The sequence below is a fragment of the Pseudoxanthomonas putridarboris genome (genome assembly GCF_038321125.1).
Classification (GTDB): Bacteria; Pseudomonadota; Gammaproteobacteria; order Xanthomonadales; family Xanthomonadaceae; genus Pseudoxanthomonas_A; species Pseudoxanthomonas_A putridarboris.
Map to the genome: position 1 here is coordinate 169,079 of NZ_JBBWWT010000003.1, position 114,395 is coordinate 283,473.

The window sequence follows — 114,395 nt, forward strand, 5'->3', positions numbered from 1 at the left end:
TGCGTGCGTATCGGTTCCGCGGCGGGCAACCGGTCGGTCAGCGCCTGAAACCGCAGCAGCAGGCCCTGCACGCTCTGCAGCAGTGTGTCGTGCAGCTCGCGCGCGATCCGCTCGCGCTCCCGATGCCGCTCCAGCAAGCGCCCGCGCAGTTGCGAGGTGATCCGACGCATGCGCAGCACGTATAGCAACCAGAGCAGCAGGACGCCCGAGCCGATGCATGCGGCGATGAACCCACGGGTCTGGTGGAAGGCCGGTGCGATGTAGAACGCCAGCGTCGCCCCGGTTTCGTTCCAGACGCCGTCGTTGTTGGAAGCGACCACTTGGAAGCGGAAACGCCCGGGTCCGAGGTTGTTATAGAACGCCTGCCGGCGGTCGCCGGCATCCTGCCATTCGCCGTCCACGCCGCTCAGGCGGTAACGGAAGCGGACGCGTTCGGGCATCGTCAGGCTCAGGGCCGTGTAGTCGATGCGCAGGTCGTCGGTACCGATCGGCAGGCGGATCTCCTTCGTGGGCGAATACGTTTCGCCATTGGCCACCAGCCCGCGCACCAGTACCGTAGGCGGCAGGCGGTTGCGGCGGATCCCGGCCGGATCGATCCAGAGCAGGTTGCCCGCGGTGAACCACAGCTTGCCATCGTCGGCGCGGGCGGTGGTGGGGCGTGGCGCGACCTGGACCGGCGCACCGTCGATACCGTCATGGAAGTCGAAGCGTTCCACCTGCATCCGGTGTCCCGCTTCCCGCGACGCACGCGCCAGTTCGCCGGCGGGCACGCGGACGATGCCGGTGCTCCCGCTGATCCACAGCTCGCCGTCGTCGGCGACCACCATGCCCGCGATGCCGTGGAACGATCCGCCATCGGCGGCGGACAGCGGCTGTATCCGCTCGCCGGCCAGGCGCGCCAGGCCGGATCCGCCGCCGAACCAGACCTCGCCACCGTGCGCCTGCACCGATTGCACCGAGCCGATGTCCAGTCCCTCGCGTTCGCCGAAGACCCTGACCCGGCCACCGTCGATCACGGCGAGCCGGTTGTCTTCGTAGCCCAGCCACAGGCGCTGGCGGTGGTCGGCGAACAGGCTGAGCGGTGCCTCCGTAGGCAGGTCCGCATGGCCGCCGCGCTCGCTCCACTGGCCATCGGCGTAGCGATGGAGGCCGCCCTGCATCGGCGGATACAGCGACACCCACAACCCGCCGCGATGATCCCTGGCGAACGCGCTCACCCAGGCGTTGCCGTAGCCGGGTGGCAGGGCCATCCGGGCGAGTCGCCCGTCCTGCATCCGCCACACGCCGTCGCCGCGTTGCCCGCCCAGCCAGAGCACGCCCTGGGCATCGCGGTGGATGGCGGTCAATCCGGTACCCGCCCCGGGCAGCGAGTAGGCCTGCCGGCCGATCCGGGCCGGCGCTTGGAAATGGCCGATCAGCCAGACCCCTTCGCCGTTGGCCGGCGCCAGGCCGCCGCTGCCGCCTCCGGGAGCGGGCGTGGCGAAAAAGGCATTGTCGCGGAAGCGGTCCAGTCCACCCGTGGTCCCGAGCCAGATGTTGCCCTCGCGGTCCTCCAGCAATGCATGGACGCCGGCGCCGCTCAGCCGGTTGAGCGGGATCGACTCGACCCGCCCGTCCAGGGATTTCGGTTCGTCGGTGCGCAGTCGCGTGGCGGAGCGGACGCGATGGATGGCCCAGCCGGATTCGATCCACAGTCCGTCGTCCCGGTCCACCCGCATCACCGAGGCGTCCGTCCATGGCCAGGCGTGCTCCGCGCGGCCATCGCGGATGTGCCGCAGGCCGTGGCGTTCGTCCGCCTGCCACAGCGTGCCGTCGGCGGATTGCGCGAAGACGCCGAGGAAGGAAACCGGCAGGTCCAGGCGCTGGAATGCATCGCCATCTTTGGCCAGCCGGTGGATGCCTTCGGCCGATGCGGTCCAGACGTGGCCGTCGCGATCGGCGAACACGTTGTAGACCCGTTCCTGTTGCGGCGAGATGCGTTGCCAGCGCGAACCCTCCAGGCGGAACAACCCGCCGAGGGTCGCGGCCCATACCCGGCCATGTGGATCCAGGGCGAAGCTGCGCACGCGCACGGAGGGACCGTCGATGCTGCTGTAGTGGGAGAGATTTCCATCGCGCAACAGGCTGATGTCGCCACGGTTGCCGCTGGCAATCCACAGGCCGCCGTCCGGCATCGCCAGCAGCGCGGAGATCGAATCGAACGGCAGTCGCTGGCCGGCGTCGGGCTGGAAGCGCTCGAACTCGACCCCGTCGAAGCGGTACAGCCCCGACGAACTGCCCAGCCACAGGTAACCGTCGCGGTCCTGCGCCAGCGCACGCACGTCGCCGGGTGCGCCTTCGCGGGCGGTCCAGCGGGTGTGGTGCATCTGCTCCAGCGAAAGCCGGGGGTCCAGCGCATGCACGGAGAACGCGGCCAGCAGCAGGAAACCCATCGCGCACAGCCTGGAATGGAGCGATTTCCCGGAGCGGGCGTATCGACGGAGGCTATCGGCCATGGAGGCGGTTCGACGAACGGGAAGAGAGGGCTGCGATGGTGGTTTCCCCGGATGCGACGCCTCCGCACCGCCCCGTCGATGCGGCCGCGGACTCCCGGGATCCGGGCGTTGGAGATGGCTCGCGGACGCCACTATACAATGCGCCTCCGATGACGGAATGCGTGGAAAGGCGATGACATTCTCCAGCGAATCCGGCGATGGCGTTCCCCAAGCCGCGACCGGGCCCGGAGCCGACGAATACTGGATGCGCCACGCGTTGGCCCTGGCCGATCGCGCCGAACGCGAGGACGACGAGATTCCGGTCGGCGCGGTGCTGGTCGGTGCCGACGGGCAGGTGCTGGGCGAAGGCTGGAACCGCAACCTGGCCGAGCACGACCCCAGCGCCCATGCCGAGATCGTGGCGATGCGCCAGGCCGGCAGGGCAGTGGGCAATCACCGGCTGGTCGGCACCACGCTGTACGTGACACTGGAGCCGTGCGCGATGTGCGCGATGGCGCTGGTGCATGCGCGGGTGGCGCGCCTGGTGTTCGGCGCGGCCGATCCCAAGACCGGCGCCTGCGGCAGCGTCTTCGGCCTGATCGGCGACCCGCGCCACAATCATCGCGTGGACGTGCGGGGCGGCGTGCTGGGCGAAGAGGCCAGCCGGCGCCTGACCAATTACTTCCGCGCCAAGCGGGGCAGGCCGCTGCTGCCGTAGGGGCGCGCCTCGATGGCCATTCCGCCTGCATGATGATGAACGCGCCGCAGCGCGTCCGGATGGCGAACAGACAAACTTCACGATATGTGTCTGCGAATTTCTGCGGATCGCAGCGGTGCGCCAAGGCGCACCCTACGGGATCGGTTGCCTGCGCTTGCCGCGGCGGTGGTCCATTTCCTCGTTGATCGCGGTGACCGCCAGCGTGGATTCGCGCGCCAGCAGCAGGCTGGCGGCGAACATGGCCAGCACGCCGAACGCGGCCAGCCAGGTCGGCAATGCGCCGAGCCTGTGGCCGGAGAACGTGTCCACCGCCACCGCCAGGCTGGTGCCCACGAAGAAGCTGATGGCGGCATACAGCAACTGGCCGGCGCGCAGGATGATCAGGCTGCGCAGGCGTTGCAGCGCGATGCGTTTTTCGTAGAGTACGCGTTCGCCTTCATCGTCGATGTCCACCAGTTCCTTCAGCAGGCTGCGGGCGCGGTCGATGATGCGGGACAGGCGATTGTTGGCCGAGAGCAGCAGCGATGCGGTCGCCGTCAGGAAGAAGGCCGGGGCCAGCATCGCGCTCAGCACGGCATGGTCGGTGGAGAGGTTCATGGGCCGGTCTTGGTCGTGGTCTGCGTTATGATGACACGACGCAGGCAAGCCGCAATTCCCGGAGCGGATCGCCGGGCCTTCCACATTCCACGGGCGGGTGCATGACAGCCAACCACACGAACAACGACCGTCTCATCTGGATCGACCTGGAGATGACAGGCCTGGACACCAGCCAGGATTCGATCCTCGAAATCGCCACCGTGGTGACGGACTCCAAGTTGAACGTGTTGGCCGAAGGCCCCGAGTTCGCCATCGCGCATCCGGTGGCCGTGCTGGAAGCGATGGACGACTGGAACCGCAACCAGCACCGCAAGTCCGGGCTGTGGCAACGGGTGGTGGAAAGCGAAGTGACGCTGGGCCAGGCCGAGGCGCAGACGGTGGCGTTCCTGGCGGAATGGCTGCCGGCCGGCGCCTCGCCGATGTGCGGTAACTCGATCTGCCAGGACCGGCGTTTCCTGCACCGGCTGATGCCGCGGCTGGAGAAGTACTTCCACTACCGCAACCTGGACGTCAGCACGCTCAAGGAACTGGCCCGCCGCTGGGCGCCGCAGGTGCTGGAAGGCGTACGCAAGCAATCCAGCCACACCGCATTGAGCGACGTGCGCGATTCCATCGACGAACTGCGGCATTACCGCCGCCACATGGCGGCCCTGGCGGGCGGCTGAGGTCTTCCTCCCTGTGGGAGCGGCTTCAGCCGCGACCGTGGGCACAGAACAAACGTTGGCCACGGATTGACACGGATCAGCGCGGATAAACGCTTTCCTCTTTATCCGTGTAAATCCGTGGTTGCAGGCCCCTTGCTTCAACGGTCGCGGCTGAAGCCGCTCCTACAAGAGATACAGGGCGGGTCAGGGCTGCGGCTTGGGCATGTCGCCGTCGTCCGCGACGGACTTGGTGATGATGTCGGTCAGCGGTGTGCCGTCGGCGTTGTGGTGGTACACGTGCAGGTCGCGCCGTGGATAGGGGATGTTCAGCCCGTTGTCGAGGATCTGCGTGCGCACGGCTTCGGTCAGGTCGTTCTTGACCTGGCCGGAGTCCTTGGTCTTGGTCCATGCGAGCAGCAGCAGGTCCACGCTGCTTTCGCCCAGCTTGGCCACCGACACGGACGGTTCCGGATCCTTCAGCACCAGTGGATGGTTGCGGGCCAGTTCCAGCAGGATGTCCTTCGCCCGTTTCAGGTCGTCGTCGTAGCCCACGCCTACCTGGATGTCGACGCGGCGGCGCGGCTTGGCGGTGAAGTTGATGATCGGCGCGGTGGTGATCATGCTGTTGGGCAGGATGATCAGCCGGTTGTCGAAGGTGCGCAGGCGGGTCTGGAAGATGCGCACTTCCTCCACCACGCCTTCCAGGTTGGCCGCCATCACGTGGTCGCCATCGCGGAAGGGGCGCAGCACGATCAGCATCACGCCGGACGCGATGTTGGACAGCGAATCCTTCAGCGCCAGGCCCACCGCCAGGCCGGCGGCGCCGACGACCGCCAGCACCGAGGTCGTCGGCACGCCGATCTTCTGCAGCGCGGCGATGGTCACCACCACCATCATCACCGCATAGGCCACGTTGCGCAGGAAGCCGACCAGCGTGGGTTCCGCGCCGCCGCGGGTCAGCGCGCGGTCGAGGATGCGGCTGATCCACTTGGCCACCCAGTAGCCCACCAGCAGGATGACGATGGCGATGGCCCAGTTGACCAGGTACGCCGACCAGTCGATGCTGCTCCAGTCGAGCATCGGCGTGCTGGCCGCCTGCGGCACGGCCGGGAAAAGGACGGGAACGGTGGGCGCGGCCATCGTCATCGTGCGGTCAGGCCGCCTTGAGCTTGGCCAGCCGCAACCAGGTGTCGACGACGGTATCCGGGTTCAACGACACCGATTCGATGCCTTCCTGCATCAGCCACTCGGCCAGGTCGGGATGGTCCGACGGGCCCTGGCCGCAGATGCCGATGTACTTGCCCTTGGCCTTGGCGGCCTGGATGGCCATCGACAGCAGTTTCTTGACCGCCGGGTTCCTTTCGTCGAACAGGTTGGCGACGATGCTGGAATCGCGGTCCAGGCCCAGGGTGAGCTGGGTCAGGTCGTTGGAGCCGATCGAGAAGCCGTCGAAGATGTCGAGGAACTCGTCGGCCAGCAGCGCGTTCGATGGCACTTCGCACATCATGATGATCTTCAATCCGTTCTCGCCCTGGCGCAGGCCATGCTTGGCCAGCACCTCGATCACCTTGCGGCCTTCCTCCAGCGTGCGCACGAACGGGATCATCACCCACAGGTTGTCCAGGCCCATCTCGTCGCGGACGCGGCGCACGGCCTGGCATTCCAGCGCGAAGGCCGGTTCGAACGAGGGATCGACGTAGCGGCTGGCGCCGCGGAAGCCGATCATCGGGTTCTCTTCGTGCGGCTCGTAGCGGGTGCCGCCGATCAGGTTGGCGTACTCGTTGGACTTGAAGTCCGACAGGCGCACGATCACCGGGTTGGGCGCCACCGAGGCGGTGATGGTGGCGATGCCCTCGGCCAGGCGATCCACGTAGAAGCTGACCGGGTCGGCGTAGCCGGCGATCTTGGCGTCGATCTTCTTGCGGGTTTCGAGATCCTGGCGGTCGTATTCCAGCAGCGCCAGCGGATGCACGCCGATGTGGCTGGCGATGATCATTTCCAGCCGCGCCAGGCCGATGCCGGCGTTGGGCAACTGGCCGAAGTCGAACGCGCGCTCCGGGTTGGCCACGTTCATCATGATCTTCAGCGGCGCCTCGGGCATCGAGGCCAGGTCGGTCGTCGTGCGCTCGAAGGGCAGGGTGCCGGCATAGATGAAACCGGTATCGCCCTCGGCGCAGCTGATGGTCACTTCCTGGCCGTCCTCGATGCGGTCCAGCGCGTTGCCGGTGCCGACCACGGCCGGGACGCCCAGTTCGCGCGCGATGATCGCGGCATGGCAGGTGCGGCCGCCGCGGTTGGTGACGATGGCCGAGGCGCGCTTCATCACCGGTTCCCAGTCCGGGTCGGTCATGTCGGCCACCAGCACGTCGCCGGGCTGCACGCGGTTCATGTCGTCCAGCGAACGCACCACGCGGGCCACGCCGCTGCCGATCTTCTGGCCGATGGCGCGACCCTCGGCGATCACTTCGCCGCGCTTGTCCAGCGCGTAGCGTTCGATCTGGGTGGCCTTGCCGCGCGACTTCACCGTCTCCGGGCGCGCCTGCACGATGAACAGCTTGCCGGTCACGCCGTCCTTGGCCCATTCGATGTCCATCGGGCGGCCGTAGTGTTCCTCGATGGTCAGCGCCTGCTTCGACAGTTCCTGCACGTCGGCGTCGCTGATCGAGAATGTGGAACGCAGTCCGGCCGGGGTGTCCTCGGTCCTCACGCGTTCGCTGGGCTGGTCCGAATACACCATCCGCAGCAGCTTGCTGCCCAGCGCGCGGCGCAGGATGGCCGGCTTGCCCTGTTTCAGCGTGGGCTTGTAGACGTAGAACTCGTCCGGGTTCACCGCGCCCTGCACGACCATCTCGCCCAGGCCGAAGCTGGAGGTGACGAACACCACGTCGCGGAAGCCGGACTCGGTGTCCAGCGTGAACAGCACGCCCGAGGCGCCCACGTCCGAGCGCACCATCAGCTGCACGCCGGCGGACAGGAACACGTCCTCGTGCTTGAAGCCGTGGTGCACGCGGTAGGCGATGGCGCGGTCGTTGTAGAGGCTGGCGAAGACTTCCTTCACCTTGCGCACCACGTCGTCGGCGCCGGTGACGTTGAGGAAGGTTTCCTGCTGGCCGGCGAACGAGGCGTCCGGCAGGTCCTCGGCGGTGGCGGAAGAGCGCACGGCCACCGCAATCTCGTCCCCCCCGTTCTCGGCGCAGAGCTTCGCGTACGCAGTGCGGATGTCGGCGTCCAGGTCCGGCTGCAGCGGGGCGTCGATGACCCAGCCGCGGATTTCCTTGCCGGCGGCGGTCAGGGCGGGCACGTCCTCCACGTCCAGCGTGGCCAGCTTGTCGAAGATGCGCTTGGACAGGTCGTTGTGGGCGATGAAGGCCTTGAACGCTTCCGCCGTGGTGGCGTAGCCCCCGGGGACCGAGACGCCCAGGTTGGCCAGGTGGCCGATCATCTCGCCCAGGGAGGAATTCTTGCCGCCCACGCGGGCCAGATCGGCCAGGCGCAGTTCATGCAGCCACAGGATGTTCTCGTTCAAGCGCAAAGCTCCGAAGCAGACTGCGCGCCGCGCCGATGACCATCGGCGTGGGCCGTGTCCATGGGGAAAGAAGCGATATGATGCAGTGCATACCAATTGCAGACAAGCTTGATCTGACGGAGGTTTTCATGGTGAAGCAGGGAACGGGTGGCCATGTCTGAACTGCGCCCGGTGTTCTACGTGTCCGATGGTACCGGTATCACGGCCGAGACCATCGGCCACAGCCTGCTGACGCAGTTCGCCGGCGTGCGGTTCCAGACCGACCGCATCTCCTTCGTCGACGACGAGGACAAGGCGCGCGACGCGGCCGACCGCATCCGCCGCGCGGGCGAGAAGCTGGGCAGCCGGCCCATCGTCGTCAACTCCTGCGTGGACCCGCAACTGAGCGGGTGGCTGGCCGAAAGCGGGGCGCTGATGCTGGACGTGTTCGCGCCCTTCATCGAACCGCTGGAGCGCGAACTGGGCCAGCAGCGCCAGTCGCGGGTGGGCCAGGCGCATGGCCTGGTGGATTTCGAGACCTACCATCGCCGCATCAACGCGATGAACTTCGCGCTGACCCACGACGACGGCATGGCGGTGAACTACGACGAGGCCGACGTGATCCTGGTGGCGGTGTCGCGCGCGGGCAAGACGCCCACCTGCGTGTACCTGGCGCTGCATTACGGCATCCGCGCGGCCAATTACCCGTTGACCGACGGCGACCTGGAAACCGACCGCCTGCCGCCGCGCCTGCGGCCGTACCGGCGCAAGCTGTTCGCCCTGACCATCGACCCGGAGCGCCTGCACCAGATCCGGCAGGAGCGCAGGCCCAATTCCACCTACGCGAAGATGGAAACCTGCAAGCGCGAAGTGACGGCGGCCGAAGCGATGTTCCAGGTGGAGCGCCTGCCCACGCTCAGCACCACCAACAAGTCGATCGAGGAGATCTCCAGCAAGGTGCTGTCCACGCTGGGCCTGCAGCGCGAGATGTTCTGACGGGGAGGGGGTCTTGCGGCGCGCCGGGGAAACGTTCTGGGGAACCCTTAACTTAGGCCGCATGCGGATATCCGTCAATGCTGCCGCAAAACGGTTTCCGCGTGTAGCATCGGGTCATGTCCCAGGCACTCGCCCGCACCGCCCGCATCCCCCGGCTCAGCCGTTTCGGCTGGCTGATGGCCCTGTACGCGGAAAACCATGCACGGCTGACGCGGCTGTTCGCGCCGGAGGGCCTGGTGGCGGGCAGCTACCTGTCCTCCGTCGGCGACGGGCTGGACGTGCGGCTGGACGTCATCGAGACCCATCGCTACACGGTGGAACTGCGGCTGACCTACGACCTGTGCGACCCGCTGACCGGCGAACCCGACCCCTCCGCGTTCGTGCGCCTGTACCGCGATGCCCGGCAGGCGGAAGCGACCCACTGCTACGTGGGCCGGCGCTGGCAGGACGTGATCGGCCTTTACCCGCCGCCGGCCGAGGTGGTCAGCCACCGCATGCGCATGAACACCTTCCTGGGCAAATGGCTGGAGTACCTGGCCGAGCAGGGGCATGGCGTGGCCACCCTGCGCATGGTGGAAACGAGCCGGCTGGACGTGGCCTGAGCGTCGCCGGGCGACCGCCCGGCGGTGGGGTCCCGGGCCGCTCAGCCCACCCGCATGAAGCGGATCGCATTCAACCGGCGCAGGCCGCTGTTCGCATCGCGCGTCATGTTCATCACGTCCACCGCGCCCAGTGTTTCCAGCTCCAGCAGCCTCTGCGCCACGGCATCGAACGCGGCGTCGTCCAGTCCCAGGGATCCGGCGGTCCAGCGGGTATCGCGGTTGATGGGCAGTTGCGAGAGCAGTTCGTCGACAAGCGAATCGTGCGTCATGACTGCAGGCTCCAGGGGAAGGGGCACCACTTTCGACCACACCCGTCTCAGGCCGTGCGTCCGCACCGCGAAAAGACGCACGGCTTTTCGGCGGTTCTACGGCATCCCGGGTGAGTTTCTTGTAAAGCCGTGCGGAAGGTGAGGTCGCCCGCTTGTCTTGCCGCCTGGCGAGGCGCTGGAGGGAGGTATTCCGGCTTCGTCGGACATGCAGAAACGAACAGGCCCGGTTGCCCGGGCCTGTTCGTCGAAGAGTGGCGTCCCCACGGGGATTCGAACCCCGGTCGCTACCGTGAAAGGGTAATGTCCTAGGCCTCTAGACGATGGGGACACGTTGAAACGGTTACCAGGTTTTTCCGGTTCCGGACGGCCTGTGCCCGGAAGTTGGTGGAGCCAGGCGGGATCGAACCGCCGACCTCCTGCATGCCATGCAGGCGCTCTCCCAGCTGAGCTATGGCCCCAACGTGCTGGCAGGAGCGAAATGATAGCCAGCCCTCCATTCATTCGCAAGCATTGCTTTCGATTTTTTTCACAACTGGCGTGCAAGGGTCCATACCGGGTGAAATAGCAGGCTTGAACAGGCAGGGCCGCACGCGCGCATGATCGGATTCACGGTGAAGGAATGGGCGGCGTGGGCACCGGGACTGGTGGACCGCGACGCATGGCGCGCCTGGGCGCGGGCGCCGTGGCGGCCTGTCGGCGAGGACATGCCCGCGTTGCCCGAGGTGCCTCCCATGCAGCGTCGCCGCATCGAGCGGCTGGGGCGCATGGCGATCCAGACCGCGTGGTGGTGCCAGCAGGCGCAGGCGGATTCGGTTCCGCTGGTGTTCGCATCGCGCCACGGCGACGTGGCGCGTTCCATGGAACTGCTGGATGCGCTGGCCAACGGACAACCGCTTTCGCCGACCACGTTCGGCCTGTCGGTGCACAACGCCATCGCCGCGCTGTATTCCATCATCCGTGGCCAGCACGGGAATTACCTGGCGATCGCGGGCGGCAAGGCCACGGCCGAGACCGCCTGCGTGGAGGCGGCGGGACTGCTGGCCGATGGCGCCGGGGAAGTGCTGCTGGTGGTGTACGACGCGCCGCTGCCGGAGGTCTACCGCAACTTCGCGGACGAACCGGATGCCGGCTTTGCCTGGTGCTGGCGGCTCGGCCGCCAGGACGACGACGGCATCAAGTTGAAGCTGTCCTGGGAGGCCGCCACGGAGAGTGTTCCGGCCACCGGCGGACTCCCGCATGGTCTCGATGTCCTGCGTTTCCTGCTCGCCGGCGAACCCGCCCTGGCGCTGGTCGAGGACGGCGTGCGCTGGCAGTGGCAGCGCCATGCGTGAACGCCTGGACCGTGCATGGCGGGTGATCGGCACCGGCATCAGCTTCGCGACCTTCGGGGTGGGCGGGCTGTTCCTGCGGATGTTCGTGATCCCGCCGATGCAATGGTTCATCCGCGACGACCAGCGAAGGCAACGCTGCGTGCGCCGCGTGGTCCAGTGCAGCTTCGCCGCCTTCGTCGAACTGATGCGGCGGCTGGGCGTGATCACCTGCGAGATCCGGGGGCGCGAGCGGCTGCAGCGCGACGGGCTGCTGATACTGGCCAACCACCCGACGCTGATCGACGTGGTGCTGCTGGTGTCGCTGCTGCCCAACGCCGATTGCGTGGTGAAGTCGGCGGTGGCGCGCAATCCCTTCATGCGCGGCCCCGTGCGGGCGGCCGGCTACGTGGCCAACGATGATGGGGCGGGGCTGGTGGAGGACTGCATCCGGGCGGTGCGGGCGGGCGGCAGCCTGGTGATATTCCCCGAGGGCACGCGGACCCGGACGGGGGAGCCGATCAAGCTGCAGCGCGGGGCCGCCAACATCGCCGTGCGGGGGCGGCTGGACATCACGCCGGTTCGCATCACATGCGCGCCGCCGACGCTGAGGAAAGGGGAGAAGTGGTATCGTGTGCCGCCGACGCGCGCTCATCTGGTGATCGATGTTCAGGAAGACCTGCCGATCGCCCCGTTCCTGAACGGAACGGAGGGGTTGGAGCCGTCGGCAGGGGGAGAGGCGCTGGCAGCCCGGCGGCTCACGGAACATCTGGCCAATTATTTCGAGGGAGAGCCACCACGTGCAGGCACTTGAGCACGAGATCAAGGAATTGATCATTTCATCGCTGTCGCTGGAGGACATCGCCCCGGGCGACATCGACACGTCCGCGCCGCTTTTCGTCGAGGGACTGGGACTGGACTCGATCGACGCACTGGAACTGGGCCTGGCGCTGCAGAAGCGCTACGGCGTCAGCCTGTCCGCGGATTCCCAGGAAACCCGCCGGCATTTCGCCAGCGTGCGTGCATTGGCGGATTTCGTGGTCTCGCAGGGCAAGGCGTGAGGAAGGGCGGGTAGGACCGGCAAGATGACCAAGAACGAACTTTTCGACCGGATCGTCGCGATCCTGCATGACAGCTTCGAGATCGAACCTTCCCGGATCACCCCGGAAGCGCGCCTGTACGACGACCTGGACATCGACAGCATCGACGCGGTGGACCTGATCGTGCAGCTCAAGCCGTTGCTGGGGCGCAACCTGCAGCCCGATGCCTTCAAGGCGGTGCGCACGGTGCAGGACATCGTGGATGTGCTGTACGGGCTGATCCGCGAAAAAGCCGCCTGAGCCGCACCGGAGCCTTGCCCTTGAACCGGGTGCGCGTGGCATTGTTCCTGGCGCTGTCGCTGGCGTATCCGCTGGCGGTGTACTGGGCGCTGGGACGTTTCGAGCCGCGTTGGCTGGCCCTGTTGCTGTTCGCCCTGGCGCTGCTGCGCGCGGTCGCCACGCGGCAGGCGGTGTGGCTGGCCGCCGCGGGCGGGGCCGGCCTGCTGGCGGCGCTGGCGACGGTCTTCAACGATGCGCTGCCCTTGAAACTGTACCCGGCGCTGGTGAACGCGGTGATGCTGGCGGTATTCGCCACCAGCCTGGTGTTCCCGCCGTCGGCCGTCGAACGCATCGCCCGGCTGAGCGATCCCGACCTGCCGCCGCGGGGCGTCGCCTATACGCGCCGCGTGACCCAGGTGTGGGTCGGTTTCTTCGTCGTGAACGGCGCCTTGGCGCTGGCCACCGCGCTGTGGGCGTCCGACCGCGTCTGGGCGCTGTACAACGGGTTGCTGGCCTACGTGCTGATCGGCCTGCTGTTCGGCGGCGAGTGGCTGGTGCGCCAGCGCGTGATGGCGGCGCACCGGCATGGCTGACTGGCTGGCGCTGGAAGAAGTCGCGGTGCGGCCGCATGCCGGCCGGCCCTTCGTGCTGGCCGACGGAGCGGCGCGCGACCATGCGGCTTTCCATGCGCGGACGCGCGGCTGGCATGCGGCGTTCGCCGCGCGTGCCGGCCAGGCGTGGGCGTTGTACTTCGACGATGCCGGCGAGTTCGCGGCCGCGCTGTATGGCGCCTGGCACGCGGGCAAGACCGTGGTGCTGGCCGGCGACGCCCTGCCGGGGACGCAGGCGCGATTGCAGGGGGAGGTCGCGGGCTTCGCCGGCGACTGGCCCGCTTCCGCGGAACCATTGTCGGCAGCCGGGGGCGAAGACGGCCTCGCCGCATGGCAGGCGCTGGATCCCGAAGCCACGCGCCTGGTGGTCCATACCTCGGGAAGCACCGGCGAACCGGCCGCGATCGGCAAGCGCCTTCGCCAACTGGCGAGCGAAGTGCGTGCGCTGGAATCCGCGCTGGGCGCGGGCCTGCGGGGCGCGGCCGTGCATGGGACCGTCTCGCACCAGCACATCTACGGATTGCTGTTCCGCGTGCTCTGGCCGCTGGCGGCCGGGCGCGCCATCGTCCCGCGCGCGTTCTTCCCCGAAGACCTGCTGGCCGCCATGGTCGACCACGATGTCGTGCTGGTGGCCAGCCCGGCGCACCTGAAACGCATGCCCTCGCAACTGGACTGGGCATCGCTGCATGGCCGGTTGCGCGCGGTGTTTTCCTCCGGTGGCGCCTTGCCTGCCGAAGCCGCGCTCGCTGCGGCGCGGTTGCTGGGCACGGCGCCGACGGAGATCCTGGGCAGCAGCGAGACCGGCGGCATCGCGTGGCGCCGCTGGGACAGCGAACAGCCCGCCTGGCGGCCGTTGCCCGGCGTCGATTGGCGGGTGCAGGAAGGTGCGCTGGAAGTGCGTTCGCCGCACCTGCCGCAACCGGAGTGGTGGCGCAGCCAGGATCGCGCCGAGGCGGACTGGCAGGGCGGTTTCCGCCTGCTGGGCCGTGCCGACCGGATCGTCAAGGTGGAGGAGCGACGCGTCTCGCTGGATGCGCTGGAACGCCAGTTGCAGTCGCATCCCGGCGTGCGCGAAGCCCGCGTGCTGCTGCTGGGCGGCGCGCGCACCACGCTGGCCGCGGTGGTCGTGCCCGAGGGCGACGCCCCGGACATGCACGATGCGCCGGGGCGCCGCGCACTGTCGCAAAAGCTGTCCGCGCACCTGGCCCGGCATCAGGATGCGGTGACCCGCCCGCGCCGCTGGCGCTTCGTGCCGGCCCTGCCGACCAATGCCCAGGGCAAGGTCACCGAAGCGGCGCTGACCGCCCTGTTCCGGCCCGAACGGCCCACGCCGCACTGGACCCGGCGTGGCCCCGCGCATGCTCATGCCGAACTGCGGCTGGACCCGGAACTGGCCGTGTTCGACGGCCATTTCCCGCAGGCGGCTATCCTGCCGGGCGTGGCGCAACTGGATTGGGCCATCCAGTTGGCGCGCGAGGCGTTCCCGCTGCCGCCGCGCTTCCTGCGCATGGAGGCGCTGAAATTCCAGCGTGTGGCAAGGCCCGGGGACCTGATCCAGCTGGACCTGGAATGGCAGGCGGAACGGCGGACCCTGTCGTTCCGCTATGTCTCCGTGCATGGGCCGCATGCGAGCGGACGCGTGGTGTTCGGCCATGACGACTGAAGCGGCTTCGCCGGACCCGTCCGCGACCTTCGTGCCCCTGGTGGTGATCCCGGTCTACGACCACGAGCGCGCCATCGGCGTCATGGTCGATGGCGTACTCGCCGGCGGCAACGAATGCCTGCTGGTGGACGATGGTTCGGGTGAAGCGTGCGCGCGGGTGCTGGACGAGCTGGCCGCGCGCCATGCGCCGCGCGTGCGGCTGTTGCGGTTGCCGGCCAACCAGGGCAAGGGCGCGGCGGTACTGGCGGGTTTCCGCGAAGCCGGGCGCTGGGGCGCTACCCATGTATTGCAGATCGACGCCGACGGCCAGCACGACCCGCGCGACATCCCGCGTTTCCTCGCGCTCGCGCGGCAGTTTCCCGACCAGGTGATCTGCGGCGTGCCGGAGTACGACGCCAGCGTGCCGAGGGGACGCCTGTACGGCCGCTACCTCACCCATGTGTGGGTGTGGATCAACACGCTGTCCTTCGCCATCCGCGACTCGATGTGCGGTTTCCGCGTCTATCCGCTGGCGCCGGTGCTGAAGCTGATGGACGAGGAGACCATCGGCCGGCGGATGGATTTCGACGTGGAGGTGCTGGTGCGGCTGTTCTGGCGCGGCATCGGCGTGCGGAACGTCGCCACGCGCGTGACCTATCCGCTGGACGGCGTGTCGCATTTCGATGTCTGGCGCGACAACGTGCGCATCAGCCGCATGCACACGCGGCTGTTCTTCGGCATGCTTTGGCGCCTGCCCCGGCTGCTTGCCGCGCGCCTGCGCGGGAAGGCCGCGCCATGAGCGGGGCCAGGGCGCGCCACTGGGCCGATATCGGCGAGTCCACCTCGGTGGGCGGCATCCTGCTGCTGTGCGCGGTGCATCGCTGGCTGGGGCGCTGGCCGTTCCGCATCTGCGCGTACCCGGTGGTGCTGTGCCACTGGCTGGCCAACGCCACCGCGCGCCAGGCCTCGCTGGAATACCTGCGGCGCCTGCAGGCGCACACCGGCGCGCTGGGCGCCGTGCCGGGCTGGCGGCACAGCCTGCGGCATTTCGCCATGTTCGCCGAGACGATGCTGGACAAGGTCCTGGCGCTGGGCCAACGCTACCCGGCCGCGCGCGTGCGGATGGAACGCCAGGATGTGCTGGCCCTGGTGCAGAGCGGGCAGGGCGGCCTGATCGTCACCGCGCACCTGGGCTGCCTGGAACTGTGCCAGGTGATGGCCGACCAGGTGCCGGGGTTCCGGCTGACCGCGCTGGTGCACACCGCGCATGCCGAGCGCTTCAACCGGCTGATCCGCCGGCTGGATGCCGGCAGCCGGGTGGAACTGCTGCAGGTCACCGACCTGGGCCCGGCCGACGCGGTGAAGCTGGCCGAGCGCGTGGCACGGGGGGAATTCGTCGCCATCGCCGGCGACCGCGTGCCGTTGCGTGGCGGCCGCAGCGTCGTGGCGCCGTTCCTGGGCCAAGACGCGCCGTTCCCGATCGGCGCCTATGTGCTGGGGGCGGCGCTGCGCTGTCAGGTGTTCACCATGGCCTGCACCCATCAAGGGCAGGGCTACGTTGTACGCTTCCAGCGTTTTGCCGAACGCATCGAGCTTCCGCGCGGTTCGCGCGATGCCGCGCTGACCGGCTACGCTGCACGCTACGCGCAATGGATGGAAGCGCAGGTCGCCCAGTCGCCGTACGACTGGTTCAATTTCTACCCTTTCTGGGATCAGGTCACGCATGACATCCGCCCCACATGACCCTGCCGCGCCGGTATTCGGCGATGCTCCCCTGCGCATCGAGGACGTGGTGGCGCTGTCGCGTCGCCAGGTTCCCGCGCGGCTGTCGCAGGACGCCGCCTTCCGCGCACGCATCGCCCGTGGCGCCGACTTCCTCGACCGTCTGCTGAAGGAGGAAGGCGTCATCTACGGGGTGACCACCGGCTACGGCGATTCCTGCACGGTGAACATCCCGCCGGCGCTGGTCGCCGAACTGCCGCAGCATCTCTACACCTACCACGGCTGCGGGCTGGGGCGGTTCCTGGACGAGGCCGAAACCCGCGCGGTGCTGGCCGCTCGGCTGGCGTCGCTGGTGCGCGGCATGTCCGGCGTCAGCCTGCCGTTGCTGGAGGGCCTGACCGCGTTGCTGCACCACGACGTGCTGCCGCTGATTCCCGCCGAAGGCTCGGTCGGGGCCAGCGGCGACCTGACGCCGCTGTCGTACGTGGCCGCCGCGCTGTGCGGCGAGCGCGAGGTGATGCACGGTGGCCGTCGCCGTCCGGCCGCCGAGGCGCTGGCCGAGATCGGGCTGGCGCCGCTGACGCTGCGGCCCAAGGAGGGCCTGGCGATCATGAACGGCACGGCGGTGATGACAGCGCTGGCCTGCCTGGCGTTCCAGCGCGCCGAATACCTGTCCCGCCTGGCCACGCGGCTGACCGCGTTCAACGTGCTGGCCAGCGCGGGCAATGCGCACCATTTCGATGCCGTGCTGTTCGCCGCCAAGCCGCATCCCGGCCAGTCGCGCGTGGCCCAGCGCCTGCGCGAGGACCTGCACAGCGACCGTCCGCCGCGCAACGAGCAGCGGTTGCAGGACCGCTATTCGCTGCGCTGCGCGCCGCACGTGATCGGCGTGCTGGAGGACGCGCTGCCGTTCTTCCGCCAGTTGATCGAGACCGAGCTCAACAGCGCCAACGACAACCCGCTGATCGACCCGGACCGCGAGCAGATCCTGCATGGCGGCCATTTCTACGGCGGCCACATCGCTTTCGCGATGGATGCGATGAAGAACGCCGTGGCCAATGTCGCCGACCTGCTGGACCGCCAGCTGGCGCTGCTGGTGGACGCCCGCTACAACCACGGCCTGCCGGCCAACCTGTCCGGCGCCACCGGCCCGCGCGCGGCCATCAACCATGGCCTGAAGGCGCTGCAGATCAGCGTGTCCGCATGGACCGCCGAGGCGTTGAAGCTGACCATGCCGGCCTCGGTGTTCTCGCGTTCCACCGAATGCCACAACCAGGACAAGGTCAGCATGGGCACCATCGCCGCGCGCGATTGCCTGCGCGTGATCGAGCTGACCGAACAGGTGGTGGCCGGCATGCTGATCGCCGCGCGCCAAGGGCTGGCGTTGCGCCAGCGGGCGGGCATGCCGTCGGAGCTGCGCGACGGCCCGGCGGCGATGTACGACGACCTGTGCCAGCGGATCGCGCTGATCGAGGAAGACCGGGCGCTGGACGGCGAACTGCGCCGGTTGCTGGCCGACATCCGCGAAGAGCGCTGGTCCGCTTATGCCGGCTGAGCCGATGCGCGACCTGTCGGCCGAAGTGGCGCTGAGCCCGGCGTTCCACGACTGCGATCCGATGCAGGTGGTCTGGCATGGGCATTATTTCAAGTACCTGGAGATCGCCCGCTGCGCGCTGTTGCAGCGGTTCGGCTACGACTACCCGCAGATGCAGGCGTCCGGCTACCTGTGGCCGGTCGTCGATGCGCGCATCAAGTACATCCGGCCGCTGCGGTACGCACAGCCGCTGAAGGTGGTCGCCCGCGTCGCCGAATGGGAGAACCGGCTCAGGATCGAGTACGAAGTGACGGATGCCGATACCGGCCAGGTCCTGACCCGCGCCCATACCATCCAGGTGGCGGTCGACGCCGCTTCAGGCGAGATGCTTTACCTCTGTCCGCCGGTGCTCTGGGAGAAACTGGGAGTGGAACGGCCATGATGTCTTTCGTTTCGTGCGCACCGCGCCTTGCGCGCGCCGCGCTGTTCGCCGGACTGCTGCTGACGGTCGGCCTGGCCGCCGCCCCGGCGGACGACGGGCTGGCGCGGGTGCAGCAGCGCGTGGCGCAGGTGCCGGTGCTGCGCGGCCAGTTCCAGCAGGAAAAGCAGGTGAGCGGCTTCAGGAACCCGTTGCGCTCGCAGGGTAGCTTCCTGCTGGCGCGCGAACAGGGCGTGGTCTGGACGACGCTGAAGCCGTTCCCCTCCGAACTGGTGCTGACCCGCGACCGCATCGTCAGCCGCCAGCGCGACGGCGGCACGCGGATCGAAGTCGATGGCCGGCAGCAGCCGGCGCTCCGCTCGGTCAACGCGATGATGTTCGCGCTGATGAGCGGCGATGTGAAGGCGCTGACCGGAACCTTCGACGTGGAGGTGGAATCGCCCGCCGACAGGACGTGGCGGATGTCGCTGACCCCGAAGTCGCGCGCGCTGGCGCAGGCCTTCACGTCGGTGCAGTTGCGCGGCGACCGCTACGTGCGCGAAGTCGAGATCACGGAGGCCAGCGGCGACCGCACGCACCTGGTGTTCAGCGAGCTGAGCGAAACGCCCGTGCGGCTGACCGCGGAAGAGGCGGCCCGGTTTGACTGATCCGCACGTGACAGGCGCGGGGGACCGGATGCTGCGCGGCTGGCGCTGGCTGGGGGCCGCGTGGCTGCTGGTCGTGCTGGCCGTGGCCTGGCACCAGTGGCAGTTCTGGCAGCAGCCGCGCGTGGACAGCGACGTGCTGGCGTTGCTGCCGCAGGAAGCGGGCGACCCGTTGCTGTCCGATGCCACCCGCCGCATCGCCGAGGCCAGCGCACGGCAGATCGTCGTGATGCTGGGCGCGCCGTCGGCGGAAGCCGCGCAGCGGGCGCAGGCGGCGTTCCGCGAGTACCTGGAGGCCAAGCAGGCCGGGGGAGAAGCGCTGCTGGTCGAAGGCGATTCGCCCGCGGACTGGTTCGCGCAGGCCCGTGATTTTTACGCGCCGTTCCGCGACCGCCTGCTGACGCCGGCACAGCGCGAGCAGCTCGCGCAGGCACCGACCGACGAGTTGGCCGAATCGGCGCTGGCGTCGCTGTACGGGCCGATGGGCGGGCCGCGCCTGACCGACTGGCGCAGCGACCCGCTCGGCTTGTGGCCGCAGTGGTGGCAGGCGCGGGCGAGCGGTGCCGGCCTGGCGCTGGGCGACGATGGCCTGTTGCAGGCGGAAGGACGGCATTGGGCGGTGTTGCAGTTCAGCACGCACGACTCGGCCTTCAAGCTGGATGGCGTGCGCCGTGTGCAGGACCTGCTGGACGGTGCGATGGAGGCGGCCGCGAAGGTGTCGCCCGATCTGCGTGCATTGAACGCGGGCGTGCCGCTGCATGCCGAAGCCGCGGCGGTGCAGGCCAACCGCGAAGTCAACACGATCGGCTGGGGATCGCTGGCGGCCGTGCTGCTGCTGGTCTGGCTGGCGTTCCGTTCGCTGCGCCCCTTGCTGCTGGTCGCGTTGTCGCTGCTGGTCGGCTGCGCGGTGGCCCTGACCGTCACCACGCTGGTGTTCGGCAAGGTGCACCTGCTTACCCTGATCTTCGGCGCCAGCCTGGTGGGCGTGGCCGAGGATTACGGCATCCACTGGTTCGCCTCGCGGCAGGCCGCCCCGCAGGACCGGCGCTGGTCGCTGTTGCGGCACTTGCTGCCCGGCCTGTGGCTGGCCCTGCTGACCAGCGCGCTGGCCTACCTCGCGCTGGGACTGGCGCCGTTCCCGGGGTTGCGGCAGATGGCGCTGTTCTCGGTGGTGGGGCTGACGGGCGCGTTCCTGACGGTGATCCTGGGATTCCCGTGGCTGGATGGCGGGCGCGTGCGCGAGACGCGTTTCTCGCATTGGCTGGGCGGTACGCTGGCACGCTGGCCCAGGCTGCGGCGTGGGCGCGCCACGTGGGTGTCCGCCGTGGTCCTGCTGGGCTTCAGCGTGCCCGGCCTGCTGCTGGTCCGCAGCAACGACGACCTGCGCAGCCTGCAGTCTTCGCCGCCCGCGCTGATCGAACAGCAACGCGAGGTCGGCCGCCTGCTCGGCATGCCCAGTCCCGCGCAGTTCTTCCTGGTGCAGGGACGCGATGCCGAACAGGTGCTGCAGCGCGAGGAAGCGCTGGTCGCGCGCCTGGGTGGGCTGGCGGCGCAGGATCGCATCGGCGGCTACCGCGCCATCAGCGACTGGTTGCCTTCCCGGCAGCGCCAGCAACAGGACGCGGCGCTCACCGCGCGCAGCGAGGAGGACGTGCTGCGACAGGTGGCGCAGGCGACCGGCGAACCCCTCGCGCGCACGGCGTTCGCCGCCGGCCCACTCGACATGGCGTCCTTCCTGGCATCGCCGGCGTCGCTGCCCTCGCGCCATCTGTGGCTCGGGACGATAGGGCAGGGACAGGCATCGGTGGTGATGGTGGATGACTTGTCGCGCGCGGATGCGATGGCGCTGCTGCCCGTGCAGGCGGAAGGGCTGGAGGGCGTGCGGTGGGTGGACCGCACCGCGGACATCTCCAGGCTGCTGGGACATTACCGCCGGATGATGACGGCGCTGCTGGGGGCTGGCGTGCTGCTGGTGTTCGGCGTGCTGTACGCGCGCTACCGTCGCGATGCCTGGCGCGTCATCGCGCCGACGCTGGTGGCCGGCGTGCTGACCGTGGCACTGCTGGGCTGGATGGGGCAACCGCTGCAACTGTTCAATGTCCTGGCGCTGATGCTGTTGCTGGGCATGGGCATCGACTACGGCATCTTCCTGGTCGAGCACCGCGGCGACCCGAGCGCCTGGCTGGCGGTCTGCGTGGGCGCGACCAGCACCTGGCTCGCGTTCGGGCTGCTGGGTCTTTCGGCCACGCCGGCGCTGCGCGGCTTCGGCCTGACCCTGCTGTTCGGCATCGGCCTGGTCTGGCTGATCTCTCCCCTGTTCCGGCCACCGCCGGATGCTCACCCTTCGGATGGAAACACCTCGGCATGAAGACGGAACGCACGGAAATCCTGATCATCGGCGCCGGCCCCGCAGGCTCGGTCGCCGCGGCGATGCTGCGCCAGCAGGGGCGCAAGGTGCTGATCGTGGAGCGCGAACAGTTCCCGCGCTTCTCCATCGGCGAAAGCCTGCTGCCGCAGAGCATGGAATACATCGAGGCCGCCGGCCTGCTGCGCGACGTGGTGGAGGCGGGCTTCCAGTACAAGAACGGCGCCGCCTTCGTGCGCGGCGAACGCGCCACCGAGTTCGATTTCCGCGACAAGTTCTCGGCAGGGTGGGGCACCACCTACCAGGTGCAGCGCGCCGACTTCGACCATGTGCTGGCGAAAGGTGCGGAGCGCATGGGCGCCGAAGTGCGCTACCGGCACGAGGTGCTGTCGGCCGAGCCCGGCGAAACGCCGCGCGTCGCCGTGCGTGCGCCGGACGGCGGGGAATACATGATCGAAGCGGATTTCATGCTCGACGCCAGCGGTTTCGGCCGCCTGCTGCCGCGCCTGCTGAAGCTGGAATCGCCGTCCAATTTCCCGGTGCGCGGCGCGATCTTCACCCACGTGCGCGACCACATCCCGGCCGACGCCGGGTTCGACCGCAACAAGATCCTGATCACCACCCATCCCGAACATGTCGATGTCTGGTACTGGACCATCCCGTTCTCCAACGGCTGCTGCTCGCTGGGCGTTGTGGCGGAGCAGGAGTTCCTGGATCGCTACCCGGGCACCGAACTGGAGCGCCTGCAGGCCATCGTCGGCGAGGATCCCAACCTGACGCGCCTGCTGAAGAACGCGGAGTGGGCCGTGCTGCCGGTGCGCCAGATCACCGGCTACTCGGCCAACGTGCGCGCGCTGTGGGGGCCGGGGTATGCGCTGCTGGGCAATGCGGGCGAATTCCTCGACCCGGTGTTTTCCTCGGGCGTCACCATCGCCTTCAAGTCCGCGCAGCTGGCCAGCGAGTGCCTGCGCCGCCATTACGCCGGCGAGAGCATGGACTGGGAGGCCGATTTCGCCGTGCCGCTGCGCGGCGGTGTGCAGACGTTCCGCCGCTTCGTCGAATCCTGGTATGCCGGCGGCTTCCAGCGGATCATTTTCCACCCCGATCCGCAGCCGGACATCCGCCGGATGATCTGCTCGATCCTGGCCGGCTACGCCTGGGACAAGAAGAACCCCTACGTGGCCGACACGCAGCGCCGTTTGCAGGTATTGGAGCAATTGTGCGCCGGCTGATCGCCATGCTGTCGTTGTGCCTGCTGCTGGCGGCGTGTCCGCAGAAGCGGCTGGTCGCGCCGCCGGCCGAACTGCCCGCGCTGCGCCTGTCGCCCGCCTCGCTGGGCCAGGAACTGGCGGTGCAGCAGCGCCTCGTGTTCCGCTACGGGCAGCACGAGCGCGAACTGGACGCCTTGCTGGAAGTCGATGCCGACGAAGTGCGGTTGCTGGTGCAGGCGATGGGGCAGTCGGGCGTCCGCTTGCAATGGGATGGCAGGGAGCTCATCCAGCAACGCGCACCCTGGCTGCCGGCCAGCGTGCGCGGCGAGCGCGTGCTGGACGATCTGCAGTTCAGCCTGTGGCCATTGGAATCGATCCGCGCGGTGTTGCCCGGCGACTGGCAGGTCGAGGAACGGGATGGCGTGCGCGAACTCCGGCACGGCGGGCGGGCCTGGCTGTCGCGGACACGCGTGGACGCGACCACGCTGCAGCTGCGCAATCATGCCGAAGGCTATGATCTGCGCATCGAATCGGTGGCCGGCGGAGACGGCAGCCCGTGAGCCGCGCGCCGATATTCCTGAACGAACTGGGCATCGTCTGCGCGCTGGGGCGCGGCCACGCCGCCGTGCGCGATGCCCTGTTCACCCACGATGCGCCGCGCGGCGTGATGGCCGATGCCGGTTTCATGCCGGGACGGACGCTGGCGCTGGGCGCGGTGAACGGCCCGCTGCCGTCGCTGGACGATCGCCCCGTCGAACTCCGTGGCCGCAACAACGCGCTGCTGCGCGATGCCTATGCGCAGATCCGCGGTGGCGTGCGGCAGGCCATCGACCGCTACGGTGCGGCGCGCGTGGCCGTGGTGGTGGGCACCAGCACGTCCGGCATCGGCGAGGCCGAGCAGGCGATGGCGCACCGGCACGCGCATGGCCAGTGGCCGGCCGGCTTCCATTACGTGCAGCAGGAAATCGGCGCGCCGGCGCGTTTCCTCGCCGCCGAGTCCGGCGCGCGCGGACCGGCATGGACCCTGTCCACCGCCTGTTCCTCCAGCGCCAAGGCACTGGCTTCGGCGGCGCGGCTGCTGCGGTCCGGCGCGGCGGATGCGGTGATCGCGGGCGGCGCCGACTCGCTGTGCCGCTTCACCGTGTCCGGGTTCATGGCGCTGGAATCGGTTTCGTCGGCGCGCTGCAATCCCTTTTCGCGCCACCGCAACGGCATCAACATCGGCGAGGGTGCGGCGCTGTTCCTGATGACGCGCGAACCCGGTCCGGTACGGCTGGCGGGCTGGGGCGAGACCTCCGATGCGCATCACGTGTCCGCGCCGGAGCCGCAGGGGCGGGGCGCGGTCGCCGCCATCGGCCAGGCCCTGCAACGCGCCGGGATACGGGCGGGCGACGTGGACTACATCAACCTGCACGGCACCGCCACGCCGCAGAACGATGCCATGGAAAGCCGCGCGGTGGCGGCGGCGATCGGCCACGAGGTGCCGGTCAGTTCCACCAAGCCATTGACCGGACATGCGCTGGGCGCGGCCGGCGCGATCGAGGCCGGCCTGTGCTGGCTGGCCATGGTGGACAACCCGCAGGCGCGATTGCCGCCCCAGTGGTGGGATGGCGAAGCCGATCCGGAACTGCCGCGCCTGGATTTCGTGGCGCCCGCCACGCGCGGCGCCCGGCCGCTGCGGCACGTGCTGAGCCACTCTTTCGCATTTGGCGGCAGCAATGCCGTGTTGTTGTTCGGAGCGGAGTGAATGGAAACGCTTTACGACATCGAGCGCGTGGTACCGCACCGGGGCACGATGCGGCTGATCGACCGGCTGCTGGCCTGGGGCGAGGATACCGTGGCGGTGGAACTGCGGGTGCCGCAGGAAGGCCCGTTCAGCCACGACGACGGGGTGCCCGCCTGGGTGGGCGTGGAGTACATGGCCCAGGCCATCGCGGCCTGGGCCGGCTGCCATGCGCGCCGCGCCGGGCGCGAACCCTCGGTGGGTTTCCTGCTGGGCACGCGCCGTTACGCGTGCAGCACGCCATACTTCCGTGCCGGGGCATTGCTGCGGGTGGAGGCGACCTGCGAGCTGTTGGGCGAGAATGGGCTGGGAATGTTCAGCTGCCGCATCCTGTGGGACGGCGAAGAACTGGCAACCGCCAACGTATCGGTGTTCGAGCCGCCGGATGCGATGGCTTATCTGGAGAACGTGCAGTAATGAGGGGAGATTCCACTGTCCTGGTGACCGGGGGGAGTCGGGGTATCGGCCGCGCCATCGCACTGCGCCTGGCGCAGGATGGCCTGGACGTCGTCGTGCACTGCCGCAGCCGCGTGGACGAAGCGCAGGCCGTGGCCGCGCAGATACAGGCGCTGGGCCGCGAGGCGCGCGTCCTGGCTTTCGACGTCGCCGACCGTGCCGCCGCCGCGCAGGCGCTGGAGGCGGACATCGCCGAGCACGGCGCCTACTACGGGGTGGTCTGCAACGCGGGCATCGCCCGCGACGCCGCATTCCCCGCGATGAGCGGCGAGGACTGGGACGCGGTGCTGGGCACCAACCTGGACGGCTTCTACAACGTGCTCAACCCGCTGGTCATGCCGCTGGTGCGGCGGCGCAAGCCTGGCCGCATCGTCACGCTTTCGTCGGTGTCCGGCCTGGTCGGCAACCGCGGGCAAGTGAACTACAGCGCGGCCAAGGCCGGCATCATCGGCGCCACCAAGGCGCTGGCGCTGGAACTGGCCAGCCGCGGCATCACCGTCAACTGCGTGGCGCCCGGCCTGATCGCCACCGACATGGTCGATGGCGAAATCATGGACGAAGCCCTGAAGATGATCCCGATGAAACGGATAGGACAACCCGAGGAAGTGGCCGCGGTGGTGGCGTTCCTGCTGTCGCCGCAGGCGTCGTACGTCACCCGCCAGGTGATCTCGGTCAACGGGGGGCTGGTCGGATGAGCCGCGACGACCGACGCGTGGTGGTGACGGGCGCCAGCACCATCAGTCCCCTGGGCAACGATTGGCCCAGCGTGCACTTGCGCCTGCGCGAATGCCGCAACGCCGTGCAGCAGATGCCCGAGTGGGGCAAGTACGAAGGCCTCAACACGCGCCTGGCCGCGCCCGCCTCGCCGTTCGAGCTGCCCGCGCACTACAACCGCAAGACCACCCGCAGCATGGGCCGCGTGGCGCTGATGTCGGTGCGCGCCTCCGAACTGGCGCTGGAACAGGCTGGCCTGCTGGGCGACCCGTTGCTGAAAAGCGGGCGGGTAGGGGTGTCGTACGGTTCGTCCGCCGGCAGCCACGAGGCGGTCGGCGATTTCGGCCGCATGCTCAACCACCACACCACCGAAGGCATCAACGCCACCACCTACCTGAAGATGATGAGCCACACCGCGCCGGTGAACATCGGCGTGTTCTTCGGCTTGACCGGGCGGGTCATCACCACCTCCAGCGCGTGCACGTCGGGCAGCCAGGGCGTGGGTTCGGCCTACGAAACGATCCGCAACGGCAAGCAGGTGGCGATGATCGCCGGCGGCGCGGAGCAGCTGGACGCCACCGCGGCGGCGGTGTTCGACACCCTGTTCGCCACCAGCGTGCGCAACGACGAACCGGCCAGCACGCCGCGCCCCTTCGATGCCGACCGCGATGGGCTGGTGCTGGGCGAGGGCGCCTGCACGCTGGTGCTGGAGGACATGGAACACGCCTTGGCGCGCGGCGCCGGCATCCTGGCCGAGGTCGTCGGTTACGGCACCAACAGCGACGGCCAGCACGTGACCCAGCCCAGCGCCGATACCATGGCGCAGGCGATGCGGCTGGCCCTGGAGGATGCCGGCCTGGCGCCGGACGCCATCGGCTACGTCAACGCGCACGGCACCGCCACCGACCATGGCGACATCGCCGAAACCGCCGCCACCGCCGCGGTGTTCGGCGCGCGCATGCCGATCAGTTCGTTGAAGAGCTACGTCGGGCACACGCTGGGCGCCTGCGGCGCGTACGAGGCCTGGATCTCCATCGAGATGATGCGCGAGGGCTGGTTCGCCCCCACGTTGAACCTGGACCAGCGCGACCCGCGCTGCGCCGACCTGGACTACATCACCGGCGAGGGCAGGGACCTCCGGACCGACTACGTGATGAGCAACAACTTCGCCTTTGGCGGCATCAATACCTCACTGATCTTCAAGCGCTGGTCCGCCTGACGATCGCCTCCGCAACCACCCAACAAGGAGCCTTCCCATGAAACGAATTCTCGCCGCCACCCTGCTGTCGCTGGCCGTGGCCGCGCCCCATGCCGTCGCCGCCGACACGCGGCTGGAATTGCCGCTGCAGGAACTGATCGATTCCCCGCAGGCCAAGGCCGCCGGCATCGACGGCAGCGTGCGCTTCTACCTAGCCGGGCAATCGCATCCCGCCGTGGCCTCGCGCATGGGCGAAGACGTCTCCAACAAGAAGACCAACGGCGTGGGCAAGTCCGACGTGGAGTCGTGCAACTGGGTCGCCCTGTCGGTGCTGAAGGCCTTCCAGGAGAAAGCCAAGTCGATGGGCGCCAACGCCGTCATCGACATCACCAGCTACTTCAAGAAGAACGAATTCCGCAGCGCGACGAACTACGAATGCCATGCGGGCAACATCATGAGCGGCGTGGCGTTGAAGGGCACCTACGCCAAGCTCAAGTGACTCCCCGGCGGCCGGCATGTCGCGCCGGCCGCCTCTTCGTCGCATCGTGCCGTGCTCATTCCCCGGCCAGCCGCACGCGCCGCAGGCGCAACGCGTTGCCGACCACCGAGGCCGAACTGAGGCTCATCGCCAGCGCCGCCAGCATGGGCGACAGCGACGGGCCGCCGAACAACGCCAGCACGCCCGCCGCCACCGGCACGCCCAGCGCGTTGTAGGCGAACGCGAAGCCCAGGTTCTGCCGCATGTTGCGGACGGTGGCTTCCGACAGCGCCTTGGCCCGCGCGATGCCGCGCAGGTCGCCCTTCACCAGCGTGACCTGCGCGCTGGACATGGCCACGTCGGTGCCGGTGCCCATCGCGATGCCCACGTCGGCGGCGGCCAGGGCGGGCGCATCGTTGATGCCATCGCCCGCCATCGCCACGTGCCGGCCCTCCGCCTTCAGTTTCGCCACCAGCGCGGCCTTGTCGGCGGGACGGACTTCGCCATGGACCTCGTCTATGCCGAGTTTGGCCGCCACCGCACGGGCGGTGCGCACGCCATCGCCGGTCGCCATGACGATGCGCATGCCGCTGTCGCGCAGGGCGCGCAAGGCGTCCGGGGTGCTGGCCTTGATCGGGTCGGCCACGGCGACGAGCCCGGCCGGTCGCCCGTCCACGGCCAGGAACATCGCGCTGGCGCCTTCCTCCCGCAACGCGTCGGCGGCGGATTGCAGGGGAGCGGTGTCCACGCCTTCCTCCCGCATCAGCACCGTGTTGCCCAGCGCCAAGCGCAGGCCCTCGACGCTTCCGCGGACCCCGATGCCGCTGGTGGACTCGAACCCCTCGGCGGAGGACAGCGCCAGCTCGCGCCGGCGGGCTTCCTGCACGATGGCGTGCGCCAGCGGGTGCTCGCTGCCGGCATCCAGGCTGGCGGCCAGGCGCAGCACGCCGGTTTCGTCGAACGGCGCCACGGCCTGCACGGCGCGGAACGCGGGCCGGCCTTCGGTCAGCGTGCCGGTCTTGTCCACGATCAGGGTATCGACCTTGCGCAGCGTCTCGATGGCCTCCGCGTCGCGGAACAGCACGCCGGCCTGCGCGGCGCGGCCGCTGGCCACCATCACCGACATGGGCGTGGCCAGGCCCAGCGCGCACGGGCAGGCGATGATCAGCACCGACACCGCATTGAGCACGGCATGGGTCCATGACGGTTGCGGGCCGAACAGTCCCCAGCCCAGCAGCGTCAGCAGCGCCGCGGCCAGCACCGCCAGCACGAACCAGAACGACACCCGGTCGGCCATGCGCTGCATCGGCGCGCGCGTGCGTTGCGCCTGGGCGACCAACTGCACGATCTGCGCCAGCACGCTGTCGCTGCCCACTTTCTCGGCGCGGATCACCAGGCTGCCGGCGCCGTTGAGCGTCGCGCCGATCACGTGTTCGCCGGGCGTGCGTTCGACCGGCAGCGGTTCGCCGGTCAGCATCGATTCGTCGACGTGCGAGCGACCTTCCAGCACCACGCCGTCCACCGGCACTTTCTCGCCGGGGCGCACGCGCAGGCGGTCGCCGACGTGCACGTGGGTCAGTTCGATGTCTTCCTCTTCGCCATCGTCGCGAAGCCGGCGCGCCGTCCTGGGCGCCAGGCCAAGCAGCGAGCGGATCGCCGCCGAGGTACGCGAACGCGCCTTCAGTTCCAGCAACTGGCCCAGCAGGGTCAGCGAGACGATCACCGCGGCGGCTTCGAAGTACACGCCCACGCGGCCATGTTCATGGAAGGAAGGCGGGAACACCTGCGGTGCCAGTACCGCCACCACGCTGTAGCCGTAGGCCGCGGCCACGCCGGTGCCGATCAGCGTCCACATGTTGGGGCTGCGCTGGCGGATGGATTGCGCCCAGCGCACGAAGAACGGCCACGCCGCCCACAGCACGACCGGCGTGCTCAAGGCGAATTCCAGCCAGGTGCGCAGGCCTGGCGACAGCGTGTGGAAGTACATGCCGCCCATCGCCAGCGCCAGCGTGGCCACGCTGAGCGGCAGCGTCCACCAGAAGCGGCGGCGGAAATCGGTCAGCTCCGGATTCTCTTCCTCTTCCAGCGTGGGTAGCATCGGTTCCAGCGCCATGCCGCAAAGTGGGCAGGTGCCGGGCGCGTCGCGGACGATCTGCGGATGCATGGGGCAGGTGTACCGTGTGCCGGGCGTGGCCGCCTCGCTCGTTGTCGCCACGCCGGGTTCGGGTCGCAGGTATTTTTCCGGGTCGGCGATGAACGTGTCGCGGCAGTGGGCCGAGCAGAAGTGATGGGCGCGTCCGCCATGCTCGGCGCGGTACGGCGTGCGCGCCGGATCGACGGACATGCCGCAGACCGGGTCGATGGCTTCGCCGGCGGCATCGTGAGCGCCGTGGTGCGCGTGGTCGTGGCCGGGTGGGTTCATGCCGGTTCCCCGGCCAGTGCGTTGAGGATGGGGCACTGCGCCAGCGCGCCATGCCCCGGGCAGGCATCGACCAGGTCGCGCAGCGCATCGCGCATGCGGGCCAGTTCCTGCAGGCGCTGTTCGACCACCGCCAGCTTGGTCGAGGCCGCGCTCTTCATGGCCGCCATGTCGCCGTCGCGGCCATCGCTCAGCGCCAGCAGTTCGCGGATGTCGTCCAGGGCGAACCCCAGGGTCTTGGCGCGGCGGATGAAATGCAGGCGCACCACGTCGCCGCTTTCGTAGCGCCGGTAACCGCTGGGGCTACGCTGCGGTTCCGGCAGCAGTCGCTGGCGTTCGTAGTAGCGGATGGTGTCGATGGCGACGCCGGCCTGGCGCGCGAGCTGTCCGATGTTCATGGCGTGCCCGTGGGGGAGGGGATGCGGGCATTCTGCACCCTTGACCCAGGTCCAGGGTCAAGGGTTCATCGAGTCATCCCCATGTCCGCCATGGAGCCGGGTTGGTCCGGATCCATGGCGGGCGGTCGACAGCCTTGTCCTGCTCAGAACCACAGCCGGACGCCGGCGACCACGCGGGTGTCGCGGATCCGCTCACCCTCCGCGCGCCGGTAGTCGGCGGTGTCGCCGAAACTGCGCTCGTGCACCACGCCCACGTAGGGCGCGAAGCGGCGGGTGATCTCGTAGCGCAGGCGCAGGCCGGCCTCCACTTTGTTCAAGCCGCTGCCGGTGCCGTGCTCCGGTTCGTCCCTGGTGGAGAAGTCCGCCTCGACCAGCGGCTGCAGGATCAGGCGATTGGTGATGCGCAGCGTGTACTCGGCTTCCACGTTCGCGGCCACCTGGCCGGATTCGCCGACATAGACCGTGGCCTCGATCTCGAACCGGTACGGCGCCATGCCCTGCACGCCGAAGGCCGCCCAGCTGCGCGCGTCGCCCGGCTTGAAATCGTGCTTGATGCCGGCCACCACGTCCCACCAGGGCGACACGCTGCGGCCATACAGTACCTCGACGTCGGCGCTCTCGGTGCGTCCGCCCGCGCGTTCGCCCTCGCTGCGCAGCCACAGGCGGTCGGTATCGGTGCCGATCCACGCGATACCTTCCCAGGCCTGGCCGGTGCCGTGGTCGCCATCCCAGGTTTCCAGGCGGTTGAAGGTCGCCTTGTAGTTCACCGCCGACGCATGCTGCATGGCGTGGTGGTCGACCGCCGGGAACGCGGCCGCGAGGTCGTCCTGCGTGACCGGCGGAATCGGTTCGCGCGGTGCATCGCTGGAAGCCGCATGCGCATCGCCATGGCCCATGGCGGCATGGTCGATCCCGTCTTCCTGTCCGCTCGCGCCGTGCCGCGAGTGATCCATCGTGGCATAGTCCACCTTGTCCTTGGCGGGCACGGGCGCGTGTCCTTCGTGCTGCGCCCAGGCCGGCGCCGTGACACTCAATATCAACCACAGCGCCGCGGAAAGACGGTGCGGGGGAGGGGAGAAGGGCGTCTTCATGCCTCGATCCTCACTTCCCGCATCATCCCGGCTTCCATGTGGTAGAGCAGGTGGCAATGGAACGCCCAGCGGCCCAGCGCGTCGGCGCGCACCCGGTAGCTGCGGCGCGTGCCGGGCGGCATGTCGATGGTGTGCTTGCGCAGGTGGAACTCGCCCCCGGCGTTCTCCAGGTCGCTCCACACCCCGTGCAGGTGGATGGGGTGCTGCATCATGGTGTCGTTGACCAGCACGATGCGCATGCGCTCGCCGTAGTTCAGCCGCAGCGGTTCGGCGCCGGCGAACGGGATACCGTCGAACGACCAGGCGAACTTCTCCATGTGGCCGGTCAGGTGCAGTTCCACGGTGCGTCCGGGGTCGCGCCCGTCGGGGTCATCGAACAGGCTGCGCATGTCGCCGTAGGCCAGTACCTTGCGGCCGTTGTCGCGCAGGCCGATGCCCGGATCGTCCAGCTTCGGCTCGGTGGCCGAGGACTGCATGTCGACCAGCGGGTTGCCGGTTTCACTGGGCGGGTGCTTCGGCGCCGTGTCGCCACCGCCGTGCGTGCCGTGCCCGCCCTGGCCCATGTTGGCGCCGCAACCGCCTTCGCCCATCGTCGCGCCACAGCCGCCTTCCATGCCCTTGTGGGCGCCATGGCCGTCCATGTCATGGCCCATGTCGCTCATCGTCAGCAGCGGGCGCGGATCGCGCGCGGGCACCGGCGCTTCCAGCCCGTCGCGTACCGCCAGCGTGCCGCGCGCATGGCCGGTACGGCCCATGTCCTGGGCGAAGATCGCGAAGGCGTCCTGGCCCGTCGGCTCGACGATCACGTCGAAGGTTTCCGCCACCGCAATGCGGAACTCGTCCACGCTCACGGGATGGATGTACTGCCCGTCGGCGGCCACCACGGTCATCTTCAGCCCCGGGATGTGCACGTCGAAGTAGGTCATCGCACTGCCGTTGATGAAGCGCAGCAACACTTTCTCGCCCGGGCGGAACAGCCCGGTCCAGTTGCCGGCCGGCGCGGTGCCGTTCAGCAGGTAGGTGTAGGTGTGCGCGTTGATGTCGGAGATGTCGGTGGGCGTCATCCGCATCCGCCCCCACATGCCGCGGTCCTCGATGGTCTCCGCCAGTCCGTCGCGTCGCGCGTCGCGCACGAAGTCCGCCAGCGTGCGCTGGTAGTAGTTGTCGTGCTCCGGCATCTTCTTCATGCGGCGGAACAGGGCGGCCGGGTCCAGGTCGGTCCAGTCCGACAGCAGCACCACGTGCTCGCGGTCGAACGCATATGGCGTCGGCGCGAGCGGATCGACGATCAGCGCGCCGTACAACCCGGCCTGTTCCTGGAACATCGAATGGCTGTGGTACCAGTAGGTGCCGGACTGCTTCAGCTGGAAGCGGTACTGGAAGGTTTCGCCGGGCGCGATGCCGTTGAAGCTCAGTCCAGGCACACCGTCCATGTTCGATGGCAGCAGGATGCCGTGCCAGTGCAGGGAGCTGGTCTGGCGCAGGCGGTTGGCGACGCGCACGGTAACGGTGTCGCCTTCGCGCCAGCGCAGCGTGGGCGCGGGCAGGGTGCCGTTGACGGTGATGGCCGGACGCTCGCGGCCGGTGAAGTTGACCGGCGAGACGCCGATGGAAAGATCGAACTCGGTCCCGGTCAACAGCGCCGCGCCACGTCGCGCCGGGGTACCGGCGGAAGCGGGCATGCGCAGCAATCCCAGGCCCAATGCCAGGCCGCCGGTCGCCAATCCGGTCACGAACCGGCGACGCGAAGCTTTCAACGCACCCACGCCACCGCGGGTGGAATCATCGTGTTTCATCAGTGGTTTCCATGGTCCTGTCAGGCGACTCGTCGCACGCCGTGAGGAACGGCGCTGTCGTCCAGGTCGCGATAAGGACCGGCGCGTCGCACAGGATCGCGCGTCCGCCGGCCCGCTTCATGCACCGCGCTTGCGCGGTTCAGGCCAGGAAGATGGGAGGTCGATGCCGGTGCGTGAGCAGTGCCGACGCGTGGGCGGACGCACGGTACGACGGCGCGCTGGAAGGGACGGGCCGCATCGGTGCGATCAGTGCAGGCCAGGGCAGCGCCGGTGCATGCTGCATGCAGGGGCCATCGCAGCTGTCGGACGTGCAGCAATCGGACATGGCGGGCGCATCGTCGGAGACCGTGGCCTCCGGCGGCGCGTGCTCCATCGCCATCGTGGCATCGCCATGGCATGGCGGCTTTGTCTCCACAGGCGTCGAGTCCGCCAGCGTGCCCATCGCCATCCGCGTGGCGGCATGCGCATAGCCGGTCCCGTTCAGCAACAGGGCCAGGCAGAGCAGGGCACGGAGCAGGGCGGCGGCGCGGGACATGCGCACATCATACGCCAGCATGCGCGCGAGACGCCTGAGCACCTGCCCTGTCCCGGCGTGAGCGTGCCGGTGCATACGCGTGCGGATGGCGTGGCTGCCGCGTCGAACGGCCACGCAGGGTGACGGACGCGATATGCTTGCGACCAGTTTTTCGGTCTGAACAGCACAGGATCCGCATGGCAGGCACGGTGATGATGAGCAAGGTGCCCGCAGGCGATCCGCAGCGCGATTCCGTACCCCATGCGCAGGCATCGTCGCCGGCCGCACGCACCATCGTGGCCGATGTGGGTGGCACGTATGCACGACTGGCCTGGACGCAAGGCGGCGACGCGCCGCAGCAGGTTCACGACTTCCGCCGTTACGTCTGCGCTGAACACGGCGACCTGGCCGCTATCCTGCGCGATTACGCCGCCGGCAACCCCTACCGTGGCGCGGTGGTCGCCATTGCGGGCGTGCTGGAGGGCGACCGCCTGATCAATTCCAACCTGCCGTGGGCGGTATCGGTCGAACAGACGCGCCAGGCTTCCGGGCTGGAGTGGGTCAAGCTGATCAACGATTTCGAGGCGGTGGCCAATGCCACGCCGTCGCTGGAGCGCGACACGCTGTCGCCATTGACCAAGGTAGTGGATGCCAGCGCCGCATCGCCGGCACTGGTCGTCGGCCCGGGTACCGGTTTGGGCGCGGCCTTATGGATGGAGGGTCAACCGCCGCGCGTATTGGCCACGGAGGTCGGCCAGGCCGCGCTGGCAGCAGGCAACGACCTGGAAATGGACATCCTGCGCCGCCTGCTGCGCGACCGTCCGCACGTCAACAACGAACACGTGCTGTCCGGCCCGGGCCTGATGAACCTGTACCGCTGCCTGTGCGATCTGCGCGGCGGCACGGCGCTCCATGCCGATGCCGGCAACCTGGTGGCCGCCGCCGAGGCCGGCGATGCGCTGGCGCGGGAAACGCTGCAGGTGTTCTGCGGCTGGCTGGGCAGCCTGGTCGGCGACCTGGCCATCATCTTCGGCGCCAAGGTCGTGTACCTGGCCGGCGGCGTGACCGCACATATCCCGCGGTTCCTGCACGACGGCCATTTCCTGCAGCGTTACCTCAACAAGGGCGTGATGTCCGAGCGACTGGAACAGGTACCCGTGTGGCGGGTGGAGCACGGCCAGCTGGGGTTGCTGGGAGCGGCGGAGTGGTTTCGGCGGAATGGAAGCGGTCTGTAAAGCCAGCGGCTCCGTCTTTATTTTACATAATAGGCATTGTTCGGCGGGCGCAGCCGAGGAAACGCCGTAAGACATTGCTTTTTCTGGTGTGCCGGCCACTCCAATTGCGCATAACAACATCGCGGCTGATGCCGCTAGGCGCTTCCAAAATGCCCGTTCTGGGGATGTCAGGGCGGCTGCTTTCATGATGTCGATTGCTGCCTTTTCCGGCGTTGGGTGGCCTTGCACTTTCAGTGCTTCAGCTACCACCCACACCTGTGGCACGCGTTTTCCCGTCCGATAGTGCGAGATCGCGCCGTCGGATATTCCTAGCATCGGTGCCAGCTGCGACCAGTTTTCTGCGGTCGAGGCTGCCAGTGTCCGATTGAAAAATTCGTCCCAGTTCATGCCTTGCTCCGGTCGATGGCTACGGCCGTAGGCTACAGGTGTTGACGGCTACGGGTGTAGCCGTGTAGTGTCCCGCCCATTGGCTACACCCGTAGCCGATACCCCGCTCCCGGTCGCCCTAGGCCGGGCAAGCGGGGGACTAGGGCGCTAGGGCAGGGGACAACCTCATGGGAATTGCAGCTTTCCTCTTGGGCGTATGCCTACTGGCGTTGACGCTGGGCATCGTTCGCATTTGGCAAGCCGGCGTCGAATACGGTGATCGCCGCCGCCTCCAAGAATTCCGCGCGCACGCGCTGGTTGCCGATGAGTTGCACCGCCGCCGTATCGAGCGCAAGGCGGTGCGGTCGTGAACGCCCCCGTCAAGCCCGTGGATGTAGTGGCGGTCGTCTCGGACGCCATGGTTGAGGCAGCCTGCCGTGCTATGTGGGCGTCCTGGGGTCGCATGCGCCCTGATCATGAGCGGAAGCATCGAGCCGATATGCGCCGCGCCCTGACTGCCGCCCTCGTCGCCCTCGCCGCCGTAACCGGGGGTGCGCCATGACGCACCTAGTTCACTTGCTGCGTCGCGTCGAGTGCTGGCTGTTCGGCCATCTTCCATGTCCGTGCTGCGGTGATTGTCAGTTCTGCGGCGCTGATCTCCGAGAGGGGAGGGCGCCATGATCGGCTGGATCGTCGGACTGGTGATGCTGTGCATCTTTCAGTTCATCGTGCTGCTGGTGGTGATTGTGAGCGCGCATGAGCAGGACGGTGATCAATGACCGCCTGGACGAACTGCGCCGAGTGTGGCGACCCCGTTGCGTACTACGCCGGTAGCTTCTACCGCTGCCGCATGTGCGGCCACGAATCAATTTCAGGTGCAGAGCGGTATGACGCGGGCGAATCCCGCTACGTGGCGCATTGCGTGGCTTCTGACGTGGCTGCTGAGCCGGCTTGCGACGCGCGCGTTAGCGCGCGGCGGGAGCCGGAACAGCTGGGCTTGTCTTTCTTATCGATAAAGGACAAGTGATGGAATTCACGTCCGGTCAGCTAAAGCAAACGCGCCTGATCAAGATGGCAAAAGGTGTTGTTGCTGCTGCTCTTGAAATCGACAACAAGTTTCGTGCGGCCTACGGTGAGCCGATGCCGGCGCTGACGGCCAATGGTGAGTTTCGCAAGCACTGGCGCACGAAACAGCCGTACTACCTCGCGGAATCTCCGTATCGGTGCGCCATGATCACGCTGACCTATGCGCGTGACGGCATGTGGGAAGAGAGCCAAATTCGTGCGTTGGTGAAGCACTACCGCGAATGGTTCAAGCGCAATGCCCAGGGCGAGACGTTTCACTATGTGTGGGTCATGGAACTGACGGAAATCGGCCGTCCGCACTACCACCTGATCGCGTGGTTTCCCAAAGGCGTCAAGCCGCCAATGCCTGATAAACAGGGCTGGTGGCCGCATGGCATGACTCAGGCGAAGTACGCCGTTTCACCCGTTGGTTATATCGCCAAGTACGCCAGCAAGTCGAATACCAAATCGGGTAGTCACTTGCCGCATCGCGCGCGCCTGTGGGGCTATGGCGGATTGAAGATGGGTGAACGTGCGCCGGTTGCCATGGCGATTGCGCCTCGTTGGCTGAAGCAGCTTGTTCACCACGAAAGCCACGTGGTCAAGAAAACATATGAGCGTGTAGAGCGCGTATTGAGGCAAACCATCGGTGTTTTTCAGGATTGGCATGAAAAGGTCGTGCGTAAGTCCGGGTGGTTCGTGAAGTCGGGCTACGGCGCGGGTAACTGGTTTTTCTCGCCGTATGAGTTCGAAGGGTTCGGAGACAAAAGCATCGTCCTAAGTCACCGGGGACACATAGAGATGCTGACAAGTGAAGGTGACTCTTTTTTTTTATCGCACAAGGTGAACTGAAATGGACGGTATACGTATCGAGGTTGCGTCGGCAAAGTTCGAAACCATCAAGGGCAAGTCGAACAAGACAGGCAAGGATTATGAGATCAATCGGCAAGAGGCTTTCTTGCACAAGGGCGGGAAGTATCCAGATCGTTTTGAGATCACCTTGCCGAACGATCCCTTGGGCGTGAAGCCGCTGTCGCCGGGTTTCTACACGCTGTCCTCGGCAAGCATCATGGTTAACCCGGAATACCGCCAGCTGGAAATCAGCCGTTATGACGCGGAATACGTGCGTCTGCCGGAGGGCGAGCAGGGCGAGTACGCCGTGAAGCCGTCGAAGGCGGCGTAGTCCTATGTCTTCGCCCATGCCGGAAAGCCTGTACGTCGTCGGTTGCGCTGCAGAAAACATGCAGCCGGACGGCGTATGCACGGTGCCGGTGTGGGTGCCGTACCACCAGCCAGTATTGCCTCCCCTCGATCTGGCCGATGGAACCTTGGTGGCCTTCGCAATCGTTGCTCTGTGGGCTATCGGGTTGAAAGCGCGTCTCGTATTTCGCGCGGCGCGTCTTGGGGTTTTCTGACAACAGCAAGGAGATCGTTTCATGCGTACCAACATCAAGCAGTTCAACAAGGGTCTGCACAAGGCTTTCCGTTCCACCGCTGCCAAGGTCAGCACGGGCGTCGCGACGCTGGGTGCCAGTGCCATGGCGCTGGCCGGTGGTGGTTCCAGCCCCGGTGGTGCCATCGCTGGCGAACTGGCGGGCGGCAAGGATGATGTGATGCTGATCATCGCGGCCGTGGCCGTGATCCTCGGTGCCATCATCCTGTGGGGCTACGTGAAGCGGGCGCGCTGATCGGGTCGTAACGGGGCAGGGGGTTCACGGCGACGTGCGCCCCCTTTTCTTTCACCCTTGGGAGACTGCCATGGGCTACTTCGTCATCATCGGAATTTGCGGCGCGTGCTGGCTCGCGTTCGAGGGGCTATGAACATCGCGCGCATTTTCGCCAATGCCTTCGCACGCCGCATCGTATATGTGGTGATCGCGTTGGTATTGGCGTGGCTGGGTATTGGCTCGGTTAAAGCCGGTACTTATGGCTGTGATGTGAATTCAGGTTGCGAAGAATCCGCTGCGTATGCGGCATGCTTGGTGCACGTGGGGGCAGTAGTGGGTGGGGGCTATTGTCAAAAGTCCAGCGGCTTTTATCAGGTTTATAGCTCGGGCGGTAATCCTATCGGTGGTACTGGCTTGGGCCGTTACTTTTTCGCTGCTTCGTGTAGTCAACGGCCATCGCAAGTAACGCAGTTCCTGCCATTGACTGGTTCTACGCAATGCTGGAACGGATGTGTGGTCAGTTACTTGCAAAATGGTGATGATGAAACCAGTACGCGAAGTGCTACAGGCGACGCCTGTACTGACGCGCAATTCAAGGATAATTGCCCATCTAATTCTTTTTGGAACGGCTACATGGGCGTATGCCAGCCCATCGCCCCCGACTGCGCGGAGGGCGAAACTCGCGAAGATGGCATCTGTAAGCCTGACAACAAATGCCCTGAGGGTATGATCGCTGTTACCGGTGCAACGCCGGGAGCGATTCAGCAAGGCGCAATGTACTGCAAGCCTGCGCAGGACGAATGTCCTCCGGGCAATGTCATGTCTCCAGGTGGGCAATGTCTTCCCGGTGAGGGGCAATGTGCGTCTGGCGAAGCACGTCGCGACAACGGGACCTGCGGCAGGGATTCCGATGGCGACGGCAAAGCTGATGAGGACGACGACGATCCGAACAATGATCCGGGAAAGGAGAGTGCGTCCGGTGGTGATAGCTGCAAGGTGCCTCCGTCGTGTTCGGGTGGTGCCATCGCTTGCATGCAAGTGAAGATCCAATGGCGGATCGACTGCAATACCCGCAAAACCGCCAACATCAGTGGTGGCGCCTGTACTGCTCAGCCTGTCTGTGTCGGCGAGAATTGCAATGCAATGGAGTACGCGCAGTTGCTGCAGCAGTGGCGTACCACGTGCGCGCTGGAAAAGATGACAGGCGGCTTGCCGGGTAGTGGCGGTGGTAATAGCGATGCGAACGGCAACGGCGTGCCCGATGCGCTGGAAGGGCGGCTAACGCCCAGCACGGGGGGCGAGGGTGAGGATTCGACTTCGGTTTCCGGGAAAGGTGTGTCTACAAGCCTTTTGGACACTGGCAACATCTTCGGCGGTGGTTCCTGTCCCGCGCCGCCCACGCTCACGATCATGGGCGTTAGTGTCAGTGGTGCGGATTTCCCTCACTGGTGCAACGCGATGGCGATTCTTCGCGCGCTCATATTGATTTTTGGTGCGTTCACTGCGTTGAAAATACTCATGGGTTGGGGGTTTTAATGGGCATGGTGTCTGATTGGATCAGCGATGCAGTGATGCATCTGCTGGGCAAAACGAAAGAGCTTGCTGCGGGGATTGTCGGTCGTGTGTTGGCGACGTTTGGGTTGACCACGGTCACTTTCAGTTCGGTGCTGCCTGATCTGAAGGCGTTTATCTCTCAATACACTGGTGGCCTCAGTCCGGAGACTTTGAACCTTCTTGGTTATTTGGAAGTGGGCACCGTGATGAGCATGATTCTGTCCGCGCTGACGGTGCGGTTGGCATGGAAGGTCTTTATCGTGCCTAAGGCCATCGCCGACCAGCTGCCGGGTGCCTCATGATTTACTGGTACACGGGCCAGCCCGGGCACGGCAAGACGCTGCATGCTATCGAGCGCTTGTTGGAGTTCAAGGATCAGGGGCGCATGGTTTACGCTTGCAACATCCGGGAATTCGACTATGCGAAGGCCGGCGTTTTGGAAATGACGCCGGAGGATTTCAAGCATTGGCCTGAATTTCTGCCTGATGGTGCGGTAGCGTTGGTCGATGAGGCCTATGAACATGGCATGTTGCCGAAACGGCCTGCTGGCTCGAAGGTGCCGAACCATGTCGAGCAGCTGGCGAAGCATCGCCATCGGGGTCTAGATTTCATTTTCGTAAGCCAGTCGCCAGACAAGCAATGCGACCAGTTTGTACAAGACTTGATCGAGCGGCATATCCACGTGCGCCGCCGCTTCGGCACCCAATTCGTACACCTGCGGGAGTTTGATCGGTATGAAGCCCAGGCTGAAAAGGCGACGCCGCTTGTGGTGCGTCGCAAGCGTCTTCCTAAGCGTCCGCGTGGCTTGTATCGGTCAACCGAAATGGACACAACGGAACGCAAGATTCCGTGGTACTACATTGGGTTGCCATTGGCCGTAGTGCTGGGCTTGGGTCTCATGTACTACACCTTCGGCAACATGGGTGATCGGCTTGGCGGTGGTTCTTCTTCGGTGCAACCCAGTGCCAAGCCGGACACTGTGCTTGTAGATCAGCGTTCGGCATCAGGTTCGTTCCGTGGTGCTGCCACAACGGCGGCTGAGTACGCAAGGGCTTTCCTTCCACGCGTGGCCTCTGAGCCGTGGAGCGCTCCTGTGTATGACGATGCCTTGCACGTTCCCGGCGAGCCGCCCCGGCTGTTCTGCATGTCTTCACTGGCTGGTGCAAATGATCGTGGCGAGCATGTGGAGCCGTCGTGCACGTGCCTAACAGAGCAGGGGACGCACTACGTTGTTCAGCATGCGCTGTGTCGCTTCATTGCGCGTCGCGGTCAATATGAGCCGTACCGCGATGAGCGTAATAGCCGCTGGGTTGATGGCCCAACGCAGATTGATCGTGCGCATGAGTCCATCGCTCGGCGTGAGTCTGGCGGTGTAATCGTTCCGGGTTCCATGGCTGAAGTAGGGGAGACGAAGAATGTCGTTCGTGCCGCTCCACCGCACTTCTGATGCTGTGTTGACCAGTGGGGGACGCGAGCTGCTCAAGTGGCTCGCGCTGGCCCTCATGACCGGGGATCACGTCAACAAGGTTTTGCTTGATGGCGGCCAGCCATGGCTAACGGATATTTCCCGCGTTGTCTTCCCGATCTTCGCTGTGGTGTTCGTCTGCAATCTGCGTCTGGAAGAACCGGGCATGCATGGGTGGAACGCGGCGCTTCGCACGCTGGTTTCCGGCTTGCTTGTGCAGCCGTTGCACGCTTGGGCATTCGGCTATTGGTTGCCGGCGAATGTGCTGCTCACTTTGTCGGCGGGTGCGCTCGTGCTGCTGCTGTGGAAGCGCTCGCCGCTGGCGTCCATTGCCTTGTTCGTGTTCGCAGGTTTGTGGGTCGATTACAGTTGGTTTGGCTTGGGCATCATGGTCGCTGCAGCGCTGGCGTTTTCCCGGGGGGGTGCTTGCGTCGCGTTCCTTGGGCTGGCGGTCGGACTGTTGGTCTTCATCAATGGCAACTTCTATGCGCTGGCCGCGTTGCCGCTGATCGCCGTGGTTGGCCGTCTGCCGGTCGATGTGCCTCGGTGGCGCTGGACGTTCTTGGCGTACTACGTTGGTCACTTGGGGGCGCTGGTGGTGCTTGACGGCCTTTCTTAGGGTATTCTCCCGGCCATAGCGTGGGGGTACGCCATGAAATGGACTTTCCTTGTCGTGTTCTGTGGGCTTGCCGCAACGGCATCGGCTCAGTCGGTATACAAATGCCGGGATGCCAAGGGCAACCCGGTCTACCAGTCCAATCCGTGCCCGGAGGCTGAAAAGCGCTGGGACACGCAGCCACGTGATTACACATGGGACGACTACTACAAGCGCACGGCCGCTGACAAGAAAATCGAGCGGGACCGTCGGCACATGAGGGCCAGAGCGGCGCAGGTGAGCGGCTCTAGCGGTCCTGTTGGTGCTGCGGTCGGGCAGCGTAATAGTTCGGCGTGCGAGAGCGCCAAGCGCCGGCGTGACATGGTCTATGAGGCTGCTGGCGCAGATCGCAGCTTTGCCACGTCTAGGGCGATGAGTGACGTTGTGTACGATGCCTGCAAGTGACGGGGGTGTAGGGGCGACGCCCCTACGGTAAACGCCTCATTCGCGGCCTAGACGCCTGTGAGCTGCAGCAAACGATACTCACGGCATGGCTCTGGTCCGAAGGCCAATCATCCACCCGGCAAACTTGGTTTTTTCTGGATGACTACACGTTGTAGTCACCGATCGGGGGAGCCTAGCCGGCTAGGCTGCCCACGTTCCGGCTGTGCCAGTCCGCTAGGTCAACAATGATCACCTTGACCTTGGCCTGATACTGGCGGGCCTGTGTGCCGTTCTCGGCCCGTCGGCGGGACGCGTAGCCCGCACGGCGCAGTTCCAGCTCATCGCGCCAGAGCAGCCCGCGAAGGCGTTCTGGCGTCATTCGCTGGCCGTCCGGCGACACCAGGTAGTTGCCGGCGACGTAGAACCCATAGAATTTCCCGGTCAGGTACTGTGGCATGCGTCCAAGCTCCTAGAAGAGGACTTCCGGCCACGCAAGCGCCATGCCAGCCACCAGCGCAGCAGCTGGCACCACCAGCCGAAATCCAGCTTGGCTACGATTTTACATAATAGGCATTATGCGAAATTTAGGGTGGTGGCTGCGCATGGGCTGGCTGCACGCGTGGGCTGGCTGGGCCGCCTACTACGCTGGTGGCTGGCATGGAAGCTGCACCGGCCCAAAGCCACGGACAGCTTCGAGGCCAAGGTATGCGCCTGATCGACCCCACCGAACGCAACGAACTCACCGGCCCTTGGGCCGGTTTTGGTTTCCAGCAAGGCCACATGTGGACGCCCGAGGGTTACACCCTGTACCCGGAACAAATGCGCTGGTGGTCGTTGACCTGCAACATCGCGCGGGAATGGCAGACCATGATGGCCGAGGCCCGCCGACAAGTTGTCCAGGGTGATGATCGGCCTTCGGACCGGGACCATGCCGTGAGCATCATTGCTGATCGCTTGCGAGCATCCCATGCGCGTGTGAGGCGTTGACCGTAGGGGCTCCGCCCCTACACCCCTAACCTCCTTCGCAACGTTGCCAGCCGCCCCCGGGGGCCATTAGCTGAGACCAGCCGTTTTCGATCCGCTGGAAAGCTTGACCACTGATGCAGACGAAACCCGTACGCTTCGCGTCCTGAGAACCAAGAGCAGGCAGCCTGATAACGCTAGACGATGGTGCAGGCCTACCGGCGCGGCGCGCACTATCCTGCAAAAGTTGATCCTCCCACATCTTACATAGTGACGAAACACCCGGATGGGGATGAAGCCTAATCTCTGGCCGGCTACAGTTTAAAGGCGTGGTGTCTTTTGCAGCAGGGTTATAAGCCGCATTAGGCACAGGGCCAACTCTTGGTGCCCCCTTACCCCCGGCAGATTTAATGGTCTGTGCGAGAGCAACAGAACTGAATATCACCAACAGTAAGAATATAGCTGTACGCATCCTTGTGAACCCCCGAGAAACCGAGGGCTATATATCACGATTCTAGCCGCCATGCTTACGGTGGAATTCGCGTGCAACATACACCGCACATCCCATAATCGCGTAGAACAACAGCACCGCCGGCACCACCCCCAACGCGATCAAGCTGGCGAGCAATGCGACCAACAAAGCTGCGTCGAATAGATGACCCCTAGACACGTCATTACGGCCCCGTAGCTGCTCGCGTGTACGAAATCACCACGCCCTGTACGGACGGCTGCCGCGAAGTCTCCACATCGCGATCAGACGCACTTGCATAGCGCCTTGATGCTTCATGATCTTGAAGCTCACCCTGCCAATGCCGCACCTGCGAACGGCCATCCGAGAAAAACTTTCCTTCCTTGAAATACGGCTCATATTGACCGTGACGCGCGATATGCGCGCATTGCTGGAATTCAAGCGGATACGTAGTGCCTTGATCGGTCAGGCAGGTACAGGAATCGAGAACAACATCACCGCCCTCAACCACGCCTTCCTTTGCCGACATGCAGAAAATACGCGGCGCTTCCTGTGGTGGTGCAAGTCGATCATACGCAGGCGCACTCCACGGCATTGACGCAACGAGCGGCGTAAAGCGTTTTTCGTACTCATCGGGCGTCACCGGTTCAGCCGTACCCACGCCCCCCGTCGCTGCCGCTCCGTGTGGCGCGGGTCCAGCATTGAGAGTCGCAGCATGTGCCGGAGGTGTCGCGCCGCCGAGTCGCTTATTCATGTTGCCAAAGGTGTACCACATGAGGAACAACGCCAACGGCACCGCCACACCAAGCGCCCAGAAATACCAAGGTATCCGGACCTCGGTCGTGTCCATTTCCGTTGACTGATACGTGCCCATCGGACGCTTCGGTAACGTCTTCCGGCGTATCACCAGCGGAGTAGCTTTCTCCGCATGAGCTTCAAAACGGTCAAATTCACGCAGCGTGACGTACTTCGTTCCGAAACGGCGACGGACGTGTATATGGCGCTCGATCAGATCATGGACGAACTGATCGCATTGCTTGTCTGGCGACTGACTGACAAAAACGAAATCGAGACCGCGATGGCGGTGCTTAGCAAGCTGTTCAACGTGGTGCGGCACCTTGGAACCCGGCGGACGCTTCGGCAGCATGCCATGTTCGTAAGCTTCATCGACCAGCGCAACAGCGCCATCGGGAAGGAAATTGGGCCAATCCCTGAACTGCTCCGGCGTCATCTCCAAAACGCCGGTCTTGGCGTAGTCGAATCCACGAACGTTGCACGCGTAGACGATGCGCCCTTGATCTTTGAATTCAAGCAAGCGCTCAATGGCATGCAGCGTCTTGCCGTGACCCGGCTGGCCCGTATACCAGTAGATCATGAGCCACCCCCCAACTGATCCGCGATGCCCTTCGGAATGATGAAAACCTTCCATGTCAAGCGTATCGTCAGCGCAGACAGCACCATGCTCATAGCTTGGCCTAAGCCGATAGCACCGAGAAAATTCATCGCCTCCGGGGAAAGCCCCGCCGCGTACTGCGAAACAAAACTTTTCAGGTTAGGAAGCACGCCGTTCAACGTGACCATAGTCAACCCGAACGTTGCCAGCACACGCCCCACGATGCCCGCTGCTGCAATTTTCAACTGGAAGAGCAGCGTCGCAATACCCTTAATGATCCAGTCCCAAATCATGTCACGCTCCCCATAAGAATCCGCAATGCGAAAAACGCGCCCATGATCAAGATCACCGCGCGCATGATTGATACCAATGTGCACCACGACGGTATGTCGGACGGATTGACCGTCGCGCCCATGAACTCGAAAGACGAGAACTGCGGACAACTCCCACCGCCGAAGATGTCATCGGTATCGAGCATGCCCGGACCAATGCCAATGCCCCACCGCGTCACTTCGTCGCCTTCCCCCGGCTCTGGTGAACTGCCCTCACCTTCCAGCACGTCTGGCACGCCATTGTTGTTGGCATCCCAAGGACGGTCACCATCACCGTTGCCGCTACCCGGCTCTTCCGAACCATCGGGCCTAGTGGCACCGCCGCCCTTGCCATCCGATCCATAATTCGACTGAAACGTCGCCGTGTTGTAATTGGTCACGTTGCCGTTATTGTTGATCGTCGTCGTGCCCTGTCCTTTCTGCTGCCAATCACCATTGTTCGTAGGCGGCACGGCCGGCGGCTTTACCTCTGCCGTAGCAGGCGCTTTTGTGGCAGCGTCATTGCCCGACACCTTAGTTCCAGCCTCATTAGGCGACCAGCAGAACGTCTTGCCGGTACTGGCCGAGGCGCAATGCTTACCATCGGGCCGCATGCACTGAGTGAGCGAACCAACCTGCGAACAATTAGGTTGATCAACGGGGCCACCATCATTAGGCGAAGGAACGCAAAGCGCTCCCGTTGGTTGAAGTCCGCCCTCTTCTCGCTTGAACGAAAGGGCCTGCGGTGTACCCGCATTGAATACCACCGTAGTCAGATCAGGACCCGAAGAACTTCCATACATGCAGCCGTCGTGACAAACCTGATCCCCACCACCCACCTGAAACCATCCATTACTCAACGGTTGCCTTGCGCTACAGCTAGACCCGCACGGAAAGTTAAAACGATTCTGACCATACTCCGCACTGTTGGAACTCCACAGAACCATATACCGGCAAAGATTCAATTCGCAGTGCAAAAGGCCCTGCGTATAAGGCGGCTGCGCATGCACGAATTGAGTACACGCAGCGAGCGCCAGGCCCTGATCAGCGTAGTTGCCACCCGACTGCGCACGCGCAGGAATGTGAACGCTAAATGCCACGAAAGTGGCGACGCATAGCAACACACTGCGAACGAAACCCCGTAATAGGTTCATGATTCACGTCCCCTCAAATGCCAGCCAGCACGCGCCACATATCGCGATGATTACGAAATAGCCCATGACATCCTCCGAAAATTGAAAAAGGGCGCTCAGGTTTCCCGAAGCGCCCTTCCCTGTCAGCCGTTGACGATCAGCCCGCGCGCTTGACGTAGCGCCACAGGATGATGGTGCCGACGATCACCGCCAGCGCGGCGACCACCAGCAACACCTGCGCCTTGCCGGTGGACAGTTCCGCAGCGATGGCCGAGCCGGCACCGGTGGCGAACGCGGACGGGGCCAGCGCGAGCGCGGAGGCACCGGCCGCGAACGGAACGGTGGCATTCTGCAACTTGGAGCCGATGCCCTGCACGAACTTCTTGAACTTCTTCATAGTTGATCCTTTCGTTGGTTTGTGATGCCTCAGGTACGCGCCGCGCGGAATACGAGACTCGCTTTCACGCCAACTGCCCAAACGCCCACAATGGCGAAGGCAACCAGCGTCCCGTCAACAAGACTCAGAGGCGGCAAGACCTGCTGCGGGTACGACAACCACACCGGCACCGCGCACACGCCATCGGCCTGAATATGCTCAGGTGCACAGCCGATGACGTAGAGCGGTGGCGGCGTAGTAGACATGCGTTACTTCGCCGGAACCGGGACGAGCGCGATGCGGCGCGACACTTTCAACGCATCGAAATCGCCCACTTCCAGACTGGACACGTCCAGCAGATACCGGCCCGGCGGATACGGCGGCTGACCATCGCCGAGGCTGATGGTGAACGGCACCGGGAAATCCTCGCCCTTTTCGATGGCGGCTTTCTGCTCGTTGAAGATGACTTGCGTACCGTCCTTGCGCTTGATCGAACGCGGCGTGGACGTACCGGACTTGATGAGAATGCAGTTCATGAGATTGACTCCAATTTCCATGCGATGGTGTGGCCCTGATGGAAGAAAACCCGCCACGGCGAAGGCCAGAATTCGCCGGTCAGTTTGTCCACGTAACCCCCGAGGGCCTTGCGGATGTCGGCCAATGGGCCGAGTGCAGTACGTGCATCGCTAGGTGCCTTCCACCAGCGAAGCTCACGTTTCGATTCGTCGCCAAGACCACCGACGCCATGCGTGCGGAAGCCTTTGGGAAATGCGTCCATCATGGCTGCGCAGAACTTGCTTGCGTACTTCGCGAGGTAACCCACCGCGTTACGCGCCTTCTCGATCTGCGTACTGCCATGCGGCCACCATCCGCGCTGATCCACCTTCGGGATGAAGATGCCGCGCGGAATCCAGATCAGGACGTGGTAATGGGGGACAAGGGCCTTGGTGAGTTCGCCGACCCATAGGTAACGGAGACGCGGACCGTTGCCCCGGTAGCGAATTCGTACAGCTCTATCGAAGAAGCCCCGGATTCGTTTAAGAAGTTCGCTAATGTCGCGAGGGCCTGCGTTGCTTGTCGTTGCGTAGGTCGTAGTGAGCATGTACCACGCTCCACGCGTGGAGCCTTTCGTCGCTTCTTGGTCATGGAGCCTCGCTCCGGTGATGATGGATTTCTTTAGTCGCATCGCCCGGATGCGATTGCTGTCAAGCGCAATCGACACGCGCCGCGTGTCACTTGTTGAAGAATGGACAAGCCCAAGGCGACGGCCTCCGGCCGCCGCCGAAATGCCGTGCTGCGCGAGCGTTGCCGAGGCGATTTCAGTGCGACGCGATGCGGCTGCGCGGAGCGCAGCGGCTTCCAGCGGGCAACGGGAGCCGTCAGCCATGAATCACCGCCGTGATTCCCTGGACACGCAGCACAACGCGGAAAACGCGGCGGCCGCGCGTCAGATGGTTGTACCAACGACAGTTGGATACGGCACCCGGCTCATCCATGCCATAGGCGGCGAGCAAGCCCATGCCGCCGATTTCTTCGATGAAATAGCCGTCCGCGATCACGCGTGTTCGCTCGATTGACGCGCGTCACTGATGCGCTGCATTTCAGCGGCGACGATGCACTGCGCGCGGAAGTCGGCCAGTGCTTGGCGATCCTGCTGATCGCGATGCCAGATAGCGAGCTTGATGATGCCGGCCGCGACGAACAGACCAGCGGCCGCGATGATGGTCAGCACCAACGGAAAAAGGGCGCTCATGCGCCCTTCCCCTTTTTCGGTGCCGGCTGCTCCGTGCCCTGCTCTGCCGCAGGCTTGATCCGCGATGCGCGGATGCCGGCTTGCATGAGCAAGTAGGAAACCTTCGACTCGCCGAGTTCGGCGAACACCAGCGCCAGACGTTGCACGTCCACGATGCGCGGTTGCAGTTCCTTCCACTGTTGCAGATTCATCTAATGCCCCTTCACCCCCGCCCCGGAATCCCCTGCCCCGGCCCGGGGGTGACCGGGGAGGGGTGTCCCGTGCACACGGGACAGGCGGCATGTAACCTGATTACGGGACAACTGTCAACCGGATACGGGACATGAGCATCGTAGGAACGCTAATCGATAAAGCTAGGGCACGGTCAGGCATCGCCTCAGACAGCGCTTTAGCCGCGCATTTCGGAGTTCATCGGCAAGCAGTGTCGAAGTGGCGAACCGGGGACGCCTACCCGGATGAGGAAAACATCGCGCACATGGCGACAATGGCCGGAGACGACCCCGCCGAATGGCTTGTAGCAATTAAAGCGGTCCGATCCGATGGTGCAGCAGGAAAGGCATGGGCGGCGCTAGCGAAGCGAATGGCCGCGACCGCAGCCCTCCTAGCGGTGATGGTGTTCCCTGCCCTACAGACGCCCGCTCAGGCCGCTACAGACGCAACCGAAACGGCGCAGTCTAGGCATTATGCGAAATTACTACCAGGGGCGTCGCCGAGGCCGTCGGCCTTCGGCCTTATATGGCGCTGGCTGCGTGTCTGACGCAGAGGAAATTGATTGCCAACTTGGAAATATCCCGTTAGCGACCAACAAATGCCTCGGACACCTCCAGTAAATGCCCCTGTTGTACGCGGTGAAGTGTCCCCAACATAGGCGCTAACCTTCCCCATATGACGCGGTCAATTGTCTTCATCTACAAACGTCTGCATTCAATTGTCTCCAGTGTCAACCGCGGAATGGCGGCCTGACCCGAATCCTCTCCTCAGGCTTTGACTGAGTCTTTAGCGCGACTCCCGGATTCTCGGAGGGCTTCCTAGTAGCAGTTTTTCGCGTCTTTGGTGGAGCTTTACTGTGCTGGCGTATGGCCGCTTCCAAAGCGGCAGGCAGCTCCTGAAGTTTGGCCAGTTGTTTCTCAAGGGCGTCAGCGCGGGCACGCTCGATGCCCGCGTCCCGGTGTGCTTCAGCGGCTGCGGTCTTAGCTTGTTCAGCAGTCTGAAGAAGCGACTTCTGGGCGCCGGCATGCTCCTGAGCGGCTGCAACCAATCGGGCTCTCAGTTCCTTCGCATCCTGACGGGCATGATCGATTTCCGCGTGGGCACGATCCTCGACGACACGTATATGCTGCGTCAGAGCTTCCCGTTCAGTGCTGGCGGCGTCCTGCAGTGTCTGAATGCGCACGTCGGCCGCCTGCCGTGCGGAGTCGGCCTCCGTCGCTCGCAGGAGTGCGGCATCGCGTTGTCGGGCCATTTCCTTGACTTGCCCCTCAAGCTGGCTGACCAGCCGATGCAGCTCAGTGGCCTGAGTTGTGGCCAGGCGCTCGGCGTGGGCGGCAGCGCTCACCTGATCACGTAGCACTGCGGCCTCGGCCGCAAACCTCGCCCGCTCCTGCAGGAGCGCTTCCCGTTCCGCTTGCAGGGCAGCCCGCTGGGCGGCGAGAGTCTCCAGCGCCGACGCACGGGCATGCTCAAGCGCCAGCCCCCACCACTCCCCTGCCAAGGTGATAACCGCCTCCGGAGCGCCCGGGACTGCAACAGGACGTTGCTGAGCTTCCAGCCGGGCGCCGAGTCCTCGCCACCAGGTCTCCAGCCACCGCGTGACGGTGTTCGGCGAGCCGGTGCCCAGATGCGCGCGGATACGCTCGACGGTCGGTCGGTCGCCGGTAGCAACGATCTCGTCGGCTGCGGTGTGGACCTCAGATTCGGTAATGCCACGTGCCATGGGGTGCCTCTTACGAAAGTGCCCTACTTAGTTGATTCCGTACTCACGATAAGTGATGATTATCGTGGCTATACGCGCTTATTCGTAGTGTACATTACATACTATGAAATATAATTTCACCAGCGTCGCCCTTGTTCAGACGGCCCATCACCTGGTGCTGCCCGAACAGCTGGCACAACAGGCCGCGGACGCGGTGCGGGAGCTGCTGGCCGAAGCGGCCGCGGCCAACACCACCCGCAGCTACGCCAGCGCGCTGCGCTACTGGGCCGGCTGGCATGCGGCGCGCTATGGCATCGAGTTGGCCTTGCCGGTGCCCGAGGCGATCGTGCTGCAGTTCGTGGTCGACCATGTGGTCCGGCGCAACGTCGACGGCGAGCTGGCGTGGGAACTCCCGCCGGCGGTCGACCAGGCCCTGGTGGCGGCCGGCCTGAAGGCCAAGCCGGGCCCTTGGACCTTGTCCACGGTCCGGCACCGGGTGGCGGTATTGTCTACCGCGCACCGACTCAAGCAGCAGCCCAATCCCTGCGAGCAGCCGGCGATCCGCACCGTGCTCAGCCGTGCGGCTCGCGCTTCGGTCAAACGCGGCGAGCGGCCGCGCAAGAAGACCGCGGTTACCCTGGCCGAACTGGAGGCCATGCTGGCCACCTGCGATGACACCCTGGAGGGCCTGCGCGACCGTGCCCTACTCTGCTTCGGGTTCGCCAGTGGGGGGCGCCGCCGTAGCGAGATCGCCGCGGCCGACCTGCGCGACCTGCGCCGGATCGGGGCGCAGGGCTACATCTATCGGCTCGAACACAGCAAAACCCAGCAGGCCGGCGTGACTGCCTCCTCCACTCCGGACAAGCCGGTGCTCGACCGGGCCGCGCTGGCGCTGGAGGACTGGCTGGAGGCGTCTGGAATCACTGAAGGGGCGATCTTCCGGCGGCTGTGGAAGCGCCACGTCGGCCCTGCCCTCTCCCCTGCCGCCGTGGGGGAGATCGTGCAGCGGCGGGCACGCCTGGCAGGGCTGGAGGGGGATTTTGGGGGGCACAGCCTGCGGTCAGGGTTCGTGACCGAAGCCAGCCGACAGGGGGTGGCGCTACCGGCGATCATGGCGCTGACCGAGCACCGGGCGGTGTCGAGCGTGATTGGTTACTTCCAGACAGGTGGCGCTACGACGAATCCCGCCGCTCGCCTGCTGGAAGACTGATCGTTCCTGAGTTCACGAGTTTGGTGCATGCCTGCTCCACCATCGCGCCACCTGCGGCTTCCCATGCGCCGCGGAAGACTTCCAGGGCGAGGATCTGGACCTGGGTGTGCGCCTGATCTGCAATCCTTTGGCTTCCTTCTTCGTCCAAGCCTAGGGCCGCTCGGTGGAGGGCTCCGGGATATTTGCCGAGGATATCCTTGTGGTCGGTCGATCCATCGAAGCGATACACGGACACATCGTCTACGAGCCGATGGGATCAACTGATGAGGGAATGGTGTGATGACGACCGACGCTCCGATCCAGAACATGCGCTGGGATCTGGCGGCCCTTCTCGACCATGTGCAACGGCTGTTTGGCGACGACCAGCGACGGATTGTGTCCAACTGCATCCGATCCGTCGTGGATCGTCGCGAGTTCGCCCGACACCACTACAACGAAGCCATGCGCGCCATCGCAGCCAAGATTGAGGGCAGGCCTGATTACGAGGTCATGGCCGCCATGTTGGGCGCCTACGACAAGGAAGCCGGCTCATTCGAAGATGCCAGGTTCGCCGCCTACCTCAACATCGTGGCCTGCGTGCACAATATGCGGGCGGTCGCAGACAACCTGGTGCACCTGGTCTATTTCGCCACCGGCATGAACCTGGACAACGCAACGCGTATCGAGGAAAGGTCAATCAGCTGGCACAAGGTCAGGGACAACCTTCCTGCATCCGAACTTGTTGAGGACCTGAAGAAGCTGCATTCCCATGATGACTTCAGGTATCTGGTCGCTCTGGACAACCACTGCAAGCATCGCGGCATCGTGGATGTGGGCTTTTCCGTCGGTGAAGTAGAGGCTACTCATGGCATGCGGATCAACGCCTTCTCCTACGAAGGAACCGATTACCCGCATCGATGGGTCAGGCCGCTACTGATTGCCGAATACCAGTGCCAGGAAACCCAGATCATGCTGGCTGGCAATCACTTGAACGACTACGTGGGCGGCCTCCATTCGAAGATGTCGTAGACCTTCGCGTGTAGCGCTGCAGCCTTCTCCGGGTCTTCAGCCAGTGCAACGACACCTTGAAGGGCCAAGTAGCCGTGCACATCGGCAAGTCTCAAACCATCGACCACGACTTCAAGCGGATACCTTGGCCTCACCTCTCCATCCTTGAGGCGCCACTGCATGTGGAGAATTCCACCGTGGGTGAACCCATTTAGATTGCGACGCATGCCTTCCGTGTCTCTTGCAATCGATGAATCGAAGAACTTGATCTTGTCCAGGTCCCGCTGCATTTCGCCAAGGTCCCGAGTAAAGCGGTGCGTCTGGATTAGATCCAGTTGCTCCTCCTTGGCGTAATGGTGCAGCCATGCACCCCAAGTAAAGGCCTCAACGCACGGCCGCAGCAGTGCCAGGGCTGAGCCCCACATGTCCTGTTCGACAAGCCTGATGATGGCCCGATGGTGATCCATGGCCAGTTGGTAGGAGCTGGCGGACATGATGATGCGAGGCGTGCGGGCAGCCGTGGTTCCATTTGAACTGTCATACAGCCACGCATCGATGCGCTTGGAACGCGCCAGCTGCTCCAGCAAGGCATCGACAGGAGGGTTGGAGTTGCTGGTCATCTAGAACGGTTGTGCACACATGGTGACAAGCCTTTCAGTTGGGTGATATGCACAAATCATGAGGTTTTTCTGCCAACTTTGAAGCCCGGCATCACATACTTATTCAACCATATCAACTGAATCGGTTGAAGAAGACCGCCTATGCCCCGCATTCTTACATTTTTCTCAACACTCGGCAGGTTCGAGCCGACGTGGCCAGCCCCTCCCCTTATTTTGTCTCCTTCGCCAGCAACCTTTCTGGGAAATTGAAGCTCTTTCCGGCATCCTTTCCCCGACAGGGGAAGACACCACCATGAGCCAACGGATCATTGGCCTGGCCCTCGTGGCCATGCTCGCGGGATGCAACGCGCCCACACCACCCTCGCCGCCCGTGGCGGCACCGCCCCCCGTCCCGGTCTTACCCGAGCCGATTCCCGAACCGGAAACGAAGCCGGCGCCGGTGAAAGAGCCTGCTCCCGCCGCCGAGGAACCGAAGGGGCACGCCGATGATCCGGCAGTGGTTGCATGGCTGACCAAGCTGGCTACTGAGCGGGAAGCATTGGGAACGAAAGTGTTTCAAGCCGGCGTGGCGATCGATGGCCACACCCACGCGGGAACGGCCTTCAACGAGATTCACATCCCCGAGCACAAGTGTTACGTGCTTGGCCAGTTGCTGGGGAAGGCCGACCTGGTCAGATCCTTGGCCATCGATTACCAGCCCGACTACGACACGCAGACCACGGAGAACGCCTCCGACCTGCGAATCATGAGCAATTCGCTCCACAACTTCGCCAGCGTCGCCAAGCACATCCTGGGCATGCCCCACGACGAGCGGGTGGTCACGTGGAACCTGGATTGCGCCGGACAGATGGGATTGCCCCGTGCCTTCATCAAGCAAGAGGGCCAGTCGTCTTTCTACGTGGTGACCAACGACGGCAAGGCGCTGAAAGTGCTGGGCGACATCGAGGAGGGGTTTGCGAAGAAGATCCGCGATGCCATCGAAGCCAATCCCACCGTGGAGGTCGTTGCCTTGGGGAGCGGCGGTGGCTATGTCAACGAAGCGATGGAAGCGGGAACTTTCATCCGCGCGAAAGGTTTAGAGACCACCTTGTTCAACAACTGCTATTCCGCCTGTCCCTTGGTGTTCATGGCAGGGGTCGAGCGTCAGAACTGGTCGCCCTATCCCGAACTGGGTTTCCACCAGATCTACACCTCGGATGGCCAGCCCATTCCGTTCGACAGCGAGCCCTACCGCCAGGTGTTCGGTTACCTGATGCGCATGGGCATCGAACCCCGTTACGTGCTCCAGAAAATGTGGTCGGCCCCACCCACTGGCATGACCAACGTGGACGGGGAAGACTACGACCTCTGCCGGGCCAACATCACCACGTGGATTCAACGAGGATGCTCGAACCGGGACTACGGCCACCGCTGAAAGAACGGCTCATCGCTCGATTCGCGCGGCAGGCCCATCACGGGTCCATGCCTCGAAGAACCGAATCGCCTCATCGAAGCCAGTTTCCTTGGCCAGGGCGTAGGCACTGATCAGCCGCTGATTCTGGAACAAGCCTGACTCGTAAGGGCTGACGTTTTCTTGGAGCACGCACCGTTCCACCTCGGCCCGGTCGCAATGCTCGACGGCCACCAGGAGTGACGCCACGCCCCGTTCGCGTTGCTGGTGGGACCGTTGCCACCGCCGTTCGTCCTTGGGGCTCAATTGCCCCGGAGCCGGCGGCGCCGGGAGTCGAAGCAACCCGATTCTCGCCAGTAGCCCGATGACCTGGGCCAGCAGGACCAATCCCACCACGATCCAGACCACGGCGGTGAAGGCAGTCTCCCCGATGGTTTGTAGCAGCCAGCCGGCGGCCAACAGCACCACGATGAGGCCACACCCCACCCCTCGCATGGCGCTCAGTCGCCCTGCTTCTGTTTCTGCCACCAGCCCTGTCCGCTTTCTTGCGTTGACGAGGCAGGTGCGGACGCTGTGGAAGGTGGAACTGCGGCAGCGGTGGGAACGGAGGTCGCTGCGGGTGCTGGAGTGGCGGTGGCTTGAGCCACTGCAGGGGCGTTGGGCGCCGGACGCTTGTGGACGACGACTTCGCCCTTGTTGAGGACTTGTAGCTTTGCTTCACCGATCTGCAAGAAACCGAGCAGTTGGATCGCGGCCGGGCTCTGTTCGGCCAAGGGGACGCCACCGATGTGGGTGATGACGTCGCCGGGGCGCAGTCCGGCCTGTTCGGCTGGCGCGCCCGGCACCAGGCTTTCGATCACGGCCCCTACCTTGCGGGTCTTTCGGGTGGGTTTCTCGTAGGCCTGAATGCCCAGCGCGTTGTGGTCCCCGGGCACCATGCGCCCTTCGGCGAAGGCCGCCACCAGTTGCAACCCAAGCTGGTTCTCGTTGTAGACCACTGGGTTGGTGATCTCCACCGAATTGCTGGCGTTGAACATGTTGGTGGCCACGGTCTCGAACTTGTTGCTCACCATCACGTCGGAACCCATCTGGGCCATCGTGAAGGTCAAGCGCCCCTTGGGCTCCTGCCACCCGCTGTTCCCTTGCGCCATCTGCACGCCAATGGATTGCCAGAAAGACAGCGGGAATTCGTAGACCATGACGTTCTGGTCCTGCCGGATCGGGGTTTTCCCCGCGGGCAGCATCATCGCCACGATGGCGTTTTGAACGTCTTGGACGCTGCGCCCTTTCACCGTCACCACCGGTGCAGGGTTGGAACCCAGCTTGGCCGGATCGGCTTGGGCGTGCCCTGCCATCAACGCCAGCGCCAACACGCCGGCCCATACACGGTGCTTCATCCCTTCCCCCTTGTTCGGACCCAAGGCCCGTTCCCCGGCCCAGTTTACGGGCGCCAGCGTGCCCGTGGGCGCTCTCACGGGCTGAGACAACTCCCCCATGTAGGGCCAGACCAGGCATTACCGCAAGAGCCTATGCCATTTACCATGGGACAGCCGGTTGTCGCGGTCTGTAACGCCGGCATTCCAGGGGAAAGGCGGGACAAGGAATGGCAAAGGAATGGGCGCCGTCGTGGCTGGGCCAGCACTTAACGGGATCATCGGATTGGCGCTTGCGCCTGAAGGGCTTGGAGCTCGCCTTGACACTGGAGGGCCGGACCCACCGGGTCAACGTCGAGGACGAGGCCACTTACCGTGTCCACACCGGCACGTTCTGGACGGATATTACTTTCCACACCGGGCGCGGTGAGGAGGTGAAAGCCGACGGGCTGCCCAACTCCCAGGGCGCCGCCCTTGCCCACGCGGTAAACCTGGCTTTAGCGGACAAGCGCCTCCGAGAAGACATGGCATTCCTGGAATCCGAACGCCAACCCCTTGAACGGTGGCTGGCGCTCATGGCCAGTGAGGAAGAACGCTGCGCCCAACAGCGTCGCTGGTTCACCCACGAAGAACAAGCTGCGGTCATTGCCGCGCGTCCCACCGTTGATGCTCAAGGGATGCGTGCTCGCCTTAAGAAGCCCGGCGTGCAGATGCGGTTGGGGCCGACGGCAAAGGAGATCGAGCGATCCATGGCTTCCTGGGAAGGAGACCATCGGCAAGCCTGGGCGGCGCTCAACACCGCCCACTAAGCGCGTGCGCAACAACCTATTTCACGGCGGCAAGGAAGATCCGGGCGAACAACCTTTCGACGGCGACGACGACGAATGGGGTCACGCCGCCCTCGACGTGGCGCAGACGTTGCTCGCCCTCGTGGACCGGGGAGCATTCGGACTGCCCGATCATCCTTAAGCGTTGCGCGTGGAACCCGTCCCGCGAGCCAGTGTGGGCGATGAACCAGAAAAATTTGTCGCCGGCCTATACCACCCGGTGGGATCAGCTGGTTAAAGCGCGCTGATACTTCGCGCTGCCAGGTCGAATTTGGCCGGCAGTTAGTCCTCGCTAGCCCACTGATTGAATCGACCATCCTCGGATCTGGGAAGCGGTGATGCCGTGGCTGCCTTGATTAACGTTGCCATCTGCAAGCTCCCGCCGAAAGCCAACGCGTTCTGCCTTGCCAGCCCCGCAATCCTTCGAACCTCGCGTTTGTCGGCCCACTCGCTGGCGAACTGTATAGCTGTGAGATCTTTTTCCGATGAAAGTCGGAACGACACCCATGTATTGCACTGCGACAGAACAGTAGGAGAGATCTCTGACGGTCGTTGCGTGCTCAACCATAGGGCAAGCCCGAACTTCCGCCCCTCCTTCGCAAGCCTCTCGTAAGCCAATGAGTTGTTGACCGCCTCTTCGCCCGTTCCCATCTGCCGGAGGTAATGATGCGCCTCTTCCAGCACGAGCAGGGTTTCAATCTTGCGCTCTTGCCCTCGCTTGAACAGCTCGTAGGCATAGAGTTCTAGGAGCGCCCCGAGAACAAAGGGAGTCAGGTCATGGGACACGCGCCGCAAATCGATGATGTGAACGCGCCAGTCAACTTCTGGCCCGCCGAATAGTCGTTCAACGACGGCCTTTGATTCATTTGGCCAGCTCAGCGGGCCACCGCACCCTGGACCGCCATCCACATTGACAACGTCCTGGAACATTGCGTCGTCCACGAATCGCGCGATTCGGGTGATGAGTGGGGCAATGTTTCCGTAGTTCCATGAATTGCGCTCCAAACCCGACCGGCTATTCGGAGCAATAGCGTGGCTGTCAGCGATCAAGGGACCAAGGGCCTTCATGGGCGGCCATTGAGTGGCAAGTCCGGCTTGGTTGGCGCGGAGCTGCTTGATGATCCGATCAGCCTCATTCACCCGGTCGGCGCGGCAGTCGTCGAAGAGTGATGGCAGCGTGTCAGCTTCTAGACCAGCACCCCCATTCGCAAACCACTTGATCTTGTTCAGATGATCCAGAGCAAACGTCAGCGCGGGTCGCTGGGTCTTGTCACTAGGAAGCAGCAAGCGTTGAAGGCCCAGGCGCCCTAGGGCGTAGTAAGGAATGCGATAGGTGTCTGCGCCGGCCCCGCCAATTCGCGTGGTCTTGACCACCCCAGGGGGATAGGCAGCGGCAGGAAACGCGTCCTCATACTCCCCATTGATATCGAAGATGACTACCCTCGCCTTGGGCATCTTGACGATCTGTTGAAGCACGGCAGCGGTAAAGCAGCTTTTGCCCTGACCCGAGCTTCCCAGCACGGCGACGTGACGTGAGACCAGTTGCTCCAGTTCCACCATCAAGCGGCCACCACCGCGCAAATCGTCTCCCAAGTGAATCGATGCCGGAGACGTCTGCGTATTGCCTAGAATGGCTGACAACTCCGCGTCCGTAAGGGGATAAACCTCAGCACCTAGTGAGGGCGTGGAGAGCGAATCAGCTACGAACGATAGTTTCGCGCCCTCCCGCACAAGCCTACCCACCACCACCCCGGACAGGTGCCGCAATGGCTCTGAAGACACCGATGCACCAGAAATTCCGTGCCGGTGAACTTCCTTAGGCTCTGCGAATGACAGAGACTGGACCTTCATCACCATCAAACGCCCGCCTGACTCAATGCCCAGCAGGCTTCCCACCTCAGTGATGGTCGACACACCCTGACCATGGGCTGCCAGGTGTCCCTTGTGAACATCCATCAGGTTAAGCGTGATATCGATGCCGTCGATTTGGACGACATAGCCAATGGCGTGTCGGCTTTTCATGCCAAGTCCTCGCCATCAGGCCGCTGAGGCATCAGCTTCCGTTGCAGATCGGCCAAGTCCTGATCGTAAATCGTGGGGTCTGGGAGATCGGCGGCCAAAGCGGAAGTGAACGCGCGTTCGCCTCCTCCAACAATTGTCAAGCGAGGGTTCTGTAGTGCGAGCAGTCGGCGGACAGTTTCGGGCAACGAGGGCGCGGCTGGATCACCTTGAAACTCGGGCAGATAGATGACTACCTGTAGGGTTGGATTGAGCAATGCAGAGCGTATAAGGCGGTTAATGTGCTCATCCCCAAATCCATAGCCGCTGACGATGAGCGCTGCTTGAGGTCGCGCCATGAATTCCGCGAACCGCCGGAATAGCTCACCCATCACATAGCCAACGGTCTGCAGATACTTCGCCGCACGAGGAAGAACCAGATACTTGAGCGATTCAGTAGCGCCAGAAATGAAGGCCTGCAATTCGCGCCAAGCCTCGGCCGCGGATACCTCCACAACCTGGTGCTCCACCTCTTTCCACGTCAGGGAGCCGTGCAACTTAGCCAAGTAGATGTTGTAGACGCCGAATCGGGCCTCGCCTTTTGCTTGGACATTACGGAAGCCAAGATCAAAGCTATGCGGTGAGAATCGCCGGCTATGGACACCCAGAAAGCCATCAATCACCTGGAGATCGACCGACTCTGCCGCCCACTCGATGGCCAGGTCGTAGTTGGTCGTGAAAACCCAAGGGGCTGACTGGCCTGGCTGTCGTGCTGACGTGAGCTTCTGCAGAATCGCCCGATGTGGAGCGAGCTCGTCAGCTAGGTCTGCCCCCATAGGAGACATCCACCAACTCTCGTTCAGTCTTGCTGCCCGCATGATGGATCGGAATAACGCAGCGCGGGCAGACTTTGCCTCGGCTAGATTGGCCCCACCTTGGCGATCCCACTCGATGATGGCGATCTCCAACTTATCGAGTAAGACCTCGATATTCGGCGTAGTTGAAACATACGCCGGAGCGATAGGAGATCCCTGGACAGCTAAAGGCGGCAATGCAACGGGAGCCACTGAACCTGGTGCTGGAGGTGTAGCTGAGGTCGGGGTGGCTGGAGGAGGTGGTGGGATTGGGAGATTGCGCTCCGCTTGAACGATGAATTTTTGAGCTAGGAGCCAATCGGCATGAGCTGTTTCAGCCAGAAGGAACGCTGTCCAAAGACCTCGCATTGTTTGCCCGCCAGCAGAGCACGAAGCACCGGCTCCTAGAAGTAGACCAACGTTCTCCAATCGAAGGAGCGAGGCCAAGTAGGCTTGGAGTTCTACTTCATCCGAAATGCTTTTGCCGCCCCTGTAAGCAATGATGCTCATTGCGCCCTTCTCCCTTCGGCTATTTTTCGATGGCTGCCTTCAACTGCTCGGTGACGCTGTTGCCCTTCTCGTCCTTCATCTGGGCCATGAGGTAGACCCCCTTGCCCTTGCTCTTGGTCGCCCAGAGTTCGCCCACCATCCGTTTTTCCTTCTCGGTGTCGGATGAGTAACGGTCCCCGCCCTTGTATTCCACAACCAGCAGGCGCCCGTCCTTGAGACGAGCGACGAAGTCCGGATAGGTGCGCTGCTTGGCAGTGGGCATCCAGAACTGGCTGCGATCCACTAGGTTGCGCACCCAGAACTCCACCTCATCCAGCTGGTCGATGGCTTGGGCGCAGAGGAACTCCTCGCCCACCTTGCCGCCAGCGGTCTTCCACTGAAGGTCGCCCACGAAGGGGTAGTAATGCTTGCGGAAGCGGTAGGTGCCGCCCTGGTAGTAGGAGTGCGCCGGATACAGGGTCATGTCCGCCGGGTAGGTGAACATCGCGTCGGGCTCGTCACTGACCACAACCTCGGCCGCATCGCCGAACAGGGCCTGCTGGAAGCCGTCCTTCAGTGCCTCGACCTTGGCGAGCTGGAGTTGCTCACTCAGCTTGCGACGGAGGACGAACTGGCCATTGAGCAGTTGCGACAAGGAGAAGCCACGGTCCTGGGATAGACCGCTGATGGCTCGGCGCACCCACTCCCGTAGCACCGGTTGCTTCACCGCCGGGTCGCGGATCTTCTGGTCCAGCCACCCCACCAGGTCTGCCTCGGTCCGGTCCTTGGCAAACCCAGGAAGGTAGGTATTCACGTCGTCGTCGATCTTCGTGTAGGTGACCTTTTCATCGACCAGATCGACTTCGAAGGTCTGGCTGTCGGCGTTGAACTTGAGGCTGGACAGGTCCGGCGGATACGCCAGCAGATCCCAGGTGAACCCAGGCGGCACCGCGCCGCTTTCGATGAACTCCAGCTCGCCCTGCTCCATGACGCAGAGGCGGGGCACGCTGAAGACCGCCCCGTTCTGGCTGGGGGCTTTGACGGCCTTGGAAGCGATCTGGTGACGTTCGATGGTGGCTGCAACGTCCTCGCGTTCCTTTGCGGGCGCGGCAAGGGTGATCGCCTCCACCGTGGAATCGTCCACCTCACCCGTGATCTCGACCGTGCCGCCCTTGCCTTCCTCGTTGGGCACGAACACCACGTTGCCCTGGTCCCGCTCGGGCACGTTGGTCAGGTCCGGCTTCTTACTGACCGCCACCGTGGTCTTGGGCGTGACCGGAACGGGATTGGCAGCGCCGCCCTTAAGATCCAAGCCAGGACCCGGCGTGGGATCGGGCTGGACAGCTCCCACGGCCTCCAATGGATTGAAGCCAATGTCTATGAGCGACTTGGTCAGCTCGGCAGCAGCCAAGTTGAAATGGGTGGTGGTGACGTGGGCGTATGCCTTGTTCATGACCTCCTGCTTGCGTCGAGTGGCATACGGCATGCGAAGCACGCGGCCCAACAGCTGCTGGATGTCCTTGTCGCTCTTGACCTGGGCCACCGAACAGAAAACGTAGGCGAACGAACAGTACCAGCCCTCCTTGAGGGCCTGCTTGGTGATGATGACCTCGATCGGGCAATCCTTGGCGAACAGGTCGACGCCGTCGATTTCGCGTTGGTCACCGGTGGCGATGGCGATGGCCTTCTCCGGGACCTTCTCGTTGTCGATGAGGTGGCGCTTGACCTCCTCCACTGTGGCCGTGCCCTTGGCGTTCTCCGCCTGGATCAGCAGAATGGGGCGGATGTAGTCGGACTCATTTAGCGCGGTCTTGCCCAGTTCGTTGCGACGGGCCACGGCGCTTCCAACCGCCACTTCCCATTGCCCCACGTGCTCTTTGAGCACGACTGGGAACTTGATCATGTTGGCCACCTTCAGCTCGAAGGCACTGACGCTGACCAGCACGTTGCTCTTGCTGGCTTCGGGCGTGGCGGTCAGTTCCACCACTACCTTCGCACCGAGGCGTTGATAGACCTCATAAGACAACGGAGTGTTGGCGTTGTGCGCCTCGTCGGTGATGACCAACGGCCCATGAAGCTTTAGCAGGTTGGCGAACGAGGCAATGGCTTTGCCCGCCGAGTTCTGCTCAAGATAAGGGATATCGGACACACTCCCGGCGAAATGAGGCTCAAGATCCTCGTGATACTCGTAGACCTTGCGGCCGTCCTGATTCTCCACGCGAAGGGCGGCCATCGTGGAAATGACCACGCATACCTTTGTGCCCAAATCAGCAGGACGGATTTGAGCGAAGTCCTCCACGTCATACAAGGCAACGTTGCCGCCAAATGCCTCATCCAGTTCTTGGCGGTAGGGGTGTCGGGGATCCTTGAACGCTTGCAGCGTCTGGGTCTTGATCTGGGTAGTCGGCACCATCCACATGACCAATGGATACGTCCGTTCCAAGTAAGCATCCCCTGCCGCTTGAATGATGTGCGCACCCATCACGGTCTTTCCACCACCTGTGGGGATACGCAGGCACACGTACGGGGTGCCCTCCATGCCGGGCATGGGCTTGTATTGCGTGATCAACCCAGGATCCACGTTTTTCTCGAACGCAGGTGCGGGACCGGACAACCGCGCATCTTCGAGGAACTTAGCCAAGCTAGACAGGGCCCGCTGCTGATACACCTTGAGGGAGAGAGCCATGGTCAGCGCGCCTTGATGTCGTAGGGGGTTTGCTTGAAGGTGATCTGGAGTTCTTCCAGCCGCTCCTTCGGCAAGTCACAAGACTCTCCGTAAATCACCTTGGGTCCGTCGAACGGCTCCAGTCCCCGCAAAACCCGCTTGGTCAGCACGTTACCGCCGGTCTTGCTTTCGTCGCCCAGGATCCCGTTGAACAGCAGGTAGTAGCCCACACCGTGGTGCTCACCCAAGAAAGGCTTCTTGGCTGCACGGGTCGAACGCGCGGTGCCGGTCTCGGCGAACCATACGTGCGCGGCGAGGTGCTCGAAACGGATGCCCTCTCGGATGTGTCCGCTCTCATCGAACACAGGCACGCCCAGCTTATAGAAGCGAAGACCGCCACCGCCTTTCCACTCCAGAGTTGATGAAACTCCTCCCTGCTCGCCATCCACTACCTGTATCAAGCGTGGTTGGCAATGTGTGCGCGCGTGTTCACCCTCCTCAATACCGATCCAACGGCGCCCCATCTTGTGGGCCACCGCCGCAGTAGTCCCCGAACCGAGAAAACTGTCGAGAACCCAGTCACCTGGATTGGTGGCAATTTCGATGATTCGCTTAAGCAAGCGCTCGGGCTTGGGCGTCGAGAATGCATCCGCCTTTCCCATCAATTGATGCTGTTCCTTTGCCGCTTCGTCCGTGTGTCCAACTTCTTCAGATGGCCACCACGTCCATGGCACGAGCCCCTCGGTTTCATCGAGAAATCGGATTATATTGGGCTGCGAATTGTTGTCTTTACCAAAATAAATTCGTCCAGCCTCCTTGAGCTTCAAATACTCGGGCTCAATGGTGCTCCAGCATCGTCCTTCTGGTGGGCGGTGAACTGCACCACCAGGAGCCGTAATGGGATACATCTGGTTAGCCCTGTATCCCTGAGCGGTCATCGGAATAGGTCTCCATCGCCGCTTAGTTACGGGATCGATATTGCGGTAGACCTTGGCCTGCTCCTCAGTAAACGGCACGCGGTTCCTGACCTTCTTGAAGAGGTCGGGATTCTCGGCATAGACGAGAATGTAGTCATGCACGTCGCCGATGGCTTCTCGGTTTTCCCGGGAGTAGCGCTTCTGCCACACACATGTGGCGACAAAGCGCTCACGGCCGAAAATTTCGTCCATGACAACTTTCAAGTAGTGCGCCTCGTTATCATCGATGGTGATCCAGATGGACCCATCTTGAGACAGGAATCGCCGCAGCAACTCCAACCTGGGATAGATCATCGACAACCACTTGGAGTGCTCCAGGTTGTCGTCGTATTGCTCGAACGCGCTCTTGGTGTTGTAGGGCGGGTCGATGAAGATGCACTTCACCTGCCCCGCGTAATAAGGGAGCAAGGCCTTGAGCGCCTCAAGGTTGTCCCCCTCGATGAGCATGTTCGGGGAGTCCTCCTCCCCATGGGACAGCTTGGCGACCGGCTCCAACAATCGGTAAGGAGCCAGGGCGGCGCGCGTGAGATCCGCGTCGCGGTTGAACCAAGAAAGCAGTGGCATCCAGTGATCCCCTAAGACAGGCCCCAAGTATCGTTCAGCTGGATGATGCGGGGCCAGTTTCGCAGGCAATGAGACGGCTCAACCCTTTGTTTTCCAAGGGTTGGCGGATCACTGGCAAGTCAGCGACACCGCCGTTTGCGCAGACCCAAGGTCAGAGGGCAGCTGGGCCTTGCAGACCCCCGTTACCTCGACCACCTGCCCCGGCTCGGGGTGCTGGAGGTTGAACCGCCCCGGGTTTCTCGGAGGCTCCCAACCTTGAGAGGATGGAGCCATGAACAAGCTGACGAGGTACGCACCTGAGGTGCGCGAGCGGGCGGTCCGGATGGTGCTGGAGCACCAGGCGGAGTATTCATCGCAGTGGGCGGCCAGGCACCTGAGCCAATTCGAAGCTGAGACGGCCGAGGCCATCGCCTAAGCAATACGCGGTCGGCGCCGACAGCCCCCGCCCCCTATACCCGATAAATCTCCCTAATCCTCTGCCCTCGCGGGCTCCCGCAACCGGCCAGAAGCGGACACTCAGCGTCTACGGGATTCTGGCCGATCCATACCGCTCAGCCCGAGTACCGACAGGCGGCTGGCCGGTCGATGCCATTATGGGCGTTTGCCCCTTACATCGGGCCATCCTTGCGATTGAGCGCAGGACGTTCGTCGCAGGGAATTGCGAGAGGACGGCGTGGCGAACACCAACATCACGGCATATGCGGACGACTTCATCGCGACGGTGTCGCGGCAACTCGGTGCATCCGCGCCACTGGGTGATTTGGACCGTCTCAGGCTCGCCGCACAGCAATTGAAGCTCGCGGCCGATGGCGGCGCCGCAGTCGATTGGGATACCGCGGCCACCGAATGGACCCAGGCCCGCGATGCGTTGCTCGGGCAGCTGGCCGGGTTCCTCACCGAAGGCCTGCCGGAGTTGCCAGGCCTAGACGCGCTGGCGCGCGCCGTGGGATGGAACTCCGGCGAAGGGTTGTCGGGCTCGGTCGAGGTGGGTCCATTCCGTCTTGGCCTGGCGCCGTCGTCATTGATGATTCGCCCAGGCTCGCTGCCGCCGATCACGCTCGGGCCGTTGCGCCCATCCGGCATCGAAGCGTCGATCGCATTGCCGGGGGGCGGTGCGGGCATGCCCGGCGGCGGCAGCCTGATGCGACTTGCGCACGGATTCGGCGGAACGCTGAGCGTGCCGATCGGCCCGGTGATGGCCGACGCCGCCGCCGTAGTCGAGACGCTGCCCGATGGCACGCCCTCGCTGCTGGCCATCATCGGCATGACGTTCATGCCGCCGGTGCAGTTGTCGTTCGGATTCTCGCTGGATCGCATCGGCGGCATCGTCGGCGCCAATCGCACCAGCGATACCGACGCGCTGGCACAGGCTGTGCGCACCGGCGCGGCGGGCAACGTGCTGTTCGCTGCCGCGCCCCCTGCCTCGCCCGGTGCACTGGTGACGGAGATGGGTCGCCTGTTCCCGGCGCGACAGGGGCGGCACTTGGGCGGGCCGACATTGCACCTGTCGTGGCTGTCGATGGGCGTCGGCAGCCTGATGTCGCTGGACATCGGCGTCATTATCGAATTCCCCAGCGTCCGCATCACAGTACTCGGCGTTGCGAAGGCCGAGATTCCCGGCATGCCGGGCCTGCTCCACCTGCGTCTGGACGTGCTCGGCATCGTCGATCCCGATCAGTCGCTGGTCTCGATCGATGCGAGCCTGGTCGACAGCCACGTGCTGGGCATCTTCTCGGTGTATGGCGACGCCGCGTTGCGGCTGAACTGGGGCAGCCAGGCGTACGCGGTGGTGTCGGTCGGCGGCTTCTTCCCCGGTTTCAATCCGGAACCGGCACGGCTGCCGGCAATGCGCCGTGCGGGCATGTCGCTGGACCTGCCATCGCCGCTGCCGATGTACATGCGCGCGGAAGGCTACTTCGCCGTCACCACGAACACGATCCAGCTGGGCTGCCGCATCGAGGCGTCGATCTCGATGGGACTGTTGTCTGCGCACGGCTTCCTGCAGGTCGACGCGCTGGTGCAGTTCCGTCCGTTTTACTTCGTCGCGCAGTGCGCCGCGGGGTTCGACGTCGGCGTGGCCGGTTTCAGCTTCGGCGGCGTGCGGCTGGACGGCACCGTGAGTGGTCCGGGGCCGTTCACCGTGCGTGGCAAGCTCACAATTGAAACGTTCCTGTTTGACCTGTCGTGGGACGAAACCTTCACCTTCGGCAGCGGTCCCTCCGATCGGCTTACGGCGAACGCATCGCTGCTGGCGGCGATGGAGGAAGAGCTGGCGCGACCAGGCAACATGCGCGCGCAATCGATGCACGATGCCGCGGTCGTGCTCAAGCCCGGCCTGGCCTCTTCAGGGAATCTCGCCGCAGTGCCGCCAGCTGGCACGCTGTCCTGGTCGCAGGGCCGTGCACCGCTGGGCGTCGCGGTGGATCGCGTCGACGGTATGCCGCTGCCCGCGCGCCAGACCGTGGTGATGGGCAACGCCGGTGCAGCGGTAAAAGACCGCTTCAGTCCCGGTAGCTACTGCACACTGACGCAGTCGGAGGCGCTGAACCGGCCGCCGTTCGACCTGCTCGACGCCGGCCTCGAACCGGCGCTGGCGCCCGCACCATCGGCACCCATGATGACGGACGACAGTAAGGTCAAGGTGGTCGTGGTGATGGGCGAACAGTCGCACCCGCCTCTCTTCAGTGGTCGCTTCGACCTGACGATCGCGTCGCTGCTCGTGGACGCCAGTCGCGGCCCACCGGCACTGAGCAGCGACAAGGCGCTGGTCACCGCCACGCGCGAAACCTGGACGCATATCGGCACCGGCACCGGCGTGTCGTTCGACAGCGCTACCGCCGCGCACCAGGCCGCGAAGCGCTGGCCGCGCATGACGGCCGCGGTGGCCTACGCCGATGCGTCGGCACCCGTGGACCTGTCGGGGATCTGAGCATGTCGGACGAGTTCATTGCTTGGCGCATCGCCCCGGCCCGCGCCCATGCCCGCGCCGACGTACCGGCCGTCGGCGGCCGCTTGCAGGCATCGGTGGCACTGTCGATCCACGACGCCGACAACCCGGCCGACCAGCGTACGCGCAATGCAAGGTTTGAACTGCTCGGCCCACTGGACGTCGTCAGGCTGGCGCCTGGCGTGATACGTCGCCGTTATCCGCAGCCCGGCGCGCAGGACGCCGAGGAAACGAAGACCGCGCTGATCGAGTTCGATGCCGCCCACCTCGACCTGCCATGGCGCTACACGCCGGAGGTGCACGCCTCGCAGCTGCGCCCATGGCTGGCGCTGATGGTCGGCGCACCCGAGGACCTGACGCTGCTGCCCGATGGCAATGTGGTCGTAAGCACCGCGGTGCAGGCCGCTCACCCGCTGGCAAGTTCCTGGCGTTGCGCACACGTGCATCGCGTGGACGGCGTGGACATCTCGCGTCTGCTGAGTCCGATCGACCTGCAGGCACATAGATCCTATGTCGCCGCATTGGTGCCCGCGTTCAGGGCCGACGCCGCCGGCGCGGTCGTGGATGCGTGGGATGGCTCTGCGCCTGTGACGTTGCGTTGCTTCGACAGCTGGGCGTTCACCACGGGCGAGGAAGGCGACTTCCTGCAACTGGCTTCCGCGCTTCGCGCAATTCGCCCCGACGACCTAGGCAGCGTCGATCCCGATACTGCCTTCGGGCGTGCACAGCTGCACTATGACCGGCGCTCGCCGGGCGAGCCGCGGCGGGCGGCGCTGCCGACCGCCGGCGCACTGCAGCGGCCAAGTGCGGCGGACGATCCGGAGGTGCCACCTGCACCGTGGATCCAGGACGAAACCGCAGCCCTGTCGACGCCGATCCCGGTTCCGGCCGGGCGCTGGGTGCTGACGGCGCCCCGCTACGCTGCGGCGTACCGACCGGTCAATGACCCGACCCCTGCCGCGGGCTGGCGCGCCGACCTCGACCGCGATCCGCGACACCGTGGTGCCGCGGGGCTCGGGTTGTGGTCGGGCATTGCCTGGCAGGAAAAGATCGCCGCGGCGGCGAGCAAAGTCGCCGGTGACCTTGCGATCGCGCGCGACCGCATCGCCCACCTGGGCCTTGGGTTGGAAGCGTCGCGTTCGCTGTGGCGTCGACGCATGCCGGACGATCCAGTGGCACAGCTGGCGGTGCTTGGGCCGGTGCTGGCGCGCCTGCCAAGTGCGAACGGCATCGCCATTGACGCAGTCACTGGACGAACGCCCGGCCTGGTGCGGGCACTGTGGTCGTCTGCGGCGCGACGTTGCTTTCGCACAGGTCCGGCACGCACGACGCATGCGGAACCGGGGGCGAACCGGCTCGACGCCGTGCTGCGCCTGGCTGGGCAGTGCCCGAATCCGCCACGCGAACCGGACGAGATTCCCCTGCACGGTCGAGTGCCCGAGCGCCTGGCACGGCAGGTGGACCAGGCGGAACTGTCCGCTGTTCGCGACGCGATGTCCGCGCTCTCGCGCGAACGACCGCGCTGTCGCCCGGTCGACATGGGCGACCTGGGCAAACGTATTGCCGCCGCGGTCGACCCGACGGTGGCACGTCCGGTCATTGTCGAACGCGTGCTGGGCACCCTGCCCGGCCTGGCCGACATCGGCGTGGTGGAGATTGAACCGGAGCTCGATCTTCCGGTGTGGAGTTTCCTGTGTGATTGCGCGCCGGACTGGCTGCTGCCCGGCATCGGCGCCCTGCCCCAAGATCGCGTAATGGCGCTGGCAACCAATCCCGCCTTCGTCGAGGCGATGCTCGCCGGCGCCAACCACCAGGCACTGTCGGAGTTGCGATGGCGCAACCTGCCCATCCGGTCCGGCTGGTCGCCGATGCGCAAGTTCTGGCAGCGGACGCAGGGCGAGATGGACATCGTTCCGATCCGGGGCTGGCCCGATGCTTCCACGCTCGGCGGCCCGGGGCTGCAACCTGTCGGGATCGGCGTGGAGGGCGTGGTGGTGTTCCGCACGCGACTGTTCCACCGCTACCCGGGCACAGTCGTCTACCTGTACGACAAGCTCAACGGAACCTGGCAAGCACCGGCGGACAACGAGCCCGTCGACCCCTCGCGAAAGACGTTTCCCAGCTTCAGCGGCGTGATCGGCGACGACATCGCCTTCTTCGGCTTTCCGAAAACGCCACAGGCGATGGCCGGATGTTGGGTCGTGCTGGAAGAGCCGCCGTCGGGGTATCGCTTCTACACTGAAAAACCCAATGGCACGCAGTTCCCGGATCACACTGGTGACCTCACCTGGAATGCCGCCCGCTTCGCCCACGAACGATTCGCATTGCCGGTACGGGTCATGATCGGCCAGCTCACGGAGGCGCTGTAATGGCGGCCATCGAAGTACTGGCGCCGCTGCGCATCGAAACCCGGTTCTACCCGCCGGACGCCTCGACGGCGCATTGGCGTCTGCGATTGCGGGTACATCCGGACGAGTTCTCGATTGCACGGGCGCCGCCGCCACCATCACCGCAGGAACTTGATCGCCTCGAGGACGCACTCACGGTGCAGCCGGTGGGGACGCTCGTCGAAACGGCCGCGTTCGCGACGTTGGCGATGGCCGTCGGTGCGCCCCGTGCATTGTGGCTGGTTCGCCGCTTCACCCTGATCGACGCAGACGGCACGCGCCACGTCGACCGCTCGGCGCAGGCGGCACGCGATCCCGCAGCTGCGCCGCGCGTGCATCTGCCCGAGGGGCTACCGGCACGACTGGATGTCTGGCTGGTGTCGCCCGGCGGCGCCACCGAACATGCGGCGACGCTGCTCCCGGACCGGGCCGTCATCGCCGAAGAGCTGGACTTGGCGTCGTTCGCCGACGAGGCCTCGGTAAGCGACGCCGACCTGCCGCTACGTTGGTGGACCTCGTTCCGGCACGCTTGCGACGTTGGCTTGGCCACAGAGATCAAACTGGGCACCAGCACGCCTGTGCTCGATGCGATCGTCGTCGCCGGCACCGGCGATACCGCGCCGGATGCATTGATCGACGCGCACGCCGCCGGTGGACGCCTGGCCGTGCTGGCACCGGGCACACCGACCAATACCGTCGAAGGCGAGGCGACGGTGGAGATGGGGCGTAATGCCGGTCCATGGCACGAACTGCTCGGTGCCACCGTGGAATCGCAACCCGGCACGGCCGCGCTGCTGCAGGCGCTGACTACGGGCGGCACGTTCGCACCCTTGATGGGCGGCGAGTTCGATCCGGCAGCGTGGAGGCGGCCACTCGTCACCGCGTTGTGGCCTGCGCTCTGGGGGCGCTCCATGCGCGACGTCCACGGTGCCGCCGCGCGCGAGCACGATATTGCCGAATGGGCCCAGAACCAGTTGTGCCCCGAAGGCCCCTTCCCTGCCATCCGCGTTGGCAGTCAGCCCTATGGCGTGCTGCCAACGAGCGCACTGGGACGCTGGGTGTCCGTGGTCGAGGATCCTGTCATCGAAGCATGCGTCCGCGACTGGGCCGTCGATTGGCGCGACCGGGCCGCGCAGGCCATCGGCGATGGCGGTGTGGTCGGTGCGGACACAGCGCAACTGGTATCGGTGATGGGCGAAACCGCGCCCTGTGCGCACTGGTCCGTTCGCGGCGTGATGCCGATGGATATCGCCAGCGCACTCGCCACCGCCGCAGACCAGCCGCCGCGTGAACCCACGGCTTGGGACATAGCAAGCGCAAAGACATTGGCCGGGCGGTCCGTACCGTGGCGACCACTGTCCCCTTTCACCGGCCTGTTCGAACTCGATCCCCAGCGCGCACGATTCGACAAGCCCGACATCCTCAAGGCCCTGATCACTGCAACGCCGGAGTCGCTGCGCAGCTGGCAACTGCCGCTGGGATTGCTGGGACACCTGCTGCGCGAAAGCCTGCTGCTCGCGCGCGTCGCCGTCGGCTTGGCGCATCGTTCACTCGAAGCCGGTGCGTCTGTAGACCCCGATGCCGCGTTGCCGCCCTGGCCGGATCCGTTCGAGCTGTTCGAACTGGCCATCGAGGGAAACGACGTATCGCTGGCGCAACTCGATGCGGCTGGCGATCCCGGGGCCTCGATCGTCGTGCGCAGGTTCGAAACCTTCCGACGGGCGGCACTGGATGTCGTCGACGGCTGGGCCAACGATTCCGAGCGTGTGTGGTCGGCGTTGATGGCAATGCTTGACACGGCCAGCCATCGCGCGGATCCGTGGGCGACGGGCGTGGCGAATCGTCGCCTGCAGGTGCTGGCCGCCCGGCAGACACCGCGTTTCCTGGGCGCATATGGCTGGGTCGAGCAACCGCGGCCACACGCCAGTGCGCCTGGCGCCACCCTCGCGCCGGGGCCGACGCCGGCCGGACTGCTGCACGCGCCATCGTATGCACAGGCGCTGACTTCGGCGGTGATGCGCGATGCGGCATTGCGCAATCAGGACGATGAGCGATGGCATCTCGAGCTGGACTCGCGCAAAGTCCGCGCGGCACGTCGACTGGCCGATCGCGTACGACTTGGCGTGCATCCCTATGAGGCGCTCGGGCTCGAAGTCGAACGGATCGTCGGCGGTTGGGACGAAGTACGCGAACTTCGCACCCGGTTCCCGCTGACCGCCGGCTCGGACGTGCGACGTACCTGTGACGGTGCGCGCGTGCTGCGCGCCATCCTGCACAAGGATGAAGCGTTGCCTGCCACGCTGCAGCCCCTGCTGGACGCCGGCCTGGCCGATCGCCTGAAGCCGCTCGACAGCGTGCTCGACACCTACGCCGACCTGCTCGTGGCCGACGGTGTGCACGCATTGGTGGGCGGTCGCGCCGACCTCGCCCAGGCGGCGATGGACGCAGCCGCTGGCCTGTTTGCACCGCCGGAGATGCGCGCCATCCACACGCCGAGGGCCTCGACCGAAGTGCGCGTGTCGACGTGGCTGTTCCTCGAGGACGTCGCCGTCGGCGACACGCCGTTGCGCATTGCCGACCCATCGTTCGCCTCGTTCCTTGACGAGCGCGTCGGCCCGCCATCGCAGTGGCGTTGGCAGGTCGGCGAACCGGCCAGCACGATCACACTCGCCGACCTGGGGCTGCATGGCGCGCAGCTGCTGTCGTTGGGCACGGACGAGATCGATGCCTTGCTGCGCCGCGACCAGGCGGCGACCGCGCCGGTACGTTCGATCACCGGTGCCGCCTGCCTGGAGCAGGCGCGCCGCTACGCCGATCTGTTCGGCGGTGGCGAAGAAGATCCGCCCGTCGCCGCCACCGGCAGCAGCCGCGACGACGCCCGCTCCCTTCCGGATGCGCTGCGAGATGCCATGCGCAGCGACCTCCAATCGCGTTGGACCATGCTGCAGGCCGCGGCCAAGGTGTTGGTCGATGAGGCGACGGCATGGCAACCCGGCGAGCCGGTGGAGGATTTCCAGCGTCGCTTCCTGCAATGGAGCATCGCAGGCGTCGCCGAACCGCCCAGGGCCGCGGCTACGTTGAGCCAACGCTTCACCGGCGCCGTCCCCGACACCGTCAACGGTTGGCGCCGCGCCCTCCGCACGGCGCTTGCAAACACGCGCCTGCCGGTGCTTGCCAGCGCATCGCGGGCTTTGGCGATGACCCTGCCGGCGATCGCTGGCTCGTCGACTGTGCAGGAGCGCAGCTTCGACCACGCACAATGGCTGGAAGTGATCGCCGCCGTCCGTCCACGACTGGCGCTGCTGGAGGCATTGCAACTCGAAGCCGGCGAACCTGCGGCAGCCAATGCGCCTTGGGATGCACGACTGCTGGCGTACGGCGACAGCCCCTGGTCGTCGGCGGGCGATGTGCTCGTGGCATTCGGTCCTGCCATTGTCGGCCACCAGCGCATCGCCATTGCCGCGCTCGATCGCTGGACCGACGCCATCCCCAGCGACCAGCACGCGACCGCCGCGGCGTTCGGTTTCAACGCACCCAAGTCGCGGCCGCCGCAGGCGATCCTGCTTGGCGTGCCCGCCGATCCGGAAGCGCGGATGGAGCCCGACGAACTGCTGGAGCTGGTGCTGGAAACGCGCAGCCTGGTCAAGGCGCGTGCAGCCAGGCCGGACCTGGCTCGTCCACGCGTCGCAACGCCTTCCGTCGTGCTCACCCCCACGGGCCCGTTCGGCTTCCTGGAGGACTGGCCATGAGCACGCCGCTGCAGTTGTGGCTGGAGCCAGGCATTCCGGGTTCCGACCTAGAACAGGGCTTGCGCGCACGCGTTGCCGATCCGGTGTGGTTCATGACGCGGCAGTGGCGCCTGGGTGAACTTCAGGGTGAAGATGCCTCCAGTCCAGTCGGTGTGCGCGTGGAAGTCACGCACGAACGACTGCGCTACGACCCGCATCGACCCGCGTTGGATCCGACCGTCGTTCCGGCCGAAGCCCTCATCGAGGCCGAACCCGGCGACTGGTGGACCATCGGTCGCCGCGCTCGCTTGGGTCGCGTCGCAGCGCCGCTGCTCTCCGGCCTCACGGCGGCCCAGCTCGATGCGTTGCGCTTCGGCGAATTGCCGACGCCGTACCAGAACATTTCGCACGCCATCGACGGGCGCAAGGTGTTCGTTTCAGGCCTGCTACCCGGGCATGCGCTCTGGGCGAACGTGCCCTCCCCGGCCGCCGACCGGTGGTCGCCGCGCACGCTGTGCCACGAGGCGCCGTTTGCGGCAGGCCGGCAGCGCCTGCTGGTCTCGGACCACGACGGCGGCGACGTCGATTGGTACTCGGTCGATGGGCAACCCGGCGACGTGGTGTCGCATGTCGCAGCATCCGCACGCACCACGCGCACGGTGGTGCCGGGACGAATGGATTATCCGGGCGCGCCGCGCCCTCGCTGGTGGGAAATCGAAGACCACGCGGTCGATCTGGGCGGCTATTCGCCGGACCGTTCCCACCTGGCTTCGTTGTTGCTGTACGACGTCGCGCTGGCGCACTCGGACGATTGGTTCTGGCTGCCTGTGCCTACGCCGCAGCCCGGGCCAGACGGGAGCATGGCGCCATCATCGGGTGTCGTGGTGACGGTGCACACCGCAATCGTGCGTGACAGCTTCGACGACGAATGGCCGCTGCAGGCGCCGCCGGACTGGTCGATGTTCCGCACTGCCGATTTGCCGCACAACGCGCTGGTGGTGTGGCCGGTGGCGGTCGCACCGCACCGCGGGCCGGTGCTGGACGAAGTCATGCTGGGCGTGGACGAGGACGCCAACCTGGCCTGGGCCGTTGAACTGCGTGCCGACGGCGTGGCACTCCCCCCCGATGCGCGAAGCGATGATGCGATTGCCCAGACTCGCCGCACCGGAACCCGCCACTTCCGTTACCTGCCTTCGACCACGCTTCCGCGGCATTGGCACCCGTACCGCCGCGAACATGTCGAGCGCCAGTTCGGTGCGTGGGAACAGGGCCTGGTCGCAGATCTGACCTTGCCGGTGCCGCAGACGCGACCCGGACCGCGATCGCGTCTCATCGGCGGCCCCTCAGGGCCGGGCGCCGGGCGTGGCCACGTCATCGACGGCCATGCCGTCGCCAGCAGTGGAATGATCCTGCGCAGGCAGGCGATGCTGGCGCGCGACACCCGCGGACAACCGGTTCTGTGGGTGCAGCGCAGCAGCCTGCCACTCCTCGGACCGCCGGCCTCGCACCTGCGTTTCGATGTGATGACCGAGGCGGCCACGCCCGAGTCGGAGTCCGGCCATGGCTGACACCTTCATCGACGTCGAGCTGGTGCCCGACATCGCGTTGCCGTTCGAGCCCTCGGCGGAACTGCAACTGCAGGGGTTCCTTGCCGACGCCTGGGCGTCGGTGGCCGTGCTGTTCCCCGGAATTCGCCTGGACCCTGGCTTCTCCAGCCTCGACCCGGCGACGATCGCCGACTTGGTCGACGCGGCGCGCATGCGCGGCTTCGAGCCGCCCGATCCGTTCGCCTGGTTCCAGGTGCCCTGCGACGACCTCGTCGCAGACGATCTGCTGGCAGCCTTGCGGCCGCTTCCGTTCATTGCCTACGCCGAGCGCCGACTGTCACCGGTGCCGGCCGCCAGCACCGTCGGCCACGGCACCAACCCGCTTTTCCGCGATGCGCACTTCCTGCGCAGCCCTGCAGGCGCGGACGCGGTCTACGCCTGGCGGGTGCCGGGCGGCACCGGCCGCGACATCCGCGTCGCCGACATCGAGCACAGCTGGGATACGCAGCACGAAGAGCTGGTTGGCGCATCCGTGCAACGCCATTCCACCTTTGCGTTTGCCGGTGAAGACAGATTCACGGCGCACGGCACCGCCGTCCTCGGCGTGCTGGTGGCGAGCAACAATCGCGCCGGCATTGTCGGTGTCGTCCCCGATGCCGGCGCCTTCCTGGTCTCCGACACGCGCGCGACCGGCGTGGGAGATACGGCAGATGCCCTGCAGATGGCGGCGCTGGCCGCCGGTCCGGGCGGCGTCGTGCTGATTGAACTTGCACCCAGCTTCTTCCCGCCAAGCGCGAACAAACCCGACGTTCCGGTCGAGATCAGCCGCAAGGTTCAACGCACCATCCCCTTGCTGACGTTCTTCGGCATCACCGTCGTCGAGCCGTTCGGCAACAGCAATCGCGACCTTGACGATCAACCGGCGATGAAGCATTTCAGCCGCTTGGATCCCACGTTCTTCGATTCCACCGCGATAGTAGTCGGCGCCGGACTGTACCCGTCCGGTTCGCACACCAAGTGGCACCGTGCAGGCAGCTCCAGTTTCGGTTCGCGCGTGGATTGCTTCGCCTACGGCGAGGCCATCCAGACCGCTACATCGCCCGGCATTGCCTCCTACACAAACAACTTCGGCGGTACGTCGGGCGCGTCGGCGATAGTTGCCGGCATCGCCTGCGCGGTGCAGGGAATGTGCTACGCCGCCACTGGCGACATCCTGCAGCCGGGAGACATCCGTGCCATGTTCCGCGACCCGACCCTAGGGACGGCAATCGACGCTGATCAGAAGATCGGCGCGTGCATGCCCAATCTGCGCAAGATCGCGCGACGGTGCGGATGGTTGCGGGTGCTGCCCATCACCGGTGTCGCCACGGGCCCGGCATCGCTGGCAGTGGCGTACATCGACGACGACGACCTGCTGGTGCGGCGCGAATGGTCGCCATCGTCGGGCTGGAGCAAGCCACTGCCCGACAGCGCCTACAGCGTGGCCCCGGCGATGGTCGCGAACCAGCCTGCGGTTGCCTTCACGCACGAGACCACACCGCTGGATCGCACCTTGGTCGAAGTGGTGACGCTTGGCCAGGAGGGCTCGCTGCATTACACATGGTGGGATAGCCGCGGACAGGTCGGCGTGCTGGCGACCGAGCGCACGCCGAAAGGCACGGTGGCCGAAGGCACCGACGTCGCCATTGTCCGCATCGGCGACGAGATGACGGTGGCCGCGATCGACGTGCAGGGACAGCTGGTCGCGATGACCGGCGATTCCGGCGTCCATCTCAACACATTGCTGTCGACTCCTGCGGTGCTCGATGCCGACTACGCGCGCTCCGCCGGACCGGCGATGAGCGTCGATGCATTGGGTGGCACGGGCGTCGCAGCCGTCGACAGCCGTGGCACGCTGCGCTGGGTGCAACGCACGCCAGCGGTGCCGCCACTGCTGCCGGCGTGGTTGCCGCCGGCGTCGCTGCCCGGCGCCGTCGCCTTCGAACCCGGGGTTCGACCGTGCGTGGCCGCGGTCGATGGTGGCTACTTGGTCGTCGCCGTCGGCAGCGATGGCCTGCTTCATTCATGCGGCATCGGTAGCGTGCCGCCGTTCCTGCAACCGCTGGCGCCGGTGGACCCGGCGGTGACGGTGTCCATGTCCGGTCCGATTTCGCTGGCGCGAGTGCAATCCGACACGCTGGCGGTGGCTGCAGTCGGCAGCGACGGCCTGCTGCGCATCGCCTACCTGAACCTGCAGGCGGGAACGGGCTGGAGTCCGTTCGAGATTGTCGATTCGCGCCAGCCCGTGAGCCCGCTCGGTGGCGCGACGCTGGTGCCCATGGACGGCAACATCATGGTGATGGCGGTCTTCGGCGACAGTCAGCCGTGCTGGTCTGCGGAGATTCCATTTATCGGTGGTTGGCTGCCCTTGCAGCCCATCCGGGATCCTCCGGATCTCGAGTTGTAACGACAGAAACCACGTCGGCGCATTTCCTGCCCTTTGGCTGAGTTGCTCCCTTTCCCATTCCTCGCACTTGGTGAGCCTATGCCCATCGTGCTCAATCGCATCACCATAATGACTACCGACTTTTCAAGGTCGATCGACTGGAGCAGCGAAGTACTCGGGGCTGAGGTCGACAAACTCCATGTCGAGGTTGAAGGGTTCGGCTTGGATGCGGAAACGCCTGGGAGCATTCCCGTACTAATCTCCACCCGCCCACCGAGTCTGGAACTAGGTGTTTCCAGCATCCCGGTGCCGGTGTCGGTCGATGTCTCGTTCTGGACAAGCGAGGCCAACGGGCTCTGGCCCGGCAAGATGCTGTTCCGCACGTCCATCGACCTCGCGCCTCTTGGCATCGGCGGCGGCGCCGCCGCCGGAATCACCAAGGTGGCAACGCTTGTGCGACCGATTGAGGCAAGCCTGGGCCCTCCCACCAGTGAGGGTAAACTGCGTGTCGGCCTCGCGTCCGGCACCTGGTCGCCTCGCGGTCGCGCCGTGCAAAGGCCGCAAGTGGATCCTGGCAATGGTGCACCTCTGCCTGGAGGCGCAATGGCCGATGAAACACCTGACGCCTTCCGGTTACTCAAGTACGGGGGAGTCGAAGTGCTGGAGGCGCGTATATCGCCACTGGCGCCTGGTGGACTGGTGGGGGTGGTCCTGGCTGCAAAGGCGCTCGTTCGCAGCCCGGCCAACATCATCTACTACTCGGGCCACGGCCTGTATGCCAGCCGTTGTCTTGCGGTACATCAGAATCCGGTGCCCACTGGTCATAGCGCCTATGCGGCCTGGGCCAAGGCCAGCGACCTGAAACCCGGATGGAGCGGCCTGCTTAATCCGAACACCCTGATCATTGCCGGTTGCTCGATCCTCAGTATTGAGGTCGCCGCCAATCCCCAGGTCGGCCCGGGGCTCGACTGGCTGCCGTTGTTGCGATCACGTGGCGGCCCGCTATTCAACCTGCTCGGCTACGGATCAGTCCTGCATGACCCGCAGTCCAATCCTGCTCTGCTGCAAGCTCCCAAAGACGACCCGGTCGGCGATGCCATTGCCCAGGAGATCGGACAGAAGATTGCCAGCGGCTCCAATGTACTGGTGCGCGACTGGCTGGAGATCAATGCCGCTCACAGGGCGTGGAATGCAGTCGCCATCGATGGCAGCGGCGTCTACTGGCACGTCACCCAGGATCTTCCATGGACCACCACTTACGCCATTCATTCAACGCAACTGCCGTAGTCCTTCATCGGTCTAACGACTGAATTGGGCCGCGCAGCGGAGCTGTGTCGGATGAAGGACCGCCTTGGGTCGAGAGCTGCCCCTGCCCTACCCCCGATAAACATCCCTAATCCCCTACCCTGTCGGTGCCGGACAGAAATTGAAAATTATCAGTAATCTGAGAATTTCACTCATTCTGAGCGAGTCCTGCAGCTACATTGACCCTAAAAAAATAAGAAGAAGGGCCGAGCAACTGCTCGGCCCTCAGTCTTACAGAACTTCTTCTCTATCTACTCATGCGACCTGCACTGCAAACAGAAGTGAGTCAGTGCGCTCATGGAGCACGAGCGTCAATACGCCTGCATCCCCTTGTGTGGAGAAGGCCGCCATTGCTGAAATCAAGCCATCAAGCTGCCTCATATCAGGTGTCGGATCTCGATGGAGTGCTGGCTCAGGCAACTCCCAAGAAGTCGGCCCCCTATGATGATCGACGTAAAGGGGTCGATCCCAAAGGCCTTCTTCCCATCGATCCCAGCGTTCCAACGACGGCACCAGGTCGCTACCCGTGATCACGGAAGTGGATGGAGGAGTCACGAGCATGGGGCGATGAGTTCCGCCCGTCACCACTGATGGAGTGTGCCCTACCGAACCCTCAGGTATCGTCATCTCCTGGATGGTTGCCCTGCGCTGAAGTCCCGGCGTATTCGTATACATGGCCGGCAAGCTCTGGCTTATGCGTTCATGCGGTGCATACATCGCCTGATGTGCGCCCCCATCAGGCCTGCCCATCACAATCGCCGAGGCGTTCCCAGCCATGATCGCAGCGGCGGCCCCTTGCGGCATGGGCGTCAGCAATCCAAGAATTTGCGAGGCAGGAATCGCGAAACCGCTGCCCGGCTGCACGTAGCTGATCGCTTTGTCGCCTCCCAGGAAGTGTCCGAGCACGCGGACCTGGGACGCCGCGTCTTCGTCCACTCGAACAAGCAGATCGTCACCGTCTTGGTGGAATGTCAGGCGCTCACGCGCGATGCCATTAAAGAACAACCAGTCAGTGCCACCACCGGTGTTGTCGATAGTGTCGCTTCCGGAGCCCTCGGCATAGTAGTAGTCGTCATCGCCAGCACCGCCGATCAGCATGTCGTCGCCGTCTTCACCAACCAGCGTATCGTTGCCATTGCCACCGATCAGGATGTCGTTACCGGAGCCACTGAACGAGCCATTGCCACCTGAGATGTAGTCGTCGCCATCGCCGCCTTCCAACTTGTCGTCTCCACCGAAGCCGAACAAGGTGTCATTGCCGCCCAACCCTCGAATCAGGTCGCGCCCCGAGGTCCCGAGTAGCTGCTCGCCCGATGCCGTCCCGGTGACCACGTTCGGATAGTCATCGTCGTTGCCTTCATTGCCGCCACCACCGGGGTTGCCACCATCGTCCTCAACCAAGGCATTGATCGCCGCGGTGTTGAGCATGCTTCCGGACGCCGGTTGTACGAAATCGATGGCGTAGTCTCCACCAAGGAAGTGGTTTGTGACACGCACGCTAGTGTTGGTATTGCCATTCACGGTGATGACGAGGTCATCTCCGTCCCGCGTGAAGGCGAGGTCGTCAGCCAGGATTCCGTTGTTGAAGAAGACCCCATCGTAGCCACCACCGGTGTTGTCGATGGTGTCCTGCCCACCGCCATACACATAGCTATCGTCGCCGGTGCCGCCGATCAGCGTGTTGACGCCGTCCTCACCGGACAAGGTATCGGCCCCGGCGCCGCCTTCCAGGCGGTCGTTACCCGAACCGGAGCCGCTGCCGCTGCCGCCGGCCAGGTAGTCGTCGCCATCGCCGCCCTGCAGGGTGTCGTTGCCGCCCATGCCGAACAACTGGTCGTCGCCCCCCAGTCCCTTGATCAGGTCCTTGCCGGCGCTGCCCACCAGCTGTTCGCCCGCGGCCGTGCCCTCGATCACCTGGTCGTACTCGCCACCGGTGCCGCCGCCGGCCACGATCTGGTTGATCTCGGTCGTGGTGAGGTAGAAGCCGCCATCGGGCTGCACGTAGTCGATCGCCGCGTCGCCACCGAGGAAGTGGTTGAGCACGCGCACCGACGGCGTCGAACCGGCGTCGACGAAGATCAGCAGGTCCTCACCATCGCGACTGAACGACAGGCGTTCACGGGTGATGCCGTTGGTGAAGAAGATGCCATCGAAGCCGCCATCGCTGTTGTCGACCACGTCACTGCCCGAGTTGGCGTCGAAGACGTACTTGTCGTCGCCGGTGCCGCCGATCAGGGTGTCGTCGCCACCGCCACCCATCAGGGTGTCGTCGCCACCGCCGCCGTCGATCACGTTGGACGCGCCGTTGCCGGCGATGTAGTTGTCCAGCGCATTGCCGGTGCCGTCGATCGCGGCGCTACCGGTCAGGAACAGGTTCTCGAGATTCGCCGACAGCACGTAGGATGCAGAGGCCTGGACCTGGTCCGTCCCCGCGTTGGCGGCCTCGACGATGACGTCATCGGCGTGATCGACGATGTAGTTGTCGTTGCCGGTGCCGCCCTCGAGATAGTCCACGCCCGCGCCGCCATCGAGGTAGTCGTCGCCTGCACCCCCGAACAGCGTGTCGCTGCCGTTGCCGCCGAACAGCGCATCGTCCCCGTCCAGGCCGTGGAGGACATCGTCGCCATCCCAGCCGCCGAGCGTGTTGTCGCCCGCATTGCCGGTGATCGTGTTGTCCAGCTCGTTGCCGTTGCCGGTGACGATCCCCGCGCCCAGGACCAGGTTCTCGACGTTGCTTTCCAGGACCAGGTTGGTCTCGAACACGCGCTCGACCGTATCGATGCCTTCGCCGGCATACTCGTACACGCGGTCGGTCGCCGACACGGCGACGTAGTAGTCGTCGCCTTCACCGCCGTACAGCGTGTCGGCCCCGGCGCCGCCTGTGATCTGGTTGTTGCCGGCGTTGCCGTGGATCACGTTGTCGCCGGCATTGCCGGTCGCGTTCAGGTCGGCACTGCCCAACAGCGTCAGGTTTTCCAGGGTCGCGCCCAGCGTATAGCTGATGCTGGACTCCACCGTGTCGGTGCCTTCGCCGGCATTCTCGACGATCTCGTCGCCGACATGGTCGACCACGTAGGTGTCGTTGCCCAGGCCGCCGATCAGGGTGTCGGCCCCTGCCCCGCCGTCCAGGCGGTTGTCGTTGTCGTTGCCGGTCAGCGTGTTGGCCAGGCCGTTGCCGATCCCTTCGTAGGCGCCGCTGCCCTGCACCAGGGTCAGGTGCTCGACATTCGCCGACAGGGCGTAGCTGTAGGCCGTCGACTCGACCAGGTCGATCCCCTCGCCGGCCTGTTCGACGATGACGTCGCCGGCTTCGTCCACCCGGTAGAGGTCGTCCCCTGCGCCACCCACCAGTTGGTCGACGCCCGTGCCACCGTCCAGCACGTCGTTGCCGGCATCGCCAAGCAGCACGTCGGCACCGCTGCCGCCGTGTAGCTGATCGTCGCCGGTGCCGCCGTCCAGCGTGTCGTCGCCATCGTTGCCGAAGAGCACGTCGTCACCCGCCAGACCCTGCAGGTGGTTGTTGCCGCTGTTGCCGGTGAGCGTGTTGTCCAGTCCGTTGCCGGTGCCGTCGATGTCGGCGGTTCCGGTCAGTTCGATGCGCTCGACGTTCTCGGGCAGCACATAGCTGATGCTGCTGCGGACCACATCGTCGCCGGCACCGGCGGCCTCTGTCACGACATCGCCCACATCGTCGACCACGTAGGTGTCATCGCCCGTACCACCGGCCAACTGGTCGGCCCCCGTACCGCCATCGAGCAGGTCGTTGCCGTCGCCGCCCACCAGCACGTCGTCGCCGGCCTGGCCGTACAGCGCGTCGTTGCCTGCCCCACCGTCCAGACTGTCGGCCCCGGCGCTGCCGCGCAGCGTATCGTTGCCCGCCAGGCCTTCGATCACGTTGTCCAGCGTGTTGCCTTCGATCACGTCATCCCCCGACGTGCCCAACAGCGCCGCCGCATCGATCGCCGCGGCATCCAGGATCCACGACGCGCCGCTACCGGTGTCGATCAGCAGACCGCGCAGGGCGAGCTCGGTGCTCGGGTCGAAGTAGTTGAGCAGCCGGATCTGGTCCTGCGGCGATCCGCTGAATCCCAGCACCAACGCGGTGCCATCGCGACGCAGATAGACGTCCGCCAGCGGCAGGCCCGACAGGTGGATCGTGTTGAGCCCCTGGGTGTCGCTGATGGTGTCCTGGCCATCGCCCGCAGCGAAGTGGTAGTGGTCATCGCCCTCGCCGCCTTCCAACTGGTCGTTGCCCAGCCCGCCGGTCAGATGGTCGTTGCCTGCGCCGCCCCGCAGCGTGTCGTTGTCGGCACCGCCATCGAGCTGGTCATCGCCCGCATCGCCGTTGAGGACGTCGGCACCCGCGCCGCCGAACAGGATGTCGTCGCCATTTCCGCCATAGATCGTGTCGTTGCCCGCATCGCCACTGAGCGTGTCGTTGCCGCCGTTGCCATAGAGGGTGTCGTTGCCGTCGCCGCCATGGAGGGTATCGTCGGTCTCGTAACCCCGCAGGATGTCCGCACCGCTGGTCGGCGCCAGCACCAACGCCTTGACCGCCGCAACATCCCATACGGTGGCATCGGCAAAGCGGATCTCGTCCAGGCGATACGCCCCGGCACCGTCACCGACGAAGTAGCTGGTCACGGTTACCTTGTCGTCGCTGCCGGCGAAGGTCAGGACCAAGTTGTTGTCGACCCGGCGGGCGGTCACGTCGGCAGGGTCGATGTCCGGCCCGAACGACAGGACATCGAGGCGGCCCGTACCGGCATCGTAGTTGTTGATGGTGTCTTGCCCATCGCCGGCGTTGAATACATAGGTGTCCGAGCCCACACCCCCGTCGAGGGTGTCGTTGCCGGTGCCGCCGGCGAGGATGTCGTTGCCCGTGCCGCCGATGAGCGAGTCGTTACCGGCGCCGCCGTTCAGCGTATCGTCGTCCGCGCCACCGTCCAGGATGTCGGCACCGTCGCCACCATTGAGGACGTCATTGCCCGTACCGCCCATCAGGTTATCGTTGCCGCCATCGCCGTTCAGCACGTCGTTGCCGCCGTAGCCGGCGATCTCGTCATCCCCGTCCAGACCGGAGAAGGTCTCGTCCGCCGACGAGCCATAGAGGCCGTCATTGCCACTGGTCGCCTGCTGGACGATCGCCGCCAGGATCTGGCTCTGGTTCCAGACCGCGCCGCTCTCGAAACGGAACTGCTCGATCAGGCCCTCCCGCAGCGCCCCCGCCGTACCCTCGAACACATTGTTGATCCGGATCTCGCCCGAGACCCCACCGACCGTGATGTGGACGATGATGCTGGATACATCGCGGGTCAGGGTCACGTGTTCGGGAAGGATCCCACCCATGAAATAGAGCTGGTCGGACCCGGCGCTGTCGAAGATGCGATCGTTGCCATCGCCGGGGCGATAGATGTAGACATCGTTGCCCGCCTGGCCATACAGCGTGTCGTCGCCGCCCTGCCCGTTGATCGCATCCTTGCCGGTCGTGCCGTACAGCACGTCCGCGTCGGTGGTGCCGATGATCGAGGTGACGACATCGAGCAGCGTCGCGATCCCCGGGCGCTCTGCGATGAGGTCCACGTAGGCGATCTCGAGCTGCGAGCGCAGGGTCGGAGAATACGTGGCCAGCGTCGCCGACAGCTTGACCAGATCAGTGATCTTCTCCACATCCGGCTCATCGTGGGCAGCGATCATGTATTGCTCGAACGCATTCCAGTCCACAATCACATGGCTGTAGCCGGAGGCGAAACCGCCGCGGAAGATGCCCGTATCGGCGTACAGGGTCTGCGCCTCGATCTGCGCGCTGACGTACTGCAGGAACTTGTTGAACTCCGAAGTAAGGAGATTGCCCGCCTCGGGACGCGGATTGGGATCGTTGGGCGTATAGTCGTTCGTGTAGGGCCGGCCCGCCATCATCTCGACCACGGCCAGCTCGCGCGCGTCTACATTCGGACCCCGGCTGTTGGGGGCGATCTGGGTAACGCCCGCCCACTGCAGAATGATGTCCTTCAGCAGGCTGTTCCTCTCCGGAGAATCCTGCAGATCGACGTAAGCTTCGACCAGACCACGCAAAGACGCGTCCAGCGCCATGGCCTGGCGAAGGTCCGCCAGGTCGCCAAACGCCCTGACATCAGGCAGCTCCTGTACATCGAACAGCGCCTCGATCGGAACTTCGACCTGATTGAGTCGGCGCGACGGGTCGGTCGTGTACCATACGTCGGAGACCGCGGCGTCCAATCCGTTGGTCCGGATGGCGGTTCCGACCTGCTTGTGTGCCTGGCCGTTCGCATCGACGAACGACGAGGACGTCCACTCGGTGCGGAATGCGGAAATGCCTGCCTCGGCCAGGGTCAACAGTTCCCCTGCCTCGGTCAAGCCATTGCCATTGGCATCGCGCCAGATCCGCAGGCTCGCGAACCCGGCGTCGTTCTCGTCGACCACACCATCCTGGTTCTCGTCGAGCTCCCCCAGCGCCGCAAAGCCGTTGGCTGCCAACGAGCCATCCGACAGACGCGTGTTACTGCCAAACAGCTCGCCGCCGTTGTCGATCGTCCCGTTGCCGTTCAAATCGCGGACCAGCAATCCATCGCTCGCGTCCACCCACGCCGTGGACTCGATCAGGCCATTGCCATCGTGGTCGAAATAGCGGTTTCTGCTGTAAGCCGCGGTCTGGACGCCGTCACCGTTGAGGTCGATCGTCAGGGGCGAAGCCCGGGTCTCAGCCGGACCCATGTCCGGCTTCTCCTCGTCATCATCCGGTTCGGTCGTTAAGAATATTCCAAGATCGCCGTTCTCGAACTGCTCAATGGTCAAGCCGTCGTCGATAGTAAGAAAGGTTCCGATGAGTCTGTAAACAGTATTTCCATTGCGATACTCGTTGGGCGGATCATCGTCCTTGCGGGTGCCCCCTGTCAGGCGGGTCTTGCCAAGGAAGACCTCACCCTTGCCATCGGAATCCACGATGGTGTCTTCGGCGTCGGCATGGTAGGTATCGAACCCGTCACCGCCACGCAACTCATCCTGACCTTCACCGCCATCGAGGAGAGTGCGACCCGCGGCACCGTAGATCACATCATTGCCTTTGTCTCCATACAACTTGTCTTGGGCAGTATCGTTTGAGCCGTCGGTATCTTGGCCGTAGATAGTATCGTTTCCGCTCCCCCCGTGAATCTCGTCTTTGCCGGTGCCGCCGTACAGATTGTCGTCACCTTCTCCGCCATGAATCTCGTCGTCGCCCTCGCCGCCGTAGATCGAATCATGCCCACCATTTCCCTCTAGATAGTCTGCGTCGCCGCCGCCGTTGATCACATCGTCGCCGAGCCCACCATACAAACGATCTTTAGAATTGCCACCAATGATCGTGTCGCTGTCCTCGCTACCGAACACGACGCGACGTGAGCCATTGCCCAGGGCCATCGACCAATCAGCACCAATATCCTCAACATATGTGTCAGCCCAGCCAGAGGGCGCACTCGATGACCCCTCTTCTGTCAGCTCGGCGGCATAGATACCCAGCGCGATGGACTTGTCCTCAATGTACTCCTCCGTAAATTCACCTTCTCCCGTCTCCGAATCGTAAAGATCCAGCTCCCCATTCGCGTTGAAGCTACTGTAGTCGGCGCCATCAAGGGCAACGTAGCGCAGCTCGCGAAGCGCGTATCGATAGGCGATGCCGTTCTCGCCCGGCAACAATGCGCCAAAACTGAACGAATCGACCCCTTGAACATCCGCACCGTAGTTAGCAATCCCGATAGCGGCACCAATGCCTTCCGCGTTGCTCAGGTGGTTCATCCCGCCCGTCGTCCCCGGACCGGGTTGGGGAGAGTAGAGTCCGCCTGGATGCATCGCCAACGAATCGAGCATGCTCTCTTCGCCACGGTTGGTATACGTGATCAAGAGAGAATCTTTGAACGCTTGTGGCAGCGAATCCCATTGTCCGGGATATGCCTGATGGTCAATGAAGAACTTCTCCGCATACTCCTTCAGGTAGATGGCGTACAGTGCTTCCGTAAGACCGGAGTCCTGATCGATGATGTCCCTGACGAGAGCCGCATAGTCATTGAGGTAGTCCCCAAGCTGGAATTGGGGATACGCATCGTGGTAGCCAATGACAATGTCTATCGCCGTCACGATCTTGAAATTTGATGCGCCAACATCAATCAGCGTCGGGTGCAGGATCCTGTCGATCCAGCCGTCACCGATGGATCCTTCGTTGGCTTTTACGTAAGCATAGTCCGCAGCAATCTCGGCGTGCGATCGTGTCGTCGACCCCAATTCTGTTGCGTTCGCAAGCGCCCAGGCCGCCAATGCCGCTGGCCCCAGCGCTATGGCCGCCGCGAGCGTATCCGACGCGATCACCGGGTCAATCCCAGACAAGGCGTATTCGTCAATGAGCACTTCTCTCAAATGACGGAGCGTACTGGAGTACGCGTTGTACTCCTCGATCATCGCTCCGGCCAGCGCTCCCGCCGAGATGCCGACGCCTTGCGCAGCGGCAACAATTCTTTGCCTGTGAGAAACGCCAATGTACTGGAAATCGTCGGTGTCGTACTCCACACTGGCGGTAGAATTCAGATACTTTACCGTAACCATGTCGCGCTCCTTTGCTAGTGACCGTTGCAGAGATGTATGTACCAGGTTGAATCGATCTTTCGATAAACACACTCGCCGGTTTTCCAATTTCTCGGAAATCGATCAAGTGAATCTACTATTCGCGCGCTTCCGTTCTCCCAGTAGATAGAGCCGCCATGCACGCGCGGCTCGGTCGGGAAATTTCTATAGCCTTTCCACACATAGGCATGCACGACGCTGTCTCTGAAGAACCTTTCCTCCGGATAAGGCGTGACAATCAAAGTTCCATACTTGTTCATATAGGCGAACGGATCGGCGCTTTTCAGGTAGTCCTCTTGCAGAGTCCAGCCATTCTTCTTCAGCACGTCATCAGGAACGTAAGGCGTATGAATATCCGGCTTGATTCGGGCAATCTTTGTTAGCTTCAGCAGCTCGGCCGTGCCCGGTTGGTTCCGCCACGAGCCCTGTGATTGCGCCGGAGCCATTTCAAAGTCCCTGTACCTTCTGGAAACCTCATGAAACTCGTCTTTGTGCTGGCTGTACTGGCCAATCATTTCTTCGTCAGACGGCAGCCCCGTGCGAGCGAAGACTGCGTAATAGACACCCAACCCCACGACTATTGAAGCAACTAGCACGCCAATTGCATTCTTCATTCTCACCAGCACACCGTCCATCCTGACCCAAATTTTGATCCAGTCTTTGCATCTTCAATCGCTCCCTTCTCCTACCTCACGGCATGCATCTCATGGTCGAATATGCCGAATACTGAAGGGCGGATTTGATCTGACCTTATCGGAACCCGTAGTTCTGTAAAAATGGTGTGGGACTGTGCGAAGCGTTCAGTCATCGCTCCCGCAACGCTTCGCTGCCATGCTGCTTCAGCGGGCTGAGCAGGTAGTCGATCACCCGCCGCTTGCCGGTCTTGATCTCAACGCTGAGGCTCATACCCGGCGTCAGCGCTACCTTGACACCATCAATCACCAAGCTCGGATTCGCCAGCTTGACTCGCGCTGGAAATATCAATCCCAGGTTCTCGTCCTGCGCGGCGTCGTGCGAGACCGTCTCCACGATCCCTTCCAGATAGCCGTACCGGGTATAGGGGAAGCTCTCCACCTTCACTGTCGCCCGCTGCCCCGGCCGGACGAAACCGATGTCCTTGTTCAGCACCGTGGCCTCCACCTCCAGCGATTCCTCACTGGGCACGATCGCCATCAGCGCTTGAGCTGGCGTAACCACGCCGCCGACCGTATGGATGACCAACTGCTGCACACTGCCGTCGACGGGCGCCCGCAACTGCATCAATTGGTTGCGCTGCTCGGTCTTGGTCACCTGGGGCGCGTACTGCCCGACCTGCTCCCGTGCCTGACGTAGCCCATCGAAGGTCTTCTGCCGCGTGTCGGCCTCCAGTACCCGCAGTTCTTCCTGCGCTCCCGCGATGGCCGACTGCGCCTCGATCAGGCTGGCCTTCTGTGCCGCGAGCGCACGCTGCATCTCGACCATTTCCTGTTTGCGCGCCAGGTACTCGTGGCGGCTGACGTACTGGCCGCCTAGCAGGCGCTCCAGGTCGCTGACCCGCTCCCGCGAGATCGCCAAGCTCTGCTCCAGTGGCGCCAACTGCGTGCGCACCGTCTGCGCCTGCGCCCGGTGCTGCTCGATCGTCGCCTTCAGCCGTTGCTGCTGGGCCTGGAACGTGGCGAACTCGCTGCCGGCCAACTGCCAGGTGGCCTGCAGTCGCTCGACCGGGATACCAGGCTCGGGGACCGGCTGCCCCGGCAAGGTGCCCCTGTCCATGGCCTCGACCATAGCGGCGTAGCGCAGTTCGGCCAACCTGGCGTTGATCAGCGCATCGTCCGCCTGTTGGTAGTCGGCCCCGGTGGCCGTGGCATCCAGTTCCACCAGCAGGTCGCCCTGTTTGACGGCTTGACCATCCTTGACCCGGATGCTGCGTACCACCGCGGTCTCGGCCGTCTGGATGACCTTGGTGCGGCTGCCCACCACGGTCTTGCCCGGGGCCACGGCCACGATGTCCAGCTTGCCGAGGATGGCCCACAACAGGGCCGCGCAGAACAGCGCCATGATGATCCGCATCGTCCAGCGCGTCGCCGGCGAGGTCGGGCTCTCGACCAGTTCCAGCTGCGCCGGCAGGAACGCCAGCTCGTCTTCGGTCCGCTTCGGTGGATCCAACTGATCGCGGATCTTCCACGCCGCGCCGAATGCTTGCCGGTAGCGGCCCAGGAAATCCTTCGCGGCTTCCCAGACGTGCTTCATGCGATCCCCTGCTGCAACTTGTACAGGTGGGCGTACTGCCCGCCCGGACGGTCCACCAGTTCCTCGTGTCGTCCGGTCTCGACGATGCGTCCCTTGTCGATGACCACGATCCGGTTGGCCATCCGCACCGTGGACAGGCGGTGGGCGATGATCAGCACGGTCCGGTTGTGGCAGATGTCCCGCATGTTCTGCATCACCGCATGCTCGGACTCGTAGTCCAGCGCGCTGGTCGCTTCGTCGAAGATCAGGATGCGTGGATTGGTGATCAGCGCCCTTGCGATGGCGATCCGCTGGCGCTGACCGCCAGACAGGCCGGCGCCGTTGTCGCCTACCTTGGTGTCGTAGCCTTCGGGCAGTTGCAGGATGAACTCATGGGCGCCGGCCAGTTGGGCGGCCTGGATGACCCGCTCCAGCGGCATGCCCGGATCGCCCAGAGCGATGTTCTCGCGGATGCTGCGGTTGAACAGGAAGTTCTCCTGCAGCACCACGCCCAATTGGCGGCGCAACCAGGCCGGGTCGGCCAAGGCCAGGTCATGGCCGTCAATCAACACGCGGCCACGCTCCGGCACGTACAACCGTTGCACCAGCTTGGTCAGCGTACTCTTTCCCGACCCTGAGCGCCCCACGATGCCGATGACCTCACCCGGGGCGATGTCCAGGTCGATGCCGGCCAACACCTCGGCCGTATCCGGGCGGTAGCGGAACCCAACGTTGTCGAAGGTCACCCTTCCCTGGATGGCCGGCAGGGTCATCCGGCTGCCGGGGATCTCGGTGCGGGTGTTGAGGATGTCGCCCAGCCGCTCGACCGAGATGCCGACCTGCTGGAAGTCCTGCCACAACTGGGCCAGGCGCAGAATAGGCGCGGCCACCTGCCCCGACAGCATGTTGAAGGCGATCAACTGTCCGACCGAGAGCTTGCCGTCAATGACCAGTCGGGCGCCGAAGAACAGGATGGCCACGCCCACCAGCTTCTGCACCAGCTGGATTCCCTGCTGGCCGATGTTGGCCAGACGTGCGACCCGAAACCCAGCACCAACGTAACCGGCCAGTTGGGCATCCCACGTGCGGGTCATGCGCGGGTCCACCGCGGTGGCCTTGACCGTGCCGATGCCGTTGATGGTCTCGACCAGGAAGGACTGGTTCTCCGCACCGCGCGCGAACTTCTCATCCAGCCGTTTGCGCAGTACCGGTGTGATGGCGGCCGACCACAGCGCGTATACCGGGAGGGACAGTATGACGATCAGGGTCAGCCAGAAGCTGTAGTAGAACATCACCGCGAGGAACACCCCGGTGAACAACAGGTCCAGCACCGAGGTCAGGGCCTGGCCGGTCAGGAAGCTGCGGATGTTCTCCAGCTCGCGTACGCGCGCGATAGTCTCGCCGACCCGGCGCGACTCGAAATAGGCTAGCGGCAGGCTGAGGATATGACGGAACAGCCGGGCGCCGAGTTCGACGTCGATCTTGCTGGTCGTGTGGGAAAAGACGTAGGTGCGCAGGCCATTGAGGGTGATGTCGAACACCGCGATGGCGACCAGGCCGACTGCGATCACCTCCAGCGTGGTCATGCTCTGGTGCACCAGTACCTTGTCCATCACGACCTGGAAGAACAAGGGCGTAACCAGCGCGAACAGCTGAATGAACAGCGAGACGACGAAGACTTCCAGCAGGACACGTCGGTACTTGACCACCGCCGGGACGAACCACCGAAAGTCGAACTTGGCCAGTTCGCCCAACACCGACGCGCGCGAGGCAATCAACAACAAGCATCCCGCGTAGGACTCATCGAACTGTTCACGCGACAGAACCTGGGGGCGTCGGAGATGCAAATCCTGGATCAATACTTGCTGGTCATTGACCTTAGCGACAATGAAATGCCTGCCATCCGGTTGGAAGGCCATCGCGGGCAGAGACACTTTTTCTATCCGTTGGACAGATACGTCCGCGATCCTGGCCTTCAAGCCCAATCGCTTCGCGGCCAGAAGCAAGGTGGTCTCATCGAAATACTCATCGCCACGGCCATACTCGTGCGCCAATTGGCTGGCATCAGCGGCGATGCCGTGATACTGCGCAAGCAGAACGAGGCCGGCAAGCGCCAGATCCGCGACTTGGCCTTCGCCATCTTTGGAAGGATCTTCGACAAGTACAAGTGGGCTGCTTCCTTGAGCCATTGCGGATTCCCCAATCCTTGAAATGCGCTTTCCGTACGCTCTCTGGCTAGATCAGCTATCAGAGCGGATTTTGGAGATGATGTGCTTGTCTCCTCACTGATAACACTCTAGGTGAGGCCCCTCATCCTTATCGTGATTTCTATCACGCTGCCATGTCAATGATTTGACCGAAGGTCATGCGAGTAAATGCATTTCCCTTCATGCGTTTACCAGCAAGTCTCGTACGGAGCTCCAGGTCATGACGCTGGACGACACCTCTCGACTATGCAGCCCTTCTCTATCGGTCATGGCCTGACCCGGAACACCACGCTGATGCGCGCCGCCTGGTCACGACGCGTCTTTGGGATGCCATGCTCGTGGGTGAGCTGCGAGGCGTGACTCATCCGCAGCAGGCTACCTGGCACCAGGTCCACTGCGACGGTTTCGCGCGCGCCGACCTTGGCACGGATCAGCATGCGCCGCGGGGTACCCAGCGAGACCAAGGTAATCGGATGGCCACTGGCCAGCGTATGCAGCTTGTCGCTGTGCATGGCCACGCTGTCGTGGCCGTCGCGGTACAGGTTCATGCCGATCCGGCTGTACGGGGCCGGCGCCCATTTCTGCACACGCGCCAGCATGTCGGCCAGCGGGAGGTCGTTCGGCAGGGCATCCACGGCATAGTTCGCCAGCAGCCGCGGCACGTCCACAATGCGGTCGTACATCGGCCGCTGCAGGTGCCTCCACCCCGCACGCGCATGCAGTGCCTCGAACCAGGCCTGCGCAGTGTCCGGATCGACGAACCCCGGCCAGTAGCGGATGCCCCCTTCGGCATCCTCCACCAGTGGCACCATCGCCGGGGCGAACAAATCATCGGTCAGGGCGGGCAGCGCATGCATGGCCGAGCTCAATGAAAATCCCGCGAAGACGCCTGCAGTTCACCCAGCAGATGACTGAGGTCCAGCAGGTCGTGGGCGATCAGATGCTGCACGCCGTCCACGTGCTCCCAACGCCCGCGCACGGACAACAGGCGCGCGCCCAGTAGCGCTTTGCGCCGGCGTTCGGCCACACGCGGCCAGACCACCACGTTGACCACGCCGTGTTCGTCTTCCAGGGTGACGAAGATGACCCCGCTGGCCGTGCCCGGCCGCTGGCGTTGGGTGACGATGCCGGCCGCGTGCACGCCACGCCCGTGCGGGATGCCCTGCAACTGGCGTGAGTCCAGCACGCGCTGCCGGTGCAGACATTCGCGCAGCAACGACAGCGGGTGCGTACCCAAGGTCAGTCCGGTCACGCGGTAGTCCGACAGCAGGTCCTCGGCCAGGGTCGGTGCGGACAGCGTGATGTCGTCTTCGTCCGGACTGCCCGGCAACAGCGGACGCTGGCGTTCGATGCCCGCCACCGCCCAGCGCGCCGCGTGGCGGTGCCCGGCCAGCGCCTGCAGGGCGCCGGCTTCGGCCAGGGCCTGGCGCGCCTTCTCGTCCAGACTGGCGCGCAGGCATAGATCGCGCACATCGGCGAACGGCCGTTGCGCCCGCGCCGCCATGATGGCCAGCACCACCGCCTCGGACAGGCCGGCGACCTGGCGCAGGCCCAGCCGGATCGCCGGCTGCCCGCCATCGTCCACGCCGGTACGGAAGCATCCGTCCTCCAGCGTGTTGTCCCAGTCGCTGCAGGTCACATCCACCGGGCGGATCTCCACGCCCACGCGGCCACCGTGGCCGCGTCGCGCGTCCTGCACGATCTGGCTGGGCGAGTAGAACCCCATCGGCTGTGCGTTGAGCAAGGCGCAGGTGAAGGCGGCCGGTTCGTGCCGTTTGAGCCAACTGCTGATGTAGACCAGCTTGGCGAAGGAGGCCGCATGACTCTGCGGGAAGCCGTAGGAACCAAAGCCCTTGATCTGCTCGAAGATCTGGTCGATGAACTCGGACGAGTAGTGCTTCTTCTCCATCAGTTCGCGGATGCGGGTCCGGTGCGGGCTCATGTCCCCGCCCCGTCCCCAGGCTGCCATCGAGCGGCGCAGCCCATCGGCCTCCTCCGGCGTATAGCCGGCGTGGATCACCAGTTCCATCACCTGTTCCTGGAAGAGCGGGATGCCCAGGGTCTTGCCGAGGATTTCCTCGATGCCTTCGGAGGGATAGGTCACCGGGTCCTTGCCCTGCCGGCGCCGCAGGTAGGGGTGCACCATGCCGCCCTGGATGGGGCCGGGGCGGACGATGGCCACTTCCACCACCAGGTCGTAGAAGTCCTTGGGCTTCAGCCGCGGCAGCATGCTCATCTGCGCGCGCGACTCGATCTGGAACACGCCCACGGTATCGGCGGCCTGGATCAGGTCATAGGTCGGCCCGTCGCCTCCTGGGAGCCGCGCCAGGTCGATGGCGTACCCGCGATGTCGTTCAACCAGAGCAACCGCCTTGCGGATGCAGGTCAGCATGCCCAGCGCCAGGCAATCGACCTTGAGCAGCTTCATCGTCTCCAGATCGTCCTTGTCCCACTGGATGATGGTGCGATCGGGCATGGCCGCGTTCTCCACCGGCACCACGGTGGACAGCGGCGCGTCGCTGATGACGAAGCCGCCCACGTGCTGGGACAGGTGGCGCGGGTGCCCACGTAGCTGTGCGGTCACGGCCAGTACCCGCTGGATCAGCGGATTGTCCGGATCGAAGCCGGCCTCGCGCAGGCGCTGCTCCATCGGCGTCTCGCCATTGCCCCAGCCGTAGCACTCGGCCAGCAGGGCGATCTGGTCCGGCGGCAGGCCGAAGGCCTTGGCCACATCGCGCACCGCGCTCTTGCCGCGGTAGCGGATGACGGTGGCGGCCAGGGCGGCGCGCTCCCGGCCGTACTTGCCGTAGACGTACTGCAGCACCTCCTCGCGCCGCTCGTGCTCGAAGTCCACGTCGATGTCCGGCGGCTCGTTGCGCTCCCGGGACAGGAAGCGCGCCATCAGCAGCCGGCTCTCGGCCGGATTGACCACGGTGATGCCCAGGGCGAAGCACACCGCCGAGTTGGCCGATGACCCGCGCCCCTGGCACAGGATGTCCTGGGACTTGGCGAAGCGGACGATGTCCTCCACGGTCAGGAAGAACGCCTCGTACTTCAGCTCGGCGATCAGGGCCAGTTCGTCGTCGATCTGCGCAGCTACCGACGGTGGCACGCCTTCGGGCCAGCGCGCGCGCAGGCCGCGCTCGGTCAGCTCGCGCAACCAGGTAGTGGGCGTATGGCTGGCCGGCACCAGTTCGGCCGGATAGGCGTACTGCACCTGCCCCATGTCGAAGGCGCAGCACCGGGCCAACTGCACGGCGGTGGCCAACAGGTCGTGGGGATAGATGTTGCCCAGCGCCCGCCGCGTGCGCAGGTGCCGCTCGCCGTTGCGAAACAGGTGCTCGCCGCACTCGGCCAGAGGCAGGGTGTGGCGGATGGCCGTCATCGTGTCCCGCAGCACGCGCTGGCGTCGCACGTCCATGTGCACGTCGCCGGCAGCGATGGGTGTCATCGCCAGCCTGTCCGCCAGGTCCAGCACCTGGTGCAGGCGCGCGGCATCGTCCTGCTCGCGATGCAATTCCACCGCCAGGTACGCACGTGCACCCAGCAGGCCCTGCAGCCAGCGGCCCTGTGCTTCGTCCGGAATGCTGGCCGGGAGCCACAGCGCGAACAGTCCGGAGCCTTCCGGATCGCCCTCCCCCAGGATGCGTTCTACGTCCTGCCGGGTCAGCTTGTACGTGCCCTTGGTGGCGGCGCGGCGCGCGAGGGTGATCAGTTCGCACAAATGCGTGTAGCCGGCCTGGGTCTGCACCAGCAGGACGCACTTCAGCCCGCACGTCAGGGTGAACTCGCTGCCGACGACCAGCTTCAGGCCGGTGGCGCGCGCGGCTTCCCAGGCACGGACGATGCCGGCCAGCGAGCACTCATCGGTGATCGCCAATGCTTCGTAGCCGCAGCGTTGCGCGCGGGCGAACAGGTCTTCCGCACTGGCCGCGCCACGCAGGAACGAGAAGTCCGACAGGCAGTGCAGCTCGGCATAGGCCGGCAGGTCGTCTTCCGTCGGTACGTCGTCGTTGGCGGCCGTCAGGCCCAGCCGCTGCGCCACGCTCCACGCACGCGGCACCTGCGCACCGGGATGGTCGTCGCGCTCTTCGTGCCGGCTCATGCGAACCACCCATGCAGCATCCAGCCACCCTGCTCGCCCGGCGGTGCGAAGGCCCAGGCCCGCTGGCCCTGCGAAGTCTCCAGCACGTAATAGTCGCGGCGGGCATCCTCGCCGTCCCACCAGCCGCTCTCCAGGCGTTCGGGGCCGGAGACGATGCGCGGGCGGGGATCACGCAAGGGGATCGGCTTCGGCAGCAGCCATAGAGGGCGTGGAGGACGCACCGGCGCCTCGCCGATCCGCGCATCATCCCCCTCCACCCGTCGCCAGGCACGCTCCGGGCGCGGGTCATCGGCCGGCGCCACGCGGTAGACCGCCTCGTCGCCCAGGCGGGCACGCAGGCGTTCGCGCAACTGCGGCCACGGCAAGGCCTGCTGCGCCCGAACGTCGAACAGATCACGGGCGGCCGGGATAAACGGGGGCAGTTCACGCGCCAGCAGGCGCAGAGCCACCACTGGCTGGTCGATCTGCACGCGCTCCAACCGATTGCGGGTCAGTTCGAACAGCATCGCGGGCTCGCGCTCGGCGGCCAGCAGGCCCACCTCCACGTCGGTGTGCGCGCCTTCGTGCTCCAGCCGCAGCACGAAGCGCTGCACGCCGCCATCACGGATGGACAGGTACGTGCACAGGTCGCCGATCAACCGGCGCAGCGGGAACAGCAGCGCGGTGTGGCTTTCCACCTCGTAGCCCAGTTCCACCCGCGCATCGAAATGGTCCGGCGGTGCGTAGTACGCCAGCGCATCGTCGGCCGTGCCGTACAGGCGGTCCAGATGCTCCAGCAAGTCCCCGCCGAAGCGGCGGCGCAGGCTGTCGCGCGGCAATCCGCGCAGCGTGCGCAGGTCGCGGATGCCCATGCGGTGCAGGCGCTCGCCCGCCCCTTCAGGCAGCACGGCACGGCGTACTGGCACCTCGTCCAGCAGGTCCTGCATGGCGCCGGGATGGGAGACCGCCAGGCCGTCGCGCAGTCCGGCCAGCACGCGCGCGGCACGCGGTGTGGGCGCCATCGCGATGCGGTGACTGAATCCCAAGGCAGTCAGTTCCTCGCGTAACCGTGCCTCGATACGGGGCCATGGCCCCAGCAACTGGAAGCTGGCACGCACCTCCAGCACGAGGCAGCCCGGCCACTGGGCACTGACCAGCGAGCTGTGGCGGTAGGCCCAGGCGGCAAGGAAGCGTTGCCAGCGTGCTTCGGCCTGCGGGTCGTACTCGACCATCGCGAACTCGGGCAGCAGGGCGTGCGCGGCGGTCAGGCGCATGCCGGCCTTCAACCCGGCCTGCGCGGCGGCGGCGTTCACCGCATGCAGCGTGCGTAGGTGTGCCGAGCCGCCGACCAGCGCCAGTGGCGCGTCAGGATCAGGCAACCGCCGGAGGACGGCATCCAGCGCCAGGTGCGGCAGCAGTACACAGGCCCAGAGCATGTGCGCGGCTCAACTCGCACCCAAGGCAAACGCCTGCGCTGGCGTAGGGCCGCCTCGGCATTTGCGCACGTGCCAGGCACCTGCACCGCAGGCATCACCGGCGTACTCCACCCGCAGCGCCGCCGGTGAAGGATTGGCGGCATGTTTGCGGTCGCGCAGGGCGAAGCCCAGGCACTCACCGCTGTCGGCAGCCACCTGCAGGCGGCGCAACGCGGGCGCATCGGCGTGCACCGGCCAGCCGACCACGGCCGCGCAGGCGCCGCTACGCAGGCATTGTTCGAACGCCCACAGCGCATCGCGCGGTGCGGCGTCGATGATCTCCAGTCCAGCCAGATCCACACCGGCCGCCTGCCATGCCGGCGCATAGGGCACGTAGGGCGGTGCGATCACCGCCACCGTGCCACCGGCCTGGGTCAGCCGTGCCAGCGTAGGCAGCAGCAAAGCCAGTTCGCCCACGCCGTCGGCGGGCAGCAGCAGTTCGGTCAGGGCGCGCCGGGGCCATCCGCCCTGCGGCAGCAGCGCATCCAGCGCGGCATGGCCGGTGGGCTCGCCATCGGCGGCAATAGCAGCGCTGCGCCCCGCGTGCCACAGCGTGCGGGCGGCCAGCAGGGTGTCGAGGACTATTACCGAGCCCATCAGCCGCCTCCGGAACCCGGTGACAAGAGGGGGGCAAGGGCGTGGCGGGGCGACATGGCAGGGCAGTCTCGGCGGCAATGGGCGCAAGGCCTGAGACGCCCCATGGTACGCTCAATTAGTAAAATTACTAAATTTCCAAGACTGGCCGGAACTTAAGCTCGAAACCTCATGCCAGATGCGCACGATTACTAAATAGTCCGCCCCCCCCCCCTTCTTCCGAGAAGATGTGCGCCGTCCGAAGCTTGCTGGAGCGCGTATACCGGCGGCCAGGAGCGTTTGCCAGATCAAATGCCAGCCACTGGCAGTACCCCAATAGGCCAACCACATTTGGTCGACCGACTTTGTGTTCCGTCGACAGTTCCGACATCCGCTCCTGGCTGAGGCTGTGTGAAAACCCCCGATAACGATCCCTAATCAGTCAACAGTTCAAGGGAAATCTGGCTGATCACCGACCAACCCGTACTCCCATATTGTTGTTTCGCCGGACACTGCCTTGATTCGATCCGTCCCGCCAAACTGGAACAGCAATCCATCATGGGTTAGCGTCCGGAGTCGGTTGATGCGTTTAGTGCCCTTTGGAAATCGAATCAAGTCGTCATATAGAAGCGGATGTTCCTCTTGGGTCATTTCGGAAACCATCCTGATCGGTAGCAATTGACTGTTCATGCCTCGCCTTCCTTGCTTGTCCGGGTCAACTGCCGGCGTTGTGGCCAGACGCTCCCGAGGCGTTGTCGTCCACGGCTCGACTTGCCACAGCCGCTCATGAGGCCGCTGTCCAGTTCCATCATCAGCGCACGCGCGTCAAACGCAGCACACAAGGCCGACTTTACGTGACATGCGGTTGCCGTGATGAGGGAACGGACCTGGATTCGGGGAGCACCGCTCCGGGCGCTGCGTGTGAGGCCGCATCAACGCGTACTGTTCGCAGGCTGCGGCGCGGCCAGTTTCACCCCCGCGCCAGTCGGTGGCTCGATCGACGGCACGCCATCGGGCGTCCACTCCACGCGCTGGATGCGCGGCGAACGCTTGGCCGTGCATTTCATGTCCGGGCCGGAATTGGCGTGATAGACGATCCACACCTGCCCGTCCGGTGAATGGAAGAAGCCGTTGTGGCCAGGCGCGTATACGTTCTGCGCGGGGTTCTTGGCGAGAATGGGTCGCGGCAACTTGCGCCAGGCAGCGGCGTCCAGCGGGTCGCTGCCGGCGGGAGCGTGCAGCAGGCCGATGGCGTAGTCGTCGGACCAACACGCGCTGCTCGAGTACGACAGGAACAGATCGCCCCTGGGACCGGACAGGAATTCTGGGCCTTCCAGGATCTGCCGTCCGCCCTGCCGCTCCCACGTCTGATCCGGGCGCGCGATGATGGTTTCCTCGCCCACCAGCGTCCACGGATTCGACATGGCGACGATCGCCAGCACACTGTCCGGCCCGACATACGGCGAGTAGACGAAATAGCGCTTGCCGCCATGCACGAAGGCGGTGCCGTCGATGCCGGGATGCGCGGTTTTCAGTTGCCCGCGATCGCGCCACGCGCCCTGCGTGGGATCGGCGTGTTCGTTCTCGAGCACGAACACGCCGCGATGATCGTCGTCGTCGTGGCCGCTGGCCGCCGCCGTGTAGTAGATGTACCAACGCCCGTCGATGCGGTGCAGCTCCGGCGCCCAGATCGAGATCGCGTTCGGCCCGCTGGCCGGCGGCCGCCACACCGTAATCTCTTCGACTTCGGCCAGGCGCGTCAGATCCGCGGTCTTGCGGATCGTGAGCCGGTTGCCGTGCGTGCTCATGTAGAAGTAGGCATCGCCGTCGCGGACGATCCACGGGTCCGGTCCCGACGGCAGCAGCGGATTCTCGAACGTCTGCCCTTCCCCGCCCTGCGCGCCCAGCGCGGGCGTCATCAGGAGCATCATCATCAGCCGCGTGGGCCACTTCGACATCGGCTCCCCCCTTGTTCGCTTGCGGTGCGCCGTGAACAAAACCATATAATCAGACAATATGCAAACACGACCCCCATAGGCCAGGGCATGAGCGAGACAGACGCAGACGCAATCATCGGCATCAACTGGGGCAGTTCCAACCTCCGCGCGTACCGCATCGCCGCCGATGGCCGCGTGCTGGACGCGCTGGAGGCGCCGGCCGGCGTGACCACGTTGGCGCGTGAGGGTATGGTCGAAATCGCCAACCGTGTCCGCGCGCGCTGGCCCGACGCCATCCGCGCGTATGCGGCCGGCATGATTGGCTCCAACGTCGGCTGGATCGACGCGGGCTACGTGGACTGCCCCGCCGGCATCGAAGCGCTGTCGCGCAAGCTGGCCCTCACCCGCATCGGCGAACTGGATCTGCATATCGTGCCGGGCCTGGCCTGCGTGCGTGAGCGTGACGCCGCGCCGGACATCATGCGCGGCGAGGAAACCGAGCTGTTCGGCTTGTTCGCCAGCGGGCAGCTCGGCGACGCGCCGGTGGTCGCGTTGCCCGGCACGCACACCAAGTGGGTGCGGTTGCGCGAGGGCAGTGTCACCGAGTTCATGACCGCCATGTCGGGCGAAATCTTCGACCGACTCACGACGGCGGGCTTGCTGACCTCCATCGTCGAAGGTCCGGGCAGCGACGGGCCGGCCTTCCGCGAAGGCGTGCGGCTGGGCGCGTCGCGCACGCTAGGCCTGGGCACGCAGTTGTTCGGCGCGCGCGCGCGGGTCATCCGCGGCGCACTGGACCGTGCCGACGCCGGCGCGTGGCTGCGCGGCCTGCTGATCGGCGCGGAGATCGCCGACGCGCGGGAGTTGTTTGCTGAAACCGGTTCCTCCGCGATTCCGCTTGTCGGCTCCGCGCCGGTGTGCGCGCTCTACCGGGCCGCGCTGGAGACGCTGGATCTGGATTCGCGCGTCACCGCCTCGGCCGACGCGGTGACGCGCGGCTTCGCCGAGCTGGACGCCTTGCTGCGGCGCAGCGTGCTATTTGTATGATTATATGTTTTCTATATCACACACGATTGGGAGGGTGGACTCTATGGGGCTTGGCAAGGGGTTCGCGGCAGGCTGCGTGGGCGCGTTGGCGCTGGCCGCGGCTGTCGGCGCAAGCGCGCAGCAACGCACCGTGATCGGCACGCTGCCGGACGGCACCCAGGTGGAAGCGCTGAAGATTGAAGACGGCAGCGGCATGCGCGCCAGCGTGCTCACGCTGGGCGCCGCCCTGCACTCGCTGGAAGTGCCGGACCGCGACGGCAAGTATGCCGATGTCGTGTTGGGTGATGCCACGCTCGCCGCCACGCTGGCCAAGCCGCAGTACTTCGGCACCATCGTCGGGCGCTTCGCTAACCGCATCGCCAAAGGCAAGTTCACGCTGGACGGACGCGAATACAGGGTGCCTACCAATGACGGCCCCAACAGCCTGCATGGCGGCGCGCGCGGCTTCGACAAGGTGGTCTGGGAGGTGGTGGAAGCCAAGCCGGATCAGGTGACCCTGCGCTATGTCAGCCCCGATGGCGATCAGGGCTATCCGGGCGCGTTGACCGTCACCGCTCGCTACGCGCTGGAAGGCGACGGCCGCCTAGCGATCGAGTACAGCGCCACCACCGACGCGCTCACCATCGTCAACCTCAGCAACCACGCCTACTGGAACCTGTCCGGCGAAGGCTCTGGCACGGCGATGGATCACGAACTGATGATCGCTGCCGATGCCTACTCGCCGGTCGACGCCACGCTGATTCCCACCGGCGAGTTCAAGCCTGTGCAAGGCACCGCATTCGATTTCCGCACGCCCAAGCCCATCGGCCGCGACCTGCGCACCGGCTCCGAGCCGCAACTGCTGCATGGCCGCGGCTATGACCACAACTGGGTCGTCAGCCGCGCGCCGGCGAAGGAATTGCGCGAAGTGGCGCGCGTGCACGACCCTAAGTCCGGCCGCGTGATGTCGCTGTCTTCCACGCAGCCGGGCCTGCAGTTTTATTCAGGCAACTTCCTGGACGGCACCACCGTCGGCAAAAGCGGACGCGTGTACCGCCAGGGCGATGCCATTGCGCTGGAACCGCAGTTGTTTCCCGACACGCCCAACCAGCCCGCCTTCGGTTCGGCGCGGCTGGAGCCTGGACAGAAGTACGTGAACCGAATCGTCTATCGGTTCTCCACCGACAAAGACAGTCCCGGCAAGACGCGCTAGTTCCGACGCCCCCGCGGGCGCCTGCATGCCACTGCCGCACGATGGCTACGGCCGTCGTGGACGTCGGAGGCATGCCCAAATTCCTTGATAAGGAGATGCATCCGATGCACAAATGGTTAACGCAGATCGTGGTCACCGCGCTGTTGGTGCTGGCCGCGCCGCTGGCACAGGCGCAGTCCGCCGACAGCCAGCGCTGGTCGCCCGAACAGGCCAAGGCGTGGTACGCGCAACAGCCCTGGCTGCTGGGCGCAAACTACACCACCTCCAACGCGATCAACCAGTTGGAGATGTTCCAGGCCGCGACTTTTGATCCGGTCGCCATCGATCGTGAACTGGGCTGGGCGCGCGAGAAATTCGGCATGAACACCATGCGGGTCTACCTGCACGACCTGCTCTGGCAGCAGGATCCGAAGGGTTTCGTGAAGCGACTGGACCAGTTCCTGGCGATCGCCGCCAAGCACGACATCCGCCCGATGCTGGTGCTGTTCGACAGTTGCTGGGATCCGGATCCGGTGTTGGGTCCGCAACACCGCCCGATTCCCGGCGTGCACAACTCCGGTTGGCTGCAGAGCCCGGGCCGCCATCAGTTGGTCGACCCGGCCAACGATGCCCACTTCCGCGCCTATGTACAGGGTGTGGTTGGCGCGTTCGCCAACGACAAACGCGTGCTGGCCTGGGACGTGTGGAACGAGCCGGACAATCCGGGCGGCGGCAGCTACATGGACAAGCAATTGCCAAGCGAGCAGGCGCGCATCGAAGAACTTCTGCCCAAGGTGTTCGAATGGGCGCGCGCCAAGAAGCCGATTCAGCCACTGACCAGCGGCGTGTGGATCGGCGATGACTGGTCGCCGGGCGCGAAGACGCTCAACGCGATCCAGCGCACGCAGTTGGAACAGTCCGATGTCATCAGCTTCCACAGCTACGAACAGCCCGAATCCTTCGAGGAGCGAATCCGCCAACTGCGCGGCTACGACCGTCCGCTGATCTGCACAGAGTGGTTGGCACGCGGCAATGGCTCCAACGTGGACACGATCCTGCCTATCGCCCACCGCGAGAACATCGGCATGATCAACTGGGGTTTTGTCGACGGCGCCATCCAGACGCGCTTCCCCTGGGATAGCTGGCAGAAGCCGTACACCCTGCAGGAACCCACCCTGTGGTTCCACGACTTGCTCAAGGCCGACGGCACGCCCTACCGCGCCCGCGAAGTCGAAATCTTCCGCTCGCTGGCAAGCCAACCCGCGAACGCCCCTTCCACCCCCTGAACTGACGTTACCACCGGCCGCCCCCCACGTGGCCGGAAGGACGCTCACGCCTTCTTCCGGAGAGTCGCCATGAATCACCGCATGCCCCGTTCCCTGCTTTCGCTGTCGATCCTGTCCGCGCTGACGCTGCCCGCGCTTGCGCTGGCGCAGGACAACACCGCCAACACCCAGGCCACGCCCGCGCAGACGCCGCCTTCGCAGGAAGCCACCACCCTGGACACGGTCATCGTCACCGCGCTGCGCCAGAGTTTGCAAACGGCCCAGACCATCAAGCAGGACGCGGACATGGTGGTGGACTCGATCGTCGCCGAGGACATAGGCAAGCTGCCTGACAACAGCGTGGCCGACGCCCTGCAACGTATCACCGGCGTGCAGGTCGCGCAGGGCGGCCAGGGTGAAACCACCAGCGTGGTGATTCGTGGCTTGCCGAATGTCATCAGCACGCTCAACGGGCGCGAGATCTTCAGCGGCGCCGGCCGCGGCTACGCGTTCCAGAACCTGCCGGCCACCGCCATCAAGACCTTGCGCGTCTACAAGACCAGCGAGGCGAGCCTGCCGCTGGGCGGCATCGCCGGTCTGGTGGACATCGAACTGCACCGTCCCTTCGATTTCGACGGCGCGCAGGTCGCCGGCACCCTCACCGCCACCGACAGCAAGTACGGCGGCAAGGTGGATCCGAACGCCAGCCTGCTGCTCAGCAACCGCTGGGACACCGATGCCGGCGAGTTCGGCGCGCTGGTCAATTTCGGCTACATCGGCAAGCACTACGCCTACGATGCAGTGTGGGGCGACTTTCCGAAAGTGGCCACCGATGGCGCAGGCGAACCGATCCGCGACGACAGCGGCAACCTGATCGCCGCGCCGAACGGCTGGGGCACCGCCTACAACCACGGTGACCGCAAGCGCGGCGCGTTCAACTACGCCTTGCAGTGGAAGCCGAACGAGGCCACCGAGGTCTACCTGGAAGGCCTGTACGACTATGTACGCGATGACTTCGACCAGGCGTTCTACTTCACCTTCCCGGTTGGTGCGGTCACGCCCACCCAGCTCAATCCTGGCCGCACCTGCTATCCCAACCAGCTTTCCGGCCCGCTGTCGGGCCAGACCATCTGCGACGCCAACGGCGGCCAATGGACCGGCGATACCTACGCGGCCACCAGCACGCAGGCACACAAGCAGCGCGGCCAGGACATTCAGAACGCGCTGGGTCTGAAGTGGGACGGCGACCAGTTGCACCTGTCCACCGAACTGGCGCGCACGTCCGGCTATTACCGTGATGAGAACTTCATCATCGACACCTTCCTCAGTGGCCCGATCACCACGGTCTGGGAAGGGACCTCGGGCAGCCACCAGAACTGGTACCTGGCCGGCGATCCGGCGCTGGATCCGTCGCGCTTTTACCTCAATGGCCTGTTCCAGACCTGGTCGCACACGGCCGGCGAAGAGAACAGCTGGCGTGGCGACGGTCGCTTCGACTTCAACGACGGCCCCATCGCAAACCTGCAGTTCGGCCTGCGCTACGCCGACCGCAACGCCAACGCCAAGGGCAGTGTGGAAATCTCCACGCCGCCGCCGGGTGGCGCGGGTACCGGCAACATCACCGCCAATCCGAATCCGGCCAACCAGGTGATCGCGCGCTTCGACCCGGCCAGCTTCTTCTGCAGCAAGCGCGGCAACGCCGCGCTGCACCAGAGTTTCCTGACGCCCTGCTACGACTACCTGATCGACAACGCCGACGCGCTACGCGCGCTGTACGGCCTGCCCGCCGGCCTGGCGCCGGAAAACCCCGGCCGCTTCTTCGATATCGAGGAGAAGAAGAGCGCCGCTTACGTGCAGGCCAAGTACGACTTCGAGATGTTCGGCATCCCGGTGGACGGCCTGTTCGGCGTGCGCGTGGAGAAGGTCAAGCGCAACCTCAATGCGTTCGCCTTCGACGCCAGCACCGGCGTGTACAGCCCGCTCAGCCGCAGCACCGACGACACGAATACCCTGCCCAACGCCAGCCTCAACATGCACTTCAACGATGAGTGGCAGTTGCGCCTGATCGCCGCCAAGACGCTGAGCTATCCGGCTTTCGGCTCGCTGAACCCGTCGATCTCGCTCAACCCCGGCACCATCAACCGTCCCGGCGTCGCCTCCAGCGGCAATCCGGACCTGAGTCCGATCGAGGCCAAGAACTACGATCTTTCGCTGGAGTGGTACTACTCGCCGGTGGGATATGCCAGCGTGGGCCTGTTCTACCGTGACATTGACGGCTACATCCAGAACTACGTCACCAACGTGACCATTGGTGGCGACCCGTACGAACTGTCCTCGCCGCAGAGCGCGGGCAGCGGCTATCTGCAGGGCGTGGAGTTGGCCTGGCAGCAGACCTTCGACTTCCTACCAGGCGCGTGGAGCGGCTTGGGCGCGCAGTTGAACTACACCTACATCGATGGCGAGACCGACACGCCGCAGTTCATCGGCGGGCCGATCGTCACCGGTCCGTTGCAGAATGTGTCGAAGAACAACTACAACGCGGTGTTGTTCTGGGAGAACCCGAACGTATCGGCGCGCCTGGCCTACGGCTACCGCAGCCGCTACATCGACTTCTTCACCCAGCCCACGGTGTCGGGCAACCAGGACCAGGTGGAACCGGCCAGCTCGCTGGACTTCTCCATCAGCTACGACGTGACCCAGCAGACCACGCTGGTGTTCTCGGCCACCAACCTGCTGGGCAACGACCTGCATCAGTTCTGGGGTTCCGGTAACTCGCGTCCGCGCGATATCCGCTTCCAGGACCGCACCATTGCCCTGGGCCTGCGGTTCAAGTTGTGATCCAGCCAACACCCTCCCGTGGCTGGATGCTGGCGGCGGCGCTCCTCACCGCCGCCGCCAGCGCCTTGGGCGCGGACGGCGATGTCCGCGGCGAGCACCTGGCGGCGGGCGTGGGCTACGCGTCGGCGGTGCAGCTGGCGCACCAGCCGCGGGCTGCCGACAACGGCCGCATGCTGCTGGTGTTCGAACCCTCCGAACCTGGCGGTATCCCGCTGTACGAAAGCCGCGATGAGGGCGCGCGATGGCGCAGGGTCGGCGAAGTGGTGGACCAGCCGCATGGCGACACGCGGCGCTGGCAACTGCGCTGGCAACCGCACCTGAGCGAGCTGGCGCGATCCAGTGGCGACCTGCCCGCCGGCACGCTGCTGCTGGCGGCCAATTCCACCGGCCGCAACGAACAGAACCAGGTCGTCCGCCAGGATTTGCAGCTCTACGCCAGCCGCGATGGCGGGCAGCGCTGGGAATATCGCGGCAGCATCGTGGAGGGCGGCGGCCAGCCTTCGGATCGCCTCAATCAGGGCGTGTGGGAGCCCTATATCGTGGTGCTGGATGACGGCCGCATGGTCGCCTACTACTCCAGCGAACAGCACAAGCAAGACGGCTACAACCAGTTGCTCGCCCACAAGGTTTCCGCCGACGGCGGCCGCACCTGGGGCCAGGAAGCCGTCGATGTGGCCTTTCCCGGCGGCGTCGAGCGCCCCGGCATGGCCATCGTCGAACGGATCGGCGATCGCGGCTACGCCATGGTGTTCGAGAACATCGACGGCGAACGCAATGGCCAAGTGCACCTGAAGCTCAGCCGCGACGGCCTGGACTGGGGCAAGCCGGAAGATCCCGGCATCGCCATCCGCACCGCGTCCGGCGCGTGGCCGGCCGCCTGCCCCAGCATCCGCTGGCTGCCCGGTGAAACTGTGCACGGCGTGCTGTTGGTGGCCGCGCAACGCGCGGGCGGCGGCGGTGACGCCGACGGCCGCACTTTCTACCGCAACGACAACGGCGGCGAGGGGCCGTGGTGGGAAGTGGCCGCGCCAGTCGCCAAGCGCAGCGGCAACATCCATGCCGGCTGGACCCAGGCCATGCTGCCGCGCCGCGACGGTACGCTGCTGCACATCACGTCATCGTCGACGGCGAACGCGCCGGCCGATGCCGAAGCGAACGAAATCCTGCACGCGGCCGCGCCGCTGGCCCTGCACCGCTACGAAGCCGAGGACGCGCATCGCCGTCGCGGCGCGCAGATCAACGATGACGACGCCTCCGCCGGCCGCAAGGTGCGTCTGGCCAGCGGCAGCGGCGCCGACTTGGCGTTCGAGGTGCAAGCCGACCGGGCCGGCGAACGCAGGCTGCGCGTGCGCTATGCCGACATCGGCTTCGCCGCCGCGCCGCGGCTGGAGGTCAACGGCCGCGCCCTGCCTGCCGCGGAGCAGCCAGTGATGCAGCCAGGCTGGCGCACCGCCGAGTTCCTCGCGCCAATGCAAGCCGGCGCCAACCGCATCGTCGTGACCAACGCCAGCCGTCCGCTGGATTACGACTACCTCGAAATCGATCCGGTGGCGCCCTGATGCCAAGCACCTTTCATTCCCCCCCCAAAGTCGTGCTATACCCCTATTGTCGGATAATACGAGTGGCCGACGGACACGGCGCATCCAGCCCAAGGGGATTCAGTGAGACAGATCGCGGTACGCAATCTTCACGATCAGGTCATCCAGGAGATCGGCCGGATGATCGTCAGCGGCGAGCTGAAGCCCGGCGATCCGCTGCCGCGCGAGGAAACCCTGGCCCAGCGCATGGCGGTCAGCCGCACCGCGCTGCGCGAGGGGCTGAAGGTGCTGGGTTCCAAGGGCCTGATCGAAACCAAGCAGAAGACCGGCATCCGCGTGCGCGATCCGCGCTACTGGAATCAGCTGGATGCGGACATCCTGGCCTGGCGCTGCGCGTCGATGCCGACCGAGGATTTCGTCGAGAAGCTGGTGGAGATGCGCGAGATCATCGAACCGTACGCGGCCTCGGCGGCGGCGCGGCGACGCACGCCGGAACAGCTGGCGCGGATCAAAGCGGCCTACGAGGCAATGGCAGCGGCCACCGATCGCGACGCCTGGGCCAAGGCCGACCTGGATTTCCACGCATGCGTGCTGGACGCGGCCAACAACGAGCTGATGGGTTCGCTGTTCTCGGTGATCGACGCGGCCCTGGGTGCCTACCTGCTTCTATCGGCGCAGACGGCGGTGGACTTCAAGTATTCGCTGCCGCGGCATTTCGCGGTGTACGACGCCATCCGGCTGAAGCGGCCGGAATCCGCGCGCGAGGCCATGCACGGCATGATCGCCGACTCGCGCGCCAACATCAAAGGACGAGGGCGCGCCCGCAAGTCCAAACGCTGACGGAGTCCGCATGAGTACCGCTTGGCTGCAACCCCTTCCCCTGGTTGCGATCCTGCGCGGTCTGACACCGCGCGAAGCGCCCGCCATCGGCGCGGCGCTGTTCGATGCCGGCTTCCGTGTGCTGGAAGTACCACTCAATTCGCCGCAGCCGCTGGAAAGCATCCGCCTGCTGGCTGGAACCTTCGGTGATCGCTGCCTGGTCGGCGCGGGCACCGTGCTCACGCCGCGCGCGGTCGACGAGGTCGCGCAGGCCGGCGGCTGCCTGATCGTGATGCCGCACGCGGACACCGCGGTTATCCGCGCCGCGCACGCCGCCGGCCTGGTCTGCACGCCGGGCGTGGTCACGCCCACCGAGGCCTTCGCCGCGCTGCGGGCCGGTGCGGATGCGCTGAAACTTTTCCCCGCCGAACAGCTGCCGCCGCCGGTGCTGAAAGCCTGGCTGAGCGTGCTGCCCACGGGCACCGCGCTGCTGCCGGTTGGCGGCATCACCCCTGAACGGATGGCCGCCTACCGCGCCACCGGCGCGGCCGGCTTCGGCATCGGCTCGGCGCTGTACGCGCCCGGCATGGACGCGGCCGAAGTAGCGCGGCGCGCGCACGCCTACGTCGACGCCTGGAACGCACTTTGATGGAACGCACTTTGACGCAACACGCACCGACACGGAATCAGACTCCATGAAGATCACCGCCATCACCACTTTCCTCGTGCCGCCGCGCTGGTTGTTCGTGCGCATCGACACCGACGCCGGCATCAGCGGCTGGGGGGAACCCATCGTCGAGGGCCGCGCGCATACCGTGGCCGCGGCCGTGGAGGAATTGTCCGACTACCTGATCGGCAAGGATCCACGCCTCATCGAGGATCACTGGAACGTACTGTACCGCGGCGGCTTTTACCGCGGCGGCCCGGTGTTGATGAGCGCCCTGGCCGGCCTGGACCAGGCGCTGTGGGACATCCACGGAAAGGCACTCAACGTACCCGTGCACGCGCTGCTGGGCGGCAAGGTGCGCGAGCGCATCCGCGTGTACTCGTGGATCGGCGGCGACCGTCCAGCCGACACGGCGCGCGCGGCGAAGGAAGCGGTGGCGCGCGGCTTCTCGGCGGTCAAGATGAATGCCACCGAGGAAGTGCAGTTCGTCGACACCCACGAGAAAGTCACCCACGTGCTGGAGAACGTGCAGGCCGTGCGCGATGCCGTCGGCCGCGAAGTCGGGCTGGCGGTGGATTTCCACGGCCGCGTGCACAAGCCAATGGCGAAGGTGCTGATGCGCGAGCTGGCGCCGTTCGGCCTGATGTTCATCGAGGAACCGGTGCTGTCCGATCACCTGGAAGCCATTCCGGAGCTGGCCACGCTGTCCCCTGCCCCGATCGCGCTGGGCGAGCGGCTGTATTCGCGCTTCGACTTCAAGCGCGTGTTGCAGATGGGCGGCGTGGACATCATCCAGCCCGATCCGTCACATTCCGGCGGCATCACCGAGACCCGCAAGATCGCCGCGATGGCCGAAGCCTACGATGTCGCGCTGGCCCTGCATTGCCCGTTGGGCCCGATCGCACTGGCCGCGAACCTGCAACTGGATGCGGTCTGCTACAACGCCTTCATCCAGGAACAGAGCCTGGGCATCCACTACAACGCCGACAACGATCTGCTGGACTACCTGGCCGACCGCTCGCCGTTCGCCTACCAGGACGGCTACGTGGCGATTCCGGGCGGCCCGGGGCTGGGGATCGAGATCAACCAGGACTACGTGGACGAACGCGCCGCCGAGGGGCATCGTTGGCGCAATCCGATCTGGCGCCATGCCGACGGCAGCGTGGCGGAGTGGTGAGCACGATGACCGATTCACTGGCAGGCACCCTGACGGCGCGGTATCCGAGCCTGGCCGACCGCGCGGCGCTGATCACCGGCGGCGCCACCGGCATCGGCGCCAGTTTTGTCGAACAGTTCGCGCGCCAGGGCGCGCGCGTGGCGTTCTTCGACATCGACGATGCCGGGGCGCACGCCCTGATCGCCGGGCTTGCCGGGATGGCGCACGCGCCGGTCTACCAGCGCTGCGACGTCACCGACCTCGACGCCCTGCAGTCGGCGATCGCCGCCGCGCGCGCGCAGATCGGTCCCATCGGCGTGCTGATCAACAACGCCGCCAACGATGCGCGCCATGACTTCGGCGAGACCACGGCGGCCGAGTTCGAACGCAACATCGCGGTGAACCTGCGCCACCAGTATTTCGCCACGCAGGCGGTGATCGAGGACATGCGTACGCTCGGCGGCGGTTCGGTGATCTGCCTGGGCTCCACCGGCTGGATGATCAAGAACGCCGGCTACCCGATGTACGCGATGGCGAAGTCGGCCATCCGCGGGCTCGTCAACGGGCTGGCGCGCGAACTGGGCCACGACCGCATCCGCATCAACGCGCTGGTGCCGGGCTGGGTCATTACCGAAAAACAACGCCGGCTGTGGCTGGACGAGGAAGGCGAAGCGCAGATCCGCCGTTCGCAATGCCTGCCCGGCCACCTGCAGACCGAGGATCTGGCGCGCATGGCACTGTTCCTGGCCGCCGACGATAGCCGCATGTGCACAGGCCAGGATTTCATCGTCGACGGCGGGTGGGTGTGAGCATGGGCGAAATGCGCGTTGCTGTCACCGCCGGCAACCAACTGGGCGAAGGTGCGTTGTGGTGCGAGCGCGAACAGGCGCTGTACTGGACCGACATCCACGCCGCGCGCCTGTGGCGCTACCTGCCGAACGAGGGCGCTACGCACGACTGGGCGTTGCCCGAACGCCTGGCGTCGTTCGCCTTGTGCGAGGCCGATGGCTGGCTGCTGCTGGCGTTGGCGACGCGGCTGGCTTTTTTCCATCCGCAGCGCAATGAACTGCGCGACTTCGGGCCGAACGGCATCGCAGCGAGAGGCTTCGACGATCGCCACGACACGCGCGCCAACGACGGTGCCTGCGATCGCCAGGGACGCTTCGTATTCGGCACCCTGCACGAAGCGGCGCAGGGTCCCAAGCTGGCGGTCGGCGGCTTCCACCGCCTCAACGCCGACCTGTCGCTGGAAGCCCTGCCCTTGCCGCACGTGGCCATCGCCAACAGCGTGGCCTTCAGTCCGGATGGCGCGACGATGTACTTCTGCGACTCCCTGCAGAAGAAAATCCTGCGTTGCGACTACGGCGATCAGGTCGGCCCGGCTTCGGTGTTCGCCGATCTGTCTGCGCAGGATGGCGAGCCCGATGGCTCTGCCGTCGATGCCGAAGGCGGATTGTGGAACGCACAATGGGGCGCGGCCCGCGTGGTTCGCTATCTGCCCGATGGCCGCGAGGATCGCCGCATTGCCATTCCGACTGTACAGCCCACGCGTCCCACATTCGGCGGGCCGGGCTTGCGCACGCTGTTCGTCACCAGCGCGCACGACGGCTTGAACACCGGCACGGGCTGCGAGGACCGCCACGCCGGCGACGTGTTCGCTTGCACGCCGGGCGTGGCCGGGCTGCCCGAACCCCGCTTCGCCGGCGATCCCGACGCCGTGCCGGTCCGCTGACGCATACCCCCGTTCTCTGGAGATCCCTGATGCAACTTTCCAGCCTCGACGCAGGCATCGTGCTGGCCTACCTGGCGGGCATCTTCATCCTGGCGCAGTTGGTCTCGCGCGAGAAGTCCGGCCACCAGAAGGACGCCAAGGACTACTTCCTGGCCAGCAAGTCGCTGCCTTGGTGGGCCATCGGCGCCTCGCTGATCGCGGCGAACATCTCGGCCGAGCAGATCATCGGCATGTCGGGCTCCGGCTACGCCATCGGCCTGGCGATTGCCTCCTACGAATGGATGGCGGCGCTGACCCTGCTGATCGTCGGCAAGTTCTTCCTGCCGGTGTTCCTGCGCAACGGCATCTACACCATGCCGCAGTTCCTGGAGCAGCGTTACGGCACGAAGATCCGCACGCTGATGGCGGTGTTCTGGCTGGGCCTGTACGTGTTCGTCAACCTGACCTCGATCCTGTGGCTGGGTTCGATCGCGGTGGCGCAGGTGACCGGCATGGACCAGATGCTGGCGCTGACGCTGCTGGGCGTGTTCGCCCTGGCCTATCAGTTGTATGGCGGTTTGAAGGCGGTGGCGCTGACCGACATCGTGCAGGTCACCCTGCTCGTGCTCGGCGGCCTGCTGGTCACCGGCATCACCCTGAGCCACATCGGTGGCGGCGATATCGGCGCGGGCTTCTCGAAACTGTGGGCCGAACATCCCGGCCATTTCGAGATGATCCTTTCGAAGGACAATCCCTTCTACAAGGATCTGCCTGGCATCAGCGTGCTGATTGGCGGCATGTGGATCATGAACGTCAGCTACTGGGGCTTCAACCAGTACATCATCCAACGCGCACTCGCCGCCAAGAACCTGGGCGAGGCGCAGAAGGGCGTGGTGTTCGCCGCGTTCCTGAAGCTGCTGATGCCGCTGGTGGTGGTGGTGCCGGGCATCGCGGCGGTGGTGCTGGCGCCTGATCTGGCCAAGCCGGACCAGGCCTATCCCACGATGATGCGCCTGCTGCCCACCGGCATCCTGGGCCTGGTGTTCGCGGCGCTGGTCGCGGCGATCGTGGCTTCGCTGGCTTCGAAGATCAATTCGGTGGCGACCATCTTCACGCTGGACTTCTACGCCAAGTCCAAGCGCCAGCACAGCGAAACCCATCTCGTGCGCGTGGGCCGCATCGTGGCGGTACTGGCGGTGTTCCTGGCGATCATCACCGCGCGCCCACTGCTGGGCAGCTTCGACCAGGCCTTCCAGTACATCCAGGAATACACCGGCTTCTTCACCCCGGGCATCGTGGTGATCTTCGTGCTGGGCCTGTTCTGGAAGCGCGCCAACGAAGCCGGCGCGCTCAGCGCGGCGATCGGTTCGTTCGTGCTGTCGGTGGTGTTGAAGCTGGCGTGGCCGTCCCTGCCCTTCATCGACCGCGTGGGCCTGGTGTTCCTGCTGGCGCTGGCGCTGGCAGCCGTCGTGTCGCTGCTGACGCCGAAGGCCGAGGACAAGGACTTCATCCGCACCGATGACGTGGACTACCGCACCGGTGGCGTGTTCAACATCGCCGCGGTCGGCGTCATCGCAATCCTCATCGCCTTGTACACTCTGTTCTGGTGATTCCGATGCGCACATCCACCAGGTTGAAATCCGTGGTATTGGGCGTGGCGCTGTTGCTCATCGCACCCGCCGTTGTGGCGCAGGTGAGCTGGGGCGAAACCATCACCATCGTCGAACACGACGCAGGCTGGGCGCGCATGGCGCGCCTGCCGGACGGGCGCTGGCTGGCGGTGACCACGCACTTCCACAAGGACCGGCCAACCACGCTGGCGATTTCCATCGGCGATGCGCGCGCGCGCAACTGGCGCCCGTGGTCCATGGTTGCCGAACCCGGCCGCATGATCGACAACGGCGAACTGTTCGTGATGCCCGATGGCCGCATCCTGCTGGGCATGCGTTCGCTGATCGACGGCAAGTCGTACCGTCTGAACCTGTATGCCAGCGACGATCAGGCGCGCAGCTTCCAGTTCCTGAGCACCATCGACGCGAACGAAGCACCGGCCGGCCGCAATGATCGCGGTGTGTGGGAGCCCGTGCTGACGCTGCTGGAAGACGGCTCGTTGTCCGTGCTGTACGCCGACGAGACACTCGCCGATGGCGCCCCGTCCTACAACCAGGTGGTCTCGCAGCGCCTGTCGTCCGATGGCGGCAAGACCTGGCAGGCCAAGCAGGCCATCGTGAAACAGGCCGGCGGCGGCCACCTTCGCCCCGGTATGCCGGTGATGGCGCGGCTCAAGGATGGGCGTTACCTGCTGGTGTTCGAAACCTGCGGCGACGACAAGCACTGCCCCGTGTCGTTCAAGGTATCGGCGGACGGACGCTCCTGGCCCGAAGGCCTGGGCATCCTGCTGCCCGACCAGCGATGCGGCCCACAGATCATGACGACCACGCAGGGCCGCACATTCGTGACCTCGTGCCAGAACGAAGTCAGTTGGACGGATGATGCCGGCGAGCATTGGCAACGCATCGCCGAACCGGCGTGGCCGTTCGGCTTCCGTCACTCCTGGCCGGCGATCTACCAGACGGGGACGCACGAAATCGGCGTGATCAACATTGACATGGGAAGCGCACGGGTTCGGTTCGGACGCATGGACCC

100 protein-coding genes, 2 tRNA genes and 1 pseudogene (2 of these 103 running past the window's edge) are annotated in these 114,395 nt (G+C 65.2%); 61 read left to right on the forward strand and 42 right to left on the reverse strand.

Annotated elements, in window-relative coordinates; genetic code table 11:
• Positions 1 to 2,495, reverse strand: partial view of a sensor histidine kinase gene (locus tag AAD027_RS08260; RefSeq protein ID WP_341725545.1) — the 5' portion only. Its footprint begins 571 nt before the window's first position; 2,495 of the gene's 3,066 nt are visible here — the first part of the coding sequence; its start codon is at positions 2,493 to 2,495; its stop codon lies beyond the left edge, outside the window.
• Positions 2,496 to 2,667: 172 nt separating this feature from the next.
• Here AAD027_RS08260 and tadA point away from each other — a divergent pair, with 172 nt between their 5' ends.
• A complete protein-coding gene (tadA, locus tag AAD027_RS08265; protein WP_341725546.1) occupies positions 2,668 to 3,192 on the forward strand; it encodes a tRNA adenosine(34) deaminase TadA in 525 nt (174 codons plus the stop codon).
• A gap of 132 nt (positions 3,193 to 3,324) precedes the next feature.
• Here the strand turns inward: tadA and AAD027_RS08270 are convergent, their stop codons facing one another.
• Positions 3,325 to 3,789: a DUF2721 domain-containing protein gene (locus tag AAD027_RS08270; RefSeq protein WP_341725547.1), complete on the reverse strand. Its 465-nt coding sequence runs from the start codon at positions 3,787 to 3,789 to the stop codon at positions 3,325 to 3,327.
• Between the two features lie 101 nt (positions 3,790 to 3,890).
• On the opposite strand from AAD027_RS08270, the gene orn reads away from it, so the two are divergent.
• A complete protein-coding gene (gene orn, locus AAD027_RS08275) occupies positions 3,891 to 4,454 on the forward strand; it encodes an oligoribonuclease (RefSeq protein WP_341725548.1) in 564 nt (187 codons plus the stop codon).
• A 183-nt stretch (positions 4,455 to 4,637) separates the two neighbouring features.
• Here orn and AAD027_RS08280 read toward each other — a convergent pair whose 3' ends face one another.
• Positions 4,638 to 5,573 (reverse strand): mechanosensitive ion channel family protein, encoded by a 936-nt coding sequence (locus AAD027_RS08280; RefSeq protein WP_341725549.1) that lies wholly within the window; start codon positions 5,571 to 5,573, stop codon positions 4,638 to 4,640.
• Positions 5,574 to 5,586: 13 nt separating this feature from the next.
• On the reverse strand, positions 5,587 to 7,959 hold the full coding sequence (ppsA, locus tag AAD027_RS08285; RefSeq protein ID WP_341725550.1) for a phosphoenolpyruvate synthase: 2,373 nt from the start codon (positions 7,957 to 7,959) through the stop codon (positions 5,587 to 5,589).
• 153 nt (positions 7,960 to 8,112) lie between these two features.
• Between ppsA and ppsR the strand changes: the two genes are divergently transcribed.
• The gene (gene ppsR / locus AAD027_RS08290) at positions 8,113 to 8,934 is read left to right on the forward strand and encodes a posphoenolpyruvate synthetase regulatory kinase/phosphorylase PpsR (protein ID WP_341725551.1); all 822 of its coding nucleotides are present in this window, start codon (positions 8,113 to 8,115) and stop codon (positions 8,932 to 8,934) included.
• 116 nt (positions 8,935 to 9,050) lie between these two features.
• Positions 9,051 to 9,536: a DUF1249 domain-containing protein gene (locus tag AAD027_RS08295; protein WP_341725552.1), complete on the forward strand. Its 486-nt coding sequence runs from the start codon at positions 9,051 to 9,053 to the stop codon at positions 9,534 to 9,536.
• A 41-nt stretch (positions 9,537 to 9,577) separates the two neighbouring features.
• On the opposite strand, the gene AAD027_RS08300 is transcribed toward AAD027_RS08295, so the two are convergent.
• From AAD027_RS08300 to AAD027_RS08310, 3 genes are all read right to left on the reverse strand, one after another.
• Positions 9,578 to 9,805, reverse strand: a complete 228-nt coding sequence (locus AAD027_RS08300; protein ID WP_341725553.1) for a hypothetical protein — start codon at positions 9,803 to 9,805, stop codon at positions 9,578 to 9,580.
• 252 nt (positions 9,806 to 10,057) lie between these two features.
• Positions 10,058 to 10,133: transfer RNA gene (locus tag AAD027_RS08305), tRNA-Glu, on the reverse strand.
• A 54-nt stretch (positions 10,134 to 10,187) separates the two neighbouring features.
• Positions 10,188 to 10,263, reverse strand: a tRNA-Ala gene (locus AAD027_RS08310).
• A 138-nt stretch (positions 10,264 to 10,401) separates the two neighbouring features.
• On the opposite strand from AAD027_RS08310, the gene AAD027_RS08315 reads away from it, so the two are divergent.
• From AAD027_RS08315 to AAD027_RS08405, 19 genes are read left to right on the forward strand one after another with little or no spacing between them, the layout of a single operon-like run.
• A complete protein-coding gene (locus AAD027_RS08315) occupies positions 10,402 to 11,136 on the forward strand; it encodes a beta-ketoacyl synthase chain length factor (protein WP_341725554.1) in 735 nt (244 codons plus the stop codon).
• Positions 11,129 to 11,926 (forward strand): lysophospholipid acyltransferase family protein, encoded by a 798-nt coding sequence (locus AAD027_RS08320; protein ID WP_341725555.1) that lies wholly within the window; start codon positions 11,129 to 11,131, stop codon positions 11,924 to 11,926. The genes AAD027_RS08315 and AAD027_RS08320 overlap by 8 nt, the downstream gene beginning before the upstream one ends.
• Entirely contained in the window at positions 11,913 to 12,173 is a 261-nt protein-coding gene (locus tag AAD027_RS08325; protein WP_341725556.1) for a phosphopantetheine-binding protein, read from the forward strand. Before AAD027_RS08320 ends, AAD027_RS08325 begins: the two co-directional genes overlap by 14 nt.
• 24 nt (positions 12,174 to 12,197) lie before the next feature.
• Positions 12,198 to 12,452 (forward strand): acyl carrier protein, encoded by a 255-nt coding sequence (locus AAD027_RS08330; RefSeq protein ID WP_341725557.1) that lies wholly within the window; start codon positions 12,198 to 12,200, stop codon positions 12,450 to 12,452.
• Between the two features lie 29 nt (positions 12,453 to 12,481).
• Positions 12,482 to 13,024 carry a COG4648 family protein gene (locus AAD027_RS08335; RefSeq protein ID WP_341725869.1) on the forward strand — a complete coding sequence of 181 codons (543 nt, stop codon included), beginning with the start codon at positions 12,482 to 12,484 and terminating at the stop codon, positions 13,022 to 13,024.
• A complete protein-coding gene (locus AAD027_RS08340) occupies positions 13,017 to 14,705 on the forward strand; it encodes an ApeI family dehydratase (RefSeq protein WP_341725558.1) in 1,689 nt (562 codons plus the stop codon). The genes AAD027_RS08335 and AAD027_RS08340 overlap by 8 nt, the downstream gene beginning before the upstream one ends.
• Positions 14,695 to 15,483, forward strand: a complete 789-nt coding sequence (locus AAD027_RS08345) for a glycosyltransferase family 2 protein (protein ID WP_341725559.1) — start codon at positions 14,695 to 14,697, stop codon at positions 15,481 to 15,483. The genes AAD027_RS08340 and AAD027_RS08345 overlap by 11 nt, the downstream gene beginning before the upstream one ends.
• Positions 15,480 to 16,427: a lysophospholipid acyltransferase family protein gene (locus tag AAD027_RS08350; RefSeq protein WP_341725560.1), complete on the forward strand. Its 948-nt coding sequence runs from the start codon at positions 15,480 to 15,482 to the stop codon at positions 16,425 to 16,427. Before AAD027_RS08345 ends, AAD027_RS08350 begins: the two co-directional genes overlap by 4 nt.
• Positions 16,408 to 17,961 (forward strand): HAL/PAL/TAL family ammonia-lyase, encoded by a 1,554-nt coding sequence (locus tag AAD027_RS08355; RefSeq protein WP_341725561.1) that lies wholly within the window; start codon positions 16,408 to 16,410, stop codon positions 17,959 to 17,961. The genes AAD027_RS08350 and AAD027_RS08355 overlap by 20 nt, the downstream gene beginning before the upstream one ends.
• A gap of 4 nt (positions 17,962 to 17,965) precedes the next feature.
• The gene (locus AAD027_RS08360) at positions 17,966 to 18,382 is read left to right on the forward strand and encodes an acyl-CoA thioesterase (protein WP_341725562.1); all 417 of its coding nucleotides are present in this window, start codon (positions 17,966 to 17,968) and stop codon (positions 18,380 to 18,382) included.
• A complete protein-coding gene (locus AAD027_RS08365; RefSeq protein WP_341725563.1) occupies positions 18,379 to 19,026 on the forward strand; it encodes a LolA family protein in 648 nt (215 codons plus the stop codon). The genes AAD027_RS08360 and AAD027_RS08365 overlap by 4 nt, the downstream gene beginning before the upstream one ends.
• A gap of 28 nt (positions 19,027 to 19,054) precedes the next feature.
• Positions 19,055 to 21,391, forward strand: a complete 2,337-nt coding sequence (locus AAD027_RS08370; RefSeq protein ID WP_425605428.1) for an MMPL family transporter — start codon at positions 19,055 to 19,057, stop codon at positions 21,389 to 21,391.
• Positions 21,388 to 22,620: an NAD(P)/FAD-dependent oxidoreductase gene (locus AAD027_RS08375; RefSeq protein WP_341725565.1), complete on the forward strand. Its 1,233-nt coding sequence runs from the start codon at positions 21,388 to 21,390 to the stop codon at positions 22,618 to 22,620. Before AAD027_RS08370 ends, AAD027_RS08375 begins: the two co-directional genes overlap by 4 nt.
• Positions 22,608 to 23,159, forward strand: a complete 552-nt coding sequence (locus AAD027_RS08380) for a DUF3261 domain-containing protein (RefSeq protein WP_341725566.1) — start codon at positions 22,608 to 22,610, stop codon at positions 23,157 to 23,159. Before AAD027_RS08375 ends, AAD027_RS08380 begins: the two co-directional genes overlap by 13 nt.
• Positions 23,156 to 24,346, forward strand: a complete 1,191-nt coding sequence (locus tag AAD027_RS08385) for a beta-ketoacyl-ACP synthase (protein WP_341725567.1) — start codon at positions 23,156 to 23,158, stop codon at positions 24,344 to 24,346. Before AAD027_RS08380 ends, AAD027_RS08385 begins: the two co-directional genes overlap by 4 nt.
• On the forward strand, positions 24,347 to 24,799 hold the full coding sequence (locus AAD027_RS08390; RefSeq protein WP_341725568.1) for a hotdog family protein: 453 nt from the start codon (positions 24,347 to 24,349) through the stop codon (positions 24,797 to 24,799). It abuts the gene before it with no gap.
• Positions 24,799 to 25,533 carry a 3-oxoacyl-ACP reductase FabG gene (gene fabG, locus AAD027_RS08395; protein WP_341725569.1) on the forward strand — a complete coding sequence of 245 codons (735 nt, stop codon included), beginning with the start codon at positions 24,799 to 24,801 and terminating at the stop codon, positions 25,531 to 25,533. The genes AAD027_RS08390 and fabG overlap by 1 nt, the downstream gene beginning before the upstream one ends.
• On the forward strand, positions 25,530 to 26,771 hold the full coding sequence (locus tag AAD027_RS08400; RefSeq protein WP_341725570.1) for a beta-ketoacyl-ACP synthase: 1,242 nt from the start codon (positions 25,530 to 25,532) through the stop codon (positions 26,769 to 26,771). Before fabG ends, AAD027_RS08400 begins: the two co-directional genes overlap by 4 nt.
• Positions 26,772 to 26,808: 37 nt before the next feature.
• The gene (locus tag AAD027_RS08405) at positions 26,809 to 27,249 is read left to right on the forward strand and encodes an excinuclease ATPase subunit (RefSeq protein WP_341725571.1); all 441 of its coding nucleotides are present in this window, start codon (positions 26,809 to 26,811) and stop codon (positions 27,247 to 27,249) included.
• A 55-nt stretch (positions 27,250 to 27,304) separates the two neighbouring features.
• Here the strand turns inward: AAD027_RS08405 and AAD027_RS08410 are convergent, their stop codons facing one another.
• The 5 genes from AAD027_RS08410 to AAD027_RS08430 form a co-directional block, all read right to left on the reverse strand.
• Positions 27,305 to 29,650, reverse strand: coding sequence for a heavy metal translocating P-type ATPase (locus AAD027_RS08410; protein WP_341725572.1), 2,346 nt, complete (start codon positions 29,648 to 29,650; stop codon positions 27,305 to 27,307).
• Entirely contained in the window at positions 29,647 to 30,045 is a 399-nt protein-coding gene (locus tag AAD027_RS08415; protein WP_341725573.1) for a MerR family DNA-binding protein, read from the reverse strand. Before AAD027_RS08415 ends, AAD027_RS08410 begins: the two co-directional genes overlap by 4 nt.
• 143 nt (positions 30,046 to 30,188) lie before the next feature.
• Positions 30,189 to 31,136, reverse strand: coding sequence for a copper resistance protein B (locus tag AAD027_RS08420; RefSeq protein ID WP_341725574.1), 948 nt, complete (start codon positions 31,134 to 31,136; stop codon positions 30,189 to 30,191).
• Positions 31,133 to 32,932: a copper resistance system multicopper oxidase gene (locus AAD027_RS08425; RefSeq protein ID WP_341725575.1), complete on the reverse strand. Its 1,800-nt coding sequence runs from the start codon at positions 32,930 to 32,932 to the stop codon at positions 31,133 to 31,135. The genes AAD027_RS08420 and AAD027_RS08425 overlap by 4 nt, the downstream gene beginning before the upstream one ends.
• Positions 32,933 to 33,071: 139 nt before the next feature.
• Entirely contained in the window at positions 33,072 to 33,467 is a 396-nt protein-coding gene (locus tag AAD027_RS08430; protein WP_341725576.1) for a CopL family metal-binding regulatory protein, read from the reverse strand.
• 176 nt (positions 33,468 to 33,643) lie between these two features.
• Here AAD027_RS08430 and AAD027_RS08435 point away from each other — a divergent pair, with 176 nt between their 5' ends.
• A complete protein-coding gene (locus AAD027_RS08435; protein WP_341725577.1) occupies positions 33,644 to 34,681 on the forward strand; it encodes a glucokinase in 1,038 nt (345 codons plus the stop codon).
• A gap of 81 nt (positions 34,682 to 34,762) precedes the next feature.
• Here the strand turns inward: AAD027_RS08435 and AAD027_RS19045 are convergent.
• Positions 34,763 to 35,068, reverse strand: a pseudogene (locus tag AAD027_RS19045) (helix-turn-helix domain-containing protein); the annotation flags it as partial.
• 209 nt (positions 35,069 to 35,277) lie between these two features.
• Between AAD027_RS19045 and AAD027_RS08440 the strand changes: the two are divergent.
• The 10 genes from AAD027_RS08440 (at position 35,278) to AAD027_RS08485 (ending at position 41,858) form a co-directional block, all read left to right on the forward strand.
• Positions 35,278 to 35,418 carry a hypothetical protein gene (locus tag AAD027_RS08440; RefSeq protein ID WP_341725578.1) on the forward strand — a complete coding sequence of 47 codons (141 nt, stop codon included), beginning with the start codon at positions 35,278 to 35,280 and terminating at the stop codon, positions 35,416 to 35,418.
• Positions 35,419 to 36,073: 655 nt separating this feature from the next.
• A complete protein-coding gene (locus tag AAD027_RS08445) occupies positions 36,074 to 36,964 on the forward strand; it encodes a rolling circle replication-associated protein (RefSeq protein WP_341725579.1) in 891 nt (296 codons plus the stop codon).
• A 1-nt stretch (position 36,965) separates the two neighbouring features.
• Positions 36,966 to 37,295, forward strand: coding sequence for a single-stranded DNA-binding protein (locus AAD027_RS08450; RefSeq protein WP_341725580.1), 330 nt, complete (start codon positions 36,966 to 36,968; stop codon positions 37,293 to 37,295).
• Positions 37,296 to 37,311: 16 nt separating this feature from the next.
• Complete coding sequence (locus tag AAD027_RS08455; RefSeq protein ID WP_341725581.1) at positions 37,312 to 37,527, forward strand: hypothetical protein; 216 nt, start codon at positions 37,312 to 37,314, stop codon at positions 37,525 to 37,527.
• Positions 37,528 to 37,548: 21 nt separating this feature from the next.
• Complete coding sequence (locus tag AAD027_RS08460; RefSeq protein WP_341725582.1) at positions 37,549 to 37,800, forward strand: hypothetical protein; 252 nt, start codon at positions 37,549 to 37,551, stop codon at positions 37,798 to 37,800.
• 129 nt (positions 37,801 to 37,929) lie between these two features.
• Positions 37,930 to 39,315 (forward strand): hypothetical protein, encoded by a 1,386-nt coding sequence (locus AAD027_RS08465; RefSeq protein ID WP_341725583.1) that lies wholly within the window; start codon positions 37,930 to 37,932, stop codon positions 39,313 to 39,315.
• Positions 39,315 to 39,635, forward strand: a complete 321-nt coding sequence (locus AAD027_RS08470) for a DUF2523 family protein (RefSeq protein WP_341725584.1) — start codon at positions 39,315 to 39,317, stop codon at positions 39,633 to 39,635. Before AAD027_RS08465 ends, AAD027_RS08470 begins: the two co-directional genes overlap by 1 nt.
• The gene (locus tag AAD027_RS08475) at positions 39,632 to 40,780 is read left to right on the forward strand and encodes a zonular occludens toxin domain-containing protein (protein ID WP_341725585.1); all 1,149 of its coding nucleotides are present in this window, start codon (positions 39,632 to 39,634) and stop codon (positions 40,778 to 40,780) included. The genes AAD027_RS08470 and AAD027_RS08475 overlap by 4 nt, the downstream gene beginning before the upstream one ends.
• The gene (locus AAD027_RS08480) at positions 40,749 to 41,417 is read left to right on the forward strand and encodes a TraX family protein (protein ID WP_341725586.1); all 669 of its coding nucleotides are present in this window, start codon (positions 40,749 to 40,751) and stop codon (positions 41,415 to 41,417) included. The genes AAD027_RS08475 and AAD027_RS08480 overlap by 32 nt, the downstream gene beginning before the upstream one ends.
• 33 nt (positions 41,418 to 41,450) lie before the next feature.
• The gene (locus tag AAD027_RS08485; RefSeq protein WP_341725587.1) at positions 41,451 to 41,858 is read left to right on the forward strand and encodes a DUF4124 domain-containing protein; all 408 of its coding nucleotides are present in this window, start codon (positions 41,451 to 41,453) and stop codon (positions 41,856 to 41,858) included.
• A gap of 172 nt (positions 41,859 to 42,030) precedes the next feature.
• On the opposite strand, the gene AAD027_RS08490 is transcribed toward AAD027_RS08485, so the two are convergent.
• Positions 42,031 to 42,294, reverse strand: coding sequence for a DUF3653 domain-containing protein (locus tag AAD027_RS08490; protein ID WP_341725588.1), 264 nt, complete (start codon positions 42,292 to 42,294; stop codon positions 42,031 to 42,033).
• A 248-nt stretch (positions 42,295 to 42,542) separates the two neighbouring features.
• On the opposite strand from AAD027_RS08490, the gene AAD027_RS08495 reads away from it, so the two are divergent.
• Positions 42,543 to 42,824, forward strand: coding sequence for a DUF3653 domain-containing protein (locus AAD027_RS08495; RefSeq protein ID WP_341725589.1), 282 nt, complete (start codon positions 42,543 to 42,545; stop codon positions 42,822 to 42,824).
• Between the two features lie 650 nt (positions 42,825 to 43,474).
• On the opposite strand, the gene AAD027_RS08500 is transcribed toward AAD027_RS08495, so the two are convergent.
• From AAD027_RS08500 to AAD027_RS08540, 9 genes are all read right to left on the reverse strand, one after another.
• Complete coding sequence (locus AAD027_RS08500; RefSeq protein ID WP_341725590.1) at positions 43,475 to 44,644, reverse strand: zonular occludens toxin domain-containing protein; 1,170 nt, start codon at positions 44,642 to 44,644, stop codon at positions 43,475 to 43,477.
• On the reverse strand, positions 44,641 to 44,955 hold the full coding sequence (locus AAD027_RS08505; protein ID WP_341725591.1) for a DUF2523 family protein: 315 nt from the start codon (positions 44,953 to 44,955) through the stop codon (positions 44,641 to 44,643). The genes AAD027_RS08500 and AAD027_RS08505 overlap by 4 nt, the downstream gene beginning before the upstream one ends.
• On the reverse strand, positions 44,952 to 45,506 hold the full coding sequence (locus AAD027_RS08510; RefSeq protein WP_341725592.1) for a hypothetical protein: 555 nt from the start codon (positions 45,504 to 45,506) through the stop codon (positions 44,952 to 44,954). The genes AAD027_RS08505 and AAD027_RS08510 overlap by 4 nt, the downstream gene beginning before the upstream one ends.
• A 757-nt stretch (positions 45,507 to 46,263) precedes the next feature.
• On the reverse strand, positions 46,264 to 46,503 hold the full coding sequence (locus AAD027_RS08515) for a hypothetical protein (RefSeq protein WP_341725593.1): 240 nt from the start codon (positions 46,501 to 46,503) through the stop codon (positions 46,264 to 46,266).
• Between the two features lie 248 nt (positions 46,504 to 46,751).
• Positions 46,752 to 47,018, reverse strand: coding sequence for a single-stranded DNA-binding protein (locus AAD027_RS08520; protein ID WP_341725594.1), 267 nt, complete (start codon positions 47,016 to 47,018; stop codon positions 46,752 to 46,754).
• Positions 47,015 to 47,869 (reverse strand): rolling circle replication-associated protein, encoded by an 855-nt coding sequence (locus AAD027_RS08525; RefSeq protein WP_425605420.1) that lies wholly within the window; start codon positions 47,867 to 47,869, stop codon positions 47,015 to 47,017. The genes AAD027_RS08520 and AAD027_RS08525 overlap by 4 nt, the downstream gene beginning before the upstream one ends.
• On the reverse strand, positions 47,862 to 48,041 hold the full coding sequence (locus tag AAD027_RS08530; RefSeq protein ID WP_341725595.1) for a hypothetical protein: 180 nt from the start codon (positions 48,039 to 48,041) through the stop codon (positions 47,862 to 47,864). The genes AAD027_RS08525 and AAD027_RS08530 overlap by 8 nt, the downstream gene beginning before the upstream one ends.
• Positions 48,038 to 48,235, reverse strand: a complete 198-nt coding sequence (locus AAD027_RS08535; protein ID WP_341725596.1) for a hypothetical protein — start codon at positions 48,233 to 48,235, stop codon at positions 48,038 to 48,040. The genes AAD027_RS08530 and AAD027_RS08535 overlap by 4 nt, the downstream gene beginning before the upstream one ends.
• Positions 48,232 to 48,426: a hypothetical protein gene (locus AAD027_RS08540; RefSeq protein WP_341725597.1), complete on the reverse strand. Its 195-nt coding sequence runs from the start codon at positions 48,424 to 48,426 to the stop codon at positions 48,232 to 48,234. The genes AAD027_RS08535 and AAD027_RS08540 overlap by 4 nt, the downstream gene beginning before the upstream one ends.
• Before the next feature lie 131 nt (positions 48,427 to 48,557).
• Between AAD027_RS08540 and AAD027_RS19050 the strand changes: the two genes are divergently transcribed.
• Positions 48,558 to 48,992, forward strand: coding sequence for a helix-turn-helix domain-containing protein (locus AAD027_RS19050; RefSeq protein ID WP_425605421.1), 435 nt, complete (start codon positions 48,558 to 48,560; stop codon positions 48,990 to 48,992).
• A 183-nt stretch (positions 48,993 to 49,175) separates the two neighbouring features.
• Here the strand turns inward: AAD027_RS19050 and AAD027_RS08545 are convergent, their stop codons facing one another.
• On the reverse strand, positions 49,176 to 50,168 hold the full coding sequence (locus AAD027_RS08545) for a DNA-binding protein (protein ID WP_341725598.1): 993 nt from the start codon (positions 50,166 to 50,168) through the stop codon (positions 49,176 to 49,178).
• A gap of 103 nt (positions 50,169 to 50,271) precedes the next feature.
• Between AAD027_RS08545 and AAD027_RS08550 the strand changes: the two genes are divergently transcribed.
• Entirely contained in the window at positions 50,272 to 51,357 is a 1,086-nt protein-coding gene (locus AAD027_RS08550) for a site-specific integrase (RefSeq protein WP_341725599.1), read from the forward strand.
• Here the strand turns inward: AAD027_RS08550 and AAD027_RS08555 are convergent.
• The gene (locus tag AAD027_RS08555) at positions 51,320 to 51,586 is read right to left on the reverse strand and encodes a hypothetical protein (RefSeq protein ID WP_341725600.1); all 267 of its coding nucleotides are present in this window, start codon (positions 51,584 to 51,586) and stop codon (positions 51,320 to 51,322) included. The genes AAD027_RS08550 and AAD027_RS08555 overlap by 38 nt on opposite strands.
• A gap of 50 nt (positions 51,587 to 51,636) precedes the next feature.
• Here AAD027_RS08555 and AAD027_RS08560 point away from each other — a divergent pair, with 50 nt between their 5' ends.
• The gene (locus AAD027_RS08560) at positions 51,637 to 52,365 is read left to right on the forward strand and encodes a hypothetical protein (RefSeq protein ID WP_341725601.1); all 729 of its coding nucleotides are present in this window, start codon (positions 51,637 to 51,639) and stop codon (positions 52,363 to 52,365) included.
• Here the strand turns inward: AAD027_RS08560 and AAD027_RS08565 are convergent.
• Positions 52,332 to 52,964 (reverse strand): DUF6988 family protein, encoded by a 633-nt coding sequence (locus AAD027_RS08565; RefSeq protein WP_341725602.1) that lies wholly within the window; start codon positions 52,962 to 52,964, stop codon positions 52,332 to 52,334. The two genes, AAD027_RS08560 and AAD027_RS08565, sit on opposite strands and share 34 nt — an antisense overlap.
• Positions 52,965 to 53,256: 292 nt before the next feature.
• Here AAD027_RS08565 and AAD027_RS08570 point away from each other — a divergent pair, with 292 nt between their 5' ends.
• Positions 53,257 to 54,378: a COG3904 family protein gene (locus tag AAD027_RS08570; RefSeq protein WP_341725603.1), complete on the forward strand. Its 1,122-nt coding sequence runs from the start codon at positions 53,257 to 53,259 to the stop codon at positions 54,376 to 54,378.
• Positions 54,379 to 54,387: 9 nt separating this feature from the next.
• On the opposite strand, the gene AAD027_RS08575 is transcribed toward AAD027_RS08570, so the two are convergent.
• Together AAD027_RS08575 and AAD027_RS08580 are read right to left on the reverse strand one after the other, a co-directional pair.
• Complete coding sequence (locus AAD027_RS08575) at positions 54,388 to 54,882, reverse strand: hypothetical protein (protein ID WP_341725876.1); 495 nt, start codon at positions 54,880 to 54,882, stop codon at positions 54,388 to 54,390.
• Positions 54,855 to 55,751 carry a PDZ domain-containing protein gene (locus tag AAD027_RS08580; RefSeq protein WP_341725604.1) on the reverse strand — a complete coding sequence of 299 codons (897 nt, stop codon included), beginning with the start codon at positions 55,749 to 55,751 and terminating at the stop codon, positions 54,855 to 54,857. The genes AAD027_RS08575 and AAD027_RS08580 overlap by 28 nt, the downstream gene beginning before the upstream one ends.
• Positions 55,752 to 55,957: 206 nt before the next feature.
• Here AAD027_RS08580 and AAD027_RS08585 point away from each other — a divergent pair, with 206 nt between their 5' ends.
• From AAD027_RS08585 to AAD027_RS08595, 3 genes are read left to right on the forward strand one after another with little or no spacing between them, the layout of a single operon-like run.
• A complete protein-coding gene (locus AAD027_RS08585) occupies positions 55,958 to 56,536 on the forward strand; it encodes a hypothetical protein (RefSeq protein WP_341725605.1) in 579 nt (192 codons plus the stop codon).
• A gap of 4 nt (positions 56,537 to 56,540) precedes the next feature.
• Complete coding sequence (locus AAD027_RS08590) at positions 56,541 to 56,696, forward strand: hypothetical protein (protein ID WP_341725606.1); 156 nt, start codon at positions 56,541 to 56,543, stop codon at positions 56,694 to 56,696.
• Positions 56,697 to 56,727: 31 nt separating this feature from the next.
• Complete coding sequence (locus AAD027_RS08595) at positions 56,728 to 56,802, forward strand: DUF4113 domain-containing protein (protein ID WP_425605429.1); 75 nt, start codon at positions 56,728 to 56,730, stop codon at positions 56,800 to 56,802.
• Positions 56,803 to 56,836: 34 nt separating this feature from the next.
• Here AAD027_RS08595 and herA read toward each other — a convergent pair whose 3' ends face one another.
• The 4 genes from herA to AAD027_RS08615 are packed head-to-tail and all read right to left on the reverse strand — an operon-like array spanning position 56,837 to position 64,101.
• Positions 56,837 to 58,576 (reverse strand): anti-phage-associated helicase HerA, encoded by a 1,740-nt coding sequence (gene herA / locus AAD027_RS08600; RefSeq protein WP_341725607.1) that lies wholly within the window; start codon positions 58,574 to 58,576, stop codon positions 56,837 to 56,839.
• Entirely contained in the window at positions 58,573 to 59,916 is a 1,344-nt protein-coding gene (locus AAD027_RS08605) for an SIR2 family anti-phage-associated protein (protein WP_341725608.1), read from the reverse strand. Before AAD027_RS08605 ends, herA begins: the two co-directional genes overlap by 4 nt.
• 19 nt (positions 59,917 to 59,935) lie before the next feature.
• A complete protein-coding gene (locus tag AAD027_RS08610) occupies positions 59,936 to 62,581 on the reverse strand; it encodes a DEAD/DEAH box helicase (RefSeq protein WP_341725609.1) in 2,646 nt (881 codons plus the stop codon).
• A gap of 2 nt (positions 62,582 to 62,583) precedes the next feature.
• A complete protein-coding gene (locus AAD027_RS08615; protein WP_341725610.1) occupies positions 62,584 to 64,101 on the reverse strand; it encodes a site-specific DNA-methyltransferase in 1,518 nt (505 codons plus the stop codon).
• A gap of 271 nt (positions 64,102 to 64,372) precedes the next feature.
• Here AAD027_RS08615 and AAD027_RS08620 point away from each other — a divergent pair, with 271 nt between their 5' ends.
• The 7 genes from AAD027_RS08620 (at position 64,373) to AAD027_RS08650 (ending at position 78,422) form a co-directional block, all read left to right on the forward strand.
• Complete coding sequence (locus AAD027_RS08620; RefSeq protein ID WP_341725877.1) at positions 64,373 to 64,516, forward strand: hypothetical protein; 144 nt, start codon at positions 64,373 to 64,375, stop codon at positions 64,514 to 64,516.
• A 258-nt stretch (positions 64,517 to 64,774) separates the two neighbouring features.
• Positions 64,775 to 67,030, forward strand: a complete 2,256-nt coding sequence (locus AAD027_RS08625) for a DUF6603 domain-containing protein (RefSeq protein ID WP_341725611.1) — start codon at positions 64,775 to 64,777, stop codon at positions 67,028 to 67,030.
• Between the two features lie 2 nt (positions 67,031 to 67,032).
• Positions 67,033 to 69,417, forward strand: coding sequence for a hypothetical protein (locus AAD027_RS08630; RefSeq protein WP_341725612.1), 2,385 nt, complete (start codon positions 67,033 to 67,035; stop codon positions 69,415 to 69,417).
• Positions 69,417 to 73,184, forward strand: coding sequence for a hypothetical protein (locus AAD027_RS08635; RefSeq protein ID WP_341725613.1), 3,768 nt, complete (start codon positions 69,417 to 69,419; stop codon positions 73,182 to 73,184). Before AAD027_RS08630 ends, AAD027_RS08635 begins: the two co-directional genes overlap by 1 nt.
• The gene (locus AAD027_RS08640; RefSeq protein ID WP_341725614.1) at positions 73,181 to 74,731 is read left to right on the forward strand and encodes a hypothetical protein; all 1,551 of its coding nucleotides are present in this window, start codon (positions 73,181 to 73,183) and stop codon (positions 74,729 to 74,731) included. The genes AAD027_RS08635 and AAD027_RS08640 overlap by 4 nt, the downstream gene beginning before the upstream one ends.
• The gene (locus AAD027_RS08645) at positions 74,724 to 77,156 is read left to right on the forward strand and encodes a S8 family serine peptidase (RefSeq protein WP_341725615.1); all 2,433 of its coding nucleotides are present in this window, start codon (positions 74,724 to 74,726) and stop codon (positions 77,154 to 77,156) included. The genes AAD027_RS08640 and AAD027_RS08645 overlap by 8 nt, the downstream gene beginning before the upstream one ends.
• Positions 77,157 to 77,234: 78 nt before the next feature.
• The gene (locus AAD027_RS08650; RefSeq protein WP_341725616.1) at positions 77,235 to 78,422 is read left to right on the forward strand and encodes a hypothetical protein; all 1,188 of its coding nucleotides are present in this window, start codon (positions 77,235 to 77,237) and stop codon (positions 78,420 to 78,422) included.
• 273 nt (positions 78,423 to 78,695) lie between these two features.
• On the opposite strand, the gene AAD027_RS08655 is transcribed toward AAD027_RS08650, so the two are convergent.
• From AAD027_RS08655 to AAD027_RS08700, 10 genes are all read right to left on the reverse strand, one after another.
• Positions 78,696 to 87,035, reverse strand: coding sequence for a calcium-binding protein (locus AAD027_RS08655; RefSeq protein WP_341725617.1), 8,340 nt, complete (start codon positions 87,033 to 87,035; stop codon positions 78,696 to 78,698).
• 14 nt (positions 87,036 to 87,049) lie between these two features.
• Positions 87,050 to 87,688, reverse strand: coding sequence for a hypothetical protein (locus tag AAD027_RS08660; RefSeq protein WP_341725618.1), 639 nt, complete (start codon positions 87,686 to 87,688; stop codon positions 87,050 to 87,052).
• A gap of 169 nt (positions 87,689 to 87,857) precedes the next feature.
• Complete coding sequence (locus AAD027_RS08665; protein WP_341725619.1) at positions 87,858 to 89,282, reverse strand: HlyD family type I secretion periplasmic adaptor subunit; 1,425 nt, start codon at positions 89,280 to 89,282, stop codon at positions 87,858 to 87,860.
• Positions 89,279 to 91,378, reverse strand: coding sequence for a type I secretion system permease/ATPase (locus AAD027_RS08670; protein ID WP_425605430.1), 2,100 nt, complete (start codon positions 91,376 to 91,378; stop codon positions 89,279 to 89,281). Before AAD027_RS08670 ends, AAD027_RS08665 begins: the two co-directional genes overlap by 4 nt.
• Positions 91,379 to 91,734: 356 nt before the next feature.
• Positions 91,735 to 92,325, reverse strand: a complete 591-nt coding sequence (locus AAD027_RS08675) for an alpha-ketoglutarate-dependent dioxygenase AlkB (RefSeq protein ID WP_341725621.1) — start codon at positions 92,323 to 92,325, stop codon at positions 91,735 to 91,737.
• Between the two features lie 8 nt (positions 92,326 to 92,333).
• The gene (locus tag AAD027_RS08680; protein ID WP_341725622.1) at positions 92,334 to 95,573 is read right to left on the reverse strand and encodes an error-prone DNA polymerase; all 3,240 of its coding nucleotides are present in this window, start codon (positions 95,571 to 95,573) and stop codon (positions 92,334 to 92,336) included.
• Positions 95,570 to 96,988 (reverse strand): Y-family DNA polymerase, encoded by a 1,419-nt coding sequence (locus AAD027_RS08685; protein WP_341725623.1) that lies wholly within the window; start codon positions 96,986 to 96,988, stop codon positions 95,570 to 95,572. The genes AAD027_RS08680 and AAD027_RS08685 overlap by 4 nt, the downstream gene beginning before the upstream one ends.
• Positions 96,989 to 96,997: 9 nt before the next feature.
• Positions 96,998 to 97,624, reverse strand: a complete 627-nt coding sequence (gene imuA / locus AAD027_RS08690) for a translesion DNA synthesis-associated protein ImuA (RefSeq protein ID WP_341725624.1) — start codon at positions 97,622 to 97,624, stop codon at positions 96,998 to 97,000.
• Positions 97,625 to 98,050: 426 nt separating this feature from the next.
• On the reverse strand, positions 98,051 to 98,290 hold the full coding sequence (locus AAD027_RS08695; RefSeq protein ID WP_341725625.1) for a hypothetical protein: 240 nt from the start codon (positions 98,288 to 98,290) through the stop codon (positions 98,051 to 98,053).
• Between the two features lie 242 nt (positions 98,291 to 98,532).
• Positions 98,533 to 99,558: a glycoside hydrolase family 43 protein gene (locus AAD027_RS08700; RefSeq protein WP_341725626.1), complete on the reverse strand. Its 1,026-nt coding sequence runs from the start codon at positions 99,556 to 99,558 to the stop codon at positions 98,533 to 98,535.
• An 87-nt stretch (positions 99,559 to 99,645) separates the two neighbouring features.
• On the opposite strand from AAD027_RS08700, the gene AAD027_RS08705 reads away from it, so the two are divergent.
• The 12 genes from AAD027_RS08705 to AAD027_RS08760 form a co-directional block, all read left to right on the forward strand.
• Positions 99,646 to 100,584: a 2-dehydro-3-deoxygalactonokinase gene (locus tag AAD027_RS08705; protein ID WP_341725627.1), complete on the forward strand. Its 939-nt coding sequence runs from the start codon at positions 99,646 to 99,648 to the stop codon at positions 100,582 to 100,584.
• Between the two features lie 43 nt (positions 100,585 to 100,627).
• Positions 100,628 to 101,776 (forward strand): aldose epimerase family protein, encoded by a 1,149-nt coding sequence (locus tag AAD027_RS08710; protein WP_341725628.1) that lies wholly within the window; start codon positions 100,628 to 100,630, stop codon positions 101,774 to 101,776.
• Between the two features lie 104 nt (positions 101,777 to 101,880).
• Positions 101,881 to 103,041, forward strand: a complete 1,161-nt coding sequence (locus AAD027_RS08715) for a cellulase family glycosylhydrolase (RefSeq protein ID WP_341725629.1) — start codon at positions 101,881 to 101,883, stop codon at positions 103,039 to 103,041.
• Between the two features lie 81 nt (positions 103,042 to 103,122).
• Positions 103,123 to 105,858 (forward strand): TonB-dependent receptor, encoded by a 2,736-nt coding sequence (locus AAD027_RS08720; RefSeq protein WP_341725630.1) that lies wholly within the window; start codon positions 103,123 to 103,125, stop codon positions 105,856 to 105,858.
• Positions 105,855 to 107,417 carry an exo-alpha-sialidase gene (locus AAD027_RS08725; RefSeq protein WP_341725631.1) on the forward strand — a complete coding sequence of 521 codons (1,563 nt, stop codon included), beginning with the start codon at positions 105,855 to 105,857 and terminating at the stop codon, positions 107,415 to 107,417. The genes AAD027_RS08720 and AAD027_RS08725 overlap by 4 nt, the downstream gene beginning before the upstream one ends.
• A 102-nt stretch (positions 107,418 to 107,519) precedes the next feature.
• Entirely contained in the window at positions 107,520 to 108,236 is a 717-nt protein-coding gene (locus AAD027_RS08730; protein WP_341725632.1) for a FadR/GntR family transcriptional regulator, read from the forward strand.
• Between the two features lie 10 nt (positions 108,237 to 108,246).
• Positions 108,247 to 108,864 (forward strand): 2-dehydro-3-deoxy-6-phosphogalactonate aldolase, encoded by a 618-nt coding sequence (locus tag AAD027_RS08735; RefSeq protein WP_341725633.1) that lies wholly within the window; start codon positions 108,247 to 108,249, stop codon positions 108,862 to 108,864.
• A 46-nt stretch (positions 108,865 to 108,910) separates the two neighbouring features.
• Complete coding sequence (gene dgoD, locus AAD027_RS08740; RefSeq protein ID WP_341725634.1) at positions 108,911 to 110,059, forward strand: galactonate dehydratase; 1,149 nt, start codon at positions 108,911 to 108,913, stop codon at positions 110,057 to 110,059.
• Positions 110,060 to 110,064: 5 nt separating this feature from the next.
• Positions 110,065 to 110,847, forward strand: coding sequence for an SDR family NAD(P)-dependent oxidoreductase (locus tag AAD027_RS08745; RefSeq protein ID WP_341725635.1), 783 nt, complete (start codon positions 110,065 to 110,067; stop codon positions 110,845 to 110,847).
• An 11-nt stretch (positions 110,848 to 110,858) separates the two neighbouring features.
• On the forward strand, positions 110,859 to 111,770 hold the full coding sequence (locus AAD027_RS08750) for an SMP-30/gluconolactonase/LRE family protein (RefSeq protein WP_341725636.1): 912 nt from the start codon (positions 110,859 to 110,861) through the stop codon (positions 111,768 to 111,770).
• Positions 111,771 to 111,799: 29 nt separating this feature from the next.
• Positions 111,800 to 113,359 (forward strand): sodium/sugar symporter, encoded by a 1,560-nt coding sequence (locus AAD027_RS08755; RefSeq protein WP_341725637.1) that lies wholly within the window; start codon positions 111,800 to 111,802, stop codon positions 113,357 to 113,359.
• A gap of 5 nt (positions 113,360 to 113,364) precedes the next feature.
• Positions 113,365 to 114,395, forward strand: the 5' portion of a protein-coding gene (locus AAD027_RS08760) for a sialidase family protein (RefSeq protein WP_341725638.1). 16 nt of this gene lie beyond the right edge of the window; only the first 1,031 of its 1,047 coding nucleotides appear in the window; the start codon lies at positions 113,365 to 113,367; its stop codon lies beyond the right edge, outside the window.

What these genes read in the sequence shown, in the direction of transcription:
- tadA (WP_341725546.1), top strand. Translation starts at nt 2,668, where the DNA reads ATGACATTCTCCAGCGAATCCGGCGATGGCGTTCCCCAAGCCGCGACC.
- AAD027_RS08270 (WP_341725547.1), bottom strand. Translation starts at nt 3,789, where the DNA reads ATGAACCTCTCCACCGACCATGCCGTGCTGAGCGCGATGCTGGCCCCG.
- orn (WP_341725548.1), top strand. Translation starts at nt 3,891, where the DNA reads ATGACAGCCAACCACACGAACAACGACCGTCTCATCTGGATCGACCTG.
- AAD027_RS08280 (WP_341725549.1), bottom strand. Translation starts at nt 5,573, where the DNA reads ATGGCCGCGCCCACCGTTCCCGTCCTTTTCCCGGCCGTGCCGCAGGCG.
- ppsR (WP_341725551.1), top strand. Translation starts at nt 8,113, where the DNA reads ATGTCTGAACTGCGCCCGGTGTTCTACGTGTCCGATGGTACCGGTATC.
- AAD027_RS08295 (WP_341725552.1), top strand. Translation starts at nt 9,051, where the DNA reads ATGTCCCAGGCACTCGCCCGCACCGCCCGCATCCCCCGGCTCAGCCGT.
- AAD027_RS08300 (WP_341725553.1), bottom strand. Translation starts at nt 9,805, where the DNA reads ATGACGCACGATTCGCTTGTCGACGAACTGCTCTCGCAACTGCCCATC.
- AAD027_RS08315 (WP_341725554.1), top strand. Translation starts at nt 10,402, where the DNA reads ATGATCGGATTCACGGTGAAGGAATGGGCGGCGTGGGCACCGGGACTG.
- AAD027_RS08320 (WP_341725555.1), top strand. Translation starts at nt 11,129, where the DNA reads ATGCGTGAACGCCTGGACCGTGCATGGCGGGTGATCGGCACCGGCATC.
- AAD027_RS08330 (WP_341725557.1), top strand. Translation starts at nt 12,198, where the DNA reads ATGACCAAGAACGAACTTTTCGACCGGATCGTCGCGATCCTGCATGAC.
- AAD027_RS08340 (WP_341725558.1), top strand. Translation starts at nt 13,017, where the DNA reads ATGGCTGACTGGCTGGCGCTGGAAGAAGTCGCGGTGCGGCCGCATGCC.
- AAD027_RS08345 (WP_341725559.1), top strand. Translation starts at nt 14,695, where the DNA reads ATGACGACTGAAGCGGCTTCGCCGGACCCGTCCGCGACCTTCGTGCCC.
- AAD027_RS08350 (WP_341725560.1), top strand. Translation starts at nt 15,480, where the DNA reads ATGAGCGGGGCCAGGGCGCGCCACTGGGCCGATATCGGCGAGTCCACC.
- AAD027_RS08355 (WP_341725561.1), top strand. Translation starts at nt 16,408, where the DNA reads ATGACATCCGCCCCACATGACCCTGCCGCGCCGGTATTCGGCGATGCT.
- AAD027_RS08360 (WP_341725562.1), top strand. Translation starts at nt 17,966, where the DNA reads ATGCGCGACCTGTCGGCCGAAGTGGCGCTGAGCCCGGCGTTCCACGAC.
- AAD027_RS08365 (WP_341725563.1), top strand. Translation starts at nt 18,379, where the DNA reads ATGATGTCTTTCGTTTCGTGCGCACCGCGCCTTGCGCGCGCCGCGCTG.
- AAD027_RS08370 (WP_425605428.1), top strand. Translation starts at nt 19,055, where the DNA reads ATGCTGCGCGGCTGGCGCTGGCTGGGGGCCGCGTGGCTGCTGGTCGTG.
- AAD027_RS08375 (WP_341725565.1), top strand. Translation starts at nt 21,388, where the DNA reads ATGAAGACGGAACGCACGGAAATCCTGATCATCGGCGCCGGCCCCGCA.
- AAD027_RS08390 (WP_341725568.1), top strand. Translation starts at nt 24,347, where the DNA reads ATGGAAACGCTTTACGACATCGAGCGCGTGGTACCGCACCGGGGCACG.
- fabG (WP_341725569.1), top strand. Translation starts at nt 24,799, where the DNA reads ATGAGGGGAGATTCCACTGTCCTGGTGACCGGGGGGAGTCGGGGTATC.
- AAD027_RS08400 (WP_341725570.1), top strand. Translation starts at nt 25,530, where the DNA reads ATGAGCCGCGACGACCGACGCGTGGTGGTGACGGGCGCCAGCACCATC.
- AAD027_RS08405 (WP_341725571.1), top strand. Translation starts at nt 26,809, where the DNA reads ATGAAACGAATTCTCGCCGCCACCCTGCTGTCGCTGGCCGTGGCCGCG.
- AAD027_RS08410 (WP_341725572.1), bottom strand. Translation starts at nt 29,650, where the DNA reads ATGAACCCACCCGGCCACGACCACGCGCACCACGGCGCTCACGATGCC.
- AAD027_RS08415 (WP_341725573.1), bottom strand. Translation starts at nt 30,045, where the DNA reads ATGAACATCGGACAGCTCGCGCGCCAGGCCGGCGTCGCCATCGACACC.
- AAD027_RS08420 (WP_341725574.1), bottom strand. Translation starts at nt 31,136, where the DNA reads ATGAAGACGCCCTTCTCCCCTCCCCCGCACCGTCTTTCCGCGGCGCTG.
- AAD027_RS08425 (WP_341725575.1), bottom strand. Translation starts at nt 32,932, where the DNA reads ATGAAACACGATGATTCCACCCGCGGTGGCGTGGGTGCGTTGAAAGCT.
- AAD027_RS08430 (WP_341725576.1), bottom strand. Translation starts at nt 33,467, where the DNA reads ATGTCCCGCGCCGCCGCCCTGCTCCGTGCCCTGCTCTGCCTGGCCCTG.
- AAD027_RS08435 (WP_341725577.1), top strand. Translation starts at nt 33,644, where the DNA reads ATGGCAGGCACGGTGATGATGAGCAAGGTGCCCGCAGGCGATCCGCAG.
- AAD027_RS08445 (WP_341725579.1), top strand. Translation starts at nt 36,074, where the DNA reads ATGGAATTCACGTCCGGTCAGCTAAAGCAAACGCGCCTGATCAAGATG.
- AAD027_RS08450 (WP_341725580.1), top strand. Translation starts at nt 36,966, where the DNA reads ATGGACGGTATACGTATCGAGGTTGCGTCGGCAAAGTTCGAAACCATC.
- AAD027_RS08455 (WP_341725581.1), top strand. Translation starts at nt 37,312, where the DNA reads ATGCCGGAAAGCCTGTACGTCGTCGGTTGCGCTGCAGAAAACATGCAG.
- AAD027_RS08460 (WP_341725582.1), top strand. Translation starts at nt 37,549, where the DNA reads ATGCGTACCAACATCAAGCAGTTCAACAAGGGTCTGCACAAGGCTTTC.
- AAD027_RS08465 (WP_341725583.1), top strand. Translation starts at nt 37,930, where the DNA reads ATGAACATCGCGCGCATTTTCGCCAATGCCTTCGCACGCCGCATCGTA.
- AAD027_RS08470 (WP_341725584.1), top strand. Translation starts at nt 39,315, where the DNA reads ATGGGCATGGTGTCTGATTGGATCAGCGATGCAGTGATGCATCTGCTG.
- AAD027_RS08475 (WP_341725585.1), top strand. Translation starts at nt 39,632, where the DNA reads ATGATTTACTGGTACACGGGCCAGCCCGGGCACGGCAAGACGCTGCAT.
- AAD027_RS08480 (WP_341725586.1), top strand. Translation starts at nt 40,749, where the DNA reads ATGTCGTTCGTGCCGCTCCACCGCACTTCTGATGCTGTGTTGACCAGT.
- AAD027_RS08485 (WP_341725587.1), top strand. Translation starts at nt 41,451, where the DNA reads ATGAAATGGACTTTCCTTGTCGTGTTCTGTGGGCTTGCCGCAACGGCA.
- AAD027_RS08490 (WP_341725588.1), bottom strand. Translation starts at nt 42,294, where the DNA reads ATGCCACAGTACCTGACCGGGAAATTCTATGGGTTCTACGTCGCCGGC.
- AAD027_RS08495 (WP_341725589.1), top strand. Translation starts at nt 42,543, where the DNA reads ATGCGCCTGATCGACCCCACCGAACGCAACGAACTCACCGGCCCTTGG.
- AAD027_RS08500 (WP_341725590.1), bottom strand. Translation starts at nt 44,644, where the DNA reads ATGATCTACTGGTATACGGGCCAGCCGGGTCACGGCAAGACGCTGCAT.
- AAD027_RS08505 (WP_341725591.1), bottom strand. Translation starts at nt 44,955, where the DNA reads ATGATTTGGGACTGGATCATTAAGGGTATTGCGACGCTGCTCTTCCAG.
- AAD027_RS08515 (WP_341725593.1), bottom strand. Translation starts at nt 46,503, where the DNA reads ATGAAGAAGTTCAAGAAGTTCGTGCAGGGCATCGGCTCCAAGTTGCAG.
- AAD027_RS08520 (WP_341725594.1), bottom strand. Translation starts at nt 47,018, where the DNA reads ATGAACTGCATTCTCATCAAGTCCGGTACGTCCACGCCGCGTTCGATC.
- AAD027_RS08525 (WP_425605420.1), bottom strand. Translation starts at nt 47,869, where the DNA reads ATGGCTGACGGCTCCCGTTGCCCGCTGGAAGCCGCTGCGCTCCGCGCA.
- AAD027_RS08535 (WP_341725596.1), bottom strand. Translation starts at nt 48,235, where the DNA reads ATGAGCGCCCTTTTTCCGTTGGTGCTGACCATCATCGCGGCCGCTGGT.
- AAD027_RS08540 (WP_341725597.1), bottom strand. Translation starts at nt 48,426, where the DNA reads ATGAATCTGCAACAGTGGAAGGAACTGCAACCGCGCATCGTGGACGTG.
- AAD027_RS19050 (WP_425605421.1), top strand. Translation starts at nt 48,558, where the DNA reads ATGAGCATCGTAGGAACGCTAATCGATAAAGCTAGGGCACGGTCAGGC.
- AAD027_RS08545 (WP_341725598.1), bottom strand. Translation starts at nt 50,168, where the DNA reads ATGGCACGTGGCATTACCGAATCTGAGGTCCACACCGCAGCCGACGAG.
- AAD027_RS08550 (WP_341725599.1), top strand. Translation starts at nt 50,272, where the DNA reads ATGAAATATAATTTCACCAGCGTCGCCCTTGTTCAGACGGCCCATCAC.
- AAD027_RS08560 (WP_341725601.1), top strand. Translation starts at nt 51,637, where the DNA reads ATGACGACCGACGCTCCGATCCAGAACATGCGCTGGGATCTGGCGGCC.
- AAD027_RS08565 (WP_341725602.1), bottom strand. Translation starts at nt 52,964, where the DNA reads ATGACCAGCAACTCCAACCCTCCTGTCGATGCCTTGCTGGAGCAGCTG.
- AAD027_RS08570 (WP_341725603.1), top strand. Translation starts at nt 53,257, where the DNA reads ATGAGCCAACGGATCATTGGCCTGGCCCTCGTGGCCATGCTCGCGGGA.
- AAD027_RS08580 (WP_341725604.1), bottom strand. Translation starts at nt 55,751, where the DNA reads ATGAAGCACCGTGTATGGGCCGGCGTGTTGGCGCTGGCGTTGATGGCA.
- AAD027_RS08585 (WP_341725605.1), top strand. Translation starts at nt 55,958, where the DNA reads ATGGCAAAGGAATGGGCGCCGTCGTGGCTGGGCCAGCACTTAACGGGA.
- herA (WP_341725607.1), bottom strand. Translation starts at nt 58,576, where the DNA reads ATGAAAAGCCGACACGCCATTGGCTATGTCGTCCAAATCGACGGCATC.
- AAD027_RS08605 (WP_341725608.1), bottom strand. Translation starts at nt 59,916, where the DNA reads ATGAGCATCATTGCTTACAGGGGCGGCAAAAGCATTTCGGATGAAGTA.
- AAD027_RS08610 (WP_341725609.1), bottom strand. Translation starts at nt 62,581, where the DNA reads ATGGCTCTCTCCCTCAAGGTGTATCAGCAGCGGGCCCTGTCTAGCTTG.
- AAD027_RS08615 (WP_341725610.1), bottom strand. Translation starts at nt 64,101, where the DNA reads ATGCCACTGCTTTCTTGGTTCAACCGCGACGCGGATCTCACGCGCGCC.
- AAD027_RS08620 (WP_341725877.1), top strand. Translation starts at nt 64,373, where the DNA reads ATGAACAAGCTGACGAGGTACGCACCTGAGGTGCGCGAGCGGGCGGTC.
- AAD027_RS08630 (WP_341725612.1), top strand. Translation starts at nt 67,033, where the DNA reads ATGTCGGACGAGTTCATTGCTTGGCGCATCGCCCCGGCCCGCGCCCAT.
- AAD027_RS08635 (WP_341725613.1), top strand. Translation starts at nt 69,417, where the DNA reads ATGGCGGCCATCGAAGTACTGGCGCCGCTGCGCATCGAAACCCGGTTC.
- AAD027_RS08640 (WP_341725614.1), top strand. Translation starts at nt 73,181, where the DNA reads ATGAGCACGCCGCTGCAGTTGTGGCTGGAGCCAGGCATTCCGGGTTCC.
- AAD027_RS08645 (WP_341725615.1), top strand. Translation starts at nt 74,724, where the DNA reads ATGGCTGACACCTTCATCGACGTCGAGCTGGTGCCCGACATCGCGTTG.
- AAD027_RS08650 (WP_341725616.1), top strand. Translation starts at nt 77,235, where the DNA reads ATGCCCATCGTGCTCAATCGCATCACCATAATGACTACCGACTTTTCA.
- AAD027_RS08655 (WP_341725617.1), bottom strand. Translation starts at nt 87,035, where the DNA reads ATGGTTACGGTAAAGTATCTGAATTCTACCGCCAGTGTGGAGTACGAC.
- AAD027_RS08660 (WP_341725618.1), bottom strand. Translation starts at nt 87,688, where the DNA reads ATGGACGGTGTGCTGGTGAGAATGAAGAATGCAATTGGCGTGCTAGTT.
- AAD027_RS08665 (WP_341725619.1), bottom strand. Translation starts at nt 89,282, where the DNA reads ATGAAGCACGTCTGGGAAGCCGCGAAGGATTTCCTGGGCCGCTACCGG.
- AAD027_RS08675 (WP_341725621.1), bottom strand. Translation starts at nt 92,325, where the DNA reads ATGCATGCGCTGCCCGCCCTGACCGATGATTTGTTCGCCCCGGCGATG.
- AAD027_RS08680 (WP_341725622.1), bottom strand. Translation starts at nt 95,573, where the DNA reads ATGAGCCGGCACGAAGAGCGCGACGACCATCCCGGTGCGCAGGTGCCG.
- AAD027_RS08685 (WP_341725623.1), bottom strand. Translation starts at nt 96,988, where the DNA reads ATGCTCTGGGCCTGTGTACTGCTGCCGCACCTGGCGCTGGATGCCGTC.
- imuA (WP_341725624.1), bottom strand. Translation starts at nt 97,624, where the DNA reads ATGGGCTCGGTAATAGTCCTCGACACCCTGCTGGCCGCCCGCACGCTG.
- AAD027_RS08695 (WP_341725625.1), bottom strand. Translation starts at nt 98,290, where the DNA reads ATGAACAGTCAATTGCTACCGATCAGGATGGTTTCCGAAATGACCCAA.
- AAD027_RS08700 (WP_341725626.1), bottom strand. Translation starts at nt 99,558, where the DNA reads ATGTCGAAGTGGCCCACGCGGCTGATGATGATGCTCCTGATGACGCCC.
- AAD027_RS08705 (WP_341725627.1), top strand. Translation starts at nt 99,646, where the DNA reads ATGAGCGAGACAGACGCAGACGCAATCATCGGCATCAACTGGGGCAGT.
- AAD027_RS08710 (WP_341725628.1), top strand. Translation starts at nt 100,628, where the DNA reads ATGGGGCTTGGCAAGGGGTTCGCGGCAGGCTGCGTGGGCGCGTTGGCG.
- AAD027_RS08715 (WP_341725629.1), top strand. Translation starts at nt 101,881, where the DNA reads ATGCACAAATGGTTAACGCAGATCGTGGTCACCGCGCTGTTGGTGCTG.
- AAD027_RS08720 (WP_341725630.1), top strand. Translation starts at nt 103,123, where the DNA reads ATGCCCCGTTCCCTGCTTTCGCTGTCGATCCTGTCCGCGCTGACGCTG.
- AAD027_RS08735 (WP_341725633.1), top strand. Translation starts at nt 108,247, where the DNA reads ATGAGTACCGCTTGGCTGCAACCCCTTCCCCTGGTTGCGATCCTGCGC.
- dgoD (WP_341725634.1), top strand. Translation starts at nt 108,911, where the DNA reads ATGAAGATCACCGCCATCACCACTTTCCTCGTGCCGCCGCGCTGGTTG.
- AAD027_RS08745 (WP_341725635.1), top strand. Translation starts at nt 110,065, where the DNA reads ATGACCGATTCACTGGCAGGCACCCTGACGGCGCGGTATCCGAGCCTG.
- AAD027_RS08750 (WP_341725636.1), top strand. Translation starts at nt 110,859, where the DNA reads ATGCGCGTTGCTGTCACCGCCGGCAACCAACTGGGCGAAGGTGCGTTG.
- AAD027_RS08755 (WP_341725637.1), top strand. Translation starts at nt 111,800, where the DNA reads ATGCAACTTTCCAGCCTCGACGCAGGCATCGTGCTGGCCTACCTGGCG.